Here is a 111,847-nt window from a genome sequence, read left to right on the forward strand (position 1 = left end):
GGCCAGGGCAGGATCCGGCACTGATCCCAGGCGAACCAGCGTGGCGACTGAAGCCCGGCCTGATTACAGGCCCTCCTGCGTCGGCTCGGCGGCAAGGCCGCTGTCGGCCATGACCCGGCGCACGATCTCGTCCTGCGGCATCGCGGCACGAATGACCTGCTCGGCACCGCCCGGTAGCAGGTCAAGCTCTCGGTACCAGGCTTTCATCTCGATAGCGCCGTACTGCGAGGCCTGAGGTTTCCCTGCGTGCCGTCTGAGGCTCTCATCGAACGGCACGTCGAGGTAGTAGCAGCAGGTCAGGCCCCGGTGATCATCGATGAGGGCCATGAGCATTTCCGCGTAGTGATCGGCACTGAGGATGCCTTCGACGATGACGTTGAAGCCGTGATTGAGCGCGTACCGCGTCACGAGGTCGATCAGCCCGATGTTCACCCCTGCGGGCACGTCGTGCTCGCGCAGTACGTTGCGGCGCAGGTTGTCCTGCCCGACGACCGCAAGGTCCCTGCGGCCGTGTCGCCGACGGATCTCCGCTGCGGTCGACGATTTACCGGACGCCGAGTTTCCCCGCAAGATGATCAACCGCGTTTTGCCCGAGCCAGTCCCTGTCACGCCTGCAAAACTAGCGCTCTTCCGCGCAGGCAGGTCCGCCTTCACTCTTCCAGCGGTATGCCGCCGTCGGCCCCCTCATCACCAGCCCTGACGCCAGCAACCATTAGGCAGCGGGGGGTAAGGCGGACGGCTGAGCTGACGCGGGGCAGCGGGACACGGGGGTGGCTCCACTTTTGCATCGTGAATTTTCGGCCACGGGCCGGAACGCCACAAGCCGCGTGGGACTCCACGTTCTCCGGCTTGTGGGGCGTTAGTCCCACCAGAAGTCCCAGAACGGGTTGTTCACGATGGCGCGCGCGATCTCGGGGATCCAGGTCGGCCCCTTGTGTGCCTCGTCACTGAACGCCATGTGCTCAGCGGCGATTCGCTGCGCCGCCTGCAAGGTCTGCGGTGGCCTGCTGACCACCAGCCGGATGTCGGCGTAGCCCACCTCAAGCAGCCGCGCACCGAACCTGTCCTCCCACGACCGCAGCACCACCGCGAGTTCTGACGCGGTGCGGTTGTTGCAGGCTCCTGCCCAGCCGATGCGCGGCAGTATGTCGGCCGGGCGCGCTGCGGGTACCAGCCCGATCCGTGCGTCCCTCGTGTACTGGAACACCGCCCGCCGCATCAGTTCCGGGTCCAGTTCCTCCTCCACGGCGGGTGCCAGGCCGGGAAACCGCTCGCCGAACGGCCCGAACATCTCCCGCAGTTCCTCATCCGCCGCGAGTTCCTCCTCGCTGGGACCCGGCCACCAGCCTTCCAGCACTCGGGCGGCGTCCATGCTGTCTATAGCTTCGATGTCCTCAGGCTCGCCGACCTGCTCGCCGGTGTCCCAGGGCCGTGCCCGCAAGACCCGCTCGGCCGCATCACGCAGCGCGGGCGCGTTGACCGGGTGCAGCTCCTCCCGCAAGATCACCCGCTTACGCGCCACCGGCTCATCCGGATTGGCATACACCCGCACGTACCCGAACCACAAGGCACCGCCACCGCTGCGCTTCCCCGCCCGCGCCTGGCGTTCCTTCGCCTCGCGGACCCGGGCGCTCTTGACCGCGCTTTCCCGCTTGGCCCGCAGTGTCTCCATCCCGCCGTAATAGGCCCCTTCCGGGGTCGACAGGTCCAGGTCCCCGCCCGTGTACGGGCTCAGCAGCACCCCGTGCCGCACGCAGGCCTTCTCGAACCGGTTCCAGTCGGTCAGGTTGCGGGTCAGCCGGTCCACGTCCCGGACGATCACCACATCCAGCTCGCCGGCCTCGATCGCACTGATCAGCCGCACGAAGTCATCGCGGGCGATCTCCTTGTAGGCAGAGAAGCCGTCGTCCTTGAACCGCCCGGCAACCACCCAACCGCGCGTTCCGCATGCCGCTCCCCGTAGGCAAGCTGGGTAGGCACCGACTCCGCAGCGTCGTAGGTCCCACTCAGCCGCGCGTACACGCCCGCCCTAAGCTGGGCGTTCGCGTCAGATCCGCCTAAAGTGCTCATGCTTCGAGCATGACGCAAAACTGGAACCACCGCCAAGCCTGGCTGAGCGCATCGCGAGTACGGATAATGAGGCGTGGACCTTGAGTCATTCGAACTGGTGCTGCTCCGCCGCCCGGCCGACGCCCCCGACTATCCGGACGAGGAGCTCGAGCGGATACAGAGCGAGCACCTGGCTTATCACGACCGGCTGCGCAAGTCCGGTGAGGTGGCGACCAACGGCCCGGTCGTCGGGCAGCCCGATCCGTCGCTGCGCGGGCTGACGTTCTACCGAACCGGATCCGTTGAGCGATCCCGGCAGCTCGCCGAGGCCGATCCGGCGGTGCTGGCCGGGCGGCTCGCGGTGGACATCATGACCTGGTACTGCCCGCCCGGCACCATGAGCCTGCCGGGCACGGCCGTCACCCTACCCTGAGGAACGCGGCCGCGTCAGGGATGACCCGGATGCGGCATAGGGATCGCACCAGGGCGCGAACAGGGCTGATCCCGATCGACCGCACGCTCCGCCGACGGCACTCTTGAATACAAGAGCCCGACGTACAACGGAGACGGATCACAATGCTCGCCCTCATCGCCCTGGTAATCGCCGCTTTCATAGCCCTGATGATCGCCGGCGCGGTACTCCACTTCCTGTTCTCGCCCTGGATCCTCGTGGCCATCGCGATCGTGGCCTGGATCAAGTTCCGGCCCCGCCGCTCGCACCGGTAAGCCGTATGGCGCCGCGCACGCCCCGCCTGCCTCGCGCCGGCGGGGCTGCGCTATCCCTCGGTGCAGTCGGCGGCGGGCACGGCCTGCCGATCGTCCCACTTCTGCTCGATCTTGCCGAAGTGCCAGATGGCGAGGGCGGCGATCCAGGTGACGACGAAGATGCCGACGATGACGAAGCCGGCCTTGTTGATGTCGAAGCCGCCCATGAAGCTCCAGAAGCCGCCGCCGAGGTCGTACTCCTGGCCGATGAGGCCGAGGATCTCGATGGTGCCGATGAACAGGGCGACGAACACCGACAGGCCGGTGATCGTCATGTTGTAGTAGACCTTGCGGATCGGCTTGGCGAACGCCCAGTCGTAGGCGAAGTTCATGAAGCAGCCATCGACGGTGTCGAACAGGCACATGCCCGCCGCGAACAGGATCGGCAGCGACAAGATCGCGTAGAACGGCAGTCCGGATACCACTGCGGAGCCCGCCAGCACCAGCAGCGCGACCTCGGTGGCGGTGTCGAAGCCGAGCCCGAACAGCACGCCGATCGGGTACATCTTCCACGGGGCGTCGGCGCGGCGGGCGATCGGGCCGAGGAAGCGGTTCATCAGCCCGCGCTTGTCGAGCTGCTCCTCGAGTTCCGCGTCGTTGTAGCGTCCGGTCCGCATCTCGCGGAACACCTTGACGATGCCGACCAGGATGATGACGTTGAGCAGCGCGATGATGTAAAGGAACGTGCCGGAGACGCCGGTCCCGATGACGCTGGTGACGGTGTGCAGCCCGGAGTTGTCGTTCCTGACCTGCTCGTCGAGCGACCTGATCCCGAAGTTCAGCAGCAGGGCGAGGACGAACACCACCGAGGAGTGGCCGAGGGAGAAGAAGAACCCCACCGACAGCGGCCGCTTGCCGTCGTTGACCAGCTTGCGGGTGGTGTTGTCGATCGCGGCGATGTGGTCGGCGTCGAACGCGTGCCGCATGCCCAGGGTGTAGGCGAGCGCGCCGGTCCCGAACCCGAAGATCTCCGTGTTTGTGATGTGGTAGTGACCGCCGACCGCCGCCGCCAGCATCAGCCAGCCGGCCACGTTCAGCCCGATGACCACCGCGACCATGGCGCCTGCCCGGGCCCACTCGCGTGGCGTCAGGCCATCCCTGACCCGTGCCAGCCGTGCGCTCACGTTCGCCATCAGCCGCCGCCTTCCCGCGCTTGTGGAGTCCCTGGTCAGGCAACAGTCTAGAGTTACTTGCAAAAGACTTGCAATAACGCATGACACGTAAGTGCATACCCAGCCGGGCCGCGGGCTCCCGCGCCGCCGCTAACTCACTGTCGGGTGCCGCACCGACCCAGTAGCCTGACGGTCATGCGTGACGAGACCATCGGGAGTTTCCTCACCCGCCTCGCTGCCCGCAGCGCGGCACCAGGCGGCGGCGCGACCGGGGCGCTGCACGCGGCCCAGGCCGCCGCCCTTCTCGCGATGGTCGCCCGGTTCAGCGACGGGCCCCGCTACGACGCCGAGACGGTTGGCCGGGTCCGGGCCGCGGCCGACGGACTCGCCGACGAGGCGGTCGGCATCGCCGTGGCAGACCAGGCCGCGTTCGAGGTCGTGATCTCCGCCTACGGACTGCCCAAGGACACCGAGGAAGAGAAGGCCGCGCGGTCCGCCGCGATCGCCGACGCACTCGGCGGCGCCGCCCGGCCGCCGGCCGATCTGATGGCCGCGTCGGTACGCCTTGTCGGTCTCGCCGAGGAACTGTTTCCCGTCGCCAACAAGAACGTGACCACCGACATCGCCGCCGCGGCCGCGGCGATCAGCGCCGCCGCGGTCACCGCTCAGCTCAACATCGAGGCGAACCTGGGCGGCGTCAAGGACGATGCGCTGCGTGCGGAACTGTGGGCGACGGCGGCGCTCGCCGACGGCGTGACCGACCGGGCCGGGCGCGTGATCGAGGCCGTACGCGAGGAGATATCCAAGTGACGGCGGAGCCCGAAGGGTTTCGTGAGCTGAGCGGGCGTGAGCTCGCCAAGGAGGTTCGCGCTGCGGTGGCCGCACGGGCTGCCGAGCTGACGAAGAATGGCCGCCAGCCGCGCCTCGCCGTGGTTACGGCCAACGACGATGGCGGCAGCGCCGCCTATATCCGGTCGATCTCGGCGGCGGCGGCGCGCGAGGGAATCGCCTGCGACGTGGCGCGGACGACCACGGCGACGGGGATTACGGCGACCCTCACGTCGCTTGCTGACGACCCTGAGGTGCACGGGATCATCCTGCAAACGCCGCTGCCCGAGGGGGCGAGCCTGGCCGCCCTGGCGACGCTGATCCCGGTGCAGAAGGACGTGGACGGCGCCAGCCCCGAGTCGATCGGCCGCCTGGTGGCGGGCCTGCCAGCATTCGCTCCCGCTACGGCGGAGGCGGTGCTGGCGCTGCTCGACCACTACGGGGTCGAACTGCGGGGCCGGCACGCGGTGGTGGTCGGCCGTTCTGTCGTGGTGGGCAAGCCCGCCGCGCACTTGCTGCTCGACCGGCACGCGACCGTCACGATCTGCCATTCGCGGACGCCCGACCTCGCGGCCATCACCCGGCAGGCCGACATCCTCGTCGCGGCGGCCGGCCGGGCCGGGCTGATCGGTCCCTGGCATGTCTCCCCCGGGACGACGGTCATCGACGTGGGCACGAACGCGACCCCCGAGGGCGGGCTGGCCGGCGACGTGGACCCCGCGGTGACCGGCGTCGCGGCCGCCCTGACCCCGGTGCCCGGCGGCGTCGGCCCGGTCACGACAGCGCTGCTGCTGCGGCACGTGGTGGAGGCCGCCGCGATCGCCGGCTGAGCCGCGCCACGGCGTTCCGCCGGGTCGTCTCAATGCAATCTCCGCGACGGGTGACGCGGGAAAGTTGGTGAATCCCCCAGCCGCACGGTGCATCTTCTGTCCCGCCGGCCGATTGCCACGCCGTGCGCGGCAGCCAATAATCGGCAGCGTCCGGCTGTCCGCGCCCGCTCTTCGCCTGGGTGACTGCGGCCGTTCCCCGACGATTACCGCGAGAGGTGGAGATAGGCGTTGGACGTCTCACTGGAGGGCAAGGTCGCGCTCGTTACCGGCGCCGGGCCGAACATCGGCAGCGGCATCGCGCTGGCACTCGCCAGGTACGGGGCGAAGGTCGCCGTCAACGATGTGTCCAAGGAGTCAATCGACGCCTCCATCGCCCGGATCGAGCGCAACGGCGGCACCGCGATGGCCGCGCCTGGCGACGTGACCGACGAGGAGACCGTCAAGGGCTACATCAACGACGTACTCGCCGCGTGGGGCAAGATCGACATCCTGGTCAACAACGCGGCGCTGCTCGGCGGCCGCGGCGTGCTCGACGAGACCGCGGAGGCGTTCCACCGCGCGGTGACCGTCTCGTCGATGGGCACCTTCCTGAACACCAAGTACGTCGGCCGGTCGATGGCCGAGCGCGGTGTCCGGGGTTCGATCGTCTGCATCTCCTCGTCCAACGGTTGGAACGGCAGCGCGGGCGTGTGCGCGTACGCGTTCCACAAGGGCGGCGTGAACAACTTCGTCCGTGCCGCCGCGATGGACCTGGCCCCCTACGGCATCCGGGTCAACAGCTTCACCCCCACCGCGCCGAACCCGGACAACCCCGAACTGCTCGCCCAGTGGAAGGCGGAGGGGCGCACCCCGTTCGGCCTGCGGCCCGGCGCGACCGGCGGCCTCGGCGCCCCCGAGGGCACCAACGAAGAGTGGCGGAGGCCGGCCCGGTTCGACGGCCCGCGCAACCCGATGGTCCCGATGGGCACCACCGGCACGCCGACCGACATCGGTCACGCCGTCGCCTGGCTCTGCTCGGACTACGCGCGGCTGATCACCGGCATCGACCTGGTGGTCGACGGCGGCTCCCGGGCGAAGAACTTCGCCTACGTGCCCGCCGCCCCCGACCAGCTGGCGGGCCCGCTGCCGCTGATCACGCTGGACAGCACTCCGATGCCCGAGGGCTTCGGCCCGTTCTAGTCGCCGCCGGGAGGACGCCGCGCAGCGATTCGAAGTCCGGCACGTTGTTCGTCACGATGACCCGGCACCTCGAGCAGCGCCGTCTCGAAGATCTCCAGGTCGGACAGGGCACGCAGCAGAACGTCGGCGGCGACGGCGCGGCAGTCGGTTCCCCGGGCGGCGAGGTCGTCGGCGATGGCCGACGAGAACATCTCGTCGAGCAGCAGCGCGTCGGGCTTGCCGCCCGTCCCGGTCACCGGCCCAGCAGTTCCTGCTGCCGCTGCCACGCGGCCTGTGCCTGGGCGGCCTCGGCGGCCGCCCGGTCGAGAAAGGCGTCCACCTCTTCGGGAAAGTCGCCCCAGTAGGCCAGGGCGGCGCGCAGGAACGGCATCGGCACCCCGGACGTCTCGGTGACGGCGACGAGGGCGTCGTCGCCAGTCACCGCGGGATCCGCGGCCCGCACGGAACGGATAGCGCCGATGATCTCCCAGACGTCAGGGCCGCCGACCACCCGGGCGCGCCGCCCGGCGGGACCGTCCTTGAACGTGATCAGCGGATGCTCGTGCATGCGCAGCGCCTCGTCCACGAGCCGGTTGCTCGCGCTGGACAGGGTCATCTCGCGGTGCGTGGCGACGTAGGCGGTCAGCCGCTCACCCGCGGGCGGCGGGCCAGGTGCCGTCGGCGGCCAGCTTCTCCGTGATGCGGTCGTGGAAGGACTTGCGGGCGAGCAGCGCGGCCATGTCGGCGGCCACACGGGTCAGCGGGTAGGGAAGCTCATCCTCGATCTCCGCGACCACGGCCTCGGTCACCCGCCACTCGGCGGCGAGCAGCGGGGCGACCCGCTCGGCCTTGGGCGTGAGCGTCACCCTCTTGCTGCGCCCGTCGTGGCCGGGCTCGGTGTCCAGCCAGCCGGCGGCGCGCATCGCCGCGACCTTCTGGCTCAGCGCCGAATGGGTCCGGTCCACCGAGCGGGCCAGCTCCGCGATCGTCATCGGGCCGCGGACGTGCAGCCGGATGATCTCCAGTACCCAGTTCGGCTTGAGGTCGGCCATGCCGTTCTCGGCGTAGACGCGCGCGATCTCGTCATCCATGCCGGACAGCAGCCGGTGGACCGGCCGCCATACGCTCCGCTCGGTCGGGTCGTCGGCCAGGTCAGCGGGCCTCGGCTCCTCGTTCATGGGTGTCATCATAATTGAAATGACAGCACTTATATAAGCACTGTTACAATTAGGCCATGCGCCTGCTTACCGATGTCACGCCGCTGCGCGAGATCCCGGCCTTCCGGCGGCTCTGGCTTGGGACCATGCTGTCGCGGACCGGGTCAGCGATGACCACGTTCGCGATCACGCTGCAGGCGTACAACCTGACCCGGTCGACGGCCGCCGTCGGCGGCATCGGCCTGGCCACGTTCCTGCCGCTGCTGCTGATCACGCTGCCCGGCGGGACGTTCGCCGACCGGGTGGACCGGCGGAAACTGGTCCTCGCGATCACCTGCTGCCAGCTGACGCTGTCCGCCGCGCTGTTCGCGCTGACCGCGGCGGGCGCGGCTTCGCTGTGGGCGCTGTACGCGGTGGTCGCGGTGAGCGCCGGGCTGAGCGCGGTCAGCGCCCCCGCCCAGCAGACGTTCATCCCCCGGCTGGTGCCGCGCTCGCAACTGGCTGCCGCGATGGCACTGCAGCGGATCGTCTTCCAGGTCGTGCTGATCACCGGGCCGGCCCTGGCCGGCGTGGTCGCCGCGACGGCTGGCCTGCGCGGCTGCTACCTGGCGGACGTCGCCTCCTTCGCCGGCGCGCTGTGGGGCGTGAGCGGCCTGCCCGTGATGCCACCCGTCAGGGAGTCCACCGGGCCGGCCACGGAACCCGCGGCGGGCGAGAGCGATGCCGCCGTCACGGGGAAGCGCATGCCGTCCGGTCTCGCGCAGACGCTGGCAGGCCTGGCGTTCATCAGGCGGACGCCGGCGCTGTGCGGGGCGTTCCTCGCCGACGTGAACGCCACGTTCTTCGCGCTGCCCGTGTCGCTGTTCCCGGCGATCAACGCCGAGCGGTTCGGCGGCAATCCGCGCACGCTCGGCCTGTTCGCGACGGCGATCGGCGTCGGCGGCCTGGTCAGCGCGGTGTTCGCGGGGCCACTGCGGCACACCGCGCGGCACGGCCTGGTCATGCTGGCCTGCGTCGCCGTGTGGGGCGGCGCCTTCGCGCTGTTCGCGGTCGCGCCGACGCTGTGGCTGACGCTGCTCGCCCTGGCCCTGGCCGGGCTCGCAGACACCTTCACCGTGGTCATCAGGGGCATGATCGTGCAGCAGTCGACCCCCGACGAGTTCCGCGGCCGGGTGAACGCGGCGGACTTCCTCGTCGGCGCCGGCGGCAGCGAGCTCGGCTCGCTCGAGGCGGGCGTGGTCGGGTCGCTCACCACCCCGGTGATCAGTGCGCTCAGCGGCGGCCTGCTCGCCGTCGCCGGCGCCGTCGCGATCGGCGCCGCGCTCCCCCAGTTCCGCCGCTACCGCGCGACCACCGTGGTCAAAGCGTGACTTGATGGAGTCAGCCGGAACCCGTTCGGGATAATTGTGGAGAGGGAGCGGGGCCAGGCGTCACGCTTCCGCCTGGGGAAGCAACCACGCGGTGATTCTTCCGGAAACTGACCCTCTCACAGTAGGATTTGCAGCTATGTCGACCCATTTTCGCGTAACCTACGCCACGTTGTCGGCCGACAACGAGCAGCTGCACACCGCCTACGAGGACGGGCTGCGGCTGGCCACCAGCTGGCTCGGCGCGACCATCCACGGGTACGTCAGCGGCAAGCCGCGCACCGGCGGGCCCCTCTTCCCCGTAACAAGCCCGGGCGACGTGTCCCTCCTGCTGTGCCAGGCGCACGCCGCCACCCAGACGGACGTCGAGGACGCCGTCGCCGCGGCGGCCTCCGCGGCGGGACGCTGGGCGCGGACGCCGTGGCGGGACCGGATCGCGGTGCTGCGCGCCGCGGCCGACCTGATCAGCGAGCGGTCCAACGAGCTCGCCGCGCTGATGAGCCTCGAGGTCGGCAAGAACCGGCTCGAGGCGCTCGGCGACGTCGAGGAGGCCGCCGACCTGATCAGGTACTACTGCCAGCAGGTCGAGGACCACGACGGCTTCGTCGCGCCGATGGGGTCGCTGACACCCGCGGAGAAGAACGTCAGCGTGCTGCGCCCGCACGGGGTGTGGGCGGTGATCAGCCCGTTCAACTTCCCGATGGCGCTCGCCGCGGGTCCGGCCGGCGCGGCGCTCGCGGCGGGGAACACCGTGCTGCTCAAGCCGTCGCCGCAGGGGTCGTTCACCGCGTTCAAGCTGTACGAGTGCTTCCGCGACGCCGGGCTCGACGCCGACGTGCTGCACCTGCTGCCCGGCGGTGACGAGACCGGGGCGGCGCTCGTGGCGCACCCGGGGGTGAACGGGCTGACGTTCACCGGGTCCTACACGACCGGAATGTCGATTTACCGGCAGTTCGCGGCCGACTACCCCAAGCCGGTTATCTGCGAGATGGGCGGGAAGAACCCGGCGATCGTCTCCGCGCTGGCCGATCTCGACGTCGCGGCGGCCGGGGTCGCGCGGTCCGCGTTCGGGCTGTCCGGGCAGAAGTGCTCGGCCTGCTCGCGGGTGTACGTGCAGCGCCCGGTGTTCGAGGCGTTCACGGCCAAGCTCGCCGAGCGGGCCGGGTCGCTGACGGTCGGCGAGCCGACCTCGCGCGACGCATACCTCGGGCCGGTGATCAACGCCGAGTCGGTCAGCAGGTTCGAGCGGGCGGTCGAGCACGCGCGGACGCACGGCGAGGTGGTGGCCGGGGGTTCGGTGCTTCGCGGCCCTGCTGTCAACACCGGCGCGCTGCCAGACGGGTACTACCTCGCGCCGACCGTGGTGACCGGGCTCGCGGCCGACGACTGGATCTTCCGCGACGAGCTGTTCGTGCCGCTGGTCGCGGTCGCGCCGTACGACACCCTCGATGAGGCCCTGGGACTTGCGAACGCCACCGATCTCGGGCTGACCGCCGGCTTCTTCTCCGCCGACGCCGGCGAGATCGAGAAGTTCCTCGATGAGATCCAGGCCGGCGTCGTGTACGTCAACCGGGCCGCGGGCGCGACCACGGGGGCGTGGCCCGGCGTGCAGCCGTTCGGCGGCTGGAAGGGCTCGGGCAGCGGCGGCAAGGCCGGCGGTGGTCTCTACTACGTGCAGCAATACATGCGTGAGCAGTCAAGGACGGTGGTGTCGTGAGCGGTTCCGCTCCCTCTTGGCTCGACCCGGCGCGGCCGGTGCCCGACGTGCGGACCGAACTGCCCGGCCCGGCCGGGCGGGCGATCATCGACGCCGACGCCGCGGTCACCAGCGGGTCGCTGCCGCGTGCCTATCCGCTGGTGCCGCGCCGCGCATACGGCTCGGTGGTGGAGGACGCCGACGGGAACCTGTTCCTCGACTGCAATGCCGGGATCGCGGTGACCTCAACCGGGCACTGCCACCCGGCGGTCGTCGCCGCCGTCACCGCGCAGGCGACGGAGCTGCTGCACTATTCGGCCAGCGACTTCTACCTGCCGATCTACTCGCGGATGTGCTCCGCGCTGGCGGCGACCGCGCCGATCGACGGGCCGGTCCGCGCCTTCCTCACCAACTCGGGCGCCGAGGCGGTCGAGGGCGCGATGAAGCTGGCCAGGTACGCGACCGGGCGGCCGTACGTGATCAGCTTCTTCGGCGCGTTCCACGGGCGCACCTACGGCGCGATGACGCTCACCGCGTCCAAGGCCAAGTACCACAAGGGGTTCGGACCGCTGGTCCCCGGCGTGCTGCACGCGCCTTACGCGTTCAACCGGGTCGACCCCGACACCGGCGCGCGGTCGCACGACGAGGAGGAGACGTTCGACTACCTGGAGAACACGCTCTTCCGCTACCAGGTGCCGCCGTCGGAGGTGGCGGCGATCTTCGTCGAGCCGGTGCAGGGCGAGGGCGGGTACATCGTGCCGCACGCCGCCTGGCTGGCCCGGCTGCGGTCGCTGTGCGACAAGTACGGCATCCTGCTCGTCGCCGACGAGGTCCAGTCGGGCATGGGCCGCACCGGGCGGATGTGGGCCATCGAGTACTCAGGCGTGCGGCCCGACATCCTGATCAGCGCGAAGGGCATCGCCTCCGGGCTGCCGCTCGGCGCGTTCATGGCGCGGGCGCCGCTGATGGAGAAGTGGGGCGCCGGCGCCCACGGCTCCACCTACGGCGGCTCACCCGTGCCGTGCGCGGCGGGCCTCGCCACGCTTTCCGTAATCGAGTCCGAGGGACTGCTGGCCAACGCCACGGAACAGGGCGAGTTCCTGATGTCCGGACTGCGGGAGATCTGGGCGGAGCACCCGAAGACGGTCACCGACGTGCGCGGCGTCGGGCTGATGATCGGCGTGGAGTTCCGTTCCGCGGAACTGGCGGAACGCGTGCAGCTGCGGGCATTCGAGCGCGGGCTGCTCGTCCTGGAATGCGGCGAGAGCACGATCCGGGTCTCGCCGCCGCTGGTGTTCACCCGTGAGCAGGCCACCACGGCGCTGCGCATCTTCGCCGAGGTGGTCAACTCGGCCGGCACCTGACGCTTGCCGAAGCACGCCGCGGCCCCGGTGATCTCGAGATCACCGGGGCCGCCTGCGTTAGCTGGTCCTAGCGGCGGAAGCTGGTCAGACGAGGAAGGGGATGAGCATCTTCGTTCTGGCCTTGTAGGGCGGGAAGGTGTTGGGGAAGCGCTCGGCGAGGAAGCGCTCCTCGCTGCGGGCGCTGTAGGCGAAGTAGGCGAACATGACGGCGGCGGCGAACAGGCCGTACAGCGACGTGGCCAGCGCGGTGCCGATTACCCCGAGGATGATGCCGGTATAGATCGGGTGCCTGATGAGCCGGTACGGGCCGGTGGTGACCAGGTCGGGGTCTTCCCGCTTGGTCATCGGCATACCCCAGTTCCTGCCGATGTAGATCCTGGCCCAGACCGCGAGGGCGAGCCCGGCGGCCCAGACGGCGAGGCCGATGCCGCCGAGCAGCGGGCTGGCGATCGCGCGGTGCCCGCTGCCGATGTTGACGCGGACCAGGACGAAGATCACGATGACGAGGCCGACCCGGAGCCCGCCGCCCAAGCCTCCCCAGCCGCCCTGACTGGACTTGGCGGTGAACGCGGCGATCAGCCAGCCGACCCAGAAGACGATCCAGCCGATGCCGATGATGGCGAGGATGGTTCGCATAGCGGCCTCCTCCACGAAGCTTAACAAGCCAAACGGTCCCGGGCAGGCCGCGCTCGCGGCCTGCCCGGGACCGTCGGTCGCCGGCTGTGCGGGTTACTTCTGCACGTAGAACAGGCGCTTGTTGACGAACTCGTCAATGCCGAGCGGGCCGAGCTCGCGGCCGAAGCCGGAGCGCTTGGTGCCGCCGAACGGCAGGTCCGCGCCCTCACCCGCCGGGGTGTTGACGTTGGCCATGCCAACTTCGAGCTGCTCGGCGACCCGGGTGGCCCGGTCCTCGTCGGCGGACCAGACCGCGCCGCCGAGGCCGAAGTCGACCACGTTGGCGAGGTTGACCGCTTCGTCGTCGCTGCTGACCTTGTAGACGACGGCGACCGGGCCGAACAGCTCCTCCTTGTAGGCGCGCATGTCGGGGGTCACGCCGGTGAGCACGGCCGGAGCGAAGTAGGCGCCGTTGCCGCCGCCGAGGGTGCCGCCGACGTGCAGCGTCGCGCCCTTGGACACGGCGTCCTGCACCTGGGCGAGCAGGTTCTCCGCCGCCTTGCGCGACACCATCGGGCTGTAGGTGTCGTCGGAGTCGTCGCCCGCCGGGCGCGGCGTCATGGAGGCGGCCCGCTTGACCAGGGCGGCCACGAAGTCGTCGTAGACACTGTCCATGACGATCATCCGCTTGTTGGAGTTGCAGGCCTGGCCCACGTTCTCCATCCGGGTGCCCCAGGCGGTCTCCGCCGCGTCCTCCACGTCCGGGGTGTCCAGGATGATGTACGGGTCGGACCCGCCGAGCTCAAGCACGACCTTCTTCAGGTTGCGGCCCGCCTGCGCGGCGACCACGGTGCCCGCCCGCTCGGAGCCGGTCAGCGACACGCCGCGCAGCCGCGGGTCGGCGATCATGTCGGCGACCTGCTCGTGGGTGGCGAAGATGTTCGTGTAGACACCCTCGGGCACGCCCGCGTCCTTCATGATCTGCGCGATCGCGAGGGCCGAGGTGGGGCAGTTCTCCGCGTGCTTGACGATGACCGTGTTGCCGACGACCAGGGCGGGCGCGGCGAAACGGGCGACCTGGTAGTACGGGTAGTTCCACGGCATCACGCCGAGGACCGCGCCGACCGGCAGGTACTCCACGCGCGCCGCGTCGTGGCCGGGCAGCGGGCGGTCGGCGAGCAGCGCCGGGCCGTTGTCGGCGTAGTAGTCGAAGATGGCGGTGCAGAACTCGGCCTCACCCTGGGCCTGGGCGGGCCGCTTGCCCATCTCCTTGGTGATCAGCGCGGCCAGGTCGGCGGCGCGCTCGGTGAACAGTTCGGCGACCCGCTTGACAATCGCGGCACGCTCGGCGACCGGACGCCGCTTCCACGCGGCGAACGCCTCGGTCGCGGCGCTGAGCGCCTGCTCAACCTCGGCATCCGTAGCGTAGGGGAACGTCTCGGTCACCTCGCCCGTCGCGGGGTCGGTCACCTGATACGGCGGGGTCTGCGTCATTGCCTTGCTCCCGGTGTTGCTGCGATAAGGACTTCGGTGAGACAAACTTACGGGAGGCAATGCGCGCCGGCGACCGCCGGCCCAGGGCCTAGCTGGACGGAGCCGTTAGTTGCCGGCCGCGCAGGAGGCGTCGAGCATCCTCGCGGCGGATATGCTCGCGCCGCCGGGGGCGGTGACGATGCCGAGGTCGGTGCTGATGTGCATGTAGGTCGGGTCGACCTTGAGCGCGCTGTTGGCGTTGAAGGCGGTGAGCCAGCCATCACTGGAGAACCACAGCTGCAGTTGCAGCGTGTTGTCCCTCCGCACCCGGGTGACGTACTCGCCGCGCAGCAGAGCCCACTGCTCGCAGACCTGCAGCGCCCGCATGCCGTCCCAGGACTGGGGGAACGTGGCCAGCTTCATGTCGCCGAGCACCGGCACGGGCGTCGGGGTCACGGTGGGGGTGGCCGGCGCGGGCTGGCCGTTGTCGAGCGTCGACGAAGAGCCGGTACAGGCGCTCGCCAGCACCGCCACGCAGGCGGCGACGACGCCATTGACCGCGAGGACCCGCAGCTTCCTTGCCCTCATGGGCTGCTCACTTTCTCGAACGCCCGACACCGCCCCGGGCATGGCTGATGAGCGATGCGCCCGGGTGTGAACCCTGAGTATGCCAGTTTCACGGGTGACGCGATGGGCTCCCGGCGGAGATGGTCAGCGGCGGTCGACCGCGAGCCGCCCGCTAGGCTCGGCTGCTATGCGGATTCCGGACGACGAGGAGATATTTGCGCTGCACGTGCGGCACGCGCCGACAGCGGAGGCGCTGGCGGTCGTCTTCACGCACAGCGAGATCGTGCGGCGGATCGCCCTGCGGCTGCTTGACGGGCTCGGCGCCTCTGCTGTGGGCATCGAGGGGGGCGGTTTCGACGCCGGGCTGGTGCGCGCCGGGTGCCTGCTGCACGACGTCGGCGTGTACCGGCTGTACGACGCCGCGGGGCAGCTAGGCCACGCCGGGTACATCAGGCACGGCGTCCTCGGCCACGAACTGCTCGCGGAGGCCGGGTATCCCGAGGCGCTGTGCCGGTTCGCCTCCCGGCACACCGGAGTCGGCATCACCCGGGCTGACGTGCTGCGGCAGGAGCTGCCGCTGCCGCCGGACGACTACGTGGCGCAGACGGCGGAGGAGGCGCTTGTCATGTACGCGGACAAGTTCCACACCAAGTCGACGCCGCCCTCCTTCCTCACCGCGGCCACGTACGCCGCCGAGGTCGCGCGGTTCGGCCCGGACAAGCCGGCCGCCTTCGCGCGGCTGCGTGAGCGGTTCGGCGAGCCGGACCTGGCGGCGCTCAGCGCCGCCTACGGACACGGGGTGCGGTAAGGGCGAAGCCACCAACCGTTCGGGATAACGCGATGCGACACCGGCGGATACGGAGAGTTTTTCATCTGCCTTAGATTGAGACATTCGTTAACTTGAACCCTTCGTCTTTATGGGAGTAGGTTGGGCCCATGACCGCGTCTCACGCTGCGAACGCCGCCGACGAGTTGCGTGGCGTCGGCCTGCGGGTGACGGCCGTGCGGGTCGCGCTGCTCGAAACCGTCAGGCACGGCGATCATCTCGGCGTCGAGGCGGTCGCCGCCGGGGTGCGCGAGCGGGTGGGCCACGTGTCCCTGCAGGCCGTGTACGAGGCGCTGCACGCGCTGACCGCGGCGGGGCTGGTGCGCCGGATCGAGCCCGCGGGCGGCTCACCGCGGTTCGAGGGACGGGTCGGAGACAACCACCACCATCTCGTGTGCCGGTCGTGCGGCGCCGTCGCGGACGTCGACTGCGCGGTCGGTGAGGCACCGTGCCTGACTCCATCGGATGACCGTGGCTTCACGCTCAGTGAGGCCGAGGTGATCTACTGGGGTTTGTGCGCTGACTGTTCCGCTCGCAGTACGTGAGCACCGTGAATCGACTAGTGCGGAGGGATTCTCATGGCTGAGAACCATGATCCAATCATTGCTGACGGCGAAGGCCCGGAGGTCGCGGAGCAGACCGGGGGGGCGAGCGCGGAGGGCGGCTGCCCGGTCGTGCACGGCCGCGTCCACCCGACTCAGGGTGACGCGAACAGTCAGTGGTGGCCGAACCGGCTCAACTTGCGGATTCTGGCCAAGAACCCGGTGGCGACCGACCCCTACCACGGGGAGTTCGACTACGCGGCGGCCTTCAAGACCCTTGACCTGGCGGCCGTTAAGGCCGACATCGCCGCGGTGCTGACCGACTCCAAGCCCTGGTGGCCCGCCGACTTCGGCAGCTACGCCGGCCTGTTCGTCCGGATGGCGTGGCACGCCGCGGGCACCTACCGGGTGAGCGACGGCCGTGGCGGCGCCGGCAGCGGCCAGCAGCGCTTCGCGCCGCTGAACAGCTGGCCGGACAACGTCAGCCTGGACAAGGCCCGCCGGCTGCTGTGGCCGGTGAAGAAGAAGTACGGCAAGAAGCTCTCCTGGGCCGACCTCATCGTGCTGGCCGGCAACGTCGCGATGGAGGCGGGCGGCTTCCAGACGTTCGGCTTCGGCGGCGGCCGGGTTGACGTCTACGAGCCTGACGCGGACGTCTACTGGGGCTCGGAGACCGAGTGGCTCGGCGACGAGCGCTACAGCGGCGACCGCGAGCTCGCCGACCCGTTCGGCGCGGTGCAGATGGGCCTCATCTACGTCAACCCGGAGGGCCCGAACGGCAACCCGGACATCATCGCGGCGGGCCGCGACATCCGCGAGACGTTCGGCCGGATGGCGATGAACGACGAGGAGACCGTCGCGCTGATCGCCGGCGGGCACACGTTCGGCAAGACCCACGGCGCGGGCCCGGCGGAGAGCGTCGGCGCCGACCCGGAGGCCGCGCCGATCGAGCAGCAGGGCTTCGGCTGGAAGTCGAGCTACGGCACCGGCGTCGGTGCGGACGCGATCACCAGCGGGATCGAGGTCACCTGGACCTACCACCCGACCCGGTGGGACAACGAGTTCTTCCACATCCTGTTCGGCTACGAGTGGGAGCTGTTCAAGTCCCCGGCGGGCGCCAACCAGTGGCGGCCGAAGGACGGTGGCGGCGCAGGCCTGGTGCCCGACGCGTTCGGCGACGGCAAGCGCGAGCCGCGGATGCTCACCACCGACCTGGCGCTGCGCTACGACCCGATCTACGAGCCGATCTCCCGGCGGTTCAAGGACGACCAGGCCGCGTTCTCCGACGCGTACGCCCGCGCCTGGTTCAAGCTGACGCACCGCGACATGGGCCCGGTGGCCCGCTACCTCGGCCCCGAGGTGCCGTCCGAGGTGCTGATCTGGCAGGACCCGGTGCCGGCCGTCGACCACCCGCTGGTTGAGGCCGACGACGTCGCAGGCCTCAAGCGCGAGATCCTCGCTTCCGGCCTCACCGTGTCCCAGCTGGTGTCCACCGCGTGGGCGTCCGCCTCGACGTTCCGCGGCAGCGACAAGCGCGGCGGCGCCAACGGCGCCCGGCTCCGCCTGCAGCCGCAGAGCGGGTGGGAGGTCAACAACCCGGACCAGCTCGCGTCCGTGCTGCGGACTCTGGAGGGCATCCAGACCTCGTTCAACGGGTCTGCGGCTGACGGTAAGAAGGTGTCACTCGCCGACCTGATCGTCATCGCGGGCAACGCCGCGGTCGAGAAGGCCGCCGCGGACGCCGGCGTCACCGTGACCGTGCCGTTCACGCCCGGCCGCACCGACGCGACCGCGGACCAGACCGACGTGGAGTCGTTCGCGCACCTCGAGCCGAAGGCGGACGGGTTCCGCAACTACGTCAGCAAGGGCCAGCGTCTCCCAGCCGAGTACCTGCTGGTGGACAAGGCGAACCTGCTCACGCTGTCCGCGCCGGAGATGACCGTCCTCGTCGGCGGGCTGCGCGTGCTCGGCGCGAACTACGACGGGTCCAAGCTGGGTGTCTTCACCGAGACGCCCGGCGCGCTGACCAACGACTTCTTCGTCAACCTGCTCGACTACGACACGACCTGGACGCCAGTCTCCGAGGACGCGACCACGTTCGAGGGCAGGGTTGGCGGCGAGGTCAAGTGGACTGGCAGCCGGGTCGACCTGATCTTCGGGTCGAACTCCGAGCTGCGGGCCGTGGCCGAGGTCTTCGCGGACGACGACGCGAAGGAGCACTTCGTCAACGACTTCGTGGCGGCGTGGGCCAAGGTGGCGAACGCGGACCGGTTCGATCTGGCCTGACGGTCCTTCCTTCCCTTCCTGGACGCCCAGGCCGGCCCGCGAGGGCTGGCCTGGGCGTTCCCGTGTCCCGCCGCGTCCGCGCTGGTCTCGCTCACGATCATCCCGAACGGGTGCGTGGCTACACCAGTCAGATCCCAGCCTCCCGGCTGGCTGCAGACGGGATTACCAGGGCGCGGCCGGCTTCGTTCGCCAGCCGGACGGCGTCGTCCGCCTCGGCGGCCACGGCACGCAGCTCGTCGCCGGAGTGCCCGGTCACGGTCAGCGCGTTGCCCGTCTCGCCCAGGCGGATGAGCAGTTCCTCGTAGTCGGGGTTGAGGTCGGCGAGCTCGGCGATGGCCCGCTTCCGCCTGCGCGCCGCGTCGGCTTTGGCCGCGAGCGCGGCGAACTCCTCGAGGCGGCCGATCCGCTGCTCGACGTCCGCGACCGCGAGGTCGTGCACCCGCCGCTGCGGGCCGAGGACGGCCTGGATGTCGGAGTCGTTCGTGTCCACGCCTTGCAGGATCGCCGGCAGCCGCCGTTCCGTTGCCGACATCAGCGCGAGGCGTTCCACGATGTCCCACAGGTGGTAAGGCAGGACGGCGGCTATCTCCACCGTGTCGATGAGCCCGAGGCGGACGGCCTCCGCCGCCTGGATCGACTTGGCTGCGTCACGGGCGCGCCGCCAGCGGGCTAGCCCGGCGTCGTGCAGGTCGAGCTCGGGGACGACGTAGCGGCGGTGATAGGCAAGCGCGGGGTCCGGTTCACCCCGCCGGCGGCGCAGCGACTGCTGCCCTGGCTCATCATGGTCGTGGAAGCCGATCAGCGCTGCGACGACGGCGACCGGCAGCCAGATGAACATCGCCATGAGCACCAGGCCGGGCTGCCTGGCAATCAGGCCGATACAGCACAGCAGCACGGCGAGCACCAGGCTGCCGCCCGCGGTGAATCGCGCGGCCGCCCTGGTCTGCGTGCTGGCGTCCTGCTTGGCGACCTGGTTGCCAGGCACGCCCGGCTGCGGCACCGGGTCGGCGAAGGCGATCAGAGCGGTCATCGGCGCCTGCTCAAGCTCCCGCCGCGCCGGACCTGGGACGTCCGGGTCGGTCACTATCTCAGGCACACCTGCTCCCGTCGGGCGGCGCGGGGCTACGGTCCTTGCGCGAGCGGACTGCTCCGCATGAGGGCATTCTGCACCGGCCTGCCGCCCGCCGGGAAGGGGAAACGGGCGGCGCCTCGCGGATCAGCGTGGCGGATCAGCGTGGCGCCTCGGCGGGTGTCTCGCGACCGTGCTCGTAGCGGCGGATGAGTTTCATCCCGCTCTCGGCCATCGTCAGGACAATCTGCGGCGGGCCGGCGTAACTCCGGTACCGCGCCTCCTCGAGCGCGTCGGTCAGGCCCTTGAGCGTGTACGGGTAGAGCTTGTCCACATTGCCCGATTCCCCGCCGGCGCTCTCGTCCCTGACGACGTACGCTCCCCCGGCTCGTGCCATGACGGCCCCTCCCCCGAAGTCCTGCCGTCCCACGATTAAGTTAGCAACTGCGCAGGTCAGGGACTTCATCGACCGGCTAGGCGCGGCGCGGACGTTTCGTCCCTTATGGTGCCCTTGTGAACGTGACCCGGTGGCGCTCCCTCACCGTCCAAGGGATCTGCGCGGCGCTCCTGCTCGCCGGCTGCGGCGCCATTGTGGTGCGCAGCATCTCCTCCTCTTCTTCCGCGCCGTCCGGGCCGCACACGGTGAGCCTGCCGATGACGCAGCTGCCCGGTCCCGGTGTTTCCGCTGGCTCCGGCGGGGCGACGCTGCAGGTCCGCACCGGGACACCGAAGCTGACGATCGGCATGGCGAACCTCGGGCTCACCGGGTCACTGGTAGAGGTCAGCACGCCGGGCGGCAGCCCGGCGGCACAGTTGCAGGTGACGGGCGGCGCCGGCCCCGGAGGCAGCGCGCTTGTCTCCGTGTCGGCGAAGGACGCGGCCTCGGTCACGGTCACGCTGAACACCGCCGTCGGCTGGCGGCTCGAGCTGGCGAGCGGCACCAAACAGACCATCGCCGACCTGCGCCATGGCCGGGTGGCCAGCGTCGCCATCACGGCAGGGTCCGACCTGCTCGACCTCCTGATGCCCGCGCCGCGCGGCAGCGTGCCAATCCGGCTCGCGGCCGGCGCCAGCCGGTTCCTGCTCAGCGTGCCGCACGGCAGCGCGGTCCGGGTCACCGCCGCCAAGGGCGCAGGTCAGGTATCACTCGAGGGTGCCAAGCACGTCGCGGTGCCCGACGGCTCGGTGTTCACCACGCCCGGCTGGGCGGCGGGAACAGCGGGGTTCGACATCGACGCGACCGCCGGCGCCGCGCGGCTCACCGTCACGGCCCGGGCTGGTTAGCGGTAATCGCCTCCGCCGCGCACGCGACCATCGGACCAGACAGCCACGGTACTCACAATGCCCTCTGTGTTGCGCTTCCATGCGGGAGCGCCCGGGGACTCCATCGAACGCTTCCGCTCCCGTGTTCACCCCAGGCAGCTTGACCAGACTGGCGAGAGGCCGGGTTCTCAGGACACCGGGCTCCGGTTGGCGAATGCCTCTGCCGCCTGGACGCCGGCTCGCGCTCCGGCGCGCCACCAGACGAGCCGGGGCAGCGCCTCATCCACCCCGCGGGAGGCGACGCACGGGGGAAGCAGCGACCCGAACAGGCAGGAGCCGGAGGCGGAGCAGAACAGGAGCGCACGCAGCAGTGACCGGACGAGCAGCCGCACCCGGCTCTCCGTGTACTGCGCGTCCCGAGCATCCATCGCCGCTCCTCGGAGAGGCATTGAAATAGGCATTTCAATGTCATCTTTGAGACTTCAGGACATGCTGAGTGGCGGCACACAGACGGTCAATAGCACAGAATCAGGCCGGAATACGGGCGCCGACCCGCGCGGTTAGACGCTTCCCGCCGCGCTGGGCGGCGGCGCCGACGCGGCGGCGAGAGCGGCGCGGGCCATGGCGTGCAGCAGGGCGGCCACGTCCTCGCGCGGCAGTTCGCTCGCGCTGTGCGGGGTGGAGTTGAGCAGGCCGAAGATGGCGTGCATGGCGGTGCGCAGCCGGGTCGGCGAGGCGAGCGGGCTGAGCTCGCTCGTCACGGTGACCCATTCCTCGACGTACAGCCGCTGCAGCCGGCGGATCTTCCGCCTGGCTGGTTCCGGCACGTTGGCCAGCTCACGTTCCTGCACGGTGATCAGGTCCGGCTGGCTGAGTGCGAAGCTGACGTGCCAGTCGAGCAGGGCGTCAAGGGCGGCCCCGGCATCCGCGGCCGCCTCCGCGCGGCGGCTGCCCTCGGCGAGCAGCCGCTCGCTGATGCCGACGAGCATCTCCGCGAGTACCGCGTCCTTGCCGGGGAAATGCCGGTAGATGCCGGGACCCGACATGCCGGCGGCGGCGCCGATGTCGTCGATCGTGACACCGTGGAAGCCGCGGCGCGCGAACAGCGCGGCCGCCGCGGCGAGGATCTCCTCGCGGCGCGCACCACGGGGCCCGCGCCCGCGCCCGGCGCGCGGTGCCTCGCGGGCCTGCGGGGCGCCGGGGCGGAGGGCTGACTCACTGCTCGTGTCCACCCCCTCATAGTAGACGCGGAAGTTAGTGTGCGTTAACCTAAAACCCGGGGATGGAGGCAGATTACGCAAATGGCCACTAACATGTCCGATGCCGTCACGCAGGCTGCGCCCACGCCTGCCTGGGCCGATGCGCCAGTGCTGCACAGCAAGGCCGACTCGGCGAGCGATGCGTTCACGGCGAACGCGACCGAGCACCGCGCCCTGGCGGCCGAGCTGTGCGAGCGGCTCGCCGCCGCGCGCCTCGGCGGGCCAGAGCGGGCCAGGCAGCGGCACGCCGAGCGCGGCAAGCTGCTGCCGCGCGACCGGGTGGACACGCTGCTCGACCCTGGCTCGCCGTTCCTCGAGCTGAGCCCGCTCGCCGCCGACGGGATGTACGACGGGGACGCGCCCGCCGCGGGCATCATCACCGGCGTGGGCCGGGTAGCCGGCCGCGAATGCGTGATCGTCGCCAACGACGCCACCGTCAAGGGCGGCACCTACTACCCGGTCACGGTCAAGAAGCACCTGCGTGCCCAAGAGGTCGCGCTGCACAACAACCTGCCGTGCGTGTACCTGGTCGACTCGGGCGGCGCCTTCCTGCCCCGCCAGGACCAGGTGTTCCCCGACCGCGAGCATTTCGGCCGGATCTTCTACAACCAGGCCACCATGTCGGCGCGCGGCATCCCGCAGATCGCCGCGGTGCTCGGGTCCTGCACCGCCGGCGGCGCGTACGTGCCCGCGATGAGCGACCAGGCCGTGATCGTCAGGAACCAGGGCACCATCTTCCTCGGCGGTCCGCCGCTGGTGAAGGCGGCGACCGGCGAGGTGGTCAGCGCCGAGGACCTGGGCGGCGGCGACCTGCACTCGCGGGTGTCCGGGGTGACCGACCACCTCGCCGAGGACGACGTGGACGCGCTGCGCATCGTGCGGTCGATCGTGGCGACCCTGCCGCCGCGAATCGAGCGGCCATGGGACGTGACCGCGTCCGAGGAACCGCGTCACGACCCCGCGGAACTGTACGGCGTGGTGCCCGCCGACCTGCGCACCCCGTACGACGTCCGCGAGGTCATCACCCGGGTGGTCGACGGGTCGCGGTTCAGCGAGTTCAAGGCGGAGTACGGGCCGACGCTGGTCACCGGGTTCGCCAGGATCTACGGGCACACCGTGGGCATCATCGCCAACAATGGCATCCTGTTCAGCGAGTCGGCGATGAAGGGCGCGCACTTCATTGAGCTGTGCGACCAGCGGCGGATCCCGCTGGTGTTCCTGCAGAACATCACCGGGTTCATGGTCGGCCGCCAGTACGAGGCCGGCGGCATCGCCAAGCACGGGGCGAAGATGGTCACCGCCGTCGCCTGCGCCCGGGTGCCCAAGTTCACCGTGGTGATCGGCGGGTCGTTCGGCGCGGGGAACTACGCCATGTGCGGCCGGGCGTACTCGCCGCGGTTCCTGTGGATGTGGCCGAACGCGCGGATCTCGGTGATGGGCGGCGACCAGGCGTCAAGCGTGCTCGCCACGGTGCGGCGCGACCAGTTCGACGCGCGCGGCGAGGACTGGTCCGCCGCCGACGAAGAGGCGTTCAAGCAGCCGATCCGCGCGCAGTACGAGGAACAGGGCAACCCCTACTATTCGACGGCCCGGCTATGGGACGACGGCATCATCGACCCGGCGGACACCCGCCGGGTGCTCGGCCTGTCCCTGTCCGCCGCGGCCAACGCGCCGCTCGCGCCGCCTGGCTTCGGCGTCTTCCGGATGTGAGGCGCCGACACATGAGGCAGGGGCACAGCATGTTCAGCAAGGTACTGATCGCCAATCGCGGCGAGATCGCCGTCCGCGTCATCCGCACGCTGCGCATCCTCGGCATCGCCAGCGTCGCGGTATACAGCGACGCGGACGCCGGCGCCAGGCACGTGCTCGAGGCCGACGAGGCGGTGCGGATCGGCCCGGCCGCCGCGCTGGAGAGCTACCTGAACGTCGGCGCGCTGATCGCGGCGGCGCGGGACACCGGCGCGGAGGCGGTGCATCCCGGCTACGGGTTCCTCGCCGAGAACGCCGGCTTCGCCCGCGCGTGCGCCGAGGCGGGCCTGGTGTTCATCGGGCCGTCCGCCGAGGCGATCGACGCGATGGGCGACAAGATCGCCGCCAAAGCGACGGTCGCCGCCGCCGGGGTGCCGGTGGTGCCCGGGTCCGGCCGGCCCGGCATGTCCGACGACGAGCTCATCGGGAGCCTGAACGACAGCTGGTTCCCCGTCCTCATCAAGCCGTCTGCCGGCGGTGGCGGCAAGGGCATGCGGGTGGTGCCCACCCCGGCGGAACTGCCCGCCGCCCTCACCGCGGCGCGGCGCACCGCGGTCGCGGCGTTCGGCGACGGCACCCTGCTCGTCGAGCGGTACCTGCCGCGGCCGCGGCACATCGAGATCCAGGTGCTCGCCGACGCGCACGGCCACGTGGTGCACCTCGGCGAGCGGGAGTGCTCGCTGCAGCGACGGCACCAGAAGATCATCGAGGAGGCGCCGTCGCCGCTGCTTTCGCCCGCCCAGCGCGCGGCGATGGGCGCGTCGGCGGTGGCGGCGGCCCGTTCCGTCGGCTACGTCGGCGCCGGGACGGTGGAGTTCATCGTCGCGGGCGACGCGCCAGAAGACTTCTTCTTCATGGAGATGAACACCCGGCTGCAGGTCGAGCACCCGGTCACCGAGCTCGTCTACGGGCTTGACCTGGTGGAGTGGCAGCTGCGGGTGGCCGCGGGCGAGCCGCTGCCGTTCGGACCGCATCCGGAGTCTGCCGACGGCGACGGCGGGGCCGCGCTGCCAATGCGCGGGCACGCCGTCGAGGCGCGGGTGTACGCCGAGGACCCGGTGCGCGGCTTCCTGCCGACCGGCGGCACCGTGCTCGCGCTGCGCGAGCCCGCCGGGCCCGGGATCAGGGTAGACTCGGCGCTTGCCGAGGGCGTGACCGTGACAAGCGACTACGACCCGATGCTCGGCAAGGTGATCGCGTGGGGCGAGGACCGGGCGACCGCGCTGCGGCGGCTCGACGCGGCCCTTTCGGGCACGGTCGTGCTCGGGGTGACCACCAACGTGGCGTTCCTGCGCGGCCTGCTCGCCGACCCCGACGTGCAGGCCGGCCGGCTGGACACGGGCCTGGTCGAGCGCGTATCCGTCCCGGGCGGCGCGGGGAGTGCGGGGAGAGGAAGCGGCGCGGGGAGTGCCCGCGCCGGAAACGGCCCGGGGAGTGCTGGCGAGGCGAGCGCGGCCGATGACGCGGCGGCCGGCACAGGCATCGCGGAGGGGGATCCGGCGGCCGGCGCGACCACGCACGCGCTCGCCGCGGCCGCCCTCGCCCGGCTGCTAATCAGGGAGCCGCGCGGACCGGTGACCGATCCGTGGGACATCCCCGACGGGTGGCGGCCTGGCGACCGGGCCTGGACCAGGCTCCGGCTCTCGCACGCAGCGGGAACCGCCGACGAGGTACGGGTACGCGGCCTTGCCTCGGCCGGCGCCGAGGTCGCGGTCGGCGACGGAGAACCGGAAGGGGCCCGCGCGGAGTTCCGCGCCGCCCCTGGCGGCGGCACCGACCTGGTGATCACCGCCGCCGGGCGGACGCGCAAGTACGCCTACGCGGCCGACGGGGCGACGACCTGGCTGGGCCGCGACGGCCGCACCTGGGCGGTGCGCGAGGAGCAGGCCGCCTCGCCGCGGGCGGGCCGGGTTGCGGCGGCCGACGGCAGCGTCCGCTCCCCCATGCCAGGCACGGTCCTGGCGGTGCACGTGAGCGCCGGCGAGCGGGTTACGGCGGGGCAGCCGGTGCTGGTGGTGGAGGCGATGAAGATGGAACACACGGTCACCGCGCCCGTCGACGGGGTGATCGCCGAGCTGACCGCCAAGCCCGGTCAGCAGGTCACGATGGACGAGACGCTGGCCGTCATCGGACCGGAGTCAGCTGACATTGGACGTTTAGGTACACCGGGGTGTACCTAAACGTCCACTGTCTTCCGTGCGGAGAGGAGTTCAGGAGCGATGCTCAGTTACAAGCTTGACGAGGAGCACGAGGAACTGCGCAAGACGGTCGAGGAGTTCGCCCGCGACGCCGTGGCGCCGGTCATCGGCGACCTGTACGAGCGCGGCGAGTTCCCCTACGACATCGTCGCGCAGATGGGGCGGATGGGCCTGTTCGGGCTGCCGGTCCCCGAGGAGTACGGCGGCATGGGCGGCGACTACTTCGCGCTCTGCCTCGCCCTTGAGGAACTCGCCCGGGTCGACTCCTCGGTCGCGATCACGGTTGAGGCCGGCGTCGGGCTCGGCGTCATGCCGCTGTTCCGGTTCGGGTCCGAGGAGCAGAAGCGGCAGTGGCTGCCCGCGCTGTGCGCGGGCGAGAAGCTCAGCGCGTTCGGGCTGACCGAGCCGGGCGGCGGCACCGACGTGGCCGGCGCGATGAAGACCCGCGCGCGGCTCGAGGACGGCGAGTGGGTGATCGACGGCAGTAAGGCGTTCATCACGAACTCCGGCACGTCCATCACCGCGCTTGTCGGTGTCGCCGCGGTCACCGGGACACGGCCGGACGGCAAGCCGGAGATCTCCACGATCCTGGTGCCATCGGGCACCCCCGGCTTCACCGTCGCGCCGAAGTACTCCAAGGTGGGCTGGTCCTGCTCCGACACCCACGAGCTGTCCTTCGACAATTGCCGTGTCCCCGAGGCGAACCTGCTCGGCGAGCGGGGCCGCGGCTACGCGCAGTTCCTGCGGACCCTGGACGAGGGGCGGGTAGCCATCGCGGCGCTGTCCACCGGGCTGGCGCAGGGGTGCGTGGATGAGTCACTCGCTTACGTTCGGGACAGACGTGCCTTCGGCGGGGTGATCGGACGGTTCCAGGCGCTGCAGTTCAAGATCGCCGACATGGAGGTCCGGGCGCACAACGCGCGGCTGGCCTGGTGGCACGCGGCGGCGAAGATGGCGGCGGGCGAGCCATTCAAGAAGGAGGCGGCGATCGCGAAGCTGACCGCCTCCAACGCCGCGATGGACAACGCGCGGGACGCCACGCAGATCTTCGGCGGGTACGGATTCATGAACGAGTACGCGGTCGGGCGGTTTTACCGGGACGCGAAGATCCTCGAGGTGGGCGAGGGCACGTCGGAGGTGCAGCGGATGCTGATAGCCCGCGAACTCGGCCTCGACGCCTGAGCGAGCTCGTGAACGACCTGGTTAGCCGACTGCGGGCACTGGACACCTGCGCGGTGTCCGATGCCCTGGACAAGCACGGGCTGCCAAGCGCGGTGAGCGGACTGCGGCCGCTGGCCGCGCAACGGGCCGCGGCTGGCCGTGCCGTCACCGTGCTGCTTGGCCCACCGGCCGCGCGGCCCGCCGAGGGTGCGGACGGGCCTAAGCGGCATCTCGGCACCGCAGCCGTGGACGCCTCCGGGGCCGGTGACGTGATTGTCGTCGCCCACCAGGGCCGGACCGACTGCGCGGGCTGGGGCGGGCTGCTGTCCCGGGCCGCGGCCATCCGCGGCATCGACGGGGTGGTTGTCGACGGCGCGGCCCGCGACTTGGCGGAGGCCGCTGCGGCAGGCCTGCCGGTGTTCGCCCGTGCCGCCACCGCGGTCACCGCCAGGGGACGCGCGGCCGAGGTCTCCTGGGGGGAGCCTGTCGAACTGGCCGGGGTGCCTGTCGCGCCGGGCGACCTGGTGCTCGCCGACGCGGGCGGCGTCGTCGTCATCCCGTTCGCGCAGGCAGAAGCGGTGCTTGCCACCGCCGAGGAAATCGCCGCGGCCGAGGCGGCGATGGCGGCCGCGCTCGACGCGGGAAGGCCGGTATCCGAGGTCATGGGCGCGACCTACGAGGAGCTGACCGGTCACCGCCGCCGGGAATCGCGCTGATCCCGGCGGCCACCGTACTGGCCAGTTCCCGCAGCCAGACGTGGCCTGCGTCGTGCGTGTGCACCGGATGCCACCACAGTGCCTCCTGGACAGGGACCGCGTCGAACGGGCAGTCAAGCAGCCGGATGCCGCTGCCCGGGCCGAGCCCGAGGTGCGCGGCGAGCAGCGCGTGGATCATGGCCACCCGGCGGGTGCCCGCGACCAGGGACGGCAGTAGCTGAAAGCTGTCCGCCAGAACCTGGACGCGAGGTTCGATGCCGAGCATCGACAGCTGCTGGGTTACAGAAGCGGCGTATGTGCGCTGGTAGGCAGCCCAGGGCAGGGTCGCGAGCTGGCCGAGCGTGATGGATTCGCCGACCTCGGGATTGTCCTCGGCCACCGCACAGACCCAGCGGTCACTGAACAATTCGACCGCGGGCAGGCCGGCGATGATGCCGTGCGGCATGAGCAGGCCGTCGACGGTGGACAGCTGCCCGGCGGGATCGTCGGTGAGCGCGGCGGTCACCTGACGGAACACGATGCTGACTTGCGGCGCCTGCGCACTGATCTCGCGGGCGAGGGCGGCACCGAAGACCAGCACGGCGTAGTCGGAGGCGAGGAGTACAAACTCGCGTTCCTCGCGCGCCGGGTCGAAGCGCGGCTGGCTGCCGAAGACCCGCTCCAGCATCTCGCAGGCAACCTCAGTCCTGTCGAGCAGCACCGCGCCCAAGGCTGTGAGCTCGTATCCCGTCCCCTTCCTCGCCAGGAGCTCGTCACCGAAATGTCGGCGCAGCCGGGCAAGCGCGGCGCTCATCGCGGGCTGGCTAAGGCCGATCCGCTGCCCGGCCCGGGTCACGTTGCGCTCGACGAGCAGCGCACGCAATGCGACGACGAGGTTCATGTCGAGTCCAGCGAGGTTCACACCCCGATCGTATCCAGCCAGTGGATGATGCCTATCTCAACGATCGATCTTTAAAATTCTTGTGACTGGTCGATAGTGGTGCGACGAAGCCAGGAGGAAATGCCGTGGGCGGAAGCGCTCGGTGATGGGAAACAGCTGCTGCCTGGCGATGCGCCGCAGCCGCTGGGTGCCGGACAGCATCACGTGCTGCGGCCTGGTACTGCCTGACGGCCTGGTGCCGCCTGCGGCCGGCGGGCATGATGAACCGTGCCGCGGTGCGTACCGCGGCGAGGGGGTGGACTGATGGCCGCTGCGCCGGACGGCTGGCGCCGCCGGCTGGGCAAGCTGCACGTGCTGGGCGGGGTCCTTCCCGTCCAGCGCTCCCGGCTCTGGCCGGACGCGCTGGCCGGCGTCACGCTCGCGGCGATCGGCGTGCCGGAGGTTCTCGGGTACGCGAAGATCGCCGGGATGCCGCTGGTCACCGGCCTCTACACGATGCTGCTGCCGATGGCGGTATTCGCCGTGCTGTGTTCCTCGCGGCATCTCGTCGTCGCCGCCGACTCGGCCACGGCCGCCATCCTCGCCGCGGCGCTCGCACCGCTGGCGGCGGCGGGGTCGGAGCGCTACGTCCGGCTGGCCGGCCTCGCGGCGCTGCTGACGGGGGCGATGCTGCTGCTCGCCCGGGTGATCCGGCTCAGCTTCCTGGCGAACTTCCTGTCCCGCACCGTGCTTGTCGGGTTCCTGACTGGCGTCGGCATTCAGGTGGCGGCGGGACAGCTGCCCGACATGCTCGGCATCAAGGTGACCGGGACGGGCACCTTGATGAAACTGGCCGACACCGTGCGGGCGCTGCCGCACGCGCACTGGGCGGACGTCGCAGTGTCGGCGGGAGTGATCGCGGTGGTGCTAGCCATCCGGAGGGTCAACAGGCGCGTCCCCGGAGCGCTGATCGCCCTCGGCGTGGCGATCGCGGTGAGCCGGCTCGCCCATCTCCCCGCGCACGGCGTCGCGGTCATCGGCACGGTGCCGCGCGGCCTGCCTTCGTTCGCGCTGCCCGCCATGAGCCGGGCGGACGTCGCGTCGCTGCTCGGCGCGTCCGTGTCCATGTTCGTCGTCATCCTGGCGCAGAGCACGGCGACCTCGCGCGCCTACGCGGCCAAGTACTCCGAGGACGTCAGCGTCCCCGACGACCTGTCTGCGCTCGGCGCGGCGAACGTCGCGGCCGCCTTCACCGGCACGTTCGTCGTCAACGGCAGCCCGACCAAGGCGCAGATCGTGGACAGCGCCGGCGGCCGCAGCCAGCTCTCCTCGCTCGCCGCCTCTGCCTTGGTGCTCTGCACTGTGGTGCTGCTCACCGGGCTGCTCACCTACCTGCCGACCGCCGCGCTCGCGGCGGTGGTGTTCCTGATCGCGGCCGACCTGGTCGACGTTGCCGGGATGCGGCGCATTCTCGCCGTCCGGCGCGACGAGTTCGCGGTAGCCCTGCTCACCACGGCGGCGGTCGTGGTGCTCGGCGTCGAGGACGGCATCGCGGTGGCGATCGTGGCGTCGATCGTGGATCACCTGCGGCACAGCTACAACCCGCTGAACAGCGTGCTGGTGAAGTCGCCCGCCGGGCACTGGGAGGCGGAGCCGATCACGCCAGGCGCGCGCACCGAGCCGGGCATCGCGATCTACCGCTTCGGCACCAGCCTGTACTACGCCAACGCGGCGCGGCTCGTCGATGACCTGCGCACCCTGGTGGGCACGGGCGAGGCCGTTGAGTGGCTGGTCCTCGACCTCACGGCCGTCGCGGACATCGACTACACCGCGGCCGCGGTGCTCACCACCGCGCTGGGGATCGCCAAGGAGCGGCACGTCAGGTTCGCGCTGAGCGGCGTGCTTGACCCGGTGCAGCGGGAACTCGACCGTTACGGCATCACCAAGGCGCTTGGACCTGATGCCAGCTACGAGACCGCGGGTGCGGCGCTCGAGGCATTTCACGCCAGGAACGCCCGGCCGTCGGCGTTACCGCCGCACATGGTGCGGCGCCGCGGTGCCGCGGTCAGTCCCGCGGCATCGTCCTTGGCAGGCCGAAGCGGGCGAGCAGCCCGACGTCGCCGAAGCGGGTCACCGCGCTGACCCGGCCGCCGCGCAGGGTGAGCACCATGATGCTGCCGACCCGCCAGATCTGCGCGCACGGGTCGGGCACGTAGTAGACGAAGGCGGGCTGGTTGTTGGCCCTGGTGCGGACGACCTTGAGCTCCCCGCCCCAGAACGGCAGCTCCGCGAGGAATCCGGCGATCTGCTGCGGCCCGCGGAATTGCCGCGATTCCGGCGGCATGGTGAGCCTGGCGTCGTCGGTCAGCAGAGCCACGAGACTGTCGAGATCGAAGCGCTCGAGCGCGTCAACGAAGCGGTCGACGACCGCGGCCTCCGCCGGGGATTTCGGCAGTGGTACCTCGTGCGGCTCCCTGCCCGGCTGCAGGCTGGCCCGCGCCCTGATGAGCGCGCTGTTCACGGCCGCCGGGCCGACGTCGAGAATGCCGGCGGCCTCGGCCGCGGTGAAACCGAGCACGTCCCTGAGCACCAGGACCACGCGCTGCTGCGGGGGCAGGCGCTGCAGGCCCGCCACGAACGACAGCGCGATCGACTCACGCGCGTCGTAGCGGGCCTCGGGGCCTGGGGTAGCGTCGTCGAACAGCACGTCCGGATAGGGCTCGAGCCACCACGGTTCGTCGGCGCTCGACGGTGCCGGCACCCCCGCGCCCCGCTCGGGCAGGCCGGCCCGCCGCGGGCGGCGCGATTCACCGCGCAGGTAGTTGAGGCAGCGGTTGGTCGCGATGCGGTACAGCCAGGCACGCAGGGCGCGGCCGTCGAACTGGCCAATAGAGAGCCACGCGGCCAACAGTGCCTCCTGCAGCATGTCCTCGGCGTCGTGGACCGAGCCGAGCGTCCGGTAGCAGTGCGCGAGCAGTTCGCCCCGGTAGGGCTCGACGAGCTCACGGAAGGCCTCGCCGTCTCCGGCCTTGGCCCGGACGAGGGTTGCCTCGATCATCGCAGGGCGGTCCTTTCACCTGGTCGCCTGGAAAGCGCCTCCTGACTAGTGCAACACCGGCGGCGCGCCAGATTCATCGGTGAATCGCCGCCGTCGCGAGGGCTTCAACGGATGACGACCCTGACCGATATCTATCGGAGGCATCCGTGACCTCACTCGGCAACACCACAGACATGCGCGGCGACGGCACCGCCAGTCCCCCGGTCCGTCGCTGGCAGGCGTTTTCCCTGCTGGCCATCGCCGCCTTCATGACTGCCGTCGACCTGACGATCGTCAACGTCGCGTTGCCCACCATCGGCGCCAAGCTGCACTTCCCCGAGTCAGACCTGCAATGGGTGGTGACCGCGTATGCGCTGACCTTCGGCGGATTCCTGCTGCTCGGCGGCCGTGCGGCCGACCTGCTCGGGCGCAGGCGGATCTTCATGACCGGGCTGGTGATCTTCGCGGCGGCCTCGCTGGCCTGCGCGCTGGCCTCTGGCGAGACCTTCCTGATCGTCATGCGCGGCGTCCAGGGCCTCGGCGCGGCGCTGCTGCTGCCCGCCGCGCTGTCCATCGTGATGAACATGTTCAGCGAGGGCGCCGAGCGCAACAAGGCGCTCGGCTTGTGGGGCGGCATCGGCGCGAGCGGCGCCACCGTCGGCCTGCTGGCAGGCGGCGCGCTCACTAGGTACGCCGGCTGGCAGTACATCTTCTACCTGAACGTCGCCGTCACCGTGGCCGTTCTGCTGCTGACCCGGCGGGTGGTCCCGGAAAGCCGGCGCGACGAGGCGCGCCGCCGCTACGACCCGCTCGGCGCGATCACCGCGACCGGCGCCCTCGTCGCGTTCGTTTACGCCACGTCGACGGCGCCCGCCGCGGGATGGACGGGCGCCAGGACCCTGGCCTTGCTCGCGACGTCGGTGGCCCTGCTCGGCTGCTTCCTGGTTATCGAGACCAGGGCGCAGGCGCCGCTGCTGCCACTGCGGCTGTTCCGGCTGCGGACGCTGGCCGGGTCGAACGCGGTCGGTTTCCTGCTTGGCGCCAGCTTCTACAGCTTCATCTTCACCGGGACCCTGTACATGCAGCAGGTGCTCGGCTACTCGGCGCTGAAGACCGGCTTGGCGTGGCTGGCGACCTCGGTCACCGGCATCGCGCTGGCCGGCCCGGCCCAGCAGCTCGTCACCCGGGCGTCCATCAGGCTGGTCATGGCGGCTGGGATGGCCCTGGTCGGCGGCGGGATCCTGTGGGCGACCCAGATACCGGCGAACGGGAACTTCTGGTCCGACCTCGCCGGGCCGTTCTTCCTGGCGGGCGCGGTGACCTGGGCGTTCATTCCGGTCTCGATCGGCGCGCTGACCGGGGTCAGCGAGCGCGACGCCGGGGTCGCCTCGGGTCTTATCGACACCTCGCAGCAGCTCGGCGGCGCGATCGGCATCGCCATCGCCTCCACCGTGGCGGCGACGCACTCCCGGGTGCTGCTCGGCCAGGGCGACCTCACGGCCGCGGCGCTCACCGGCGGCTTCCGCTGGGCCCTGTGGGTCAGCGGGCTCGCCGCGCTGGCCGCCGTCCCCGTCGCGTTCACGCTCATTAAGGGGCGCAACCGCCCATTAACCCAAAAGTTGCATAGTGGACACCCGCAGTCTTCCCGCAGTATCGGCTTGGCCGATAGGTCTAGGGAGCCGCACAGCCGTGCGAGTTCAAGCTTCGTCGATTTATGGAGAGGCCTGCCCATGCCGAAGTACACCCGTCCGGCCCTGGTCGGACTGGCTGCGGTGTCAGCCGCAGCCCTGTGTGCGCTTCCCGCCCTGGCCGCCAGCGCTAAGCCGGCTGGCCATGGGCGGCCGCACTCGGACAAGCACGTTCTGCTGATCTCGGTCGACGGCATGCACCAGAGTGACCTTGCCTGGTACATCGCGGGTCACCCGCACTCGACGCTTGCCAAGCTGACCCACGGCGGCATCGAGTACACCAACGCGGAGACCTCCAACCCGTCGGACTCCGACCCGGGCGGCACCGCGCTGATGACCGGCGGTAACCCCAAGTCGACCGGCGTTTATTACGACGTCGAGTACAGCCACAAGGTCGACGAGCCAGGCGCTGCCTGCACCCCGGGTAAGCCGGCCACCGGCGGCGACGTCATCTACGACTCGCCAGACGACGCGCTGGCCAGCGTCAACGACTTCATCAACCCGGCCAACGGCACCTTCCCGTCGTTCGATGAGAACGGCTCGATCTTCCCCAACGGCGTTGACAAGAACCCCGCCGCGATCATGAACCTGAAGTTCGACCCGAAGACGTCGCTCAACTCGGCCACGTTCCCTGTCGACCCGAAGACCTGCAAGCCGATCACCCCGTGGGACTACCTCGGCGACAACACGATCTTCCAGGTCATCCACAGCGCAGGCCTGCGCACCGCCTGGTCCGACAAGCACGAGGTCTACGCATCGTTCAACGGTCCTGGCTCGAACGGCCAGAGCATCGACGACCTCTTCTCGCCGGAGATCGACTCCCAGGCGGTTGAGCCGAATGGTGTCCCGTACCCGCAGGATGACGACTGGGCCCATATCGACGCCGCCACCAAGCAATACGACGGCTACAAGGTCAAGGCCATCCTGAATGAGATCAAAGGCTTCGACCACTCGGGCAAGACCAAGGTCGGCACCCCCGCGATCTTGGGCATGAACTTCCAGACCGTCTCGGTCGCGCAGAAGATCCGCTCCACCCCGACGACGCTGATCGGGCCGGACAAGAACGGCAACTACCACACCAGCGCTCCGAAAGCGGGCGGCTACCAGTGGGTCCACGGCAAGCTCGTCCCCGGCCCGGTCCTCTCCAGCGCCCTTGCCTATGTTGACGCTCAGCTCGGCCGCATGGTCGCACAGATCCACAAGGACGGCCTCGCCGGGTCGACGACGATCATCATCACCGCCAAGCACGGCCAGTCGCCGCAGGACCCGAACAAGCTCATCACGGTCCAGGACGGCCCGATCATCACCGCGATCAACGCCGCCTGGGCGAAGACGCACCCCAGCAACACGAAGCTGATCGTCGCCGGAACCGACGACGACCTGTGGCAGTCCTACCTGTCGGACAACTCGCAGGCCGCCTGTGACTTCGTCAAGAACTACCTGTGGCACCACACCGCCCAGGGTTTCGACGTCAACCTGAAGCCGGTGACCGTCAAGCACTCGGGCCTCGCCCAGATCTGGGCCGGCGCCGCAGCCGCCCACTTCTTCGGCGTCTCGGTCAACAACGGCCACTACCCGGACGTCTTCGGCAAGGTCCAGGTGGGCATCGTCTACTCGAAGCCGACCAAGCTCGCCGAGCACGGCGGCATGAACACCGGTGACCGTCACGTGCTGATGATCGTCGACGGCCCGGGCATCGCCAGCCGGGTCGTGAAGGCCCCGGTCGAGACCACCCAGGTCGCGCCGACGATCCTGTCCCTCCTCGGGCTCAACCCGGAGGCGCTGCGGGCCGTCAGGGTCGAGGGCACGCGGGTCCTTCCCGGCCTGCGCCGCGGCAGGCAGTGACGCTGACCAGCTAACGCGCCGTGATCACGCCGGCCGGGGCCGGGTCCGCGTACAGCGCGGCCACCGGCTCCGGCCGGCCCGACGCGTGAGTCTAGGGCGATGCCGCAGGATTCGACGAATCGCTTTAGCGCTGGCTAGAGCGTGGTGCTGTCCGCCTGGGTGAGGGCGGCGATGGTGTCGGCGATCTGGGCGCGGTAGTGCACGTAGCGGCCGCCGAGTCCGATCAGCACGACGCCCGCCAGCAGCCCGTCGCGATGGTAACCGACGGCGGCTTCGCCCTCCAGGTCGCCCTCGAGGATGCGGACGTCGGGCAGGCCGGTGACGCCAAAGGACTGGAGGCGCAGGTCGTACTGATCGCTCCAGAACGTGGGCACCGCCGCGAAGACGCCGCCGTCCGGCTGATCGCCGGCCAGGGACCGGGCCAGGCCCGCGGCGGCGTACTTGCCGGTGTCGGTGGCGACCGTCCAGTGCTCGATCCTGCGGGACGCGCCGAACAACAGCGGGTGCGGGTACCGGGCCACGTCGCCGGCCGCCATCACGTCGTCCCGGGCGTCACCGCCGGCCAGCACGCGCAGTCGCCCGTCGCAGGCGACCCCGTCGGCTAGGTCGAGGCCGTTCCCGTCGAGCCATTCGGTGTTCGGTATCGAGCCGACCGACTCCACGACCAGGTCGGCCTCGAGGGTCGTGCCGTCGCTCAGGGCCACCGCACGCACCCGATCGTCGCCTTCGAAGGCCGTGGGCAGGGTGCCGAGCCGGAACCGCACGCCGCGCTGTTCATGCCTGCGCAGCAGTTCCGCGGCGAGTTCGTCGCCGAGCGGCCGGCGCATCGGCAGCGGCTCGGGCTCGATGACAGTGACGCCGAGGCCGCGGGTGCGGGCCGCCGCGGCGACCTCGCTGCCGATGAAGCCGCCGCCGACAACGACGATGTGCCGGGCGTGCCCCAGTTCCTCGCGCAGCTGGGCTAGGTCGTCGAGCGTCCGGACGGCGTGCACGCCGGCCGCCGGTCCCGGCAGGTTCAGGCGTCGCGACCGGACCCCGGTCGCGACCATGAGGCCGTCCCAGCCGAGCACCGTGCCGTCGTCGAGCGTGACGGTCCGCGCCGCGAGGCTGGCCGCGACGGCCGGCTGGCCGAGCTGCCAGCTGACGTCCCCCGCGCTCTTCGCGATGCGGAACGGGAGCTGGGCCGCGTCGAAGGCGGCGCCGATGGCGTCCTTGGACAGCGGCGGCCGGTTGTACGGCATGTGCGGTTCCCCGCCGGCGACGACGATCTCGCCCTCGAACCCGGCCCGGCGCAGAGCCTCGGCGGAGCGAAGCCCCGCCATGCCGGCCCCCACGACCACGACGCGCATGCGGCCTCTCCGTCCTGTCTCAGTCTTCTACCGTGATCGCCTGCAGCGGGCAGACGTCAGCCGCCTCCTCGACGTCATCCCTGAGCGATTCGTCCAGGTCGCCCGAGACGTAGCTGCCGGCGGCCTGTCGGCGGAAGGTCAGCTTACCGTCGTCGTCGAGGCTGAAAACCGCGGGCGCGGAGAACACGCACTGGCCATGGTCGTTGCACTTGTTCAGGTCGACGGTGATGCGCATGGGGGGTGTCCTTCGTGAGAGGGGGGTGCTAACGGCGCGGTGGCCGGATGCCGCGGAAGTCCCAGCCGGTGACAGGCCGGGGCCGAGCGGGCACAGCGTGTCCGAGCCCTTGACCCGCAGCATCGACCCGGCGTCGGTGTCACGGAAGTCGTGCAGGCCGTAGTCGTTGGCGATGGTGTAGCCGGCGATGTGCTCCGCGGCCTGCTCCGGTGAGACGTTGCGGGCGGTGCGGCCGATGACGATGGCGATCTCGACCTCGTAGTTCAGCCACTTGCAGCCCTCGGGCCGCACTACCGCGCCCTGGTGCGCGTTGAGCGAGCTGGTGGGCTTCTGGAAGTAGGTGGGCGCCGGCGCGCAGGATGTCGCCGTGCCGCACCACGTCGACGGCCGTGCCGTCGAGCAGGATCCGCCGGTACTCCGTCACTGAGCTGCGCCATCTACGGCTCGATCTACAAAGTGACCGCGCCGACCCTGCTGCCCCGGCGGGTCCGGCGCGGTTTTACCCGGCTTCACCGATACTGACGGCATGAAAATCCGGATCGGGGTGTCGCTCGGCGCGGAGGGCGCACCTGACGGGTTCGCCGCGGCCGTGGATCTGCTTGAGGCCGCGGGGATCGACTCGCTGTGGCTGCCGGAGCACGTGTACGGGCCGGCGGTCGAGCCGTTCACCGGGATGGCGTTCGCGCTGTCAAGGACGAGGCACCTGAAGGCGGGCAGCGGGATCTCGGTGCTGCCTGGCCGGCATCCAGCGCTGGTCGCCAAGCAGCTCGCGTCGCTCGCGGGCCTGGCCCCGCGGCGGGTGCTCCCGGTCTTCGGGCTGCAGCCCGCCGCGCCCGCCGAACGGGCGGCGTTTCCGGTGCCGCCCGGGCCGGGACAGCGCGCGGAGGTGTTCGACGAGGCGCTGACCCTCCTGCGGCGGCTGCTTACGGCGGACGAGCCGGTCACGTTCGAGGGAAGGTACTTCTCGGTTTCCGGCGCGACGGCAGGGCCGCGGCCCGCGAACCCGCTCGACATCTGGCTCGCAGGGTCGGCACCCGGAGCGCTGCGGCGCGCCGGCCGGCTGGCGGACGGATGGCTGGGCTCGCTGATGACGCCGGGCGAGGCGGGCGAGGCGGTGCGCGCGATCCAGGCAGCAGCGGCCGAGGCGGGACGCCAGGTAGATCCCGAGCACTTCGGAATGAGCATGGCGATAGCGTTCGGGGCGGTCCCTGACTCGTTTGCCGCATCGGTCGCGCGGCGACGGCCAGGCGTGGCACCGGAGTCGCTGGCGGCAGGCGGATGGTCCGGGGCGCGGCAGCTGATCTTGGCGTACGCCGAGGCGGGACTCAGCAAGTTCGTGGTGCGGCCCGTGGGCCGGGAGGTCTCGCTCGCGGAGTTCCTTGACGGGTTCACCCGAGAGATCATGCCGCTGCAGACATGACGCCCCGGGAAGCGCACCTTCACGTACCCGGCACACCTGGCCGCGATGGACCTGCGGCCCACGTGCCAGGACCACCGCTGGGCTGGCGGTGTTCGGCTCGCTCACCGGCATCAGCGCCCTGGCCGCGCTTTTCGTCGGCATCATGCTGGCCCAATTATCTGGACGCCGACCTGGCAGCCTGGGGCCTCTGGAGTTACCTCATCCGGTACCACGTCGTGGTCGCGCCACGGGCTGTGCCGCCGCTGCTGATGACCGGCTCTCCCCAGTCGCCCGGAGCGTCCAGGGGCGGCCCGTCGAAGACGGTCACGCACGTGTAGTTACCCCGACGGAACGCTACGGCGTCGGACCGTCCGGTCGAGATCCAGTCAAGCGGCGCCGCGGGGTCGAGATTACGGCGCTCGCGTAGCGCGCGGCGGTAGAAGGCGAGGGTGGAGTGCGGATCGCCTTCCTGGACGTCGATAGCGAAGTCGGCGAACCAGGCGGGCTGGGGCAGCCACGGGCGAGCGACGGTCCGGGCGTCGCCGGCAGCCGTGCGGGTATCGGAGAAGCCGAACCCGCGCTCCCCCACGCGCCAAGGGAGCGGGACTCGGGACCCGTCCCGGCCGTGCTCGGTGTATCCCGAGCGGTTCCAGATCGGGTCCTGGCGCGCGTCGTCGGGCAGGTCCTGGACTTCCGGCAAGGCTAGTTCCTCACCCTGGTAGAGGTATGCGGAGCCAGGCAGGGCAAGGAGCAGCAGCACAGCGGCCCGCGCCCGCGCGATGCCGAGCTCGAGGTCGACGGTCCCGCGAGCACGCGTCCGGATCGCGTTGATGTCCGTTGTGCGCAGGACTTCCGGATCGGTCAGTCCATAACGGGTGACGGCGCGGTGGACGTCATGGCTACCCAGCGTCCATGCGGTCACGCCGGCCGCGTCCGCGTGGTCCTGGGCTTCAATCGCGTCGGCGATGGCCGAGCGGAACGCCTCGGGCTCGAACGGCTGCTGGAGGAGGTTGAAGTTGAACACCTGGTGCAGTTCGCCGGCGCTGATGTACGTGGCCGCCTCGGCAGGAGGCAGCCAGACCTCGCCGACGAGGGCGAGGTCACGGTCGTAGCTGTCCGCGATGTCTCGCCAGCGCCGGAAGATCTCGTGCACGCCGGGCTGGTTCCAGGTGTACGGGTTCTCGCCATCGGGGTCGTCGAGGTCGGGCAGGTCCTGGTGCTTCACCATCGCGTAGGCAACGTCGATGCGGAACCCGTCGATGCCGCGGTCGAACCAGGTCCGCAGCACCTGGTCGAACATGCCGGCAACCTCGGGGTTGCGCCAGTCGAAGTCGGGCTGGCTCGGGTCGAAGCTGTGCAGGTACCACTGACCGGGGCGGCCGCCGGCCCCGGCGACGCGGGTCCACGCCGGGCCGCCGAACACCGAGCGCCAGTTGTTCGGCGGCTGCGATCCGTCAGGGCCGCGCCCGTCGCGAAAGATGAAGCGGGCGCGGGCCGGGGAATCTGGTGCAGCGGCCAGGGCCTCTTTGAACCACGGGTGGTCGGCGGAACAGTGGTTAGGCACGAGGTCCATCAGGAGCTTCAAGCCCCTCGCGTGCGCGGCCTGGCGGAGCCGCTCGAACGCGGGCATCCCGCCATAGCGAGGGTCGATCACGGTGTAGTCGGCCACGTCGTAACCGCCGTCGCGGTTGGGCGATGGATAACAGGGGTTGAGCCAGATCCCGTCCACGCCGAGCGAGGCGATGTGGTCCAGACGCTCGGCGATCCCGTCGAGGTCACCGACCCCGTCACCGTCGGCGTCGGCGAAGGAGCGCACGTAGAGCTGGTAAATCACGCCGCTGCGCCACCAGTCATGAGGGGCCGCGGGTGCCGCGGTCAGGGATTCCGCTTCAGGGGATGTCTCGGCGAGACGCACAGTTTGCTGCTTCCAGAGGTCAGGAGGGGCTGGACACGGGGTCGATGACGACGAGCTGCCACAGGTGAGGGGCGGGCAGGGTCGCGCTGGCGTAGTCGCCGTCCACCTTGACGTCGACGTCGATCAGATGCCGCTGACGGTCAGGATCGGCGACGCGCACGCGCGGCAGGCCGGGCCCGGCGCGGCGGATGCGCAGGGTTCCCGCCCCCAGGTCGGGCGGCGGCTGGCGCGGGGAGTCCCACGCGGTGTCGTCCTGGCCGACGAGATTGATCAGGTGCATGACGAGCCTGTCTTCGACCTGGGTGATTCGCCGCCAAACCCGGCCAGCGCCAGCGGAATGAGTCACAGTGACGTCCGCACGAGAGGCGTAGAAGACGTCGAGGTCGTCGTTATAGGCGCCTCCGTAAGAGCCGGTGACGTCAGTGACCCCTGGGGCGGTGAGCAGCTCGTCGTGCTCGACGAGGAAGTCATACCAGCGGTGCAGCAGATCCCTGGTGGACGGTTCAGCAACGTGGTTGCGCACGTAGTAGGGGTCGACCAGGATGCGGTCGGCCTCCCCGCACAGCAGATGGGTCGCCCCGTGGGAGAAGAGCGTGGCCATCGTCAGCGCGGTGGCCACGTCGCTGGCCGCGGCCGGGGCACTGTCGTAGACGTGCTGGTAGGCGGCAATGACCACGGGCTTCCCGCCTGCCATCGCCCGCGCTCGGGTGGCGACTTGCGCGAGGTGTTCGAGGCCAGTATGCGGTGCCCAAACCTCGATGTAGACCGCGTCCTGAGGAGCGCTGGCCGTGGCCCAGGTCGGGAAGTCGTTGACGTTGTTGAACACCAGGCGCGCGGGGGGGACTGCCCCGCGCACCCGGTCCAGCATCGTGGTGAAGCTGGCAGCGACGTCCACCTGCGTGCCATCGGGCCGGTGCGCGCGCTTGGGGTAGCCGTACTGGTCAAGGTGAAAGCCGTCGAATCCGAGCGCGGTCGCCGCCGACAGGTCGGCGGTGAAGTGCGCCAGCCAGTCGCCGGCCGCGGGATCGACCAGAAAGAGAAAGTCGCCAAGCCCATACGGCTTCCCGGTCGGAGTTAGCAGCGCGTCATGCTCCCATGCTGGCCATTCATGAGGGCCGGCGGCGTAAACGGCGGCGTAGCCGAGGGCTTCGCTGCCCACCTGGTGGCAGGCGTCGATCAGGGCACGTACTTCGGCTAGCGAGACCGGCTGGCCGAGCGCATCGCGGTACTCATCCCCGCCGCCTAGCAGATCGGCGTGACGGTAGGCCCAGTCGTAGAACTGCACGCCGGTCAGGTGGAGCCGGCGCAGATTGTCGGTGAAGCCCGCCAGGTCGCGGCCGGGACGGTAGTCGACGACGAAGCCGTAGCGCAAGACGGCGCGAGGGTTGTCGGCGACCTGGAGTGCGCTACGCGCGAGCACGCGACCGCTGGCGCTTAGCTCCACGCCGTAGCCCCCGGACGGCAGGCGGCCCAGGCTGGCCATCCCGTCCGCGCGGACGGACACCTGGCCGCTGGGCTCCCCGAGGTGGCGCAGCGTCAGCTCGGCTGGCCCGGCCAGGTCGCGGACTTCCAGCACCACGGCCTCATCTGGCTGGTAAACGGCCTTGGTTGGCAGCAGGTCGGTCATCCCTTGACAGCTCCCGATGTCAGACCCTGGACGAAGTACCGCTGAAAGGCGAGGAACACCACGATCACCGGGATGACCGCCATCATCGAGGCGGCGAACACCAATCCCCATAGCGTCGAGTTCTGGCCCTGGAACAGCGCGATAGCCAGCGGGAGGGTCTGCTTGGACGGGGTGTTGATGATGGTCAGCGCCCAGGCGAACTCGTCCCAGCTGGCCAGGAAGGTAAATATGGTGGCGGTGGCGAGCGCGGGCTTGGCCAGCGGCAGGATCAGCTGCCAGTAGCGCCGCCACGGCCCGGCCCCGTCGATGGCCATCGCCTGCTCGAGCTCGGCCGGGATCGCGGCGAAGAAGCCGCGCAGCAGGAAGGTGTTCAGCGGCAGCGACCCGGCGACGTAGAACACCACAAGCCCGGCCAGCGAGTCCAGCAGGCCCAGGTACTTGGCGAGCACGAACTGCGGGACGATCAGCATCATCGCGGGGATCATCAGGCCGAGCAGCAAGAGGCGGTACAGCGCCTCCTTGCCACCGAAGTCGAAGCGGGCGAACCCGTAGGCCATCATCGAGCTGAGCAGCAGCGAGAGTGCTGTCGTGAGCACCGCGACGATCAGGGAGTTGATGAAGTACCTGGCGAAGTCGTACGAGGTCCAGGCTTCGGTGTAATTCGACACGGTCGCCGGGTGCGGTATGAACTGCGGCGGCAGGCTCAGCACGAAGGCCTGGCTCTTGAACGAGGTCGAGAGCATGTACACGAACGGCAGGATCATGATGCCCGCGCCGATGATCAGCACCGCATAGCGGCCGGAGACGGCGAGGGTGCGCCTGCGGGTGACGGTGCCGCGGCTGCGCATCGTGACGGAGGCCAGCATCAGGCCTCCCGCGGGTCAGAGCGGAACGCGCGCAGCTGCACGAGGGACAAGACGAACACGAAGAGGGTCAGCACTACGGCGATCGCCGAGCCGTAGCCGAAGTCAAGGTTCTTGAAGGCCTGTTCATACATATACGTCAGCAGCACCTGCGTCGAGTCGGCCGGCCCGCCCCCGGTGACCAGCAGGACCGAGGTGAAGACGTTGAAGCCGCCGATGACCAGCATCACGGTGACGAATACGGTGGCCGGGCGGATCGCCGGCAGCGTGACAGCCCGGAAGCGCTGCCAGGCGTTGGCGCCATCCACCTGCGCGCTCTCCTGCAGTTCCTTCGGCACGCCTTGCAGCGCCGCGAGGTAGATCATCATGGACCAGCCGATGCCCTTCCATACGCCGAGCGCGGAGACGGCCACCATCCCGGTCCACCGGCCCCCCAGCCACGAGGTGGGTGTGCTTGTCAGGTGCGTGACGTCGTGCAGCATCCAGTTGACCAGGCCGCTGTCGGCGAACAGGTACTGGAACAGCAGCGAGACCACGACCCAGCTAGTGACCACCGGCAGGTAGAACAGTGCACGGAACAGCGCACGGCCGGGTGCCTTGTTGTTTAGCAGCATCGCCACCCCCAGCCCGAGCACGATCTGCGGCGGAACGGTGAAGGCCATGTACACCGCACTGTTGACCGCCGCCCGCCAGAACACCGGGTCGTGGAACGCCCTGACGTAGTTACTGAATCCGGTGAAGGTGCTCGCGGCGGAGGCGACCACGTTCCAGTCGTAGAAGCTCATCTGGAACGCCCGGATCATCGGGTAGATGATCAGCGCGATGAACAGCGCGAGGCCGGGAGCCAGGAACACCAGGGCGGTGCGCCGTTGCCGGGCGCGCGCCCGGCGGGCGGCGCGCCCGGCGGGCTGGGGGGCCGCCGGGCGGTGCCCACGTAGTCCGTTGCTGAGCGTGCGATTCTGGCGGGACCCCGCCGTGCCAGACGGCACGGCGGGGGTAACTCCTGTGGTCATGGACCTGACGCTGCCTTAGGTTTCTTCGGGTGTCACTGACCGCGGTCTTCGTTAGTGTGTGGCGGTCAGCAGCGGGTCGATGTCGGCCGCCGCCTTGTCCAGCGCGGCGTGGACCGACTCGGTGCCGGTGAAGGCAGGAGTCAGGTCATTCTGCAGAACAGTGTCGATCTGCGGCGCCTGCGGCACGGACGGGCGGGGCCGGGCGGTGGCCAGTTGCTTGATGAACGGGGCGAGATCCGGGTTCTGGGCGGCCTCCTGCGCGCCGAGTGACTTGACCACTGACATCTGGCCCGTCTTGGCCATGGTGAGCTGGTACTCAGCGGTCTGCGTGAAGCGGATGAACTTCTCCGCCGCGTCCTGGTGCTGGCTGGAAGAGGTCATCACGATATCTTCGCCGCCGACCACGGAGACCGAACCGCCCCGTCCGGCTGGCACCGGCGAGTAGGTGGGCTTGAAGTTGGGGTACTGCCCCGACCACACCCCGGTCATCCACGGGCCGTCCAGGATGGTGGCGTACTGACCCTTCGGCAGCCCGTCCGAGGTCTGCGTCGCGCCCTTGTCGCCGGTGATCAGGTTAGGGATCGCACCGGCACGGTACAGGCTGACCAGCAGTTGCACGCCAGCGACGCTCGCGGGGCTGTTCAGGTACCCAGTCGCCTTGGTCTGCTGCTGGTTGGTCACCGAGCCGCCCGCGGACCAGATCCACGGGTAGACGTTCCAGCCCTGCAGGCCGCTGTCGGCGAAGATCGAGACCTTCGCGGCCTTCAGCTTCGGCGCGTCGGCCTTCACCTGGGCGAAGGTGGCGGGCGGGGTGGTGATCCCAGCAGCCTTCAGCGCAGAAGGGTTGGAGATCAGCACCCGGGTGTTGGTGTCCAGCGGCAGCCCGTAGTAGTGGCCGTTGAATAGGTTCGTCGCCAGGGCTCCCGGATAGGTGTTCGCGGACAGGGTGGAGAAGTCGCTCATCTTCTCGTCCAGCGGGGCGAAGACGCCGAGGGCGCCCAGCTTCGGCACCCAGCCAAGGTCCGCGCGCACCAGGTCGGGAAGCTGCCCGCCCGCCGCGCTCGTGGTGAGCTTCTGCAGCATCGAGTCATAGGGAATGTCCACGTAGTTGACCGTGATGCCGGGGTTGGCCTTCTCGAACGCCGGGATGATCGTCTTGTTCAGGGCGTCGGTCTGCGTCTTGTTGCCGCCGTTCCCGTAAGTGCCCCAGAAGGTCAGGGTGACGTTGCCGGCCGCACTGGAAGAGGCCGAAGCGCTGGAGGTCGAGCCAGAGGATGGGCTAGAGGATGAGCTTGAGCACGCGCTAAGCAGGCCGACGCAGACAGTCAGGCCTGCGAGGCCAAGGGTCAGCGCTCCATTGCGGCGACGACTCATGTCGGTACTCCAAGAAGGTGATCGAGGGGGTTGATCTGGGATTACGCAGGCCCGCGAGCGCGAGCGGAGTTGTCTGTCGTGGTCTCGTCCACGTCCTGCGTGGCTTGGTAACGGGGACACTAACGGAGTTGATTTCGTTCGTCAAGCAATCTATTCCGGGGATTGCGCGTCATGACCGCTCCCCGCCTGAGGGCCACCGGCCGGCTGCTAGTCGGGTACCTCGTCGACCAGCGTCATCAGCGATGCCAGCACGCCGTGCTTGAGCATTGTCGCCGCTGCTCCGCGCGCCCACGCCTCATCCGGAAGCGGTCGCACCACCAGCTGGCAGTCCTGCGCAGCGCTGGAGAACGCGCTTGCGGCGAGCTGCTCGGTCAGTGCGCCCATGAGCAGGTCGGAGGCATTGATGCCCTCGCCGGACAGGATGACCATCGGCGGGTTGAGCAGGTTGACCAGGGTCGCCAGCCCCAGCCCGAGAGCGCGCCCCGCCTGGCTGAAGGCCTCACGGGCACGGTGATCGCCTCCGTGCGCCAGGGCGGCGGCCTCGGCCAGGCTCTGCGGTACCGCGTCGTTTCCCTCGGCGATGGCACTCAAGATCGCGTCATCAGCGGCGAACGTCTCCACACAGCCTCGCCTTCCGCAATGGCACAGCGGCCCTGCAGGGTCGACGATGTTGTGTCCAAGCTCTCCGGCCGCACCGCTGGCCCCGTGCCATAGCTCGCCGTCGATAACGATGGCGCCACCCACACCAGATCCCACCGTGACCACAGCGAACGACGAGGTATCCCGGCCGGCCCCGAACCACAGCTCTGAGACGGCGAGGGTGTTGACGTCGTTTTCGATAAGCACGGGCAAGTCCAGGGCCTCCGCCAGCATCTGCTGGGCGGGCACGTCGTGCCAGCCCAGCAGAGGCGAGTAGCGGACCACGCCCGCGCGCCCGTCTACATGTCCGCCGAGGCCAACTCCCACGCCGACGCAGGAACCGCCGATGCCCTGTGCGCCGAGCTGGAGGTCGTGCACGAGACGCGCTGCCTGCGCCACCACCAGTTCCGGGCCCGTCCCGGCCAGCGGGACGCGCAGCGAGTGGTGAACCTCCGCGTGCAGGTCAACGATGACCCCGATGAGCTCGCGCTCGGTTACCTTAATGCCGATTGCGTTGTGCCGACGCGGCTGCACTGCCAGCGGGATAAGTCGGCGGCCCGGCCCCTCCGAGTACCCCTCCTGCTCGACCACGTAGCCGTTGGCAATCATCGGCTTCACTAGCTTCGTCACCGCGGCCTGCGACATTCCGATCATGCGCGAGGCATCCCGCCTGGAGATCGGTCCCCGCGTCAGGATCGCTGTGAAGAGCGCAGCCAGGTGCTTCTCCCGTGATGACAACTGCTCCGACGGCTGCGCCGTGGCGGGGGTCTCTGCCTGAGTTGTCATGCACATGCCTCTCGCGTCGTCTCATCACGTTGCCGGAGCCCACAACATTAATTTAAGTTGTCAAGCAACCAACGTCATGACACCTCCGCGCGCCCCAAAAGACTGCGGAAAGGGTTAAGGAACCCGGTCCCGGGGAGCAGACGGGCTCTCGCACTATAAGGAGGCCCGACATGGGTTTCATGGACAAGCTCCGTAACAGGTTCCAGATGAGCAAGGGCCGGGCCAAGCAGCACGCCGGCCGGGCGACAGGCGACCCGTACCTGGAGACCAAGGGTCAGGCCGAACGGATGGGCGGTGCCACGCGCCAAGTCGGCGAGCAGGCCAAGGACGCCGGCCGGAACATGAAGGACGCCTTCAAGGACTAGCGGTGCAGGGGGGAGGCGAAGCACGGACCCGTTGTGCGGAACATAGGTGGCGCCTGGCGCGTTGACCCAGTACTTCGTGAGAAGGGGAGGCTGGCCATGAAACCAGGCATTCATCCCGACTATCACCCGGTCGTCTTCAGGGACCGCGCGGCGGACTTCATGTTCCTCACGAAGTCCACGCTGACGAGCGGCCACACGATCGAGTGGGCGGACGGCAACACCTACCCCCTGGTCGATGTGGAAATCTCGTCCGCGAGCCACCCGTTCTACACCGGCAAGTCCCGCGTCGTGGACACCGCCGGCCGGGTCGAGCAGTTCCGCCGCCGCTACGGCGACAATCCCGGCAAGAAGAAGTAGCTCAGCGCATGCGAAAGGGGCTCACCGCTGAGCGGTGAGCCCCTCTCGCCGAGCCTTCGGCTAGCCGACCTCGACGGTGACCGTCGTCGCGGCTTCTGCCGTGGCCGCTTCGGCCTGCGCGCGGGCCTGATTGCCCGAGATCAGCCGCAGCGGGACTTCCTTCAGGAACAAGGACAGTACGACCGCACCCACGAGCAGGACCGCGGTGACCGCGAAAACGACGTCGCCCGCGCTTGAGAAGCCCGCGTAGAAGGGGTGGCTGATCGCCCTGCCGAGACCGCCGAGGAACGAGGTGTCGTTCAGGCCGCCTGCCAGGTGGCTGTGCAGCGAGGCGACCTGATCCGGGTGCGCCTTGGCGGCCGCCTGGAAGGCCGGGTCCTGCTGCGCCGACGCGTAGGCACCGGCAATCTTGGTTCCGGCCAGTGAGAACAGGACGGACAGGAACACCGACGTGCCGAGCGTGCCGCCGATCGACCGGAAGAAGCTCGAGGAGGCGGACGCGACGCCCATGTCCTTGGCCGGAACCGAGTTTTGCATGGCGAGCACCAGGCTCTGCATGTTCATGCCGAGGCCGAGGCCGAACAGCGCCGTGTAGACGTCGGTCTGCCACAGCGGCGTGTCCGCGCCGATCTGCGTCATCACGGCCATGCCGATGACCATGAGCACCGAGCCGATGACCGGGAAGATCTTGTAGTGGCCGGTGCGCGCGGTGATCCGGCCGCAGGTCATCGAAGACAGCATCAGCGCGCCGACCATGGGGAGCAGCAGCAGGCCCGACGCCGCGGGCGAGGCGCCCTTGACGATCTGCAGGTAGAGCGGGATCACCGACAGGCCGCCGAACATGGCCATGCCGATGAGGGTGACCTGGGCGGAGGCGACCGTGAAGGTGCCGCTGCGGAACAGCCGCAGCGGGATCAGCGCGTCGTCGCCCATCCGGTGCTGAATCCAGACGAACGCCGCGAGGCCCGCCGCGCCGACAAAGTAGCAGAGGAAGGCGGCCGCCGAGGCCCAGCCCCAGCCGCGGCCCTGCTCGGCCACGACGAGCAGTGGCACGAGACCGACCGCGAGCGCGACCGCGCCGCCCCAGTCGACCCGCCGCTCGCGGCGCACGAAGTCGATCCGCAGCACACGGGCGACGACGATCAGCGCCACGGCCGCCACAGGCACGTTGATGTAGAAGATCCAGCGCCAGCCGGAGACCCCGAGGAAGCTGTTCGCGCCGGACAGCAGGCCGCCGAGCACCGGGCCCAGAACCGACGAACTGGCGAAGACGGCCATCATGTAGCCCTGGTAGCGGGCGCGCTGACGGGGCGGGATGATGTCGCCCATGATCGCCAGGGCCAGCGGCATGATGCCGCCCGCGCCAATGCCCTGGAACGCGCGGAACGCGGCGAGCTCGTACATCGACTGGGCGAGGCCGCACAGCGCCGAGCCGGCCACGAAGATCACGATCGCCAGCATGAACAGCCGCTTGCGGCCGAAGATGTCCGACAGCTTGCCGAACAGCGGCGCCGCGATCGTGGAGGTGATCAGGAACGCGGTCGTCACCCAGGCCTGCGCCGACAGGCCGTGCAGGTCGTTGCCGATGGTCTTGATCGCGGTCGAGACGATCGTCTGGTCGAGCGACGCGAGGAACATGCCGAGCATCAGCCCGGACAAGATGGTAAGAATCTGCCGGTGACTCAGCTCCCCGTTCGGCGGGGCGGGAGCCGTCCGGCTCGCGGTGGCGGTCACGATGAGGAGCCTTCCTTAGGGGTGGGCCTGGGGCGGGCGGAAAACTCCGCTTTGCCGTTAGTTGCGGCCTAACAACTATATCGACTGCCTCCTGCAACTAGTTGCCATGGTCAAGTATTCCCGGGGCACCGCGCTTTTCTTCCCCCGCCGCAAACCCGGCTCCTACTCCGCCTCGGGATTGAGTACCTGCTTGATCGCGGGCAGCACGGCCTCGATCGGCTGGCCGCTGCGGAACGCGATCACGGTCGTGCCGTCGGCGCCCAGTTCCGCGGACGGCGGCGCGAAACGGCGGATGACCTGGCGCATCGCCTCGTCCACCTCGCGGACCGGGTCGGTGCTCTCGCCGCGCAGCCAGCGGCGCAGCACGTGGTTGTGCGCGGCGGCCACGGCGGCGGCCATCAACTCGGCCTGCAGCGCGGCGGGCGCGGTGCGATCGTCCATCCGTTCGGCGATGAACTCGCGGAACAGCCGCTGGTAGCGGGCGACGCTGACGATCTCCCTGTCTCGCAGTGCGGGCACCGCGCTGGTCAGCGCGTACCGGCGCTTGGCCAGGTCGCCCTCGTCGAGGTAGTGCAGCAGCACCAGGCGGACCGCGTCGGTGACCGCGGCGAGGCCGTTGCTGTGGCTAGTGGAGCGCAGCCGGTCGCGGACCTGCTCGATGAGCAGGTCGTGGTCGGGGAAGATGACGTCTTCCTTGGACCGGTAGTTCCTGAAGAACGTCGCACGGCCGAGACCTGCCCGTTCGGCGATGTCGTCGACGGTTGTGTCGTCGTAACCGCGCTCGCGGAACAGATCGAACGCGGCCTGCGCGAGACGGTCGCGCGCGGTCGGCTTGCTCATGGTCGATCACATCCCTGGTCTAAGCTGCTGCCGCCAATTGTGCCGCCTCTTGCGGCCAAATGCGAGACTAAGTATCATCTCGACGAGACCCAGTTTCAATATAGGTGGTGGACATCTTGACCGCATCGATCGCCCTGCCGGTCCGTCGTCCGGTGCTGGCGGAGGCGCTGCCGGCGGCGTGGACCAGGACCGGCGTCACCATCCTGCTCGGCACGGCACTGACCGCGCTCGCGGCGCAGGTGTCGATTCCCGTTCCTGGGTCTCCGGTGCCCATCACCGGGCAGACCTTCGCCGTCCTGCTGACCGCGGCCGCGCTCGGCCCGGCGCGTGGCGTGGCCTCACAGGCCCTGTACCTGCTGCTCGGCCTGGTGGGACTGCCGGTGTTCGCCGGAGCGAGCGCGGGCAGCCACGTGGTCTTCGGTGCCAGCGGCGGCTACCTGATCGGGTTCATCGTCGCGGCTGCGATCGTCGGCGCAGGCGCGCGGCGCGGCGCGGACCGCTCACCGGTGCGCACCCTGCTGCTTTACGCGCTCGCCTCAGTCGTCATTTACGCGATCGGCACGACGTGGCTCTGCCTGGACACCGGCATGAGCGCCAGCGCGGGCATCGCCGCGGGCGTGACGCCGTTTATCCCTGGCGACATCGCCAAGGCCCTGCTCGCCGCCGGGCTGCTGCCCGGGGCGTGGTGGCTGCTCGGGCGTGGCCGTTCCGCTGCTGACGAGAACGGAGCGAGCGCGCGATGACCACCCCCGGTGCCGGGACAGTTGACACGAGTACGGGCGACGGCGCGCTGGACCCGCACACCACCGCGGGCAAGCTCGCCGAGCTCGAGCGGCGGCGGTACGAGGCGGTGCACGCCGGATCGGCCGCCGCGGTGGAGAAGCAGCACGCGCGGGGGAAGCTGACCGCGCGCGAGCGGATCGCGCTGCTGCTCGACGAGGGCTCGTTCGTCGAGTTCGACCAGCTGGCCAGGCACCGGGCACACGGGTTCGGCATCGAGAAGAACCGCCCGTACGGTGACGGCGTGGTGACCGGGACCGGCCTGGTCGACGGCCGGCCTGTCGCGGTCTACTCCCAGGACTTCACCGTGTTCGGCGGTTCGCTCGGCGAGGTCTACGGCGAGAAGATCGTCAAGATCATGGACCACGCCATGAAGGTCGGCTGCCCGGTTGTCGGGATCAGCGACGGCGGCGGCGCCAGGATCCAGGAGGGCGTGACGGCGCTCGGGCTGTTCGCGGAGATCTTCTTCCGCAATACCCGCGCCTCCGGCGTCATCCCGCAGATCTCGCTGATCATGGGGCCGGCGGCAGGCGGCGCGGTCTACTCCCCCGCCATCACCGACTTCACGCTGATGGTCGAGGGCACCAGCCACATGTTCATCACCGGACCCGACGTGATCAAGACGGTCACCGGGGAGGACGTCAGCTTCGAGGACCTCGGCGGCGCCCGCACGCACGCCACCAGGTCCGGCGTGGCGCACTACCACGCGAGCGACGAGCAGGACTGCATCGAGTACGCCCGGCTGCTGCTGTCCTACCTGCCCTCGAACAACCTCGATGAGCCGCCCGTTTCCCTTGTTGATCCGGATCTGGGGATCGGCCCGGGCGACGAGGAACTCGACACGCTGATACCGGACTCGCCGAACCAGCCGTATGACATGCACCGGGTCATCGAGACGGTGCTTGACCCGGACACCTTCTGCGAGGTCCACCAGGACTTCGCCGCCAACATCGTGGTGGGGTTCGGCCGGGTCGCCGGGTCGCCGGTGGGGGTGGTGGCAAACCAGCCGATGGTCCTGGCCGGCTGCCTGGACATCGACGCGTCGGAGAAGGCCGCCCGGTTCGTGCGGACCTGCGACGCGTTCAACATCCCGGTGCTGACCTTCGTGGACGTGCCCGGGTTCCTGCCCGGCACTGCCCAGGAGTGGGCGGGCATCATCCGCCGCGGCGCCAAGCTGCTGTTCGCCTACGCCGAGGCCACCGTTCCCAAGATCACCGTCATCACCCGCAAGGCCTACGGCGGCGCGTACGACGTCATGGGGTCCAAGCACCTCGGCGGCGACATCAACCTGGGCTGGCCCACCGCGCAGATCGCGGTCATGGGCGCCCAGGGCGCGGTCAACATCCTGTACCGCCGTGACATCGCGGCCGCGGATGACCCTGAAGGGCTGCGAGCCAGCAAGATCACCGAGTACGAGGACAGGTTCGCTAACCCGTACATCGCCGCGGAACGCGGTTACCTGGATGGGGTCATCCGCCCGGCAGAGACCCGGCTGGCGGTGACGCAGGCGCTGCGGTCACTGGCCAGCAAGCGGGAGACGCTGCCGCCGAAGAAGCACGGAAACATCCCGTTGTGAACGCGGTGAACGGGTTTGCCGGGCCCGCCGGGGTAGAGGCATTGCCCGTGATCACCGTGACCCGTGGCCGGGCGACGGACGCCGAGCTCGCCGCCGTGACAGCCGTGCTGTTCGCGGTGCGGTCGGCGGCCGCTCTCGCCGCTGACGCCGCCGCTGCCGCCGCCATCGCGCGGCGGCCGGGCTCCTCCCCGTGGGCGGAATCGGCCCGGCCGCGGCCGGATACGCTGCCGCGTCCCAGCCGCCGTGCCTGGCGTGCCTCCGCCCTGCCCCGCTGACCCCCTGAGGAGGATCATGACCACGCTGAGCAGCTCCCCGCCGCCATCCGCCGCGCTGTCGGCGGTGCCTTCGGCCGTCCCGCGTGCCCGCGTCCGGGTGGTGATCGCCAAGCCAGGTCTTGACGGTCATGACCGCGGCGCCAAGGTGGTGGCGCGCGCGCTGCGCGACGCCGGGCACGAGGTCATCTACACCGGGCTGCACCAGTCCCCGGCGCAGATCGTCGCCACCGCCATCCAGGAGGACGCCTCGGTCATCGGTCTCTCCGTGCTGTCCGGCGCGCATCTGACGGCGACCCAGGACGTGCTCAGCCTGCTGAAGCAGCAAGGAGCGGGCGACGTGCAGGTTATCGTCGGCGGCATCATCCCGGCCGCGGACATCCCCGTACTTCGCGACATGGGGGTGCACGCCGTGTTCACACCAGGCGCGGATCTAAAGTCAATCATTGAGCTCATTGAGCAGGCAGCTGGAACGGAGCGGGCATGACCCTGGCCAAGGTGCTTATCGCCAACAGGGGCGAGATCGGGGTGCGGGTCGCCCGGGCCTGCAGGGACGCCGGGATCGGCAGCGTCGCGGTGTACGCGGAACCGGACCTGGACGCGCCGCACGTGCACGCCGCGGACGAGGCGTACGCGCTCGGCGGCGACACCCCCGCCACCAGCTACCTGGACATCGGCAAGATCCTCGCGGCGGCCGCCAAGTCCGGCGCCGACGCCATCCACCCCGGCTACGGCTTCCTGTCGGAGAACGCCGACTTCGCCCAGGCCGTCATCGACGCCGGGCTGACCTGGATCGGCCCGCCGCCTTCGGCGATCCGCGACCTCGGTGACAAGGTGGCCGCGCGGAAGATCGCCCAGCGGGCAGGCGCCCCGCTGGTGGCCGGCACCGCCGATCCGGTCTCCGGCGCGGCCGAGGTGGTCGCCTTCGCCGAGGAACATGGCCTGCCCGTCGCGATCAAGGCGGCGTTCGGCGGCGGCGGCCGCGGCCTCAAGGTCGCACGCACGCTCGAGGAGATCCCCGAGCTGTACGAGTCGGCGGTCCGCGAGGCGGTCGGCGCGTTCGGCCGCGGCGAGTGCTTCGTCGAGCGCTACCTCGACCGGCCTCGGCACGTGGAGACGCAGTGCCTTGCCGACGCGCACGGCGCCGTCGTGGTCGTGTCCACCAGGGACTGCTCGCTGCAGCGGCGCCACCAGAAGCTTGTCGAGGAGGCCCCGGCGCCGTACCTGACCGCCGAGCAGGAGCAGGTGCTGCGCGCGGCGTCCAAGGCGATCCTGCGCGAGGCCGGCTATGTGGGCGCGGGGACGTGCGAGTTCCTCGTCGGCCAGGACGGCACCGTCTCCTTCCTCGAGGTCAACACCAGGCTGCAGGTCGAGCACCCGGTCACCGAGGAAGTCAGCGGCATCGACCTGGTGCGGGAGATGTTCCGCATCGCCGAGGGCGAGCCGCTCGGTTACGACGACCCGCCGCTGCGCGGCCACTCCTTCGAGTTCCGCATCAACGCCGAGGACCCCGGCCGCGGCTTCCTGCCCGGTCCCGGCACCGTCACCGTCTGGCAGCCGCCCACCGGTCCGGGTGTCCGGGTGGACGCGGGCGTGCGGGCGGGCTCGGTGATCGGCCCCGCCTGGGACTCGCTGCTCGCCAAGCTGATCGTCACCGGGGCCACCCGCCAGCAGGCGCTGCAGCGCGCCGCCCGGGCACTCGCCGAGTTCGAGGCCGGCGGCCTGGCGACCGCGCTGCCGTTCCACCGGGCGGTCGTCGCCGACCCCGCCTTCGCACCGGAGACGCACGGCCTGCCGGGACCGTTCAGCGTGCACACCCGGTGGATCGAGACCGAGTTCAACAACGACCTGATGGCGTGGAGCCCCGACGAGGCGGGCGAGCCTGCCGGGTCTGCCGGGCGGCAGAGCGTCGTCGTGGAGGTGGACGGCAAGCGCCTCGAGGTGACGCTGCCGGAGTCGCTGGCGTTCGCGGCCCCGGTGCCCGGTCTTTCTGGCGCTGGCGCCGCTGGGGGGCGGGGTGCGGCGCGCAGCGGGCAGTCGAGGCGTTCTTCCCGGGGGTCTGGTCAGCACGGGACCGCGTCCGGGGACACGCTGACCGCGCCGATGCAGGGCACCGTCATCAAGGTCGCCGTCTCTGAGGGAGATCAGGTCAACGCTGGTGACCTGATCCTCGTGCTCGAGGCGATGAAGATGGAGCAGCCGGTGAACGCGCACAAGGCCGGCACCGTCACCAAGCTGACCGCCGCCGCCGGCGCCACGCTTACCAGCGGCGCCGCGATCTGCGACATCACCGACTGAAGATCAACCGACTGAAGATGGCGCCAGTGAGCCGCAGCAGCGCCAGCTCGCGACGGCGCCGCAGCGCGATCATGATCAGCGTGTTGAGAACCGCGATCGACGTGAAGGTGAAGATCATGGCGACGAAGAACGGCCCGAGCCAGTTGTTCAGCTCGTCGTTGACGGCGTTCGCGGTGACGAGCGAGGCGCTGTCGCTCAGCTGGAGTCCGGGGTACCGCTGAACCAGCGCCCGCAGGCGACCGGCCACATCCCGGGTGTAGACCGCCACCACGGTGGCTCGAGTTTGCGTGCCGTCGCCCAGCGTGACCGCCACCCGGTCGCCGACGCGGGCGTGCGCGGCGTCGGCGCGGTGCCGCCCGAGGGCGATCGCGTCGCAGTGCAGGCCGTTGAGTGCGCCCGCAGTCACGCCGACGTCGAGGCCGCCGCCCTGCCCGCCGGCGAGAATCTGAGCGGTCCTCGCCTACCAGACCGGGCTGTTCGACTGGGCACCCGTAGGAATAGTTGATCTTCACCCGCCGGGTCCCCGGCGGGTGAAGAACAAGCTAGCCCTTGTGCTTTTGGATTTCGTCGATGAGCTGGGGGACGACGGTGAACAGGTCGCCGACGATGCCGTAGTCGGCGATCTCGAAGATCGGCGCTTCGGGGTCCTTGTTGATCGCCATGATCGTCTTGGACGTCTGCATGCCGGCCCGGTGCTGGATCGCGCCGGAGATGCCGACCGCGACGTACAGCTGCGGGGAGACGGTCTTGCCGGTCTGCCCGACCTGGAACTGGTGCGGGTACCAGCCCGCGTCGGTCACCGCGCGAGAGGCACCCACGGCGGCGCCGAGGCTGTCGGCGAGCTTCTCGATGATGGCGAACCCGTCGGCCGACCCGGTGCCGCGCCCGCCGGAGACCACGACCTGCGCCTCGGTCAGTTCCGGCCGCTCGCCCTTCTCCGCCACGACCCGCTCGCTGATGACCGCGGTCTTGGCCGCGTCCGAGGCCGCGAAGGAGACCGCCTCCACCGCGGCCGCGCCGGCCGATGCCTCGGGGCTGATCGCGTTCGGGCGGACCGCGATGATCGGGGTGCCCGCCTTCACGGTGGAGTGCACGGTGATCGACCCGCCGAAGTTCGGCTGCTCCGCCACCGGCCCGCCGTCGCCGGCGGTGACGTTGACCGCGTCGCTGAGCACCCCCGAGCCTGTCTTGACCGCCAGCCGCCCGGCGATCTCCTTGCCCTCGGTCGTCCCGGCGACCAGCACCGCCGCCGGCGACACCGAAGCGACCAGCTGCGCCAGCAGCTCCGCCGCCGGCGCTACCACGTACGACGTGAAGTCGGCCGAGTCGGCGGCGTAGACCTTCTCCGCGCCGTACTCCCCGAGCCGCCCCGCCGCGGCCTGCGCGCCGGGCCCCGTCCACACCACGGCGGGCGCGCCGAGCCGCCTGGCGGCGGTCAGCAGTTCCAGGGTGACCTTCTTGACCTCGCCGTCCGCGGTGTGCTCCGCGAGGACCAGTACCTCAGCCATTTGCTCCAGTCCCCTTCTCAGATGAACTTCCGCCCGGCGAGGAACCCGGCCGCCTTGCCGCCGCCGTCACCCTCGTCCTTCACGATCACGCCTGCAGTGCGCGGCGGGCGGGCGGCGAAGTCATTCACCCACGTCGCCGCACCCGCCAGCCCCACCGAACCGGCGTCGACGGACAGCTCGGCCAGGGACAGGACCTGCACCGGCTTCTTCTTCGCCGCCATGATCCCCTTGAACGTCGGGTACCGGGGCTCGTTGATCTTCTCCACCACCGAGACGACGGCCGGCAGCTGCCCGCTCACCACCGCGTACCCGTCATCGCTCACCCTGCGAATGGACACCGAGGTCCCGTCAACGTCCACCTTCGACGCCAGCGTCAGCTGCGGCACCCCCAGCCGCTCGGCCACCATCGCGGGCACCATCCCGGTCCGCGCGTCCGTCGACTCCGACCCGAAGATCACCAGGTCGAACCCGGTCACCGTGAGCGCCGCGGCGAGCGCAAGCGACGTCGCGAGCGCATCCGACCCGGCCAGGCCGGCGTCCAGCACGTGGACGGCCTTGTCCGCGCCCATCGACAAAGCCTTCCGGACCGACTCCGCCGCCTTGTCCGGCCCCATCGACAAGATCGTCACCTCACCGCCGTGCGCCTCCGCGATCTTCAGCCCCTCCTCGATCGCGTACTCGTCAAGCTCATTGATCAGCCCGTCGAGCGAGGCACGGTCCAGCGTGCCCTCCGGCGTGAGCCTGCGCTCAACCGCCGTGTCAGGCACCTGCTTCACGCAGACGACGATATTCATAACGGATAAAACCAACCCTTCTCCGGGGTGTTGTGCAGATTCAGAAACGGTCCTGGGGCTGGTAGGTGCCCCAGACGTCGCGCAGGGCGTGGGCGACCTCTCCGCCGGTGGCCCGCAGCTTCAGCGCCTCGCGCATGGGCGGCAGGACGTTGCCGGTGCCGTCGGCGGTCGTACGGAGCTCGTCGAGCGCGCGGGTAACGGCGGCGTTGTCGCGTTCGCGGCGGAGCACGGCGAGGCGTTCCCGCTGGTCGGCCTCGATCTGCGGGTCGACGCGCAGCGGCTCGTAGGGCTCCTCGTCGGCGACCAGGTACTTGTTGACCCCGACGACGGTCCTGGTCTTGTCGTCGATCTCCTGGGCGACGCGGTACGCGGACGCCTCGATCTCGTTCTTCTGGAAGCCCTGCTCGATCGCGGCGACCGCGCCGCCCCTGTCCTCGACCGCCTGGATCAGGCCGAGCGCCGCGGCCTCGAGCTCGTCGGTCATCGTCTCGATGGCGTAAGAGCCGGCGAACGGGTCGATGATCTTGGTGACGTCGGTCTCGTAGGCGATGACCTGCTGGGTGCGCAGCGCGAGCCGCGCGGCCTTCTCCGTGGGCAGCGCGATGGCCTCGTCGAAGGAGTTGGTGTGCAGCGACTGGGTGCCGCCGAGCACGGCGGCGAGCCCCTGAATGGCGACGCGGACCAGGTTGACCTCGGGCTGCTGCGCGGTGAGCTGCACCCCTGCGGTCTGCGTGTGGAACCGCAGCATCTGCGACTTGGGGTTCTTCGCGCCGAACTCGTCCCGCATGATGTGCGCCCAGATGCGGCGCGCGGCGCGGAACTTGGCGATCTCCTCGAGCAGGGTGGTCCGCGCGACGAAGAAGAACGACAGCCGGGGCGCGAAAACATCGACGTCGAGGCCCGCGGCGATCGCGGCCCGCACGTACTCCTTGGCGTTGGCGAGAGTGAACGCGATCTCCTGGGCGGGCGTGGCGCCGGCCTCGGCCATGTGATAGCCGGAGATGGAGATGGTGTTCCACCGCGGAATCTCCCGCTGGCAGTACGCGAAGATGTCGCTGATCAGCCGCAGCGAGGCCTTCGGCGGGTAGATGTAGGTGCCGCGGGCGATGTACTCCTTGAGCACGTCGTTCTGGATCGTCCCCGTCAGCTTGCTTCCCGGGATGCCCTGGTCCTCCCCCACCAGCTGGTAGAGCAGCAGCAGGGTGGCCGCGGGCGCGTTGATCGTCATCGACGTGGAGATCTCGCCGAGTGGCAGGCCGTCGAACAGCACCCGCATGTCATCGAGCGAGTCGATGGCCACGCCGACCTTCCCGACCTCGCCGCGCGCGATCGCCTCGTCGGAGTCATAGCCCATCTGCGTGGGCAGGTCGAACGCGACGCTGAGCCCGCCGGTGCCGTTGGCGACGAGCTCGTGGTAGCGGGCGTTGGACTCCTTGGCGGTGCCGAAGCCGGCGTACTGCCGCATCGTCCACGGGCGCCCCGTGTACATCGACGGATAGACGCCCCTGGTGAACGGGAACGTGCCCGGTTCGCCGAGCGCGGTATCCGGGTCGAAGCCTGCCAGTTCGGCTGCGTCGTAGACAGCCTTGAGCGGCACGCCGGATTCGCTGCGAACCACGTCGTCCACGGAAGAACCACCACCTATGGAACTCGATCTCATTAAACGATACTCAGTATCACATGCCGCGCGCAAGAGCCAGACCTTGGCATGGCCGAACGATTCCGTGGCTTCCCTACCCAGGCCAGGGACATTCAGCGCGGCACGAGGTCTCCAGGATCGTGCGCTTGCCCGCGCTCCAGCGCGGCGAGCCTGCCGCGGATGGCCTCGGACTCGGGTGCGCCGATTTCGGCGTAGACCTCGAGCGCGCGCACCAGGTGACGTTTCCCGACGGTGACGTCGCCGCAGGCGGTTAGCGCGGCGCCGAGGCCGGCGTGCGCGCGGGCCTGCTCGTAGGCGTCTCCGGTCTGGCTGGCCAGGGTCAGCGCGGCGGCGTGGCCGGCGCGGGCCTCCTGCGGACGGCTCGCGGCCATCATGATTTCACCGACGCCGTTGAGCGCCTCGGCCTCACCGGTCCTGTCACCGATCTCGCGGAACAGGGCAAGCGCCTGCTTGAAGCAGTCGATGGCCTGCTCAACCTGGCCCAGCCGCAGGTAGGCGATGCCAAGGTCGGGCAGTGCGCTTGCCAAACCGTTGCTGTCGCCGCCATCCCGGAAGCGCGCCAGGGCCTGCTGGTACCAGCCGACGGCGTGCCCGTAGTCCGCAAGCCGGATGGCGATCGAACCGAGATTGGCGATCGCGCGGGCCTCGCCTGTCGTGTCGCCCGCCTCGCGGGTCAGCGCGAGCGCCTGCCGCTGGCAGTCGCTCGCCTCGTCGTAGCGGCCCTGCCGTTCGTAGACGATGCCGAGGTTGCCGAGCGCGACGGCCTCGGCGGCGCGGTCACCCGTTGCCGCTGCCACCGCCATGGCTTGCCGCTGATAGCCGATCGCCTCCGGATAGCGTCCCTGCCGCCAGCTGATAATGCCGAGGTTGATCAGAGCGGTGGCCTCCGCGGCGCGGTCATCCGCCAGCCGCGCAGCCCGGCTGGCGTGGCCGTGCACGGTGACGGCGTCGGCGTAGTGCCCGCCCGTCTCGAGGTAGCGGTACAAGGTGGCGGACAGCCGGGTGCTGTACGACGGAGCGCCGCGGGTCGCCGCGTGCGCGGCCACCGCGACCAGGGTGGCCCGCTCGGCGTCCAGCCAGGCGCGGGCTTCGGCGGTGCCGGCCGGCCGGGGAACCGCCGTGCCGGGCGCGCGGTCGGGCGCGGGCGGGCGGTAGTGCTTCTCCGCGGGGACCAGGACGTCCATCGCGCCCGCCGCCGCGCCGAGGTAGTAGTCGTACAGTCTGATCAGCGCCTCGTGCGGGGCGTCGCCCTGCTCGCTGTCCTGCTCGGCGGCGAGGCGGCAGGCGTAGGCGCGCAGCAGGTCGTGCATGCCGTACCTGCCCGCGCCGACCGGATGGATCAGGTGCGCCCTGGCGAGCAGGACGAGGTGGTCGCGGGCGTGGGTGGCGGACACCCCTGTGAGCGCGGCGACCGCGCTCGGGTCGAAGTCGGATCCGGGATGCAGGCCGGCCAGCCGGAACGTGCGGGCGGCGCCGGCCGGCAGGTGCCGGTAGGACCAGGAGAACACGCCGCCGATCGCGGTGCGGGCGTCGCCCCCGGCATCGAGCAGGTCGAGCCGCCGCTGCTCATCGGCGAGTTCGCCCGCCAGTTCGGCCAGGCTGCTTTGCTGGCTGTCCACGGCGAGTTCCGCGGCCACCCGCAGCGCGAGCGGCAGCCGCGCGCACTGCGCCGCCAGGGCCGCCGCGGCATCGGGCTCCACGTCGACGCGGTTCCCGATCAGCGCGCGCAGCAGTCCCAGCGCGTCCGACTGCGGCAGGATGTCCAGGTCGATCCGGCGCGCGCCATGCCGGGCGACGAGTCCGGCGAGCGAGTCGCGGCTCGTCACGAGCACGAGGCAGGACGGGCAGCCGGGCAGCAGCGGACGGACCTGCTCCACGCTCGCGGCATTGTCGAGCAGCACGAGCATCCGCCGCCCGTCGAGGAGGCTGCGGTAGGCGGCGGCGCGCTCGTCGTCACCGGGCGGGATCTGCTGCCCGGCCATGCCGAGCGCCCGCAGAAAGCCGGCGAGCGCGTCGGCCGGCGGCACCGGCTGACCGGGGTCGTAGCCGCGCAGGTTCACGTACAGCTGACCGTCGGGGAACAAGCCCGCCGCCTGCCGCGCCCAGCGCACGGCGAGTGCGGTCTTCCCCACTCCGGCCGTGCCGGACACGACGGTGATCGCCACGGCGGGTGACGGCGTGGCCGGCAGGTCAAGCGCGGCGAGCTCCGCGGCGCGCCCGGTGAACGCGGCCACGTCCGCGGGCAGCTGGGCGGGCGCGGGCCGCGGCCGCTCCCCCGGCGGCAGTTCCGCGGGCGGCCGTCCCCCGGGCGGCTGGGCGTGCTCAGCCGCGCCGTCCTGTGCCGTCTGCTGTTTCTCGTGATCCGGCGCGACGTCAAGGGCGGGATCGGCGGCGAGGATCCGCGCGTGCAGCTGCCGCAGCTCCGTGCCTGGCTCGATGCCGAGCTCGCCGGCCAGCACGCGGCGGGCGTCGGCGAACGCCGCGAGCGCCTCGGCCTGCCTGCCGCTCAGGTACAGCGCGAGCATCAGCTGGGCGCGGAACCGCTCCCGCAGCGGATGCCCGGCGACCAGTTCGACCAGCCGCTGCACGGCCTCGGAGTGGCGGCCGAGCGCGAGGATCACGTCGACATGCTCTTCGGCCGCGGCAAGCCGCTGCTCGCTGAGCCTGGTGCGGACGATCTCGGCCAGCGGGCCGGGAATGCCGGCCAGCGCGGTCCCCTGCCACAGCCGCAGCGCCACGTCGAACTGCCCGGCCGCGCCCGCCAGGTCGCCCGCCGCCAGCGACGCACGCGCCGCGGCAAGCCGCTCCGCGAATACCTCCGTGTCGAGCTGCCCCGACGCCAGCGTGAGCTGGTACCCCGCCTGCGTGGCAAGCAGCGTTCTGCTCGGCGCCCGCCGCTCCCGCCCGGGTTCGAGCACCGCCCGGAGCCTGGCCACGTGGACGTGCAACGCGTTCACCGACTGGGCGGGCAGGTCCTCGCCCCAGATCCCGTCGATCAGCTCGTCCCGCGCCACCACCTGGTTGGCACGGACCGCGAGCAGTCCGAGCACCGCCCGCCGCTGTGGCGCCCCGAGCTCAAGCTCCGTGTCCCCCCGCCAGGCACGCACCGGCCCGAGCACGGCCACCCGCAGTGGCTGTTCCTCGTCGGCGGTCACTGATGTCACTCTCCAGCTGGGCCAGCGGGGTCTGCCTGGCCCTGGTGCTTGCCGTCAGGAAACGACGTCCTCACCGTATCCGGGTTAGTCCGCAAACGTCCGGTCTTGACCAGATATCGCGGCCAGGGTTACGGCCATCGGTCCTGCGCCTGAACAGGCCGTTCAGCCGGCGTTAAGAGGACAGCAAGAGCGGCTGCGCCATTGTTGTCGCGCTGTGTTGTCGCCGGATCGCCAGCTGGGGGCCTGGGCTGACGTGCGGCATCAAGACGACTGAGGACAGGAGTTGGTGCGGATGGCCGCCGTCAACGACGTGATGGCGGCGCAGACTCAGGCGGCGAACGCGGCCGCCTACGCCGCCACCGGGGCCGGCGGAACTGCGATCCGCTGTCCGGTGATGATCACCGGGATGCGGCAGGTCGGCACGGTCAACTTCGACCTCCTGGTCGAGTTCGACCTGACGGTGACACCGGAGGGGATGGCACCGTCAGCCATGAGGGGCGAATTACGGGCGGGCCAGTGATTTCACTGGCCCGCCCGTCATGGTTTCTTCCGCCTTACCAGGGCCCGAACACGCAGAACTCGTTGCCTTCCGGGTCGTGGAGCAGCACATGGTCGTCGTACCTGGCGACGAGGCTCGCGCCAAATCCCGCCAGGCGTTCCATTTCGGCCCGGACCGAGTCGCAGCTCACATCCAGGTGGACGCGGTTGAGACGATATCCAGGAGTCTGGCCATGGCACCATCATTCCTGTCCCGCTAGCTTTTGGTCATGGCCGATCAGAAGCCGCCGCGGCTTGCCCGCGGCGAAGCGGAGACCGTGCGCGCCTTGCTGCAGTACCAGCGGGAATCGCTGGTGCGCAAGGTGGCGGGCCTCGATGAGGACTCGGCGCGCTGGTCGCCGGTGGGCAGCGGCACCAGCCTGCTGTGGCTGATCGGGCACATGGCCGACGCGGAGGTCACCTGGGTGCTGCGCCGGTTCGCTGGGCACGACCCCGCGCCGCCTTCCGGCGAGACGCCGGCCGCGACACTGACGGCCGCGGTCGATGCCTACCGGCAGGTGTGGCAGCGGGTGGACGCCGTGGCATTCTCCGGCGCCGGCCTCGACGAGCTGTGCCGGCGGCCCGACGCCGATCCGCCGGTGAGCCTGCGCTGGGTCCTGCTGCACCTGCTCGAGGAGACCGCGAGGCACGCCGGGCACGCGGACATCATCCGCGAACTGATCGACGGCGGCACCGGCCGGTTACGGCTCCGCGCGCACCTGCCCTGACACAATGGGGCCATGTCCGCTCAGGAGATCGACCAGTACCTGGATGGCCTGGAGGAGCCGAAGCGCGCGACGCTGGCCCAGCTGCGCGAGACGATCCTCACCGTCCTGCCAGAAGCCGAACAGGGGATCGCCTACAACCTTCCAGCGTTCAAGGTCCGGGGAAAGGTGATCGCCGGGTTCGCGGCGTTCAAGAACCACCTGAGCTACCTGCCGCACAGCGGTTCGGTCTTCCCCCAGCTCAAGGACGAGCTGGCCGGGTACACGACCACATCCGGCTCTCTGCACTTCGACATCGACCGCGGGCTGCCCGCGCCCCTCGTCGAGAAGCTGATCGCGGTGCGCCTCAGGCAGGCCTTTCCCGACTGAGGTTGTCCCGTGACGCGGCGACCGCGGCGAGCGCGGAATCGACGACCTGCTGCAGCCGCTGGCTGTGCGCGCCCCGCCAGTACACCCGGCCGCAGCTCAGGCAACGGGAGAAGGCCTGATACGTGCGCCGCGTCCCCGCCTCGAGCAGCGGCTCGACATCGGCCTTGCTGGCCGGTGCCAGGCGGCCGTTGCAGGCGGTGCACCGCGTCCACGGCGCGAGCGGCGGCGCGAACCGGTTCAGCACGTCGCGCAGCTGTTCGTCGGGGAGGTCGCCGCGTACGTAGGCCCCGAGCCACAGCAGGCGACGGCAGAGCAGGCCACGGTCGCGGGTCAGCAGTACCCGGCCGGTCGCGTTCGCCTGCTCGATCAGCGCGTCGTCGTCGGCGTCGTTGGCGTACGCGGTATCCACCCCCGCCAGCCGCAGCCAGCGGGCCAGCGTGCCAAGGTGAACGTCGAGGACGAACCGCGGCGACGGCAGCGGCTGCGGCCGGCGGACGGCCTCGATCCCGGCAACGTCTTCGGCGGCCAGCCGGTACGAAGCGACGGCCTGCTGGCCGTTGACGGTCAGCACGCCGGTCTCCGGCAGCGGCACGCCGAGCGACTCCACCACATGCCCGAGCGACGAGAGGCCGTCACAGGCCACCGTGACCCGCCCGGCCCGGTGCCGCGGCGCCAGGAACATCCGCAGCTCGGCGGTGAACCTGACCTCTGCTTCCGGTCTGCCCATCCTGCCAGTCTGCCTCGGAACCGGTGGCCGGACATGACAGCGCCCCCGAGAGCGCGTGCTCACGAGGGCGTGCCGTGGCCGGTGCGATGGTCGCCTCACGGCGAAAGGCGCAACATGGCTCCAGCCGGACGGTATTCCATGAAGGCAGTGGGTTGAGCCCGGGGGACACTAACGCACCGACACGAAGGAAGGAACGCGAGACCGGCCAGCCCTATTCCAGCCACGCCGCCCGACGGGCGAAGGTTTCAGGCGAGCGCCGGGGACGGCACCGCCCGGTACGGGTCGATCAGGTCCGGGTCGGTCGCCATGAAGATGTCGTATTCATCGATCCGCCACCCGGTACCGAGAAGCGCCCTGACCGCCGGGTGCGGCGCCGGCACGCAGGCAAGCGCCTGGCCGTCCGCCGGCTCCAGGGCGGCCAGCACCGCGAGCACGGCGGCGGCCGCGTCGGCGCTGCCCGCCGACGGGGCGAGCGCCAGGTGGGTCAGTCCGTACCCGCTGCCCGCGCCGCCTGCCGTCGCGGCCGCGAGCAGCTGACCGTCGTGCCGGGCAAGCAGGCTGGTTCCGCCAGGTCGCGCCGCCCACGCGTGATGATCGGCGGACCGGTCGGCGCCGGTCCAGGCCAGTTCAAGCGCGGCCACCTCGGCGGCGTCCGCCGCCTCGGCCGCCCAGCCCGCCGGCGCCGCGATGGCATCCACCCGGCCGCGCAGGTACAGCAGGGGCCACCAGGCATCAAGACCGAAGCCGGTATACAGCGGAAGCGCGTTCCTGTGCAGGCTGCTGAAGGTCATCCGGCGCCCGTCACCGGGCCACAGCCGGGCCAGCAGCGCCCGGCCGCAGCCGGCGCCGTGCAGCCGCGGGCTGACGAACAGGTCGCAGAGCATGCTGACCGCGGCGGGTCCGCTGCCGATCTGACGGGTGGCGCCGAAGCCGACGACCGAACCGTCAAGCACCCCGACAACCACGTTGCCCTGCGCGAGCAGATGCGTCATGTAGGCGGGATCGGCCCCGCCCCATTCCTCGTCCTGCCCCGTAGCCAGCGCCACGGCGGCGATCTGCGGCAGGTCAGCCGCGACCGCGTCGCGCACCTCAATCTCCGTCACAGCCGAAAATATTACCCGCGGCAGTCCAGGTAGCCGGGCTGCGGCCTCGTGCCGTTCGCCCGAGATCGAACGGCCCGTCCGGCTGGAGGGCACCTGGGTGTTCGACGGAAGGCCGGAGGCCGAGGCCATGGAGACGGTGGAACTGCGCGAGGAGGACGGCGTGACCACGATGACCGACCGCCTCGCCTTCAAGGACCAGGCGACTCGCGACTCGATGAAGCGGGTCAAGCCCGATGGAGTGCACGCCGACGACGGCGGCCAGGTGGCCTGGGACCGGCTCGAGGACTACCTCACCACGCTGGCGTAGCGCGCTGGTTACCCCGTAATACCGTTCCTGACGCGGTCGCGACGGTGTTGCAGGTACTCGCGTTCGGCGGTGTCGTGAGTCAGGCTGAGCGCGCTCTCGTAGGCGTCGGCGGACTCTTGTGCGCGTCCGAGCCGGTCAAGCAGGTGCGCGCGGGTGGCTCTGGCCGGCTGGAAGAGGCGGGCGTCCTGGCCTGGCTCCTCAAGCAGCGCGTCGAGCGCGGCCAGTCCCGCCGCGGGCCCGTCGACTTCGGCGGTGACAGCGGCGAGTGCGACACTGCTGCCGAGGGACGGCGCGACCGCGCGGAGCAGGCGGTGCAGGGTGAGCAGCGTCGGCCAGTCCGTCGTGCCGCCCTGCTGCCTGGCGCAGTGCACGGCCTGGATCGCGGCCTCCAGCTGGAACCGCCCCAGTTGTCCTCGCGCGTGCGCGGCCCGCAGGTGTTCGCGGCCCCGACTGATCAGCCGCGGGTTCCACAGCGCGGGATCCTGGTCGGCGAGCGGGACGAAACGCCCGTCCGTGTCAAGCCGCGCCGGCGCGCGGGCCGCTGAGAGCTCGACCAGGGCCGCTAGCCCGTGGGCTTCCGGATCGTCGGGAACCAGGTCGGTGAGCACCTCGGCCAGGTGCAGCGCCTCCGAGGGCAGCCTCCGGTCTTCCGGCCCGGTCGCCCAGTCGATGACATAAGCGCCGTAGACCGCCTCGAGGACCGAGGTCATCCGCGCCGGGAGGTCGGTCCGGTCCGGAATGCGGAAGGCAATGCCGGCCGCCTTGATGCGCTTCTTCGCCCGGACCAGGCGCGTCGCCATCGTCGTGGTCGGCACCGAGAACGCCCGCCCGACCTGCTCGGCGGTGAAGCCGAGCACTGTGTTGAGCATCAGCGGCGTGCGCACCGCGGGTCCGATCGCCGGGTGCGCGCACACGAGCATCAACTCAAGCCGCCGGTCAGGGATGGCGTCGACGTCGATGTCAGCGATGTGCGCCAGCGCGTTCCCGGCGTCGAGTGGCACGGAACGCTGCGCCTGCGCGGACTTCCACTGGTCGCGCAGCCGGTTGCGGGCGACAGTCAGCAGCCAGGCGTCGGGGTTGTCCGGCACCCCCTGCGACTGCCACGTGCGCAGGGCCCGCTCGAACGCGTCGCCAAGCGCGTCCTCCGCGGCGGCGAGGTCACTGGCGGAGGACGCGAGCAGGGCGAGCAGCCGACCGTAGCTGTCCCTGGCCGCCGCCTCCGCGGAGCGGGCCGCCGGCCCTGGCTCACCGTGGCCAGGGCCGGCTCGCAACTCTCCCCCGCCGACCGTCAGCGTGTCCACGCGCCGTCGACGAAGGCGGTCGCGGACGGGCGTACCTCGATCACGCCCCACTGGGCGCCCGGGCACTTCTCGGCCCAGCCGATGGCCGCGTCGAGATCGGGCACGTCGAGCAGGAAGATCCCGGCCAGCGCCTCCTTCGTCTCGGCGAACGGCCCGTCCTGCACCCGCAAGCCCCCGTCCCTGCGGGTCACGGTCGTCGTCGCCGTCGTCGGCTGGAGCACGTCGGCCGACAGCAGCACCCCGGCGGACTCCAGCGCCTGGCCGTAGGCGCCGAATGCCTCCCTGGCCTCCGCGAGCGCCTGCTCGCTGATCTCTCCCGCACCGGCTTCCCGGTAGTGCATCAGCAGTGTGTAACGCATCGTCGTTGCCTCCCATCCCAGTGTCGCGCCGATCGCGACAGCTGCGCCAAGATGACGATCGGACAATCCCCAGATCGTCACCGGACGGCAGGAACTCACTGGCGAGGCGAGACAATTCGTGACGTGATGATCGACGTGTCGCGTCGGCTCCAGTCGGTGTACGTGCCAGCAGCCGACGGGGTCCGGCTTGCCGTGGATGTCTGGCTGCCCGTGGAGCGCACCGCGGCGGGCGGCGCGGTCGGCACGGTCATGCGGGTCACCCGCTATCACCGCGCCGAGGCGCCGCAGGGACCCGAGCCGGCGGCGGACACCAACGCGGCGGCCGGGGACCTGTTCAACCGGGCGGGATTCGCGCTGGTCGTGGTGGACGCCCGCGGCACCGGGGCGTCGTTCGGCACGCGCGCGGGCGAACTGAGCGAGCGCGAGATCAAGGACTACGGCGAGCTGATCGACTGGGTGGCCGCACAGCCGTGGTCGAACGGCCGGGTTGGCGTCTACGGCACCTCCTACGAAGGCCAGGCGGCCGAACTGATCGCCGGGCTCGGCAATGCCCACTTGGTCGCGGTGGCGGCGCTGTTCAGCCCGTATGACCCCTACCGCGAGCTGTTCTACCCGGGCGGCTGCGGCACCGGCGGCCGGTACGCACGGTGGATGTATGAAAGCCAGCTCAAGGACGGCATCGCCGGCGCGCTTGACCGCCTCGCGGCGCTCACCGGGCAGCCGGCGGAGACGATCGCGCTGCCGTCGCCGGTGAAGCCGGTGGACGGGCCGGACGGGCGGGCCCTGCTGGACGCCGCCATCGGTGAGCATCAGGCGAACACCGATGTGCACGCGCTGATGGGCCGGGTGCCGTTCCGCGACGACCGGGTCACCGGGCTTGACTGGGAGGCCGCCGCGCCCGCTTCCGGGGCAGCCGCCGCATTCCGTGGCGTCCCGATGCTGGTGCGCGCGGGCTGGCTCGACGGCGGCTTCGCCGCGGGGGCGCTCGCGCGGTTCGCGGCCCGGGCCGGCCATCAGCAGGTCGAGATCGGGCCCTGGGGGCACGGTGGCGGCAGCTTGGCCGACACCCTGCGACCGTCTTTTACCGCGGAGCACGATCCGCTGAGCATCGCGAGCCAGGACAGACGCCTCGTGGAGTTCCTCGCCAGGTACCTGGAGAGAGACCGTGAGGTGGCGGGGGGAAGCACGCTTACGTTCGGGACTCTCGGCATAGGCGAATGGCATACCGTCACCCGCTGGCCGCCCGCGGATACCGGAACGCAGCGGTGGTACCTCGGCCCGATGGCCGGCCTGACGCGGGAGGCGGGCCCGGCCGCGACCGTGACCCACCGCGCCGACGTCACGGCGTCCACCGGGGCCACGAACAGATGGCTGGCCATCGACCTGGACAAGGCGCCCGGCTATCCCGGCCGCCGGGATGCCGATGACTCGCTGCTCACCTTCACCAGCGGGCCACTGCCAGCCGATGTCCATGTTCTCGGGTTCCCGGTGGTGACGGTGCGCCTGGCCACCTCCGGCACCGACGGCGCGGTCTACGTCTACCTCGAAGCCGTTGGTCCCGATGCCGACGTCAGCTACCTGACCGAGGGCTGCCTGCGCTTCCTGCATCGCAGGGCAGCCGGCGCTGCTGAACCGGCGCGCCTGGGGGTACCGCGGACCTTCGCCCGGCCGGACGCCCTTCCGGTGGTTCCGGGGACTCCCATGGACCTGGCCGTGCCACTGCTGCCCGTCTCCGCCGTCGTCCCGGCCGGACACCGGGTCAGGGTCGCCATCACCGGGCACGATGCGTCCTGCTTCACCAGGTACGGCCCGGCGGAGGAGACCTTCACCCTGAGCCTTGGCGGCGACTCCCACCTCGACCTCCCGGTCCGGTCCGGCTAGCCTGTCGCGCTGTGCGGGTCCCGGATCGCGGGCCTGAGTACTTTCGCCTGCGCGGCTGATTACAACGGCTCTGCCGGCGCGGGACGCGCGGCCTCGATGGTTGTCTCATGATGAAGACCCGCAAGAACCGCGAACTCACCCGATAACCGGCATTGATGATCGATTGCGTCACCGGAGTCGCGCGGGGTGAGTGAGGTGCCCCGCAGCGCGGAACACTGTATCAGCGAGGGTATGCGAAAGGGGTGACGTAACCCGCTAACCAGGGCAAACTTCCGCAGACCGGGCGCCAAGTGAACAAGGAAAGCGATGCCGTTAGAAAAGTAACCCGATCCGATTCGGAGCTAACCCATGGGCTACTACGTGATCCTCGCCGTCGTCGTCGCTGCCTACGGGTGGTGGAGGCTCTCGCTGCGCTTGTGGCCATACGCGCCGTGCCGCTGGTGCCGGGGGCGTAAAGGGAACAGCCTGGGAAGCAGCAAGGGACGCTGGGGCGAGTGCTGGAGATGCGACGGCAAGGGGAAGCGCCTGCGATGGGGTGCGCACGAGTTAGCGATGCGCCCGAGCTCTGGTTTCAGTCTCTCTTAAGGGCTGCCGGTGCGTCGAGGTCGGCGGCCATCTGCGCGGAGCGGTTGGCCATCGCCATGAACATGGCGTCGCCGCGATCGGTGCGCCCGACCATCATGGACGCGAAGACGGCCATGAGCAGGCTGCCGTAGCTCGACCGCACGTAGTCGCGCCAGCAGCGATCGAACGGGTAGCCGCCGACGCCGTAGTCCTCGACGAGCAGCCGGTGATAGCGGGCGAGGAGGGCGCGTTCACACGAACGGCGCCGCTCGGGCTCGAATGCGCTGCCGAGGAAGTAGGCGACGTCGCTGGGACCGACGCCGAGCCGCACGGTCTGCCAGTCGACTACGGTCAGCGGCCGGTCCACTGTGCCGGCGGCGAAAAGCATGTTGTCGAGCCGGTAGTCGCTGTGCACCGGTGTGCGCGGTCCCGACCCGCTCGCGAGCAGCTCCGGCACGAGCGCGGCGACCTGAGGACCGGCCTCGAGCGTGACCGGGTTGAGCGCGGCGCGGTAGCGCTCGACGAACGGCTCCCAGATGACGCCGAGCATCGCGGCTATGGCCGCGGAAGTATCGCCGCGATCGAGCCAGGGCAACTCCTCCAGGGTCGGGTCGCCCCAGCGTGGCCCGTGCAGCCGGGCCGCTTCCTCAACGGCGAGACTGGCCTGCCGCACCGTGCAGCCGGCGATCTGGTCACCCTGCTCCGCAGGCGCTATGTCCTCCATGACCAGCACGACGTCGGCGGTACCAGACCGGACCTCGGCGAAGTGGCAATGCGGGCGGCTGATGTCGACCGTGCGGGCCAGATCCCGGTAGAAGGCGACCTCGGTCTCGTAGGTGAGCGCCGCCACACCTGCGGCCTTGCTCGCCTCGTCACGCGAGGAGAACTTGCACACCACCGTCGCCGGAGCCTTGGGCCCGGCGCGGTCGTAGCTGAGCGCGTACCGCACATTGGCGCCGACCTGGCCGGTGCCAATCGGCGACGCCCCAAACGAAGAGACTCTCGTGGCCGCGCCGATGGCGCCCGCATGCCGCAGCACGTGGGTGAGCCACTCGGGCGTCACGCGGTCCGGGTCAGCGATAAGAGGCGGCCTTGATGGCATCGGTAAGGCTCCCCGGCAGTGCGGGCGGCCGGCGCACCGGTCAGCGTGCCAGCGGACGGCGGTCATGCCGGCAGTGTCCCCTCGACCACCGCATCGGGGAAGAAGCAGTGGTGGCGGGCGCCGGTGATCTCGTAGATGGCGGTGCCCCGCCGTCCGTCGCTCGTACTCACTCGCATCAGGTTGAGCCCTCCGCGATGGAACGGCTCGTAGCCGCGGGCCATAGTGCCCTGCGCGTCGACTTCGATGACTCTCCGGTCGGCGAGAGTGAACGTGGCGGACGCGATGAGGCCAGTGACACCGTCGCCGTGCTCACCGTAGGCAGCCGGCTGGCCATCGGTTCCGATCCAGCGGGCGTCGTAACGGAAGCCGACGACGGGCACCGGCTCGGACATGTCAGCGCCGGCCCAGCAGCCGTCGCAGTACACGATCGCGCCATTTGGGAGCTCCCAGTGCCAGACGCCGAGGAACCCGTCGTCGAGCTGGATCTGCCACCACAACCACAGGGGGCAGCGCCCGTGGTCGCGGATGCCCCATGAGTGGTCGCGCTGGCCGATCCAGCCGTCGACCTCATAGCCGGTGCCGTCGACCGTGTAGGCGCCGGTGTAGATGCCGGACTGGAAGACGTGGGACTGATCCCACACCAGCTCGCCACCAGCCCGCATGGTGCCCCGGCGCAGCCCGTAGGGCTGAGTTCTGGCCCGCCATGTCAGGTCCAAGCCGATCCCGCCATCTGACGGCTCGGCCCAAAGCCGTACCTCACGCATCGGGGTCACGACGTCGACACGAGCGCCGGGAACCATCGCCGTCTGGGGGTCATCACCGTAGGGCCGGCCTTTCATCACGAGCAGCTGCCGGCCTGCGACCCGTCCCATCTGCAGTGAGTCCACCCGCTCCTGGGCGGGGTAGTGAGCCATCGTGAAGAAGACCGCGTCGCCGTCACCCGACGGGGCGTGCAGCTCGTAGAAGTAGCTTTCACGCCAATGGCGGTGATGCACGGCGACGTTCGGAAGGAGCTCGGGGATCTGATGTACGAAATACTCGTCCATCGCCGTCGGTCTCGTCACGAAGGATCTCCTCGGTCGAAGAAGCTTGGTACGGCGCGAGCGGCTGCGCGTCAGGTCGCGTCCCCGCCGCCGTAAACGTATAGTCGTATGCCTGACTTGCATAGGGCCGTGCGATGCGGCCGACGGCGGGCGATCACTCACAGAGAAGACGGCCGGAGTGATCAGTTGATTTATCGCGTGGTCGGAGAGTCGAGCATGTGGGTCTGGTCGGAGGACTCCGGCGCCTTGGAGATCTCACTGGGCCCAGGCCGGCTGATGGGTGCATACACCGCGGGAGTCGCGGATGATGCATGGGGCGACCTGCCGATGCCCATGCTGTCTAACCCCCGAGTGCGCTTCTGGTTCACAGAGCGCGGATGGCGTGCTTACGGCCTGCGCGTGGCGGCCGGGGCGCGGGCCAGCGGCCGCGCCTTCCGCGTCATCCGGCGCAAGAATCCGCCCAGGTCCGCGGTGGTCTACCGAGACGACTGGCAAGTCGCGCTGCTGCCTGACCGCCAAGAGCCTGCGGGTGTGAACTGGTAGACCGCGCGAAGCGTGCGGCGCTTTCGGGGTCGCCCGTCAGCGCCGCACACCCGGCGATTTTGTTGTGTCGTGTTATGCGGAGTCGTAGGAGGGTTCCAGGTGTTGTTGGGTTTCTGGTGTGGCGGCGGGTTCGCCGCGGGTGTTGGAGGCGCGCAGCGCGATGGCTCCGGCTGCCACGAGGCAGAGGGCGCTGACGAGCAGGGCCCGCTGGAATCCGGCGGTGAGTGCCTCCGGGGGCGGGGTGCGGGCGGCCAGCAGGTGGCTGGTGCGGCTGGTCGCGATCCCGCTGAACACCGCCAGGCCGAGCGCTGACCCCAGCTGGAAAGAGGCGGTGATCAGGGCCGCGGCCAATCCGGCTTGATCCTTCGGCACGCCCGCGTTCGCGGCCGTTTGCACACCGGCATACAGCAGCCCCAGCCCGGCCGCCATGACCACCAGCGGGGCGAGCAGGTTGCCGAGATAGGTGCCATCCACCGGGATGCGGGACAGCCACCAGATGCCGCCGGCGGCGAGCAGCGCGCCGGAGACGATGATCGGGCGGGTGCCGGTCCTGACGAACATCTTCGTTGCCACGGTGGAGCCGAACCCGATGCCGACGGTCACCGGCAGATACGAGACCCCGGTCCGCAGCTGGGAGTAGCCCAGGACGTTCTGCATATACAGCGTGACGAAGAAGAACATCGAGTAGAACCCGGCCCAAGCGATCACCTGGGTGGCATCGGCCGCGGCCAGGCCCTTGATCCGGAAGATCGACACCGGGATCAGCGGATGGGCGCGCCGCTGCTCATTGACCACGAACGCGGCCATCAGCACCGCCGAGGCGGCCAGCCCGCCGATGGTGCGGCCCGCATCCCAGCCCTCGTCCGGCGCCTTCACCAACGTGAAGATCAGCAGCAGCATGCTACCGGTGACCAGCACCGCGCCCAGGGCGTCGAACCCGCCCGGCACGGACCGGCCGTGGTCGTCCTGCAGGATCCGGAACGCTCCGAACAGCACCAGCGCACACATCGGGAGGTTCACGAAGAACACCCACCGCCAGCCGAAGTCCTGGGTGAGCAGCCCGCCGAAGAACACCCCCACCGCCGCGGCCAGTCCGCTAATCCCGGCCCACACGCCCAGCGCCTTGTGCCGGTCGGAGTGCTGGAAGGTGGTGGTCAGGATGGACAGCGCGGCCGGGGACATCATCGCCGCCCCGAACCCCTGGGCGAGCCGGGCGCCGACCAGCAGCCCCTGGCTGTCGGCCAGCCCGCAGGCCAGCGAGGAGGCCGCGAACAGCGCGGTCCCGGCGATCAGCAGCCGCCGCCGGCCCAGCAGGTCCCCGGCCCGACCGCCCAGCAGCAGGAACCCGCCGTAGGTGATCAGATAGCCGCTGACCACCCACTGCAGGTTCTGCACCGAGAACCCCAGATGCGTACGGATGGTCGGCAGCGCGACGTTCACGATCGAGCCGTCCACGACGTCCAGGAACGTCACCGCGCACAGCAGCGCCAGCGTGACCTTGCCGCGCCCGGTCGCCAGGAACGACCCCTCCGGCGGCGCCGTCGATGCGGTCATGGCGTCGCTCATGACGCGGCGGCTTCTATCACAGGGCCGACCTCGACCCCGCCGCCGACCCGCATCACCGGGCAGTCCTTGGCCAGCGCCAGCGCGGAGTCCATGTCCGCGGCGGACACCACCGAGTAGGCGACCATCCGGGAGCCGCTGCCGCCGACCTCGCCGAGCGACGCGTAATCGGTCACCGCGTTGCCGACGTCCACCAGGGCCGAGCCCAGCCCGCCGAACCAGGCCTGCCACTCGGCCGCCGTCCCGGCATGGGGCGCGTAGTCGGCGGGCACGCGGAAGGAGAAAACGTACTTGGCCATGATCTGTGGTCCTGTTCTGTATCCGGGGCGCGCCCCGGACTGAGGCCGCCGCTAACCGGGTAGGCGCCCGCGCGGCCATGAATTGGGCGCGCGGACACCGCCCAATTCGCGGGCCGGCGGCGTCGGTATGGGTAAGAAAGCCAAGCACCCAGTGGAAAGAAGAAATGCGAGGATGCATGGAGACCTCGGACCTGATCGCCAGGGCCGTCGCCGGCGACCACGACGCGTTTCGCGAACTGGTCGAAGTGCACTCTCACGAGTTGCAGGTGCATTGCTACCGCATCCTCGGGTCAGTGCAGGACGCCGAGGACGCGCTCCAGGAGACCCTCGTGTCCGCCTGGCGTAGCCTGGGCGACTTCGGGCAGCGGTCCTCGCTGCGGACCTGGCTGTATCAGATCGCGACCAACCGGTGCTTGAGCATGCTACGCGCGGACAGTCGACGGCCACGCAGCGCGACCTCGCTCCCCGACGTGTCGCTGCCCGAGCCGACCGGCGTCAGCGACGTTCCGCCGTGGCTGGAACCATATCCGGACGTGCTGCTTGACAAGCTCGTCGACCAGGCGCCCGGTCCAGAGGCCCGCTACGAGACCACGGAGGCGATCTCGCTCGCGTTCATCACCGCCCTGCAACTACTGCCGCCGCGGCAGCGCGCCGTACTTGTGCTGCGCGACGTTCTTGGCTACCGCGCGGGCGAGGCAGCTCAGATGCTCGATGCCACCCAGGAATCGGTGCACAGCGCACTCAAGCGAGCGCGGGCCACGGTCGACAATTACCTAGCGGAGTCGGGGAGCGGCAGGCCCGCGTATCAGCCGGACACCGCGGCCGAACATCGGCTCGTGGCCCGGTTGACCGACGCGATCGAACGGGCCGACCTCGAGGCGCTGGTAGGACTGCTCGTGGCGGATGTCCGGCTCTCCATGCCGCCTGCCATGGTCGAGTACCGGGGAGTCGACGTGGCACGTCGCATCTTCACGACAGTCACCTTCCGGCCCGGCCGGTCGTACCGGGTGGTGCCGACTCGCGCGAACGGCCAGCCGACGTTCGGCATGTACATGGCCGATCCGCACACGGGTGTCTACCGGGGATATTCACTGCTCGTCGTTACGATCGTCGGTTACCGCATCACCGTGGTCACCGGCTTCGACGCGAGCCTGATACCACGGTTCGGGCTGCCTCGGACGCTTCACGGAACAGACTGAACTACCAGGTCGTAGCGGTCAGGGCAAGCCTGTCAGGGGCAGGCCGGCCTGCATGGTGAGGCTTTCGGTGCGGGTGGAGAAGCCCAGGCGCGTGTTCAGGGCTCGCATGCCGTCGTTGCCGCGCTGGGTCCAGGTGTAGACCTCGCGCAGCTCGTGGGAAGCCGCCCAGACCAGGCAGGTCTGCTTGAGCGCAACTGCTACGCCGCGGCGGCGCCAGTCACGGCGCACGACGGTGACCGCATGCTCGGCCCGCCCCGGGTCGTCGGTGTCGGGCAGCAGTCCCGCACAGCCGATCACCTCGCCCTTGGCCAGGGCTACGAACATGGCGTCCGGGTCGGTGATCCACTCCCTTTCCCACTGCTCCAGGCTGATATCCAGCGGCGAGAGCGTGGCCATGTCCTTGAACGCCTGCACGCCCACGGCCTGGTATGCCGCGCGCCATAGCCCGGGCCGGCTGCTCACCGGGACGATCACCACGCCCTCCGGCACCTGCGGGACCGGCTCGCCGCCGATCACGCGGACCTGCTCGACCTGCCGGTCCACCTCGCGGAAGCCGTACCGCTCGGCGAAGCGGACAGAGCCGGCGTCTTCCACGTTGCTGCCCACCACGGCGAACCCCATACCGGCCGCCCGCTCGGCCAGCTCTCGCAAGATCGCCGTGCCGATGCCCCTGCGTCGCCAGTCCGGCAGCACCCGGGCCGAGACCGCGCCCCGGTCGGCCAGGTCTGACTTGCCGACGACTCCCGAGCCTGCCAGCACGCCGTCCGCCTCGGCGAGCAGGAACTGCAGCTGCGGGCCGGCCTGCGCGCGCAGGGACTCGGCAGAGTCTGCCCGCTCGCGAGGCACCACCGCCAGGCGCACCTGCCGCCACGCGGTATAGTCCCCGTCGCTGGTGACCAGTCGAACCGCGATCGCCATGGGCCGACAGTAGGCCGCGTTCCAGCCGCGGATCAACGCATTTACCGACCTTGGGACCGGAGTCGCACAGTCAATGTCCGGTCAGCTCAGCGACGACGGGAGCGAGCGCGTCAACGGCGTTGGCGCCGACAACGAAGTAGGAGAAGCCGCCGTCCTCCCGCCGCCGCAAGATCTCCTCGGTGGCCGCCGCCGGATCGCTCGGGAGTATCAGAAGCGAGTCCGCCGCGCGTAGCGCGGCCGGGTCCGTGTCGGGGGGTGTCATGAACGGGGCGACGGCGTCGCCAACCACCGGCACGTGCAGCGCGAGTTCGACGTCCCGGACCGCGCGGAAGTCGGCCGCCAGCCGCATCGTCGTGGCCCGGGTGTCCCCCGGCCACGCGGCGAACGTGACCGTGTCGGCCAGGTCGGCCGCCAGTGCCAGGGCCTTCGGGCCACGCACGGCCATCACCACGGGCGTGTAAAGGTCCGGGCCATCGAGTTCCCTGAGCGCGGTGACGGTGTCGCGCACCTGCGACAACCGCTCGCCCGGTGTCTCCACCGGCAGGCCCAGCTCGCGCAGTTCGTCCTCGATCCCTGGTCTCCCGGTGCCGATGCCCATCTCGAAGCGACCCTCGGTGAGCACCGACAGTGAGTGCGCCTCCCACGACATACTCCATGGCATCCGCAGCGGAGCGGCATATACCCACGTGCCCACCCGCAGGTCGGCGAGAGTCGCCGCGACAGCCAACGTGGGTCCGGGCGCCGGCTGCCACTGCTGAACGTCTGGCATCAGAAGTGTCGAGAAACCGCAGTCGGCGATAAGGCGCACCTGGTCTCGCCACGCCGGCAGATCAGTTCTGAGGGGGGCGACGACCCCGAATCGAAACGGTCTCGTTCCGCCGCTCGCCTGATTGTCGGCCATGCTCGCTGTCCTTTCGCTCGCCTCGGCAGACCTGCGCACCACCCGAAACTCATCGGCCGAGTCACCAGATGAGTTTCCTCCCCGCCGGCCGTCGATCTCTGAGAGTCAACGACCCGCAGCCCTGGAGGTTCACCGATGCATCCGACCGTCCACTCGTTCCGCACCTCTGGCGGCGTCACACTCGGGGTCGAGCACTTCGGCGACGCGACGGCGCCGCTGGTTCTGCTCGCGGGCGGCACGACCATTCTCTCCTGGCCCGACGCGCTCTGCGAGGCACTCGCGCGCGGCGGGCGCCACGTCGTGCGGTACGACCTGCGCGATTGCGGCGCGTCCACCACTGTCGACCCCGAGTCACCTGCCTACACGTTGCGCGATCTCGCAGCCGACGCCGCGAGGCTTGCCCGCGAACTCGACGACCGGCCGGCGCACCTGGCGGGCATCGGCGTCGGCGGGATGGTCGCCCAGGTCGCCGCGCTCGACTACTCGGACTCGTTCTCGGCGCTCACCCTGGCCGGAACGCGGCCCGTCGCTCCAGGCCCGGTCGACGACGACCTGCCCGACCATGACGCGGCGACGATGGGCCGGCTGTTCTCCCGCTCGATGCCCGACTGGTCCGACCGGGCCGCGGTAGCGGAGTTTGCCGCCGAAGGAGCGGAGATCCTCGGCGACGACCCCGCCGCCGCGCGCACGGCCGCCGCGCGCCGGTGGGACCGCACGCCGGGCACGGAGCCCGCGGTGCAGATGGCCAACCAGCTTGGCATGGTGTTCGCCAAGCTCGACTGCGCACCGCGCTGGCGCGAGCGCCTGCCCGAGCTCGCGATCCCGGCGCTGGTGGTGCACGGTCGCCGCGACCCGTTCTTCCCTGTCGGCAACGGCGAAGCGCTCGCGCGCGAGATCCCCGGTGCGCGGCTGCTCGTGCTCGAACGCGCCGCGACGGCGATCCCCGATGCGGCCGCCGGCGAGGTCGCGGCGGCGATGCTCGCGCTCTACTAGGCAACGAACGACGGCACCGGACCGCCTGGGTATGCCTCGTGTCTGCCTTGGCGGCGGCCGGAATAACCTGTCGCGATCGAAGGCGGGGCCCGGTACCGTGTTCGATAAAATTGCCACAAGAACCACCATAGGGGACATTTCGTGACTGCCGATGCCGGACGGCTGCGCAGACTCCTCAACCGCGTGCTCTCCGACGACCCGCTGGTCCGGGCGACAGCGATCCAGAGCGCCATATTCGCGTTCGGCACTGGCACGTTCATCACCGGCGAGGCCGTCTACTCCATCAAGATCATCGGGCTTACGGTGGCCGAGGCCGGCCTCGGCCTCACCATCGGCATGGCGTCGCAGTTCCTGGTCTCCATCCCCTTCGGGCGCCTCGCTGACCGGATTGGCGCACGGACCTGCTGGGGCATCGGCAACGCGCTGCAGGCAGTGGCGTTCCTGGGCTGGCTGTTCGCGCACGGCTTCTGGCCCTTCATCGCCGTGGTTGTCGGCCGGGAGGTTACCGCGCAACTAGGCCAGATCGGCTGGTCCACCTACCGGCTGGCAGCCTTCCCTCGCGAGACCAGGGTTCTCTCCGGCGCCTACAACCGGGCGGCCCTCAACGTCGGCTTCACCGTGGGTGCCCTGTTCGGCGGCATCGCGCTGGCGACCGGGTCCCTGACAGTCATCCGGTTCATCCCGATCCTGACCGCGGCCATCCTCCTCGTCAGCGCCGCCATGATCAGGCGACTGCCAGGGGCGGCCACTCAGCCTTCTAACAGCCAGCCCGCCGAGGCCCGGCCCTCCGTGGCCGCACCCAGCGCTCCGCGGGGACGCCCGGCAATCCGGAACGCCGGCTTTGTGGTCACCTCGTTCTTCGACGGACTGCTGTCGTCGCACCAGACACTGCTGCTGACCGTCATCCCGCTCTGGCTGGTCGCCGACACCAATGCCCCGCGCGTTCTGCTGGCCTGGCTGTTCGCCACCAACACCATTGGCGCCGTCCTGTTCCAGGTACCGGTCTCCCGCACCGTGAAGGACCTGACAACGGCCATGCGGGCCGAAGCCCGGGCGGCGGCGTTCATGGTGGCGTCCTGCCTGATCATCCTCGTTACCGACCACACGGTCATCTGGCTGACCATCCCGCTGATCTGGCTCGCCCACGTGACGGTCACCGGTTCGGAACTCTTCGAGTCCTCCGCCTCCTGGAGCCTGCAGTCGGAGCTGAGCGATCAGTCCCGGCTCGGCGACTACCAGGGGGTCGCCTCCGTGGCGAACACCCTCGGCATCATCTGGACCCCGGCGCTCTACACCTTCCTGGCGACCACCCTGCACGCCACGGGCTGGCTGATCATCGCGGCAATCGTCGTGACCGCCGCCGCGGGAATCCGTCCCTCCGCCCGGATGGCCCGGCAATACCTGGCGGAAGGCCGCGACGCTCCCAAACCGGTCCCAGCCGCAGCCGAATAACGCTCGCCTCCGGTCACCGTGGCGTGACCAGCGTCTCGCCAGTGTCCCTGGCGCGACCTGACCGCAGCAGGAGCGGTAACTCACTAGCGGTGCGGCTCATGCCCGGCAGACGCGGCGACTCGCGTTGCCGCTTCTTTGATGCCAAGCGCAGGACGACAGGCGTGATCACAGGAGATGCGTGCCAGGGGGCGCGGCCGAGTGGCGGCTGCGGCCGGCCGCGGAGGTCTGCCAGGCATGTCCCTGGCGGTGGCGGGCCAGCAGGTCGTTGAGGGCGGCCTCGGCGCGGATCTGTTCCTCTGTCCGTCCCAGCGCGACGCTAATGATGAGGATGAAGGTCAAGATGCTGATCACCAGGATCAGCGGCAGCACGAACTCCGGCGCGGTGACCCCGCCGAGCATGCCCGCGGCGCCAGGCATGGCGGTAAAGCGCATTGCCGCCATCGCCATGTAATGCATCCCGCTGATAGCGGCGCCCATCGCCACCGAGGCGACCACCGCCGGCCTGATGCCGCGCTGCCGCAGCGCGGCCCACAGCGACAGGGTCGCGGCGGCCACCGCGATAAGGACGGACAGCAAGACGCCCCACGCGTTGTAGTGGATGGTGTCCGGCATCCGCATGGCCGCCATCCCGACAAAATCCATGCTGAACAGCACGCCCCCGCCGATGACGATCCCGCCGGACAGCAGGCGCAGGAACCCTGCGCGGCCAGACCCGGCGATCACCAGCGCGGCGAAAACCACCGCCACCGCGACCAGCCCGGAAAGCAGGCTCATCGGCACGTCGTAGCGGATCGCCTGCCCTGGGGCGCTGAAGCCGAGCAGGGCGATATTGTGCATGACCCAGATCCCGGTCGCGCCAATCGAGGCGGCAGCGAGCAACAGCCATCCCGCGCGCGCGATCCCGGCGCAGGCCCTGGCCCGGCCGGCGCAGCGCAGCCCGAGAAACGAGCCGACGCATGACATCGCGAAGGCCAGCCCGGGCGTCAGCAGACCGTATGAGAATTCATTCGCGTGCACCATGCTGGCCCCCTGGTAGACAGAACCGGCTGGAAAGGCTGGTTCTGTCTACCAGCCGCCCGCCCTGCCCTCGCCTGACTCCGTGGTGTCGTCCGGCGATCGTAAGATCGCCGGCGCGCCGAGGTCCCATAATCGCCTGGCCAGGGGCGCCGCGAACGGCCCTGCCGAGATGACGAACGGGCGAGAGTCATGCTTGCCGGGGCGTGAGGATGACGATCGGGAGTGCATGCGGGGTGCGCTGCTGGAATCGTTCCCAGGCAGGGTGATAGCGGGCGGCCTGGGCCCATAGCCGCTCGCGCTCACCATCGCCTGGCTCGCGGGCACGCACCTTGATCTTCTCCGGCCCCACCTGGATCTCGGCCTCGGGGAAGGCGCGGAGGTTGTGGACCCATCCCGGGTTACGCGCGCCCCCGCCGTTGCTGCCGACGACGACAAAGCTCCCGTCGCAGAGCATGTATGTCAGCCCTGAGGTCCGCCTCGTGCCGCTCTTGGCCCCGACGTGGTGCAGCAACAGCATCGACGGACGACCCGGGACGTGATGGCCGACCCGGCCCCCGGTCGCCCGGTACAATGCCTCGTGAGCGCGCCTCAGGCGGCTCCGCGACGACCCGCTCCGGCCAGGCTGGCCTAGGCGCTCGGTCATGTCTCCCTGCCCGGCAGCTTCCGCTATCACCTTCTCGCGAGATTAGCCCAGGACCGCCTCGTCGGCATAGGGCCGGCGAGGCCGACCGGACCGACGGTCCCGTCCGCAGGCGTCAGCACCGGGCCCGCCGGCGAAGCGGATCCGGGCGACGCGGATGCGGCGGCCGAGTCTGATGCCCGCCCAGGCTGTGCAGCCGGCGGCACGGCCTAACCGGCAACGGCCACACGATTGGGGTCACGCCCGGACGCGGGCGGCGAGCCATTCCAGTGCCTGCGGCGCGCTGTCGAGCACAGTGATGTGACCCGCGTCAGGGACGGCATGCAACTCGGCTGCCGGGCAGCGGGCGGCGAGCCATTCACCGTGCGCGTACGGGACCATCTTGTCGCTTGTCCCGTGCATGACCAGCACCGGAACGCGGATGGCGCCCGGCCGGAAACCCATGGCCGGGCGCCGGCTACGGTGTCCTCCGCGAGTCCCTCGCTGCCTTGCTCCATGGCCTGGCCGGCCACGCCTGCCAGCCACGACCAGCTGCCGTCGAGGGCAGCGATGTCGGCCTCGGTGAAGAAGGCGTCCATGTCCTCGGGCTCGGCCCCGGCCCAGTGCGCCTCGAGCGCGGCGCGCCCGTCCGCCGCCGCCCGGTTCTCCGCCGCGATGCCCGGCGACCAGCCCGCGAACCACTCCAGTCCGTCTGCGTCGAACGGCGCAGGCGCGGACACGCTCACCGCGGCAATGACGCGCTCAGGCAGCAGCGCGGCGCAGGCCAGCGCGTGCGGCCCGCCGCCGGATGGCCGAGCACGGCGAACCGGCCGATGCCCAGCGCGTCCGCGACCGCGGCCACGTCCGCGGCCGCCGATGCGACAGTCCGGCCGTCGCGCGGACTCGAGCCGCCGTAACCGGGCCGGTCGTAAGAGACCCAGCGCAGGCCGTTCGCTTCGGCGGCCGCGAACAGCGGTTCAGGCGGCGAGCCGATGTTGGGCGAGCCGTGCAGCCAGAACACCGCGACCGGCGAGCCCGGGCTACTGGCGCTCCCGTCCGCACGGGTGTCGTAGGCGTGCAGGGTCCGGCCGTCGGCCAGCCGGATCTCCGTCTCGGTGACCATGCCCGCCAGCCTACGGTGGGCCCCCGACAAAAGGCAGCGCAGCGCTGGCACGTGTCGTTCACCGTCGAGGTCGACCGGGCCGTCCCGGAATCGCATGCCCGCCCCGGGACCGCGATCGGGATCGACCTGGGGGCTGCGCAGGTGCGGCGGGCCGCCCGCGCGCACGCCCGCACGAAGCCGGGGTCGGCGGGCCGCCGCAAGGCGGCCGCCCGGCTGGCCCGCCTGCACGCCCGGGTCGCGAACCTGCGCGCGGACGCGCTGCACAAGGCCACCAGCATGCTGGCCGGGCGGTACGAGACGATCGTCGCCGAGGACCTGAACGTGGCCGGGATGACCCGCAACCGCCGCCTCGCCCGCGCCATATCCGATCAGGGGTTCGGGACCGCCCGGCGGATACTCGGCTACAAGACCGCCTGGCACGACGGGACGCTCGTCACCGCCGACCGGTGGTACCCGTCCACGAAGAAATGCTCGGCCTGCGGCACGGTGAAAGCCAAGCTGGGCCTGTCCGAGCGGACCTACCGGTGCGGCGGGTGCGGCCTGGTCCTTGACCGGGACGTGAACGCCGCCCGGAACCTGCTGCACCTCGCCGCCAGTGGGGCGGAGAGGCGAAACGCCGGGGGAGGGACGGTAAGACCGCGCCCCGCGCGGCACGACCCGCCGAACCCGGAACCCGGCACCCCCCTCGGGGGCAAGACCGGGACCGCCGCCCGGCAACCGGCGGCTGCGGCATGAGCGCCCCTGAGCACTCAACCGCAACGGGTCTGCCGCGCTATAGCCTCGGGTCATGCACCTCGGCGTCAACGTTCCGAACTACGGGCCTGGGACCGATCCAGGCGTGCTGCGCGAGTGGGGGCGGGTCGTGGAGGGGCTCGGCTTCGACCTCCTCATGGTCTCCGACCACGTAGTGGTGACCCCCGACGTGGCGGTGTGGTACCCCGAACCGTTCTTCGAGCCGTTCACCACACTGTCCTGGCTGGCCGGCATCACCACCCGAGTCCGGCTCGGCACCACGGTGGTCGTGCTGCCGTACCGGCATCCACTGCTAGTGGCGCGGATGGCACGCAATCTCGACGAGCTCAGCGGCGGCCGCCTGGTGCTCGGGGTGGGCGCCGGCGGGGCGCGGCAGGAGTTCCAGGCGCTCGGCGTTCCGTTCGCTGCTCGCGGCAGGCTGACCGACGAGTACCTGGCCACCCTGCTCGAGGCGTGGGGCGCGAAGCCGATCCCCCTCTGGGTCGGCGGTAACAGCGCGGCCGCGATCCGCCGGGCCATCGCGTTCGACGCCGCCTGGCATCCGCTGCGGGTCACCCTGTCCTTCTTGCGTGAAGCGGCGGCGGCTAGCGGTGCGCCCAGGCTCGCGCCGCGCATCGCGCTGCGGATGACCGCATCGCCGGACGGCGACGCCGGGCGGCTGGCAGGCACCGGCAGCCTTGAACAGATCCTTGACGATCTCGGCGAGCTGGGGCGTCTCGGCGCCGACACCGTCGTGCTCGATCCCTACCACGGCGATCCGGAAGCGACCCGCCGACCCGACGAGGCATGGCGGGCGCTCACCGCCGTGGCCACCCACTGGAGGACACCATCGTGATAACGCAAGCCGACGAGACCCTGCTGCGCCGCGCGATCGCCATCGCGGCTCAGGCCATCACCGTGGGCGACGCGCCCTACGGCTCCCTGCTTGCCGACGCCTACGGCACCATCCTCATCGAGGCGCACAACACGGTGCGGAGCGACAACGACATCAGCGCCCACCCGGAGCTGAAGCTGGCACGCTGGGCGGCCCGCGAGCTGACCGCCGAGGAGGCGTCGCGGACCACGATGTACACCAGCTGCCAGCCCTGCGAGATGTGCAGTGGCGGCATTGTGCGCTCGGGACTCGGGCGCGTGGTGTACGCCCTCGCCACCGAGCAGCTACTCACGCTCAACCCGGGGTCGCGCTGGCCCGTCGTGACGCCGGAAGGCCCGGCGCTGTTCGAGGAGGCGCGGGTGCCGATCGAGGAGTACTACCGGTCCCGGTGAGGGACGGCCGGCGTGCCCGCGGTTTCGCCCGGGTCCGCCGTGGCGCCGGTGCGGTTGATGAGCAGCATCGCGACCGAGGCGACCACGACCACGCCGCCGACCAGCGTGGCGGGCGTGAGTCGCTCGCCGAGGAACAGCGCGCCGAGGGAGACGGCCACCACCGGGTTGACGTAGGCGTAGGTGGGCACCGCGGCAGTCGGCAGGCGGCGCAGCGCGACCACGTAGCAGGTCAGGGCAAGCAGCGATCCCGGGCCGATCAGGTACAGCAGCCCGAGCAGCGACTGCTCGCTGACGTGCGCGGGATCGACGCGCGTCAGTTCGCCGGTCGCGGCGGCCAGTCCGGTGAGCACGACTCCTCCGGCCAGCATCTCCATCGCGCTGCCGACGAACGGGCTGGCCGGCGACGGCAGCCGGCCCGCCAGTACGGAGCCGACTCCCCAGCTCACGCTCGCCCCGAGCACGACGAGAACCGGGAGTACCGCGCCGGTGCCCGCCGGCCTGGCGAGGATCGCGATCCCGGCCAGGCCGATGACCAGCGCGAGCCAGCCGAGCAGCGGGATCCGCTGCCCGTTGATGACCCGGTCGGCCAGTGCCATCCACAGCGGGACACTGGCGACAAGCAGCGCGGCCAGCCCCGATGGGAGGGTCTGCTCCGCGTACGACACCCCGCCGTTGCCGAACGCGAGCAGCAAGGTGCCCACCACCGCCATCCCGCCCCACTGCGCGAGCCGTGACGGCCCGGCAGGGTGCGACAGCGCGGAGGGGGCCGCCGCCTGCCGCCGACGGCTGCCGAGCAACGCCAGCGGGTAGAGCACCGCACCCGCCGTCAGGTATCTCGCCCCGGCCATCGCGAATGGCGGGATGGACCGGTCCGCCACCCGGATCGCCAGGTAGGTCGAGCCCCAGACCAGCCAGACCACCAGGAGGGAACCCCAGGCGGACAGGCCTGTGCGGGAGGCGCCTGGCGTCTTCGCCAGTTCGCGCGACTCGCTGGTCGCGTCCGAGGTCAGCTGCGTCATGCCTTCAGCCTGTGCCGCAAAGACAAGCCGCGCCAGTGGCAGGAATGACAATCACCGGTACTTTCCTGCCGTACGCTTGAGACATGCTGTCGTCTGTCGCGGTCTTCGCCTACGAGGGCGTCTCAACGTTCGGCCTCGGGGTCACCGCGGAAGTGTTCGGGTGTGACCGCAAGGGCGAAGGACTCCCCCGTTATGACTACTCCGTGGCCGCGGCACAGCCGGGGGTGATCCGCACCGACGTCGGCATGCCGATCCTTGTCGAGTGCGGCCTGGACCGGCTGAGCTCGGCCGACCTGGCCGTCGTCGTGTGCTGGGACGCCATCGACACCAGGCCGTCAGAACCGGTGCTCGACGCACTGCGCGCCGTCGTGGACCGCGGCGGGCGGGTGCTCAGCCAGTGCACCGGGGCCTTCGTGCTCGCCGCCGCCGGGCTGCTCGACGGCCGCCGGGCGACCACCCACTGGAAGTACGCCGCCGAGCTTGCCAGGCGCTACCCACGGGTCCAGGTGGAACCGGGGGTGCTCTACGTCGACGCGGGCCCGGTCATCACCAGCGCGGGGACCGCCGCGGGCATCGACGCCTGCCTGCACGTGATCCGCCTCGAGCACGGCGCCGCGGTGGCCAACGAGATCGCCAGGCACATGGTGGTCGCACCGCACCGCGACGGCGGGCAGGCGCAGTTCGTCCCGGTCCTCGTGGACGACGCCACGGACGGACCCGATCTCGCCGCGCTGCGCGACTGGGCGCTCGGGCACCTGCGCGAGCCGCTCGCCGTCGCCGACTTCGCCCGGCGGGTGCACATGTCGCCGCGCACGTTCGCCCGCTGGTTCGCCGCGCGCGCCGGGACCACGCCCCACCAGTGGCTGACCAGCCAGCGGCTGGTCCTGGCCCAGGAACTGCTCGAGCGGACCGACCACGGGATCGAGCAGATAGCCGCCGACTGCGGGCTGACGCCGATGATGCTCCGCCGTCATTTCACCCGCCGCTGGGGCATCACGCCCCAGGCCTACCGGAACCGCTTCAGCCAGCTGGCCGGCTGAAGCGGTACCAGCCTTCGCGCGCGTTGGCGAACTGGTGCGATCGTCAGATCGCCAGGCGTGCGATCCTTAGCGTCGTGGTCGCGGGCGATGCACCGAGTGCCGCCCGATAGTTGGGAGTGGCGGCAACGTATGCCCAGGCCAGATTGCCCTTGGGCAGCACGGCGATGGTGCCGGAGATGTGGGCGGGAATGGTAATCGCCGGGTCAAGCACCTTGCCCGCGTAGCTGATGACCTCGATGTGAGTACCGCTGAACGTGCCAGTGCAGGTACCCGCCGAGCACTTCGCGGACGAGACAGTCTCCCAGGAGACCAGGAGGCCGGTCCGGCCGTAGGGCGCGACGTGCACGTTGACGTGGTCGGTGCCCGGATTGCTGGTCAGGTAGATGGTGCTGCCGCGCGGCTTCGAGGCGGTGCCCAGAAAGTGGACGGCTACCTGGTGGGTGCTCCAGCGCGGGGTGACAAGCCAGCCGCGACCGCTGGCATCGGCCGGGTTCTTGACCGCCTTGACGGCGCCGCGGGAGGCCCAGGCGACCGCGTACTGCCCGTTGGTGAGCTTAACGAGGTCGCCGGAGTTCTGCGGGAACGTGCCGCCGCAGTAGCCGGCCCAGCACTGCTCACGCTGGATGACGGGGGCGTTGTCGGGTGCGCCGATGCCGGTGGAGACGAAGATGCCTGACCGCCAGTCGTCCCCGCACAGCGAGGGGAAGTCGCCGTTGGGGCCGGCGGTCAGCGCAATGCCCTCGTTGTGGCTGCAGCCCCAGGCCCAGCCGTCGGCCCGGATCTTGCCGGCCGCGCTCAGGTACACGAGCTTGTCGCCGAAATGGCCATCAGCAAAACCGCCGGCACCGTGGATCACAAGGTAGGCGCCGTACTCCTTCCCGTTCCACGCCAGGGCACCGTCAAGGACGGGAGCGGTGTCGTGGCTCGCGGTGCCGGTGAGGCGGGTCTCAAAGGCGCGCTTGCCACCGCGATAGCTGATGAGCGCGGCGGCGGTCTCGTGCCACTTGTTTGAGTCTGGCACCCGGGTGAGAAGCGTGAACCCGTTGTCGAAGGCGACGAGACCGCTCACCTCACTGGTCCCCGGTATGACCGTGTCCGCGCCCCTCCGGGTGAGGCCCGCGGTGAGCGGCGTTGCATGCACGCCGTTCGCGGCGGGCCACGCCGCCCAGGCGGTCCCGTCCGGGGCGGTCGCGAGGTCGACCCGACGCCATTCCGGAAGCTCGTTGTAGCCCTGCTGGAGGTAGCGAAGGCTGGTGGGCAGCTTGATCTTGGTAGCTGTGAGCTGGCTCACGGTGAGGCCGGTGGTGATGGCGCCCACGTCGGCGACCGAGGTCGCTGGCGCGAGGGCGTCCACTCCCCCGCCGACGGCCGAGCAGGACGTCAAGCCCACTGCCAGCGAGACCACAACCGTAATAGTGCGAACCACAAGAAACATGTGCAACCTTCCTTGCGATCTCTCGGAGCGAAGGTTCGCATTCGCATCACACGATCAGAGCGGAATCACCCGGCACGCAGGAAAGTCGTAATAGTGGGTCAGCCGATCCTGATGGGCAGCTTTCGCGGCCCGCGGATCTGGCCGGAGGACCATTTCACCGCGCCGGGGTCGGCGAGAGTGAACGCGGGGATCCGCTCCAGCCACACCTCGAGGGCGATCCTGAGCTCCATCCGCGCCAGGTGCGAGCCGAGGCAGCGGTGAATGCCAAGGCCGAAGGCGGCATGCCGGTTGACCTCGCGGTCGATGACGACCTCAGCCGCGCGGTCGAACTGCGCCGGGTCCCGGTTCGCCGCGGGGAACGACAACAGGATCCAGTCCTCGGCCTTCATGTCGACGCCATGCCAGTTCATGTCCTGCTTGACCAGCCGCGCCATGGTGACCGGGGCGTAGGCCCGAAGGAACTCCTCCATGGCGACCGGCAGCAGCCCGGGCTCCGCGACCAGGCGCTCACGGTCGGACGGGGTCTTCGCCAGGTGCCACAGCGAGGCGCCGATGGCGCTCCAGCTCGTGTCGATGCCGGCGATGAGCAGCAGGGCCATCGCGCCGGTGACCACGTCCGGCGGCAGCTTCTGGCCGTAGAGCTCGGCGTTGATCAGGAAGGTCGTAAGGTCGTCGCGCGGCTCGTCCAGGTGGGCGTGGACCTGTTCGAGCAGGTAGTCGAATATCCGGTTGACCCGCTCCGCTCGGTCGTCCGGGTCCAGATTGATGCCTTCGAGCAGGTCCTCGACGAACACGCGGAACCGCTCACCGTCTTCCGGCGGGAAGCCGAGCATATTGGCGATGACCCGCACCGGGATGTGCTGTGCGTAGTCGGTGGCCGCGTCGACCAGGTCCCGTCCCTCGAACGAGTCGATGAGCGAGTGGCAGAACGCCCTGGTGGCCGCCTCCTGCCTGGCGACCTCCTTCTTGGTGAACGCGGCGAGCAGCAGCTTGCGCGCGTCGTGGTGAAACGGCGGGTCGGAGGAGATGGGCGGCGATCCGCCGACCGGCGCCAGATCGAGGGGCGGCCGGAAGTTGGCCATGATGATCGCCCGGGAAGAGAAATGGTCCGTGTCATAAGCGATCGCCGCGACGTCTTCATAGCGCGTGGGCAGCCACGCGCCGCCGAACCGTTCGGTGTGCGCGATCGGGCAGCGCTGCCGCAGGTCGTCCTGGATCGGGTAGGGATCCGCTGACCACTCGGGCTCAAGGTGGGAGAAGTCGGTCGTCCAGTCGCTGACCGGCCCGGTGATGATCTCGTTCCTCGTGCCGAGTTCCTCCTCGGCCCCTTGCTGCTGTGGCTCCCGGTTAAAGCGCTCGTCGACGGCCATGTCAGCCCTCCTCAACCAGCTCGATCGCCTGCTCGGGGCAGTTGAGCACGGCCAGGTCCGCGTCGTGCTTAGCGTCCTGCGACACCGTGCCATCGCCGAGAACCAGTCCGTAGCCCTCGTCGTCAGCCCCGAACAGGTCGGGTGCGAGGTCATAGCAGCGGCCGTGCCCCTGGCACAGCTCGGGATTGATCTGCACTTTCACTGCGCTGTTCCTGTCTGTGCGCTAACGGATGGCGGGGCGAGGCCGGCGGCCACCCGTGCGAGCAGGGTGGCCCACTCCTCTTCGGTGACCGCGTGGAGATCGGGTGTGATGAGCGCGCTGCCCATGGACAGCAGCAGGCAGAAGTGGGCCAGTGCGTCCGGCGACAGCGACGGGTCGAGTTCTCCGTCGGCCTGGCCCGTGCGGACCAGGTCGGCGAGCTGGTCGGCGCGTTCGCCCACGTAGTCGCGCATCGGCCGTGCCACGTCCTCGTCGCGGCGCGCGGCGGTCAGGGCCTCGACAATGAGGTAACCGCGGGCGTCACGACGGCGGCGAAGGCGGCGGCCGATGAACAGCAGCACGTCGGTGACCGGCCGGCCGGGGTCGGCGGCCAGTACCTCGGCGAGCAGCTGCCTGCCGTGGGTGCGCAGGGCGGCGACGAGCAGTTCGGCCTTCGAGCCGAAGTGCGCGTACAGCGCGCCGCCGCTCACGTCCGCCGCCGCGGCGATGTCCGCGACCCGCGTGCCGTCGTAGCCACGCCTGGCGAAGACGTCCACGGCCGCGAGCAGCAGCCGCTCGCGGGTCTCGGCGGCGGTGACGCCCGCAATGCGTCCCATGACCAGAATTAAAGAACTGCTCATTTAATTAGTCAACAGTCATGGAGCTCATAACGGGTTCGTGCGGTGCGGTTTACCGTCCGCGTCGCCTGTTCCGGCCGCCCCTGCTCCAGCGACTGAGCCACAGCAGGCCGAAAACGGGCAGCACGAGCGGAACGAAGCCGTAGCCGCTGCCGTAGCCGGACCACACCGTCGCGTCGGGGAAGGTGGCCTTGTCGGCGAGGCTCCAGGTGCCGACCGCCAGCACGCCGGCGAGTTCCACCGAGCAGGACAGGGCGGCGATGCGGCGAGCCGCCGGGTTGCCGACGGCGAGAGTGACCGTGGCGACGATGTAGAACGCGGCGGCGAAGGCCGACAGCACGTACGCGACCGGCGCGTGGCTGAACTCGGTCGCGATCTGCACAACGGCCCGCGCGGAGGCGGACAGCGCGAACAGCGCGTAGACGGCGACAAGCAGCCGGCCGGGGCCCGACCGCGTCGAGCCCGGCGGCTGTGCCGCGGGTTCAGCCGATGCCGCGGGCCCGGGCGACGCGGCGGGTTCGGGCGACCCGCCGGGTTCGGGAGACGCCGGAGCCTCGGACAGTGCCGCCGCCTCAGGCGACGAGGCGGTCTGCGGGGATGCCGCGGGATCAGACACCGATGACCGCCCAGATCTCATGCAGCCGCACCATCAGCACGGCCGCGACCAGTCCGGCCACGGCGACGACCGCCGGGCCCCACCGTGATCGCTCGAGCGCGCCCCAGAACCCCGCCACCAGCGGGACCAGCGGCATCGCGATCAGGTATCCGATGAGCGTGGGCAGCGAGGCCGGGCGTCCGCCGCCGACCAGTTTGGCCACGATGATACCGACCAGGATGAGGAGCAGGACCTCAAGGACGCCGAGCGCGGCGAGCAGGACACCGCCCATGCGCCGGTTGAGCGCGGTCATCAGCAGCGCGTACCCGGCAAGCGCTAGACCGGCGACGATGATCGTCGTGGGAACGGCATCGTTCACGGACCATATGTTACTACGTTTCGTAGTACCGAGCGCCGGGTCCGGTAGCGGTCGCGATCAGATTCCGTCGGCCTCGAGCGGCAGCTCCGCGAGCGGCAGGGAGCGGCTGCGCGAGGAGGAAGACGGCGAGCGCGACGATCACCAGCGCCTGCGAGGCCATCAGGCCATCGCGCCGCAGGCGGCCCGATATCGCGGACATCACGACCGGCGCGGACGCCGCCACGCCGATCGCGTTCAGCGCGAGAGCGGCGCCTGGCGACCAGGCAGGCAGGCGCAGGACCTGCACGAGGAACACCGGCAGCGCCGTCGGGACCGCGAGCGCGAGGAAGGTGATGCCCACGTTGACCGCCACGAACCCGAGGAAGGCGCGGTCCCTCAGCAGCGGCCGCCAGCTCCCGCCGCCGACCGCTCCCGGTTCCGCGGGCCGCCGCGGAGCCGGACCGGGCCGCAGCCGGGAGGCAAGGCAGGCCGCCAGGACGAACGACGCGCCGTTCGCCACCGCGATGGCGAGGTAGCCGTCCCGTCCCCGGGCGGCCACCGTGGCGCCCGCGATCACCCCGCCCGCGGCCCAGCCCGCCGTCCGCAGCGAGGTGCCAAGCGCGAACCAGTGCTCCCGCTCGCCCTCGCCCGCGACGCTGAAGATCAGCGGAGCATATGCGACCCAGAAGATGGAATTCCCGATCTGGACGAGAACGGCCGCCCCGACGAGGGTCCAGAACCCGTGCGCGAACAGGTAGCCGGCAAAGCCTGCGGCCTGCAGCAACTGCGACCCGACGATGGCGGCACGGGGTCCGAACCGGTCCGACAGCGGTCCCGCGAAGATCGTCGCGGGAATCCGCACCAGCGCGGCGAGCGACAGTCCAAGCCCGATCCTTGTCAGCGGCATGGCGGTGGTGGTCAGCATATCGGCGAATATCATGCGATTTCAGTACAGATGATCACGCTGAAACCGGTCCAATCCGCGTGACCGCGGCGTCTCGCCCCGAGATCAGGCCTGGACAACTCAGCATCGGCATCTAACCTGGAACAGGCCGAGACCATGACGAGAGGATGCTTAGGTGGACGGAACGCTCGCTACCGCTGATCTGGAACGACTGCGCAAGGAATTCTCGGCCAACCCGACGTACAGGCTCGCCCAGAACGCCGTGACCCGGGTGACCATCGACGACGTCGCCATCAACAGGGAGATCGTCAGCAGCATCGACCACTCCATGTCGACGACGCTTGACGACTGGAAGGTGACGAACCAGGAGCGCAGCGGCCGCTGCTGGCTGTTCGCCGGCCTGAACCTGCTGCGCGCCGGCGTGATGCGCAAGACCGGGCTCAAGGACTTCGAGTTCTCGCAGAACTACGCGATGTTCTGGGACAAGCTCGAGCGGGCCAACTACTTCCTCGAGGCGATCATCGAGACCGCGGACCGCGACGCGGACGACCGCACCGTCGCCTTCCTGCTCGAGTCGGTGGCCGGCGACGGCGGCCAGTGGAACATGTTCGCCGCCCTGGTGGCCAAGCACGGCCTGGTCCCCAAGGGCTACATGCCGGAGACGCAGAGCTCGTCGGACACGGGCCGGATGAACTCGGTCCTGCGCTATCAGCTTCGCCAGGGCGCCCGGACCGTCCGCGAGGCGATGGCCGAGGGGCCGGAGTGCGCTCGCGCGGCCAAGGCGGAGATCATGCGGGTCGTCTACCGGGTCCTGTGCATCCACCTGGGCACGCCGCCCGAGCGCTTCGACTGGCAGTGGACGGACAAGGACAAGAAGTTCCACAGGGACGGCGTCCTGACCCCGCAGGAGTTCGCCGCCAAGTACGTGGAACTCCCGGTCAGCGACTACGTCTGCCTGGTCAATGACCCGCGGCCGTCAAGCCCGCTCGGCCGGACCTTCACCGTCGAATACCTCGGCAACGTCATCGGCGGCCCGCCGGTCACCTACCTCAACGTCGCCACGCAGGTCATCAAGGACGTCGCCGTCGCAGCCCTGCAGGGTGGCGAGCCGGTCTGGTTCGGCTGCGACGTCGGCAAGATGATGAGCAACGAGTACGGGTACTGGGACACCGGGCTCTACGACCTGCCGGCGGTCTACGACGCCGCGTTCGACCTCGACAAGGCCGCCCGCCTCACGTTCCACGAGAGCGCGATGACGCACGCGATGCTCTTCACCGGGGTCGACGTGCTCGACGGTGCGCCGCGGCGCTGGCGGGTGGAGAACAGCTGGGGCGCCGATCGCGGCAAGGACGGCTTCTACACGATGAACGACCCCTGGTTCGACCAGTACGTCTTCGAGATCGCCGCCCGCCGGAGCGCCCTTCCCGCCGAACTGCAAGGCGCACTTGACGCCGAGCCGATCGTGCTGCCTGCCTGGGACCCGATGGGCGCCCTGGCCCGGTAGTGACGCCCGGGGAGCAGCGAACGCTCGGCGCGGTACGGGCCGAGCTTGACCGGCTCATTCGGTACGACGACGAGTCCGTCGTGAATGACGCCTGGATCCGGCAGCGCTACCAGGGCGGGTACGCGGAGACGTACGCTCCCGCCCGGAAGGAGGCGGTGGCGACCGCCTGGCATGAGGCCGGGCACGCGGTGGCGGCCCTTGCCGTCGGCGCGCGCTTCAGCTCGGCGTCCATCAGGGCGGGCGGGCGCAGCTCGGGCCGGGTGCACGCGATCACCGGCGACGGCCCGCGGGGGTTCGTGATCGCGGCGGGCGGCCAGGTCGCGGAGGGACTGCACGGGTGGACGCTGCCGTCCTGCGACGCCGAGCTCACCGCGTGGCTCGCGTCCTGGCGTGACGACGGCGGCGACGCGCGCCGGTTCCGGGCGGGGCTGGCCGGAACCGCGTTCGCGGGCGACGACGCGTCCGCCTGGCTGCACTGCGTCGAGCTGCTGACCCCACTGCGGCTGCAGGTCAGGTCGCTGGCACGCGGGCTGCTCGTCTGGCCACGGCACCTGCCCTACACGGTGGCGGCGGAACTGGCCGGGTTCGGCGGCTCAGCCGCCCGGTGAGGATGCGGCGGCCAGCTCGCGGGTGAACGCCATGCGGCAGTGACCGACGAATGCCCGCAGCGCCGGACCTGGCGCGGGCCGCCAGGCCAGGGCCAGGTGCGCGGCCGGGCCGACGCCCTCGATGGGCAGGCTGGCGAGCCGGCTGGCCTGAGCGGCGGCCATCGTCCGCGACAGGACCGCCACGCCCAGGCCGCGCGCGGTGAGGTCGGCGACCGCGGCGGGCGCGCTCGCCTCGAGGGTCACCGCCAGCCGCACGCCCTGGGCGGCGCACGCCTCGTCGAGCGCGGCACGGATGCCGGTCCCCGGCGGCAGGCTGATGAGCTGGTATCCGGCGAGTTCCGGCAGGCTGACCTCGGTCCGTCCGGCAAGCAGCGGATGGCCGGCCGGCGCGGCGGCGGCCAGCCCCTCGCTGACGATGGGCAGCGTCTCCAGGTCCTGCGGCAGGCTGCCCGCCAGGCCCACGAGGGCCAGGTCCGCCGTACCCGACCGCAGCCGCCCGAGCAGCGCGGCGGAGTTGTCCTCGACCAGCGTGACCGCGACACCGGGGTGGGCACGGTGAAATCCGGCGAGGGCGTCGAACAGGCCGGTGATGGTGCACGCGGTGACCATTCCGACGACGAGCCGCCCCGTCACCAGCCCGCTCACCTCGTCGACCGCCTGTCGCAGCGCGCCTGCCGCCGCGAGCGCGGCGCGAGCGTGCGGCAGCGCCGCCGTCCCCGCCTCGGTCAGCCGGGCGGTGCGCGCCGAGCGGTCGATGAGCGTCGCGCCGAGCTCCTGCTCGAGCTGGCGGACCTGGGCGCTGACCCCCGACTGGCTGATGTGCACCCGCTCGGCCGCCCGGGTGAAGTTCGCCTCTTCAGCGACCGCGATGAGGTACTCAAGCTGGCGCAATTCCATGACTGCTGATTATAGTTACTAGAAGAACTATCTGTTGGACTTCTTGAAGTGCGCGCGGCAGGCTGGAGTCATGACAGAGCACGAGAAGGCGCAACGGCCGGACGACCTCACCCGGCTGTTCGTGGACCGCGCCAACGCCAAGGACGCCGCGGGAATCGCGGCGCTTTACGAGGAACACGCCGTCATGGCCTATCCCCCGGGCAGCCGCACCGTGGGCCGCAGCGCCATCAGGGAACTGTGGGAGAAGCTGCTGCCCGCCATGCCGCGGTTCGCGGCCGAGGACCCGCTTCCGGCACTGATCAGCGGCGACATCGCGCTGACCGCGACCATCGCGCGCGACGGTGCGGGCGCCAGGGCGCAGGTGGCGCGCCGCCAGCCGGACGGCAGCTGGCTCCGCCTGCTCGACCAGCCGGAGTTCACCTCGCCCGGCTGACCGCTGCCCGTCCGCTGCCGAGCGCTACGGCTGGCGGAATGCCACGGGGCGACGGCGGGTTTGCGAGATCGTCCGGGGAGCGTGACGAGGGAGCGGCATGAAGGTCTTGCTGGTATCGGGAAGCACCAGGCGCGGCTCGACGAACACCGCCGCGCTGCTGACCGCGGCGGCGCTCGCGCCGCCCGAGGTGACCGCTGTCCACTACGAGGGCCTGGCCGCCCTGCCGGCGTTCAACCCCGACGACGACGGCGACCAGGTGCCCGGCCCGGTCGCCGGGCTGCGCGGCGAGATCGAGGCAGCGGACGCCGTGCTGTTCTGCACCCCCGAGTACGCGGGGACGCTGCCGGGCAGCTTCAAGAACCTGCTCGACTGGACGGTCGGCGGCGGCCAGCTCTACGGCAAGCCGGTCGCGTGGCTCAACGTCGCCGCCGCCAACCGGGGCGGCGGCGCGCAGGAGACGCTGCGCAGCGTCCTGGGATACGTCGGCGCGGTCATCGTCGAGCCCGCCTGCCGGCACCTTCCCGTGGACCGCTCCGCGATCGGCCCCGACGGCACGGTCAGCGACCCGGCCTTCGCGGCGGGCATCGCCGGCGCCTGGGCCGATCTCATCAGCCACGGGCAGGCGCAGCCGCCCGTGACCTAGCTCGTCAGGGAGCGGTGGGCTGCCCGGCGGTGGGGCTCGGCGCGCCGGTGCGCGTCGCCGGGTACAGCGCCCGGACCTGAGTCCACGCCGCGAAGCCCAGCAGGACGATGGCGGCGAGTCCGACCGCGTCGACGATCGTGAGGCTGGCGCTCAGCGCGCCGAGCGTGCCGAAGTCCAGGCCGGCCACGATCCCGGAGGCGAGGAACGACAGCGCGAGCAGCGCGAGTCCGATGAGGACGAACGGCACGGGGCGGGAGCCGAGCATCCCCCGTGATCTGGCGGCCACCACCGCGCCCGCCAGGACCGCCACGCCCACCGCCTCAAGCAGTCCGGCCGCGACGCGCGGGCCGCTGCTGCCCGCCGCGGTGAAACCGTAGCCGATGGCCATGACGAACAGGCCGATGGCGGCGGCCAGCCAGAGATCGGCCTGCCGGTTGCCGCCGCCTTGCGCGGTCCCCTGTTCGGACAGCGCGGCACGCGCCGCGCGGCTCAGCACGAGCAGCGCCCACACCCCGATGCCCACCGCGCCGCACACCGGGGCCGCGGCGCTCCCCGCGTTCGCGGCGACGGCGGCCTGGCCGATCGTGAGCAGCAGGGTGCCGACCGCCGCGACCGCGATCTCGGCGGCGTGCACCCACACGCTGCGCATGGTCGCCTCCCAGCCCGCGGTGCACACCGCGCCGAGCAGGCACGCCACCGCGATGAACTGGAACCAGCGTCCGGCCTGCGCCAGGTCACTCGACGCGCCGTTCGACGATGCCGACAGGGTCGCGTCGGACGCGAGCACGAAGGCGGCGCCGAGCGCGAACACGACAGCACCCGCCACCAGAAGGGCCGCCGGCGACAGCGACCTGATGATTCGCTCCACGACTGTCTCCTCGTCGCATGCTCCCCACACGACGCTCCAAGAGTGTCATCGTTTTGTCAGCTACCCAACCGTTTTGCCATAGAACATTGGGGCATCTCAGCCGGGCAGTGTTATTTCCGCCGTGCCGGCCCGCGCGGCGACGGTCCGGCCGGCATGCCACGCCTGCCAGTTGCCCGCCGCGCCCTCGACCCGGATCGCGCTGCCACTGCGCGTGGTGACGAACTCCCGGTCGCCCGCGACCGTGGTCACCCGTGCGCCATCGGGAATCTCGTACAGGCGCAGCGTCACGCCGTCGGCGTAGTCATAGTCCGGCCGGTCGTCGACGGCGCCCACCGGGATGACCGCGCCGGGCCGGACGAGCATCGGGACGCTGAGGAACCCGTGCCGCTGCGTCACCCAGCGCGGCCCGCTGACCCGCTCGCCGGTGATGAAGTTCGTCCAGACGCCGTCCGGCACGTAGTAGGACACCTCGCCGTCGGCGGTCAGCACCGGCGCCACCAGCAGGTCGTCGCCGAGCATGTACTGGCGGTCCAGGTGGGTGCAGCTCGGGTCGCCGGGGAACTCAAGCGCCATCGCCCGCATCATCGGGGTGCCGTCGCTGACCGCCTGGCCGGCCGCGCCCTGCAGGTACGGCATCAGCCGCATCTTGAGCCTGGTGAACGTGCGCAGCACGTCCACCGCCTCCTCGTCGAACAGCCACGGCACCCGGTACGAGCCGCTGCCGTGGAGCCGGCTGTGCGAGGACAGCAGGCCGAACGCGATCCACCGCTTGTAGACGGCGGCGTCCGGTGTGCCCTCGAAGCCGCCGATGTCGTGGCTCCAGTAGCCGAACCCGGACATGCCAAGCGACAGGCCGCCGCGCAGCATCTGCGCCATCGCGTCATAGGTGGCGTCGCAGTCGCCGCCCCAGTGCACGGGGAAGCGCTGCGACCCGGTGGTGGCCGAGCGGGCGAACAGCACCGCGTCTCCCTCGCCGCGGCGCTTGCGCAACAGCTCGAAGACGGTCTGGTTGTACAGGTAGGTGTAGTAGTTGTGCATCCGCTCGGGGTCCGAGCCGTCGAACCACTCGACATCCTCCACCGGGATGCGCTCGCCGAAGTCGGACTTGAAGCAGTCCACGCCCATGCCGAGCAGCGCGTCGAGCTTGGCGGCGAACCAGTCGCGCGCCGCTGGGTTGGTGAAGTCGACCACCGCCATTCCCGGCTGCCACAGGTCGGTCTGCCACACGTCGCCGGACGGCCGCCGCAGCAGGTAGCCGCGCGCCTTGCCCTCGTCGAACAGCGCCGACTGCTGCGCGATGTAGGGGTTGATCCACACGCAGATCCGCAAGTCCCGCGCCTTGAGCCTGGCCAGCATGGCCGCGGGGTCGGGGAACACCTGCGGGTTCCACTCGAAGTCGCACCAGTGGAACTCGCGCATCCAGAAGGTGTCGAAGTGGAAGACGGACAGCGGCAGGCCGCGTTCGGCCATGCCCTCGATGAAGCCGGTGACGGTGGCCTCGTCGTAGGAGGTGGTGAACGAGGTGGACAGCCACAGGCCAAACGACCAGGCGGGCAGCGCGGGCGGCCGGCCGGTCAGCGCGGTGTAGTTGCGCAGGATGACCTTGGGCTCGGGACCGTAGATGACCAGGTACTCCAGCGACTGCCCGGGCACGCTGAACTGCAATCGGTTCACCGCCTCCGACGCGACCTCGAACGACACCCGACCCGGGTCGTTCACGAACACGCCGTAGCCCGCGTTGGTCACGCAGAACGGGATGTTCTTGTAGGCCTGCTCGCTGCCGGTGCCGCCGTCGGCGTTCCATATGTCGACGACCTGGCCGTTCTTGACCAGCGGCCCGAACCGCTCGCCAAGCCCGTACACCGCGGTGTCCAGGCCGAGGCTGAGCTGCTCGCGCAGGTAGTGCCCTCCCTGCTCGCCGGCACTGGCAGCGGTCGTGACGATCGCGGCGGCGCCCGCCTCGCTTGCGGTGAGCAGCCGGCCGCCCGCGAGGAACTCAAGCCGCCAGTCCGCGCCGGCGCGGACCCGCGCGGTCAGTTCGCCCGAGGTGAGTACCGCCCACTGGCCGTCGCGGTACGTGTTGGCCGCCTCCGGCGTGTCACCCTCGCTCGACTCGATCGCGAACGCGGGCGGCCGGTGCAGCTGACCGGACAGGTGGGTGATGTTCACCGCGATCACGTCGCGGGCGGGCGCGCTCAGCGTGATCGTGACCATCGGTCCCTTGAGCAGGTCACCGCGGTTCCTGATCCGCTGCACCGCGGCGCGGATGATCAGCGTCCCTTGCCCGGTCTCAACGTCGAGCACCTCGACCGGGTGGAACGCCTGGACGCCTGGACGCAGCAGCCAGCGACCGTCGGTGAACTTCATGCGAGATGTCTGCCTTTCCGAGCTGGGTTACTTGATGGCGCCGACGGTCACGCCGCGGGTCAGCGTCCGCTGGAAGATGAGGAAGAAGATGATCGTGGGAAACACCCCGAGCAGCGCGGCGCCGCTGGTGGTCAGCGGGTTCATGATGTGCTGGCCCTGCAGCGTGCCGAGCGCGACGGGCACGGTCTGGTTGGCGTTGGAGACCAGGAAGACAAGCGGCAGGAAGAACTCGTTCCAGGTCCAGATGAAGAAGAACACCAGCAGTACGCCCAGGGTCGGCCGGCTGACCGGCACCACCACGCGCCACAGGATGCGCGCCCGGCCGGCCCCGTCCATCCGCGCCGCCTCCAGCAGTTCCTGCGGGAAGCTGCTCAGCACTGAGGACAGCAGGTAGGTGCCGAACGCGGCCTGGATGACGGTGAAGATGATGATGACGGCGAGCTGGCTGTCGTACAGGCCCGTCGCCTTCGCCAGGTCATACAGCGGGTAGACCAGGCCCTCTTGCGGCAGGAAGTTGGCGATGAGGAACGCGCCGAGAATCCAGGTGCGGCCCTTCACCCGGCCGATGCCGAGCGCGTAGGCGTTAAGTATCGACAGCAGCACCGCCAGCACGCAGACGCAGCCGCTGATCAGCACGCTGTTCCACAGCGCGCGGCCGAAGTCGGCGGTGTCCCAGAAGGTCTGGATGCCGCCGGTGTAGAAGCGGTCGGGGAAGCTCAGCGGGCCGTGCGCGGAGTACTGCGCGGGCGGCTTGAATGCGTTCAGCGCGATCAGCGCGAACGGGACCAGGATGCCCACGGTAAGCACGACGAGTGCGGTCAGGGTGATCCAGGCCGCGGGGCCGCGGCGGCGGGCCAGGGTGCGGCGGGTGGTGCGGTGCCGTCCCGCCGCCGTGCGGGTCAAGGTCGCGGTCATCCGGCATGCCTCCGCTGCACCCACAGGAACACCACGGACACGACCACGATGATCAGCGTCATCACGGTCGCGATCGCCGACCCGTAGCCGACGTCCAGGTCGGTGAAGAAGCTCTGATACGAGTAATACGACGGCACCTGGGTCGACACGCCAGGACCGCCGCTGGTCAGCGCGTAGATCCAGCCGAACGCCCGCAGCGACGCGACCGTGCAGGTCAGCAGCACCACGTAGATCTCCGGCCTGATCTGCGGCACGACCACCGACCAGAGGCGCTGCCGCCAGGTCGCCCCGTCGATCTCCGCCGCCTCGTTCAGCGCGGGATCGGTCCGCTGCAGGGCCGCCATGAAGATGACCACCGGGTAGCCGAGCTGGAACCAGATGAGCACCGCCATCACGGTCAGCAGGGCGGTGTGCGGGTCGCCGAGCAGGTCGTGCGCGAGGAAGCCGAGGCCGACGTCGCGCAGCGCCACGTTGAGCGCGCCGTACTGCGGGTCGAGAATCCAGCCCCAGACGATGGCGGCCACGATGATCGGCAGCACCTGCGGCAGGTAGATGCAGGCGCGAAGCAGGCTGGCGGTTCTTTCGCTGAAGCGCTTGGCGATCACGTCGAACAGGGCCGCGGCCACCAGCAGCCCGAGCACGGTAGGGATCACCGCCATGGCAGCGACGAGGGCGAGGCTGTGCCACATCGACGCCCAGAACTCCGAGTCGTGCCAGAGCTGGCGGTAGTTGGCTAGGCCCGCCCACTGCCGCGGCCCGACCCCTGTCCACCGGGTGAAGCTGGTGTAGATGTTCATCACCAGCGGCACCGCGATCACGACGGCGAACAGGGCCGTCGCGGGCAGCAGGTACGTCAGGTACGGCGCGCTTCGCGTTCCCGCGCCCGCGCCGGTGCCGGCGCCGCGGGTGGCGGCGCCGGACCTCCGTCGTTCAGCGACGGCGATTGCTGTGTCACTCATCAGCCAAGACTCGACACGTACTGGTCGTAGTTGGTCTGCAGGGTGCTCAGCACCGAGTCGCCGCTCGCGCCGTTCATCAGGTCCTGTGTCTGGGCGAGGAGCGTGTTGTAGAAGTTCGGCGTGGGCCAGTCGGGGTAGTAGGCCAGGCCGTTGTTGGTCGCCAGCGTCTGGAAGTTCTTGATGAGCTCGACGTTGAGCGGGTTGGACACGCCGCCGGTCCTGGCCGCGATCGGCACCGCGCCGTTGTTGGCGAGCAGCTTCTGCACGTCAGGCTGGAGCGTGTCGTTGATGAAGTCGTAGGCGAGGTCCTTGCTTGCGGCGTTCTTCGGCACCACGAACAGGTTGCCGCCCGAGCCGGCGTTGAGCGTGTTGCCCGGCCACAGGAACGTGCCCCACTGGAAGCTCTTGATTTCTGTCTCGAAGGTGCCCGCCCACCAGCTGCCGGACATCAGCATCGGGCTCTTGCCCGTCTCGAAGTTGTTGCCCGCCTGGGTCGCGGTCAGGCCGACCGAGTTCTTGGCGATGTAGCCCTTGCTGACCCAGTCCTGGAAGGTCTTGACCGCGTTGGTCCAGGCCGTGTTGTGGAAGTCGACCTTGCCGGTGTACCGCTCGTAGTCCTGTACCTGCTGCGGCGTGGCCTGGCTCAGTTCCATCATGTACAGGTACTGCATGGCCATGTAGTCGTTGCCCGCGTTCGCGAACGGGGTGATGCCGTGCTTGAGGAACGTGTCCATCGCCGCGGTCAGCTGCGCCATCGTGGTGGGCACCGCGATGCCGTACTTCGCGAACATGCCCTTGTTGTAGTAGACGGTCAGGTACTCGGCGTAGTCAGAGACGCCGTACCAGTTGCCTGAGCCCATCACGCCCTTGGCGTCGTACCGGGCGGTGACCTGCAGGTCGGGCCCGAGCAGCTTGTCCCAGCGGTACTTGGACGCTTCCGGCGTGAGGTCGGTGAGCAGGCCCTGCTTGGACAGCAGGCCGGTGGTCGCGTCGCCCTTGTTGTACTCCATGACGTCGGGGACGTCGGAGGAGTTGAGGATCATCGACGCGTTCTGCTGCATCTGGTTGAAGCTCTTGAGCGAGAACTGCACGGTTACGCCCGGGTGCTGCTCCTTGAAGTCCTTGATGGCCTGGTCCCAGGCGATCTGGTAGGCGCTGCCCGGGCCTTCGTACCACCAGACCTTGAGCACCTTCGACGACGAGCTGCTGCCGCTGCCGCCGCCACTGCTGCCGCAGGCGGCCAGGCCGGCCGTCAGGGCTAGAAGGGCCGCGATGAGCAGGCCCGTTGATTTTCTCGGCATGGGGATCCTCTCGGTCATTGAGGGAATTCCTGTCGAAGCGCTTCGCGATAATGTGGAGACTAGGCCAGCCCGGCAACTGGTGCAAGGGCGATGGCCCAGTAAATTAGGGTGCGGAATCGCATCGATGATGCTTCCACTCGCGGCAGGCTGCGCGGCAGACTGGTCAGCCGCGGCTTGCGGCGGCCGCGGGACCGGTGCTGCCGCGCACCGTCAGCGTCGGCGGGATCAGCACGACCTCGCCGTCGGCGCCGTCCGCCATCCGGCGCATCAGCAACTCGACGGCGCGGGTGCCAAGCTCGGCGGCCGGCAGGTTCACGGAACTGAGCTGCGGTGACGTCTGCTGCGCGACCTGATCGGGGCAGACCGCGACGATCGACACGTCCTCAGGCACGATCCGGCCCGCGGTGCGCAGCAGGCTGAGCAGGGAGGGGATGACCGCCTCGTTCTGCACGATCAGGCCGGTGGTGCGCGGCCGCTCCTCGAGGATCCTGGCGAGCACGCCCGCCGCCGCCTCGTAGCTGGCGCCGCACGGCCGGTGGACCAGGTTCATCGCCGCCTGCGCCGCGGCGTCGCGGATGCCGCCGAGCGTCCGCTCGGCGAAGCCGATGTGCCGCTGGTAGATGCCCTGCGCCTCGCCGATGAACGCCACCTCGCGGTGCCCGAGGCCGGCCAGGTGCTCCACGCACAGCGCGCCTGCGCGCGCGAAGTCCAGGTCGACGCAGTTCAGGCCGTCGGAGTCCGCGGGCACGCCGATCAGCACCGCGTCGATGCCGGTTTCCCTGACCATCGCGATGCGCTCGTCTTCCATGCCGACGTCCGTGAGTATCACCGCGTCCGCCCGCGCGCTCGTCGCGACCCGCTGGATGCCCGCGGGCCCCTCGTCGTTGGTGAGCAGTAGCACGTCGTAGCCGAACCGCCTGGCCATCGTGGTGACCGCGATGGCGATGTCCATCATGACCGGAACGTACAGGTCACGGCCGAGCGGCACGACCAGGGCCAGCACGTTCGACTTCGCGCTGGCCAGCGCCCGCGCGCCGGCGTGCGGCTGGTAGCCGAGCAGCTCGATGCTGCGCGCGACCCGTTCCCTTGTCTCATCGGAGACCGGGCGCTTGCCGCTGAGCACGTAGGAAACGGTGCTGGCCGCGACCCCCGCGTGCCGGGCCACATCGGCCAGCGTCGCCATCAAGACCCTCCGGAATCCCCGCGCTATCGAAGCGCTTCCCAGCCCAAAGTACCATCGCCTCTGACTGGCGTAGCGTACTCCGTGCGACCACACCCGCGCCGCCTCGCGTACAGACGGCTCGCGCGGCGCGGGCGCGTGCATGACGGGCTACGGTTGCACTGATGGTTCTTGTGGCGTTTGACGCGGAGTCGCGCCGGCTGGCCGAGGTCATGGACGGGCTCGATGAGGCCTCGTTCGGGCGGCCGAGTCCGTGTGTGCCGTGGACGGCGGGCGAGCTGCTTTTCCACGTGCAGATGACGGTGGAACGGCTCGGCGTGATGCTCGCGGAGCCTGAGCCCGCCGGATCGGACCTGGTGACGGCATCCGGCTACTATCGCGCCGATGAGCGGTTTTCCGCGGCGGTGAACGACGACCGCGTCGAGTCGGCGCGGCGCAGCGCGGCGGCCCTGTCCGGCGCCGGGGAGCGTGCCCGCGCGTTCCGCGCTGCCAGGGACCGCGCCTGCTCGCTGGCTGCCGCGGCGTCGCCTGGGCGGGTGGTGCGGACCCGGCACGGTGACCGGATGCTGCTCGCCGAGTTCATGCGGACCCGCGTCCTCGAGCTGGCGGTGCACGGGCTCGATCTGGCGATCGCGGTTGACCTGGCGCCGTGGATAACGGAACGGGCGACGTCGGTCACGTCGGATCTGCTGCTCTCCCCGGCTGAGGCTGTCTGGCTGCGGCAGGCAGCCGGCTGGGCGCCGGTGACGCTGATCGCGAAGCTGACCGGCCGGGCTCCGCTGACGGAGGCTGAGGCTAAGCTGGCCGGTTCGCTCGGCGTCCCGTGGCTCGCACTCGGCTAACCGCCGCGAGGACTGCCCCGGTCGGTGCCTGCCTGCATCCGGACCGCGTTGCCTGCCAGAATGCCGGCGAGCTATGGTGCGGCGCATGGACATCATGATCTTGCTCTTCGACCGTTTTGAGCCGCTCGACGCGATCGGACCGTACGAGATCCTGGCTCAAGTCCCCGGCGCGAAGGTCCGTTTCGTCGCACCCGAATCCGGGCGGATCACCGATGAGCTGGGCTCGCTGCCTGTCGATGTTCCGACGCGGTGCTCGGATGTCGAGGCCTGCGACGTCCTGCTGGTCCCGGGCGGGGGCGGGATCTGGCCGCTGCTTGCGGACCAGGACTTCCTCGGCTGGTGGCCGACGAGACCACCGCACAGGCCATCCAGCTCTACACCGAGTACGACCCGCAGCCCCCCTTCGACAGCGGCTCGATGGCCAAGGCGTCGCCCGAGGTGCTGGAGCGCGCCGTAGCTCTCGGTTTGGCGTCGCCCGAGGTACTGCGGCACGCCCTTGACTGAGGCACCGGAGGGCACGTCGCCGCGGCGCGGGTACGCGAGTGCCCCGCCGCCGGCCGGGGACGCAGGCTGAACGTCCATCCGGGGGTGCACCGGGGCGAGGCACGCTAACGGCCGCCTCTTGGCTCTTCGCCGGTGCAGGCGTCAGGCGAGGACGGCGGCGCTGTCGGCGGCGTTGAGGTCCTTGTAGAAGCGACGGTGCACCCGGAGGGTCTCCTGGCCGGCCGGGATGCGGTGCCACAGGCCGGTCGCCGGGCCGAGCTGGGTCGAGCGCGGTAGCTCCATCACCACCCCGCGCGCCTTCTTCATGCTGGTCTTGCCCGCATCGAGCACCACGATCCGGGCCGGGGTGACGGCGACGATCCGGTAGTGGTTGAAGCCGAGGAAGACGAAGATGCCAGTCAGCGCCGCCAGCCACTGGCTGGCCGTCTGCGCACCGAAGATCGCCTGCACCGGCTCGCCTGGCCGGAGAAACGGAGTGGCAGAAGTCAGCATTGAATCACGGAGCGCCATGAATTTCCTCCTGGGGAGAGATGAAGGACGGAGCCCCCACGTGCCCGTCCGAAGCCGCATTGGCTTACACCTGAGTGGCGTTCCATCCCGTTCCATGGCGTTCCGTCCGGCTGGCAGCTGCCGGCCGTCGGGTGCCTCCCCCGCCTCGGTCGCCCGTCAAGCCGGCCAGTAGGAGCAGCGCGTGCCGGTGTGCACCGCCAGCCGCAGGTGCTCGCCGATCGGCCCGTCGGCCTCGTCGATCCTGGCCAGTGCCCGGCGGATCGCCTTGCCCACCGCTACCCGGGCGCGTTCCGGCTCGTCGGGGAATGACCGGGTGCGCCCGCGCAGGCCAGCGGCGCTTGCCAGCTGCGCGGTGAGCCAGTCGCGCTCGGTGCGGGCGGTGTCCGCGCCCGCCAGGTCGCCGGCGCTATCGAGCTGGGCGATCCGCTCATCGAGTTCCCGCACCCGGGCGCGGTACCGGGCGACGGCCTCCCTGTCGAGCACCGGGTGAGCCGCGCCCGCGTCGCCGGCGGCACCGCCGAGCGTGACCACGCCGGCGACAAGATCGGCGGCCGCGATGTCCCGGCGCGGGTTGGCGATGAGCACGGCCAGGTAGGTCATCCCGATGCTGTCCTCCACTAGGACGCTCCTGCTGTCCAGGGCGAACCGCCACTTCCTGCCCTGGCGTTCGCATTCGGCGACCGCGTTCCGCGTGGTGCCGGCGTGCGTTTTCGCGCGCGGCGCGATGCCGGCTTCGACGTGCGCCACGGGCAGCGGGAGGCCCAGTGGTGCGGCCTCGCCCGCGGCCGCGTCGAGCTCGCGGCGCGCGGCATCGGCGTCGCCGCGCGAGCCGCGCAGCGCGTATGCCTGCGCGAGGCGCCGCCTGGAGGCGAGCACCGCGGGCCAGTGCGCCAGGGCGAGGTTGTGCCTGACTGCGGCCCGCAGATGATCGACGGCCAGGTCGAGCTGGCCGCAGGTCAGCGAGGCGAAGCCGAGGGCGTGCTGCGTGCTGCCGAAGCAGGTGATGCCGAGGCTGCCAACCATCGGCAGGCGGGCGTGCGGGCGCAGCAGCTCATAAGCCCTGGCCGCCACGTCGGTGTCGCCGAGGAGCGAGGCGGCCTCCACGATGCCGTTCATCGTGACGAGCCAGCTGCTCGACCTGGCCAAGCTGCCCAGGTCGCTGCCGCACAGGGCGGCGAGCGAGCTCGCGGCGGTGCGGCGGTCGCCGTCCAGCGCCGCCGCGACGGCAAGGGCGGTGAGTGCGGAGTTGTCGACGGCGCTGAGAGCCGGGGACTGCACCCGTTCGCGCAGCATGGGCAGCAGTTCGACCAGGCGGCCCTGATACCAGCGGATGGTCACCAGCTGCGCACCCGGCCACCATTCATTGTCGATATCGCCTGCTTCCGCGCCGGTCTTGGCGCAGATTTCCACCAGCGTCTCCGCCTGGTCGAGATGGCCCGCGCGAATGGCGAGCATCACGTCGATCGCGCTGACCACGAAACCGACCGCGAGATGGCCACTCTGTTCGAGATGACCGCGCAATTCGCTCAGCCGTCGTTCGGCGTGCGGGTCGCCCTCGGTATAGGCGTCGACGGTGCGCCACAACAGTCCCATCAGCACATCGGCGCGGCGGTTTGTGCGGACGCTGGTCCTGATCAGCCTTTCCGCCAGCTCACCGCGTAGTGCCACGTGGTCGGGACCGAGCAGGCAGTGGTGGGCGAGGCTCAGCGCCTCCGCGAGCAGCACCGGGTCGGCGTCCGGGCCGAGCCCGCCGAGCAATGCGCGGATCGCCGCGCTGTCGCCGCGCGCGTAGTCGGACTCCGCCGCCAGCCTCACCCGGATGCGCTGTGGCAGCACGGAATCCTGGTCGTCCTCGAGGAGCGCAAGGACATGCTCCAGCCGTTCCTCGCGCCGCGCGGCGCCGATGAGCGTCCTGCTCTCGCTCACCCACAGTCCCGCGCTGCCGAGCGCCGCCTGGGCCATCGCGCGGACGTCACCGGCCTGCTCGGCCAGCTGATACGCCCGCTCGAAATGCGGCCGGCTCGCGCGCAGGTCACCCTGCTCGTCAAGCGCGTGAGTCCCGTCCGCGAGGGACGACCGGATCTCTTCCGCCGGAAGGATGGTGACGTCTGACCCTTTCGCGACGGTCACCCCGGCAGTTTCGTCCGCCATGACTTCAATGTATGGGCGGCACTTCGCACGGTCGATGCGAAATCATATCGTTTTCGGAAAAAGGCGATTCCGTTCATTTCACTCGCCCATCAGCACATCGAGGCGGGATGCGTGGTCGGAAGCGACCAGGCGGCAAGTACCGCCTTCGGGAAGAACCGCAATTCCACGCAGATGCCGGGCATGCCGCCAAGCGATGCCTGCCAGGTACCCGCGCCCACCCTCTTGAAGAGGCCGGTGTCGCCGCCGTCCTGAAAGTTCACCTGGACAGCCTGGGAAGCCTTGCTTGACGTCTCGTAACTGGCCATCGCCCAGTAGGTTTTCGTGGCCTTGTCGTAGCCGTAGTAGACGCTGTCCGGCTTGCTGCCTGCCACATCGGAGGCCGGGATGTGCTTCATGGCCACGTATGCCTGCAGCAGGGCGCTTCGCACCGCGGCGGTTGCCATCAGGTTCTGGACTCCGCCTGACGACTTCCCCTTGATGGCAGGCGACGCATGGCCAGCCGGCCGGCTGACGACAGCCGCGGAGGTGGACAGCTGACTAGCGACGGGCGCCGCCGAGTGGTGTCCCGAGATAGCGTCGCATCCGGTCGCTGCGCCTATTACCAGCAAGCCAAGCACCGCCGCCACCACGGGAGCGACGCGGACCGCATGCATTGTGCCTCCATCGCGGGTCATGTCATCGGTTGCGCGCATGCCCTCGTGGGATTATGGGGTGGTGGCCCTACGGCTGGGGAAGCAACCGTCGGCACCGGTCCGTTCACGTGCGGGAGCGATGACGGCGCCGCTGCCGTACGATGCCGGCATGCGGCCGGCTCTGATGAAGGCGGGGACTGCGGCGGCGTGTGCCGTCACCGTGGGGATCATCGGCGCGGGATGCGGTTCCGGTTCCCCGCATCCGTCCACGCCGGCCGGCGCCGGCCCGTCCGCCTTTGCGCGAACCGGCTCGCCCACGGCGCCGCCGCTGCCAACCCGGTCCCTGGCGTCGCCCGCGTGCAGCACCGTGACGGCGCCCTCCGCCGACCTGACGCGCGTGCGAAGCGCGATGCTCCCGGTCCAGGGACACCCGTTCGGCGTCGCGGCCACGCCAGACGGGCGCTGGGCCTTCGTCGCCGAGCCTGGCGGCATCGACGTCCTCCGCTCGGGCCGATCTCTGGCGCCGGCGATCGTGCGCACAATCCCGGTGACCGGCCTTCCGCTCGGCCTGACCATCACCGCCGACGGCAAGTACCTGCTGGCCGCGAACGGCAACGGCGCCTCGGTAATCAGCGTGGCCCGCGCCGAACGGGGCACAGCCGGAGCCATGCTCGGCACGCTCACCGCTAGCGGCGGCGCGCCCAACGGCGGCGACCCGGTCGACGGCAGCGCGATCGAGGCGGCGGTCTCACCCGACGGCCAGTTCGCCTTCGTCACGCTCGAATACGCCGACAAGGCGGTCGTCTTCAACTTCGGAAGAGCGCTGCGCGACGGCTTCGGTCCCGCGGACTACGTGGGCGCCATCCCGCTTGGCCAGGCGGCGGTCGGCATGGCGATCTCCCCTGACGGCCGCTGGCTGTATGCGACAAGCGAGCTTGGACGCCCGCCGGGGAATTCCGCGGTGCGGGCAGGCGCACTGTCGCGGCCGGGCACGCTGACCGTGATCGACCTGCGCAAGGCGGAGACCAGCCCCGCGTCGTCGGTCGTCGCCACGGTGGACGCGGGCTGCCAGCCCGTCCGGGTGATCACCTCGGCGGACGGCACGCAAGTATGGGTGACGGCCCGGGCCAGCGACGACCTGCTGTGCTTCTCCGCCGCCCGCCTTGCCGCCGACCCCGCGCACGCCCTGGTCGCGGTCGTCCGGGTAGGTGAGGCGCCGGTCGGGCTCGCGGCGGTGCGCGGCGGCTCGCTGATCGTCGTCGCCGACTCCAACCGGTTCGGCGCGAGCGGGGCGACGGCCGACTTGGATGTGGTTGACGTGGCGGCCGCGTTCTCCGGCGGCAAGGCCGTCGTCGGGCACATCGCGTCCGGGGCCTTCCCGCGCGAGATGGCCCTGCTCCCCGGCGGCACGCTGCTTGTGTCTAACTACGGCTCGGGCAGACTCCAGGCCGTCGACGTGCCGACCATCCCGCTCGGCTAAGCCCGCAACTGCCTTGCTCAGCGTCCCGTTCACCTCGCCCGGGCTGGGCTAGCTCGCATCCCTGGGAAGGAAGATCCCCAACGGTTGCGCGACGAGGCGCGTCACCCCGCCGCTGTCGTCGAGTTCGAACTCCGCCGTGATGGCGGGCTGGTCCTTGACGCCGAACCGCAGGCCGCCGATGGGCTCCAAGTCGAGGGGCGGGCTGCCAGGCGCGGTGATGGTGAGCGTGCGCTCGCTGCGCAGCCCGACCACGACCTCGATCGGACCCATGGCATAGGCGCCGCACAGCCGGGCCAGGACCTCGGGGCCCTGCTCGTCCGGGCGCTTGTCGAAGCGCAGCGGTTCGACAAGCGCCTCGAACGGGACGGTCAGGGCGTTGACGTAGCCGTCGGGGCCGGACAGGAACGTGAGCGGGTAGATCGCCGGCTGGTCGCCCGCCTCGCTCCAGGCGAGGTCGAACGTGTCGTAGTGGCGGTGGGCCAGGCTCAGGTCCATGGTGCCGAGTGATGGTTTAAGCACGCCCCCGTTCGGCGTGATAGTGAGGATCCCGTAGCCCGGGTGCTCGTACTCGCCCGCGTAGTCGGACAGCGGGTGGGCCGGCGGCGCCCCGGCGACGACCCGGCGGGCGGCCTTGGCCTCGCGGGCCCCGGCCATCGCCGCGTCGAAGCGCGGCTTGAGGTAACCGAACACGTCCACCGGCTCGGCGCCGAGCAGCTCGTCGAGCACCCGGCAGGCGACGGTCCAGTGCATCATGGCGGCCGAGGTGTTCGTCAGCACCACCACGCCGACGCCGTCGTCCGGCAGCAGCATACAGTGCGTCGTGAAGCCGTCGATGCCGCCGTCGTGCATGGCGAGGGTGTGCTCACGGTACCGGCCGTTCAGCCAGCCCAGGCCGTACGCGTACGCGCTGAGACCGGGCACCTCCCCGAAGCCAGGTATCAGCATGTGCGGCGTGAGCTGACGTTTCGCCGTGGCGGGTGACATCACCGTCGCGCCGTCGAGCTGCCCGCCGCCCAGCTGGGCCAGCAGCCATCGGGCCATGTCCGCCGCGCTTGAGTTGATGGCGCCCGCGGGCGCGATCGCCGGCAGCGGCCGCTGCGGCACGCGCACCATGACGCCCTCCTGGCGCGTGTAGGCGGTGGCGTGGTCGTCGTCGGCGAGCATCTCGTCCACGGACAGGTTCGTGCGGCGCATGCCCAGCGGCTCGAGCAGCCTGCCGCGCACGAAGTCCTCCCACGGCACGCCGGTCAGCGCCTCCACCACGTAGCCCGCGGCCACGTACCCGAGGTTGCAGTACTGGAACTGCTGGCGCAGGTCCTTGCTCAGCGGCAGGAACCGCAGGGCGCGGACGATCTCCGCGCGGGACCGGTCAGGCTGGCCGACCCAGGTCAGGTCGTGCCGTGGCAGCCCGGAGCGGTGCGACAGCAGGTCGACGATCGTCAGGCGGTCGCTCACGACGGGATCGTGCAGCCGGATCTCCGGCACGTAATCCCGCAGTGGCCGGTCCCAGTCAAGCAGCCCCTCATCGACGAGGGCGCCAATGGTGGTCGCGGTGAACGCCTTCGTCGTGGACCCGATGGCGAACAGCGTGTCCTTGGTGACGGGCAGCGCGGCTTCCCTGTCGCGCAGCCCCCACCCGCTGACCAGCTCGACCTGGCCGTTGCGGACGGCGGCGACCGCGCACCCGGGAACCTCCCACGCGGCAAGCTGATCAGCGATGAACCGGTCGATGCTTTCCACGCCAGCTCCCAGGGGGTCGGGCTATCGCGGTCTACTGCAACTCACCCTATGGGCTCGCCGGATGCCCGCTCAA

Annotated in this window: 109 protein-coding genes and 2 pseudogenes; 46 read left to right on the top strand and 65 right to left on the bottom strand. The window is 70.3% G+C overall.

Annotated elements, in window-relative coordinates; genetic code table 11:
* Positions 1–63 precede the first annotated feature (63 nt).
* The 3 genes and pseudogenes from EAS64_RS13620 to EAS64_RS46710 form a co-directional block, all read right to left on the bottom strand.
* Entirely contained in the window at positions 64–654 is a 591-nt protein-coding gene (locus EAS64_RS13620; protein WP_246115657.1) for an AAA family ATPase, read from the bottom strand.
* Between the two features lie 205 nt (positions 655–859).
* Positions 860–1,372 (bottom strand): DUF4253 domain-containing protein, encoded by a 513-nt coding sequence (locus tag EAS64_RS46705; protein WP_342782046.1) that lies wholly within the window; start codon positions 1,370–1,372, stop codon positions 860–862.
* A gap of 225 nt (positions 1,373–1,597) precedes the next feature.
* Positions 1,598–1,939: pseudogene (locus EAS64_RS46710) on the bottom strand (recombinase family protein); the annotation flags it as partial.
* A gap of 204 nt (positions 1,940–2,143) precedes the next feature.
* Between EAS64_RS46710 and EAS64_RS13630 the strand changes: the two are divergent.
* Both EAS64_RS13630 and EAS64_RS43550 read left to right on the top strand, forming a co-directional pair.
* Positions 2,144–2,482, top strand: coding sequence for a YciI family protein (locus EAS64_RS13630; protein WP_145853261.1), 339 nt, complete (start codon positions 2,144–2,146; stop codon positions 2,480–2,482).
* Between the two features lie 143 nt (positions 2,483–2,625).
* Complete coding sequence (locus tag EAS64_RS43550; protein WP_187365898.1) at positions 2,626–2,775, top strand: hypothetical protein; 150 nt, start codon at positions 2,626–2,628, stop codon at positions 2,773–2,775.
* Between the two features lie 50 nt (positions 2,776–2,825).
* Here EAS64_RS43550 and nicT read toward each other — a convergent pair whose 3' ends face one another.
* Positions 2,826–3,947 (bottom strand): Nickel transporter NicT, encoded by a 1,122-nt coding sequence (nicT, locus tag EAS64_RS13635; RefSeq protein ID WP_187365899.1) that lies wholly within the window; start codon positions 3,945–3,947, stop codon positions 2,826–2,828.
* Positions 3,948–4,121: 174 nt separating this feature from the next.
* Here nicT and EAS64_RS13640 point away from each other — a divergent pair, with 174 nt between their 5' ends.
* The 3 genes from EAS64_RS13640 (at position 4,122) to EAS64_RS13650 (ending at position 6,763) form a co-directional block, all read left to right on the top strand.
* Positions 4,122–4,736, top strand: a complete 615-nt coding sequence (locus tag EAS64_RS13640; protein WP_145853262.1) for a cyclodeaminase/cyclohydrolase family protein — start codon at positions 4,122–4,124, stop codon at positions 4,734–4,736.
* Positions 4,733–5,584, top strand: coding sequence for a bifunctional 5,10-methylenetetrahydrofolate dehydrogenase/5,10-methenyltetrahydrofolate cyclohydrolase (locus tag EAS64_RS13645; protein WP_187365900.1), 852 nt, complete (start codon positions 4,733–4,735; stop codon positions 5,582–5,584). The genes EAS64_RS13640 and EAS64_RS13645 overlap by 4 nt, the downstream gene beginning before the upstream one ends.
* Before the next feature lie 228 nt (positions 5,585–5,812).
* Complete coding sequence (locus EAS64_RS13650) at positions 5,813–6,763, top strand: SDR family NAD(P)-dependent oxidoreductase (protein WP_145853263.1); 951 nt, start codon at positions 5,813–5,815, stop codon at positions 6,761–6,763.
* On the opposite strand, the gene EAS64_RS13655 is transcribed toward EAS64_RS13650, so the two are convergent.
* From EAS64_RS13655 to EAS64_RS13665, 3 genes are read right to left on the bottom strand one after another with little or no spacing between them, the layout of a single operon-like run.
* Positions 6,760–6,999 (bottom strand): hypothetical protein, encoded by a 240-nt coding sequence (locus EAS64_RS13655; RefSeq protein ID WP_145853264.1) that lies wholly within the window; start codon positions 6,997–6,999, stop codon positions 6,760–6,762. The genes EAS64_RS13650 and EAS64_RS13655 overlap by 4 nt on opposite strands.
* Positions 6,996–7,358 (bottom strand): hypothetical protein, encoded by a 363-nt coding sequence (locus EAS64_RS13660; protein WP_222849283.1) that lies wholly within the window; start codon positions 7,356–7,358, stop codon positions 6,996–6,998. The genes EAS64_RS13655 and EAS64_RS13660 overlap by 4 nt, the downstream gene beginning before the upstream one ends.
* A 34-nt stretch (positions 7,359–7,392) precedes the next feature.
* Entirely contained in the window at positions 7,393–7,920 is a 528-nt protein-coding gene (locus EAS64_RS13665; RefSeq protein ID WP_222849284.1) for a MarR family winged helix-turn-helix transcriptional regulator, read from the bottom strand.
* A gap of 56 nt (positions 7,921–7,976) precedes the next feature.
* Between EAS64_RS13665 and EAS64_RS13670 the strand changes: the two genes are divergently transcribed.
* From EAS64_RS13670 to EAS64_RS13680, 3 genes are all read left to right on the top strand, one after another.
* Positions 7,977–9,269, top strand: coding sequence for an MFS transporter (locus EAS64_RS13670; RefSeq protein WP_145853265.1), 1,293 nt, complete (start codon positions 7,977–7,979; stop codon positions 9,267–9,269).
* Positions 9,270–9,405: 136 nt separating this feature from the next.
* Complete coding sequence (locus tag EAS64_RS13675; protein WP_145853266.1) at positions 9,406–10,983, top strand: aldehyde dehydrogenase family protein; 1,578 nt, start codon at positions 9,406–9,408, stop codon at positions 10,981–10,983.
* Complete coding sequence (locus EAS64_RS13680; protein ID WP_187365901.1) at positions 10,980–12,326, top strand: aminotransferase class III-fold pyridoxal phosphate-dependent enzyme; 1,347 nt, start codon at positions 10,980–10,982, stop codon at positions 12,324–12,326. Before EAS64_RS13675 ends, EAS64_RS13680 begins: the two co-directional genes overlap by 4 nt.
* An 84-nt stretch (positions 12,327–12,410) precedes the next feature.
* On the opposite strand, the gene EAS64_RS13685 is transcribed toward EAS64_RS13680, so the two are convergent.
* The 3 genes from EAS64_RS13685 to EAS64_RS13695 all read right to left on the bottom strand — a co-directional run bounded on the left by EAS64_RS13685 (position 12,411) and on the right by EAS64_RS13695 (position 15,002).
* Positions 12,411–12,962, bottom strand: a complete 552-nt coding sequence (locus EAS64_RS13685) for a methyltransferase family protein (RefSeq protein ID WP_145853267.1) — start codon at positions 12,960–12,962, stop codon at positions 12,411–12,413.
* A gap of 93 nt (positions 12,963–13,055) precedes the next feature.
* Entirely contained in the window at positions 13,056–14,435 is a 1,380-nt protein-coding gene (locus EAS64_RS13690) for an NAD-dependent succinate-semialdehyde dehydrogenase (protein WP_145853268.1), read from the bottom strand.
* Between the two features lie 105 nt (positions 14,436–14,540).
* Entirely contained in the window at positions 14,541–15,002 is a 462-nt protein-coding gene (locus EAS64_RS13695) for a hypothetical protein (RefSeq protein ID WP_145853269.1), read from the bottom strand.
* A 166-nt stretch (positions 15,003–15,168) separates the two neighbouring features.
* On the opposite strand from EAS64_RS13695, the gene EAS64_RS13700 reads away from it, so the two are divergent.
* From EAS64_RS13700 to katG, 3 genes are all read left to right on the top strand, one after another.
* A complete protein-coding gene (locus tag EAS64_RS13700; protein ID WP_145853270.1) occupies positions 15,169–15,789 on the top strand; it encodes an HD domain-containing protein in 621 nt (206 codons plus the stop codon).
* A 128-nt stretch (positions 15,790–15,917) separates the two neighbouring features.
* Entirely contained in the window at positions 15,918–16,352 is a 435-nt protein-coding gene (locus tag EAS64_RS13705; RefSeq protein WP_145853271.1) for a Fur family transcriptional regulator, read from the top strand.
* 33 nt (positions 16,353–16,385) lie between these two features.
* The gene (gene katG / locus EAS64_RS13710) at positions 16,386–18,635 is read left to right on the top strand and encodes a catalase/peroxidase HPI (protein WP_145853272.1); all 2,250 of its coding nucleotides are present in this window, start codon (positions 16,386–16,388) and stop codon (positions 18,633–18,635) included.
* 127 nt (positions 18,636–18,762) lie between these two features.
* Here katG and EAS64_RS13715 read toward each other — a convergent pair whose 3' ends face one another.
* Positions 18,763–19,731 (bottom strand): hypothetical protein, encoded by a 969-nt coding sequence (locus EAS64_RS13715; RefSeq protein WP_145853273.1) that lies wholly within the window; start codon positions 19,729–19,731, stop codon positions 18,763–18,765.
* 133 nt (positions 19,732–19,864) lie between these two features.
* Entirely contained in the window at positions 19,865–20,101 is a 237-nt protein-coding gene (locus tag EAS64_RS13720) for a hypothetical protein (protein ID WP_145853274.1), read from the bottom strand.
* Positions 20,102–20,217: 116 nt separating this feature from the next.
* On the opposite strand from EAS64_RS13720, the gene EAS64_RS13725 reads away from it, so the two are divergent.
* Positions 20,218–20,988, top strand: coding sequence for a hypothetical protein (locus EAS64_RS13725; protein ID WP_145853275.1), 771 nt, complete (start codon positions 20,218–20,220; stop codon positions 20,986–20,988).
* A gap of 167 nt (positions 20,989–21,155) precedes the next feature.
* On the opposite strand, the gene EAS64_RS13730 is transcribed toward EAS64_RS13725, so the two are convergent.
* Positions 21,156–21,395: a hypothetical protein gene (locus EAS64_RS13730; RefSeq protein ID WP_145853276.1), complete on the bottom strand. Its 240-nt coding sequence runs from the start codon at positions 21,393–21,395 to the stop codon at positions 21,156–21,158.
* A gap of 132 nt (positions 21,396–21,527) precedes the next feature.
* Positions 21,528–22,094: an SACE_7040 family transcriptional regulator gene (locus EAS64_RS13735; protein ID WP_246115690.1), complete on the bottom strand. Its 567-nt coding sequence runs from the start codon at positions 22,092–22,094 to the stop codon at positions 21,528–21,530.
* 186 nt (positions 22,095–22,280) lie between these two features.
* Between EAS64_RS13735 and EAS64_RS13740 the strand changes: the two genes are divergently transcribed.
* From EAS64_RS13740 to EAS64_RS13755, 4 genes are read left to right on the top strand one after another with little or no spacing between them, the layout of a single operon-like run.
* Positions 22,281–23,936 carry a carboxyl transferase domain-containing protein gene (locus EAS64_RS13740; RefSeq protein ID WP_145853579.1) on the top strand — a complete coding sequence of 552 codons (1,656 nt, stop codon included), beginning with the start codon at positions 22,281–22,283 and terminating at the stop codon, positions 23,934–23,936.
* 29 nt (positions 23,937–23,965) lie between these two features.
* Positions 23,966–26,155: an ATP-binding protein gene (locus EAS64_RS13745; protein ID WP_145853278.1), complete on the top strand. Its 2,190-nt coding sequence runs from the start codon at positions 23,966–23,968 to the stop codon at positions 26,153–26,155.
* A 39-nt stretch (positions 26,156–26,194) separates the two neighbouring features.
* The gene (locus EAS64_RS13750) at positions 26,195–27,355 is read left to right on the top strand and encodes an acyl-CoA dehydrogenase family protein (RefSeq protein ID WP_145853279.1); all 1,161 of its coding nucleotides are present in this window, start codon (positions 26,195–26,197) and stop codon (positions 27,353–27,355) included.
* A gap of 8 nt (positions 27,356–27,363) precedes the next feature.
* On the top strand, positions 27,364–28,050 hold the full coding sequence (locus EAS64_RS13755) for an RraA family protein (protein WP_145853280.1): 687 nt from the start codon (positions 27,364–27,366) through the stop codon (positions 28,048–28,050).
* Here EAS64_RS13755 and EAS64_RS13760 read toward each other — a convergent pair.
* The gene (locus tag EAS64_RS13760; RefSeq protein WP_145853281.1) at positions 27,995–28,951 is read right to left on the bottom strand and encodes a LysR family transcriptional regulator; all 957 of its coding nucleotides are present in this window, start codon (positions 28,949–28,951) and stop codon (positions 27,995–27,997) included. The two genes, EAS64_RS13755 and EAS64_RS13760, sit on opposite strands and share 56 nt — an antisense overlap.
* 282 nt (positions 28,952–29,233) lie before the next feature.
* Between EAS64_RS13760 and EAS64_RS13765 the strand changes: the two genes are divergently transcribed.
* Complete coding sequence (locus tag EAS64_RS13765; protein ID WP_145853282.1) at positions 29,234–31,051, top strand: SulP family inorganic anion transporter; 1,818 nt, start codon at positions 29,234–29,236, stop codon at positions 31,049–31,051.
* Here EAS64_RS13765 and EAS64_RS13770 read toward each other — a convergent pair.
* Positions 30,975–31,967, bottom strand: a complete 993-nt coding sequence (locus EAS64_RS13770) for an RNA polymerase subunit sigma-70 (RefSeq protein ID WP_145853283.1) — start codon at positions 31,965–31,967, stop codon at positions 30,975–30,977. The genes EAS64_RS13765 and EAS64_RS13770 overlap by 77 nt on opposite strands.
* A 146-nt stretch (positions 31,968–32,113) precedes the next feature.
* On the opposite strand from EAS64_RS13770, the gene EAS64_RS13775 reads away from it, so the two are divergent.
* The gene (locus tag EAS64_RS13775; protein ID WP_145853284.1) at positions 32,114–35,479 is read left to right on the top strand and encodes an MFS transporter; all 3,366 of its coding nucleotides are present in this window, start codon (positions 32,114–32,116) and stop codon (positions 35,477–35,479) included.
* A gap of 134 nt (positions 35,480–35,613) precedes the next feature.
* On the opposite strand, the gene EAS64_RS13780 is transcribed toward EAS64_RS13775, so the two are convergent.
* Positions 35,614–36,828 (bottom strand): NAD(P)/FAD-dependent oxidoreductase, encoded by a 1,215-nt coding sequence (locus EAS64_RS13780; RefSeq protein WP_145853285.1) that lies wholly within the window; start codon positions 36,826–36,828, stop codon positions 35,614–35,616.
* 19 nt (positions 36,829–36,847) lie between these two features.
* On the bottom strand, positions 36,848–37,354 hold the full coding sequence (locus EAS64_RS45815; RefSeq protein WP_246115658.1) for a ferredoxin: 507 nt from the start codon (positions 37,352–37,354) through the stop codon (positions 36,848–36,850).
* Between the two features lie 235 nt (positions 37,355–37,589).
* On the opposite strand from EAS64_RS45815, the gene EAS64_RS13795 reads away from it, so the two are divergent.
* A complete protein-coding gene (locus tag EAS64_RS13795) occupies positions 37,590–38,483 on the top strand; it encodes a TIGR03854 family LLM class F420-dependent oxidoreductase (protein ID WP_145853287.1) in 894 nt (297 codons plus the stop codon).
* Between the two features lie 193 nt (positions 38,484–38,676).
* On the opposite strand, the gene EAS64_RS13800 is transcribed toward EAS64_RS13795, so the two are convergent.
* The 6 genes from EAS64_RS13800 to EAS64_RS13825 form a co-directional block, all read right to left on the bottom strand.
* The gene (locus EAS64_RS13800) at positions 38,677–40,296 is read right to left on the bottom strand and encodes an alpha-amylase family glycosyl hydrolase (RefSeq protein ID WP_246115659.1); all 1,620 of its coding nucleotides are present in this window, start codon (positions 40,294–40,296) and stop codon (positions 38,677–38,679) included.
* 100 nt (positions 40,297–40,396) lie between these two features.
* Entirely contained in the window at positions 40,397–42,004 is a 1,608-nt protein-coding gene (locus tag EAS64_RS13805; protein ID WP_145853288.1) for a glycoside hydrolase family 66 protein, read from the bottom strand.
* Positions 42,001–42,870: a carbohydrate ABC transporter permease gene (locus tag EAS64_RS13810; RefSeq protein ID WP_222849285.1), complete on the bottom strand. Its 870-nt coding sequence runs from the start codon at positions 42,868–42,870 to the stop codon at positions 42,001–42,003. The genes EAS64_RS13805 and EAS64_RS13810 overlap by 4 nt, the downstream gene beginning before the upstream one ends.
* A complete protein-coding gene (locus EAS64_RS13815) occupies positions 42,870–43,880 on the bottom strand; it encodes a carbohydrate ABC transporter permease (RefSeq protein WP_145853289.1) in 1,011 nt (336 codons plus the stop codon). Before EAS64_RS13815 ends, EAS64_RS13810 begins: the two co-directional genes overlap by 1 nt.
* 51 nt (positions 43,881–43,931) lie before the next feature.
* Complete coding sequence (locus EAS64_RS13820) at positions 43,932–45,254, bottom strand: extracellular solute-binding protein (protein ID WP_145853290.1); 1,323 nt, start codon at positions 45,252–45,254, stop codon at positions 43,932–43,934.
* A gap of 207 nt (positions 45,255–45,461) precedes the next feature.
* Positions 45,462–46,679 carry an ROK family transcriptional regulator gene (locus tag EAS64_RS13825; protein ID WP_187365902.1) on the bottom strand — a complete coding sequence of 406 codons (1,218 nt, stop codon included), beginning with the start codon at positions 46,677–46,679 and terminating at the stop codon, positions 45,462–45,464.
* Between the two features lie 170 nt (positions 46,680–46,849).
* Between EAS64_RS13825 and EAS64_RS13830 the strand changes: the two genes are divergently transcribed.
* Together EAS64_RS13830 and EAS64_RS13835 are read left to right on the top strand one after the other, a co-directional pair.
* Positions 46,850–47,044 carry a CsbD family protein gene (locus EAS64_RS13830; RefSeq protein WP_145853292.1) on the top strand — a complete coding sequence of 65 codons (195 nt, stop codon included), beginning with the start codon at positions 46,850–46,852 and terminating at the stop codon, positions 47,042–47,044.
* Between the two features lie 96 nt (positions 47,045–47,140).
* A complete protein-coding gene (locus EAS64_RS13835; protein ID WP_145853293.1) occupies positions 47,141–47,401 on the top strand; it encodes a type B 50S ribosomal protein L31 in 261 nt (86 codons plus the stop codon).
* Between the two features lie 60 nt (positions 47,402–47,461).
* Here EAS64_RS13835 and EAS64_RS13840 read toward each other — a convergent pair whose 3' ends face one another.
* Positions 47,462–49,135 carry an MDR family MFS transporter gene (locus EAS64_RS13840; RefSeq protein ID WP_246115660.1) on the bottom strand — a complete coding sequence of 558 codons (1,674 nt, stop codon included), beginning with the start codon at positions 49,133–49,135 and terminating at the stop codon, positions 47,462–47,464.
* A 162-nt stretch (positions 49,136–49,297) separates the two neighbouring features.
* Positions 49,298–49,975 (bottom strand): TetR/AcrR family transcriptional regulator, encoded by a 678-nt coding sequence (locus EAS64_RS13845; protein WP_145853294.1) that lies wholly within the window; start codon positions 49,973–49,975, stop codon positions 49,298–49,300.
* A gap of 107 nt (positions 49,976–50,082) precedes the next feature.
* Here EAS64_RS13845 and EAS64_RS13850 point away from each other — a divergent pair, with 107 nt between their 5' ends.
* From EAS64_RS13850 to EAS64_RS13870, 5 genes are read left to right on the top strand one after another with little or no spacing between them, the layout of a single operon-like run.
* Positions 50,083–50,718, top strand: coding sequence for a biotin transporter BioY (locus EAS64_RS13850; RefSeq protein ID WP_222849286.1), 636 nt, complete (start codon positions 50,083–50,085; stop codon positions 50,716–50,718).
* Complete coding sequence (locus EAS64_RS13855; protein ID WP_145853295.1) at positions 50,715–52,331, top strand: acyl-CoA carboxylase subunit beta; 1,617 nt, start codon at positions 50,715–50,717, stop codon at positions 52,329–52,331. Before EAS64_RS13850 ends, EAS64_RS13855 begins: the two co-directional genes overlap by 4 nt.
* Positions 52,328–52,606, top strand: a complete 279-nt coding sequence (locus EAS64_RS13860) for an acyl-CoA carboxylase epsilon subunit (protein WP_145853296.1) — start codon at positions 52,328–52,330, stop codon at positions 52,604–52,606. The genes EAS64_RS13855 and EAS64_RS13860 overlap by 4 nt, the downstream gene beginning before the upstream one ends.
* Positions 52,607–52,622: 16 nt before the next feature.
* The gene (locus EAS64_RS13865; RefSeq protein WP_145853297.1) at positions 52,623–53,090 is read left to right on the top strand and encodes a cobalamin B12-binding domain-containing protein; all 468 of its coding nucleotides are present in this window, start codon (positions 52,623–52,625) and stop codon (positions 53,088–53,090) included.
* Between the two features lie 2 nt (positions 53,091–53,092).
* Positions 53,093–54,901, top strand: coding sequence for an acetyl/propionyl/methylcrotonyl-CoA carboxylase subunit alpha (locus tag EAS64_RS13870; RefSeq protein WP_145853584.1), 1,809 nt, complete (start codon positions 53,093–53,095; stop codon positions 54,899–54,901).
* On the opposite strand, the gene EAS64_RS13875 is transcribed toward EAS64_RS13870, so the two are convergent.
* The 5 genes from EAS64_RS13875 to EAS64_RS13895 form a co-directional block, all read right to left on the bottom strand.
* The gene (locus EAS64_RS13875; protein ID WP_145853298.1) at positions 54,891–55,307 is read right to left on the bottom strand and encodes a hypothetical protein; all 417 of its coding nucleotides are present in this window, start codon (positions 55,305–55,307) and stop codon (positions 54,891–54,893) included. The genes EAS64_RS13870 and EAS64_RS13875 overlap by 11 nt on opposite strands.
* 136 nt (positions 55,308–55,443) lie before the next feature.
* A complete protein-coding gene (locus tag EAS64_RS13880; RefSeq protein ID WP_145853299.1) occupies positions 55,444–56,409 on the bottom strand; it encodes an electron transfer flavoprotein subunit alpha/FixB family protein in 966 nt (321 codons plus the stop codon).
* A 17-nt stretch (positions 56,410–56,426) separates the two neighbouring features.
* Positions 56,427–57,203, bottom strand: coding sequence for an electron transfer flavoprotein subunit beta/FixA family protein (locus EAS64_RS13885; RefSeq protein WP_145853300.1), 777 nt, complete (start codon positions 57,201–57,203; stop codon positions 56,427–56,429).
* A 40-nt stretch (positions 57,204–57,243) separates the two neighbouring features.
* Positions 57,244–58,830, bottom strand: coding sequence for an acyl-CoA mutase large subunit family protein (locus EAS64_RS13890; RefSeq protein ID WP_222849287.1), 1,587 nt, complete (start codon positions 58,828–58,830; stop codon positions 57,244–57,246).
* 125 nt (positions 58,831–58,955) lie between these two features.
* Entirely contained in the window at positions 58,956–62,018 is a 3,063-nt protein-coding gene (locus EAS64_RS13895; protein ID WP_222849288.1) for an AfsR/SARP family transcriptional regulator, read from the bottom strand.
* 292 nt (positions 62,019–62,310) lie between these two features.
* Here EAS64_RS13895 and EAS64_RS13900 point away from each other — a divergent pair, with 292 nt between their 5' ends.
* Positions 62,311–62,538, top strand: coding sequence for a hypothetical protein (locus EAS64_RS13900; RefSeq protein WP_145853301.1), 228 nt, complete (start codon positions 62,311–62,313; stop codon positions 62,536–62,538).
* A gap of 34 nt (positions 62,539–62,572) precedes the next feature.
* On the opposite strand, the pseudogene EAS64_RS43555 reads toward EAS64_RS13900, so the two are convergent.
* A pseudogene (locus tag EAS64_RS43555) lies at positions 62,573–62,716 on the bottom strand (VOC family protein); the annotation flags it as partial.
* Between the two features lie 69 nt (positions 62,717–62,785).
* Here EAS64_RS43555 and EAS64_RS13905 point away from each other — a divergent pair.
* Both EAS64_RS13905 and EAS64_RS13910 read left to right on the top strand, forming a co-directional pair.
* The gene (locus tag EAS64_RS13905) at positions 62,786–63,283 is read left to right on the top strand and encodes a DinB family protein (protein WP_145853302.1); all 498 of its coding nucleotides are present in this window, start codon (positions 62,786–62,788) and stop codon (positions 63,281–63,283) included.
* Between the two features lie 12 nt (positions 63,284–63,295).
* Entirely contained in the window at positions 63,296–63,649 is a 354-nt protein-coding gene (locus tag EAS64_RS13910; RefSeq protein WP_145853303.1) for an iron chaperone, read from the top strand.
* Here the strand turns inward: EAS64_RS13910 and EAS64_RS13915 are convergent.
* Both EAS64_RS13915 and EAS64_RS13920 read right to left on the bottom strand, forming a co-directional pair.
* Positions 63,627–64,376 (bottom strand): Mut7-C RNAse domain-containing protein, encoded by a 750-nt coding sequence (locus EAS64_RS13915; RefSeq protein ID WP_145853304.1) that lies wholly within the window; start codon positions 64,374–64,376, stop codon positions 63,627–63,629. The genes EAS64_RS13910 and EAS64_RS13915 overlap by 23 nt on opposite strands.
* A gap of 245 nt (positions 64,377–64,621) precedes the next feature.
* Positions 64,622–65,479: a GNAT family N-acetyltransferase gene (locus EAS64_RS13920; RefSeq protein WP_145853305.1), complete on the bottom strand. Its 858-nt coding sequence runs from the start codon at positions 65,477–65,479 to the stop codon at positions 64,622–64,624.
* A 10-nt stretch (positions 65,480–65,489) separates the two neighbouring features.
* Between EAS64_RS13920 and EAS64_RS13925 the strand changes: the two genes are divergently transcribed.
* Complete coding sequence (locus tag EAS64_RS13925; RefSeq protein WP_281283264.1) at positions 65,490–65,786, top strand: SRPBCC domain-containing protein; 297 nt, start codon at positions 65,490–65,492, stop codon at positions 65,784–65,786.
* A gap of 8 nt (positions 65,787–65,794) precedes the next feature.
* Here EAS64_RS13925 and EAS64_RS13930 read toward each other — a convergent pair whose 3' ends face one another.
* A complete protein-coding gene (locus tag EAS64_RS13930) occupies positions 65,795–67,087 on the bottom strand; it encodes an RNA polymerase sigma factor (RefSeq protein ID WP_222849289.1) in 1,293 nt (430 codons plus the stop codon).
* The gene (locus tag EAS64_RS13935; protein WP_145853307.1) at positions 67,075–67,446 is read right to left on the bottom strand and encodes a YciI family protein; all 372 of its coding nucleotides are present in this window, start codon (positions 67,444–67,446) and stop codon (positions 67,075–67,077) included. The genes EAS64_RS13930 and EAS64_RS13935 overlap by 13 nt, the downstream gene beginning before the upstream one ends.
* Positions 67,447–67,572: 126 nt before the next feature.
* Between EAS64_RS13935 and EAS64_RS13940 the strand changes: the two genes are divergently transcribed.
* The gene (locus EAS64_RS13940) at positions 67,573–69,327 is read left to right on the top strand and encodes a CocE/NonD family hydrolase (RefSeq protein WP_246115692.1); all 1,755 of its coding nucleotides are present in this window, start codon (positions 67,573–67,575) and stop codon (positions 69,325–69,327) included.
* Positions 69,328–69,898: 571 nt separating this feature from the next.
* Here the strand turns inward: EAS64_RS13940 and EAS64_RS13945 are convergent.
* Entirely contained in the window at positions 69,899–70,954 is a 1,056-nt protein-coding gene (locus EAS64_RS13945) for an aminoglycoside phosphotransferase family protein (RefSeq protein ID WP_187365905.1), read from the bottom strand.
* A 101-nt stretch (positions 70,955–71,055) separates the two neighbouring features.
* Positions 71,056–72,057 (bottom strand): Rv3169 family protein, encoded by a 1,002-nt coding sequence (locus EAS64_RS13950; protein ID WP_145853310.1) that lies wholly within the window; start codon positions 72,055–72,057, stop codon positions 71,056–71,058.
* A gap of 195 nt (positions 72,058–72,252) precedes the next feature.
* On the opposite strand from EAS64_RS13950, the gene EAS64_RS13955 reads away from it, so the two are divergent.
* On the top strand, positions 72,253–72,579 hold the full coding sequence (locus EAS64_RS13955; protein WP_145853311.1) for a hypothetical protein: 327 nt from the start codon (positions 72,253–72,255) through the stop codon (positions 72,577–72,579).
* Positions 72,580–72,651: 72 nt separating this feature from the next.
* Here the strand turns inward: EAS64_RS13955 and EAS64_RS13960 are convergent, their stop codons facing one another.
* Together EAS64_RS13960 and EAS64_RS13965 are read right to left on the bottom strand one after the other, a co-directional pair.
* Positions 72,652–74,133, bottom strand: a complete 1,482-nt coding sequence (locus tag EAS64_RS13960) for an MFS transporter (protein ID WP_222849290.1) — start codon at positions 74,131–74,133, stop codon at positions 72,652–72,654.
* A gap of 8 nt (positions 74,134–74,141) precedes the next feature.
* On the bottom strand, positions 74,142–74,441 hold the full coding sequence (locus EAS64_RS13965) for a hypothetical protein (RefSeq protein ID WP_145853313.1): 300 nt from the start codon (positions 74,439–74,441) through the stop codon (positions 74,142–74,144).
* 176 nt (positions 74,442–74,617) lie between these two features.
* Between EAS64_RS13965 and EAS64_RS13970 the strand changes: the two genes are divergently transcribed.
* The gene (locus tag EAS64_RS13970; RefSeq protein ID WP_222849291.1) at positions 74,618–75,640 is read left to right on the top strand and encodes a sigma-70 family RNA polymerase sigma factor; all 1,023 of its coding nucleotides are present in this window, start codon (positions 74,618–74,620) and stop codon (positions 75,638–75,640) included.
* Between the two features lie 18 nt (positions 75,641–75,658).
* On the opposite strand, the gene EAS64_RS13975 is transcribed toward EAS64_RS13970, so the two are convergent.
* Together EAS64_RS13975 and EAS64_RS13980 are read right to left on the bottom strand one after the other, a co-directional pair.
* Positions 75,659–76,558: a GNAT family N-acetyltransferase gene (locus EAS64_RS13975; protein WP_145853315.1), complete on the bottom strand. Its 900-nt coding sequence runs from the start codon at positions 76,556–76,558 to the stop codon at positions 75,659–75,661.
* Between the two features lie 70 nt (positions 76,559–76,628).
* Positions 76,629–77,459 (bottom strand): LLM class flavin-dependent oxidoreductase, encoded by an 831-nt coding sequence (locus tag EAS64_RS13980; protein ID WP_145853316.1) that lies wholly within the window; start codon positions 77,457–77,459, stop codon positions 76,629–76,631.
* Positions 77,460–77,594: 135 nt separating this feature from the next.
* Here EAS64_RS13980 and EAS64_RS13985 point away from each other — a divergent pair, with 135 nt between their 5' ends.
* Together EAS64_RS13985 and EAS64_RS13990 are read left to right on the top strand one after the other, a co-directional pair.
* A complete protein-coding gene (locus EAS64_RS13985; protein WP_145853317.1) occupies positions 77,595–78,452 on the top strand; it encodes an alpha/beta fold hydrolase in 858 nt (285 codons plus the stop codon).
* Positions 78,453–78,593: 141 nt separating this feature from the next.
* Complete coding sequence (locus EAS64_RS13990) at positions 78,594–79,904, top strand: MFS transporter (RefSeq protein WP_222849292.1); 1,311 nt, start codon at positions 78,594–78,596, stop codon at positions 79,902–79,904.
* 165 nt (positions 79,905–80,069) lie between these two features.
* Here the strand turns inward: EAS64_RS13990 and EAS64_RS13995 are convergent, their stop codons facing one another.
* From EAS64_RS13995 to EAS64_RS44755, 4 genes are all read right to left on the bottom strand, one after another.
* Positions 80,070–80,924 (bottom strand): MHYT domain-containing protein, encoded by an 855-nt coding sequence (locus EAS64_RS13995; RefSeq protein ID WP_145853318.1) that lies wholly within the window; start codon positions 80,922–80,924, stop codon positions 80,070–80,072.
* 184 nt (positions 80,925–81,108) lie between these two features.
* Positions 81,109–81,564: a nitroreductase/quinone reductase family protein gene (locus tag EAS64_RS14000; protein ID WP_145853319.1), complete on the bottom strand. Its 456-nt coding sequence runs from the start codon at positions 81,562–81,564 to the stop codon at positions 81,109–81,111.
* A gap of 234 nt (positions 81,565–81,798) precedes the next feature.
* A complete protein-coding gene (locus tag EAS64_RS47440; protein WP_222849293.1) occupies positions 81,799–82,005 on the bottom strand; it encodes an alpha/beta fold hydrolase in 207 nt (68 codons plus the stop codon).
* A 277-nt stretch (positions 82,006–82,282) separates the two neighbouring features.
* Positions 82,283–82,663, bottom strand: a complete 381-nt coding sequence (locus EAS64_RS44755; protein WP_222849294.1) for an alpha/beta fold hydrolase — start codon at positions 82,661–82,663, stop codon at positions 82,283–82,285.
* Between the two features lie 51 nt (positions 82,664–82,714).
* On the opposite strand from EAS64_RS44755, the gene EAS64_RS14010 reads away from it, so the two are divergent.
* The 3 genes from EAS64_RS14010 to EAS64_RS14020 are packed head-to-tail and all read left to right on the top strand — an operon-like array spanning position 82,715 to position 84,682.
* Entirely contained in the window at positions 82,715–83,398 is a 684-nt protein-coding gene (locus EAS64_RS14010; RefSeq protein WP_187365906.1) for an RNA-guided endonuclease TnpB family protein, read from the top strand.
* A 52-nt stretch (positions 83,399–83,450) separates the two neighbouring features.
* Positions 83,451–84,251, top strand: a complete 801-nt coding sequence (locus EAS64_RS14015; RefSeq protein ID WP_145853321.1) for an LLM class flavin-dependent oxidoreductase — start codon at positions 83,451–83,453, stop codon at positions 84,249–84,251.
* Positions 84,248–84,682, top strand: coding sequence for a nucleoside deaminase (locus tag EAS64_RS14020; RefSeq protein ID WP_145853322.1), 435 nt, complete (start codon positions 84,248–84,250; stop codon positions 84,680–84,682). The genes EAS64_RS14015 and EAS64_RS14020 overlap by 4 nt, the downstream gene beginning before the upstream one ends.
* Here EAS64_RS14020 and EAS64_RS14025 read toward each other — a convergent pair.
* Positions 84,667–85,701 carry an EamA family transporter gene (locus tag EAS64_RS14025; protein ID WP_145853323.1) on the bottom strand — a complete coding sequence of 345 codons (1,035 nt, stop codon included), beginning with the start codon at positions 85,699–85,701 and terminating at the stop codon, positions 84,667–84,669. The two genes, EAS64_RS14020 and EAS64_RS14025, sit on opposite strands and share 16 nt — an antisense overlap.
* An 86-nt stretch (positions 85,702–85,787) precedes the next feature.
* Between EAS64_RS14025 and EAS64_RS14030 the strand changes: the two genes are divergently transcribed.
* Positions 85,788–86,741 (top strand): helix-turn-helix domain-containing protein, encoded by a 954-nt coding sequence (locus tag EAS64_RS14030; protein WP_439333596.1) that lies wholly within the window; start codon positions 85,788–85,790, stop codon positions 86,739–86,741.
* A gap of 43 nt (positions 86,742–86,784) precedes the next feature.
* Here the strand turns inward: EAS64_RS14030 and EAS64_RS14035 are convergent, their stop codons facing one another.
* The 7 genes from EAS64_RS14035 to EAS64_RS14065 all read right to left on the bottom strand — a co-directional run bounded on the left by EAS64_RS14035 (position 86,785) and on the right by EAS64_RS14065 (position 92,276).
* On the bottom strand, positions 86,785–88,146 hold the full coding sequence (locus EAS64_RS14035) for a hypothetical protein (protein ID WP_145853325.1): 1,362 nt from the start codon (positions 88,144–88,146) through the stop codon (positions 86,785–86,787).
* Positions 88,147–88,274: 128 nt separating this feature from the next.
* Positions 88,275–89,546, bottom strand: coding sequence for a cytochrome P450 (locus tag EAS64_RS14040; protein ID WP_145853326.1), 1,272 nt, complete (start codon positions 89,544–89,546; stop codon positions 88,275–88,277).
* A gap of 1 nt (position 89,547) precedes the next feature.
* Positions 89,548–89,748, bottom strand: a complete 201-nt coding sequence (locus EAS64_RS14045; protein ID WP_145853327.1) for a ferredoxin — start codon at positions 89,746–89,748, stop codon at positions 89,548–89,550.
* On the bottom strand, positions 89,745–90,362 hold the full coding sequence (locus EAS64_RS14050; RefSeq protein WP_145853328.1) for a TetR/AcrR family transcriptional regulator: 618 nt from the start codon (positions 90,360–90,362) through the stop codon (positions 89,745–89,747). Before EAS64_RS14050 ends, EAS64_RS14045 begins: the two co-directional genes overlap by 4 nt.
* A gap of 73 nt (positions 90,363–90,435) precedes the next feature.
* Complete coding sequence (locus EAS64_RS14055; protein WP_145853589.1) at positions 90,436–90,819, bottom strand: hypothetical protein; 384 nt, start codon at positions 90,817–90,819, stop codon at positions 90,436–90,438.
* 172 nt (positions 90,820–90,991) lie between these two features.
* Complete coding sequence (locus tag EAS64_RS14060; protein WP_187365907.1) at positions 90,992–91,357, bottom strand: hypothetical protein; 366 nt, start codon at positions 91,355–91,357, stop codon at positions 90,992–90,994.
* A gap of 13 nt (positions 91,358–91,370) precedes the next feature.
* The gene (locus tag EAS64_RS14065; RefSeq protein WP_145853329.1) at positions 91,371–92,276 is read right to left on the bottom strand and encodes an MFS transporter; all 906 of its coding nucleotides are present in this window, start codon (positions 92,274–92,276) and stop codon (positions 91,371–91,373) included.
* A 139-nt stretch (positions 92,277–92,415) separates the two neighbouring features.
* Here EAS64_RS14065 and EAS64_RS14070 point away from each other — a divergent pair, with 139 nt between their 5' ends.
* Together EAS64_RS14070 and EAS64_RS14075 are read left to right on the top strand one after the other, a co-directional pair.
* Positions 92,416–93,744 (top strand): C1 family peptidase, encoded by a 1,329-nt coding sequence (locus EAS64_RS14070; protein ID WP_145853330.1) that lies wholly within the window; start codon positions 92,416–92,418, stop codon positions 93,742–93,744.
* The gene (locus EAS64_RS14075) at positions 93,744–94,352 is read left to right on the top strand and encodes a M50 family metallopeptidase (RefSeq protein WP_145853331.1); all 609 of its coding nucleotides are present in this window, start codon (positions 93,744–93,746) and stop codon (positions 94,350–94,352) included. The genes EAS64_RS14070 and EAS64_RS14075 overlap by 1 nt, the downstream gene beginning before the upstream one ends.
* Here the strand turns inward: EAS64_RS14075 and EAS64_RS14080 are convergent.
* A complete protein-coding gene (locus EAS64_RS14080) occupies positions 94,338–95,249 on the bottom strand; it encodes a LysR family transcriptional regulator (RefSeq protein ID WP_145853332.1) in 912 nt (303 codons plus the stop codon). The two genes, EAS64_RS14075 and EAS64_RS14080, sit on opposite strands and share 15 nt — an antisense overlap.
* Positions 95,250–95,319: 70 nt before the next feature.
* On the opposite strand from EAS64_RS14080, the gene EAS64_RS14085 reads away from it, so the two are divergent.
* Together EAS64_RS14085 and EAS64_RS14090 are read left to right on the top strand one after the other, a co-directional pair.
* Positions 95,320–95,682 (top strand): YybH family protein, encoded by a 363-nt coding sequence (locus EAS64_RS14085; protein WP_145853333.1) that lies wholly within the window; start codon positions 95,320–95,322, stop codon positions 95,680–95,682.
* A gap of 97 nt (positions 95,683–95,779) precedes the next feature.
* Positions 95,780–96,325 carry an NADPH-dependent FMN reductase gene (locus tag EAS64_RS14090; RefSeq protein WP_145853334.1) on the top strand — a complete coding sequence of 182 codons (546 nt, stop codon included), beginning with the start codon at positions 95,780–95,782 and terminating at the stop codon, positions 96,323–96,325.
* A 4-nt stretch (positions 96,326–96,329) separates the two neighbouring features.
* On the opposite strand, the gene EAS64_RS14095 is transcribed toward EAS64_RS14090, so the two are convergent.
* The 6 genes from EAS64_RS14095 to EAS64_RS14120 form a co-directional block, all read right to left on the bottom strand.
* A complete protein-coding gene (locus tag EAS64_RS14095; protein WP_145853335.1) occupies positions 96,330–97,193 on the bottom strand; it encodes a hypothetical protein in 864 nt (287 codons plus the stop codon).
* A 96-nt stretch (positions 97,194–97,289) separates the two neighbouring features.
* A complete protein-coding gene (gene yicI / locus EAS64_RS14100) occupies positions 97,290–99,560 on the bottom strand; it encodes an alpha-xylosidase (protein ID WP_145853336.1) in 2,271 nt (756 codons plus the stop codon).
* A gap of 27 nt (positions 99,561–99,587) precedes the next feature.
* The gene (locus EAS64_RS14105; RefSeq protein WP_145853337.1) at positions 99,588–100,475 is read right to left on the bottom strand and encodes a carbohydrate ABC transporter permease; all 888 of its coding nucleotides are present in this window, start codon (positions 100,473–100,475) and stop codon (positions 99,588–99,590) included.
* Positions 100,472–101,434 (bottom strand): carbohydrate ABC transporter permease, encoded by a 963-nt coding sequence (locus tag EAS64_RS14110; protein ID WP_145853338.1) that lies wholly within the window; start codon positions 101,432–101,434, stop codon positions 100,472–100,474. The genes EAS64_RS14105 and EAS64_RS14110 overlap by 4 nt, the downstream gene beginning before the upstream one ends.
* Positions 101,434–102,753 carry an ABC transporter substrate-binding protein gene (locus EAS64_RS14115; protein ID WP_246115663.1) on the bottom strand — a complete coding sequence of 440 codons (1,320 nt, stop codon included), beginning with the start codon at positions 102,751–102,753 and terminating at the stop codon, positions 101,434–101,436. The genes EAS64_RS14110 and EAS64_RS14115 overlap by 1 nt, the downstream gene beginning before the upstream one ends.
* 145 nt (positions 102,754–102,898) lie before the next feature.
* Positions 102,899–103,918: a LacI family DNA-binding transcriptional regulator gene (locus tag EAS64_RS14120; protein ID WP_145853339.1), complete on the bottom strand. Its 1,020-nt coding sequence runs from the start codon at positions 103,916–103,918 to the stop codon at positions 102,899–102,901.
* 161 nt (positions 103,919–104,079) lie between these two features.
* On the opposite strand from EAS64_RS14120, the gene EAS64_RS14125 reads away from it, so the two are divergent.
* Positions 104,080–104,757, top strand: coding sequence for a maleylpyruvate isomerase N-terminal domain-containing protein (locus EAS64_RS14125; protein ID WP_145853340.1), 678 nt, complete (start codon positions 104,080–104,082; stop codon positions 104,755–104,757).
* Positions 104,758–105,096: 339 nt separating this feature from the next.
* Positions 105,097–105,261, top strand: coding sequence for a hypothetical protein (locus tag EAS64_RS45825; RefSeq protein ID WP_246115664.1), 165 nt, complete (start codon positions 105,097–105,099; stop codon positions 105,259–105,261).
* 141 nt (positions 105,262–105,402) lie between these two features.
* On the opposite strand, the gene EAS64_RS14135 is transcribed toward EAS64_RS45825, so the two are convergent.
* From EAS64_RS14135 to EAS64_RS14145, 3 genes are all read right to left on the bottom strand, one after another.
* Positions 105,403–105,771, bottom strand: a complete 369-nt coding sequence (locus tag EAS64_RS14135; protein WP_145853341.1) for a hypothetical protein — start codon at positions 105,769–105,771, stop codon at positions 105,403–105,405.
* 156 nt (positions 105,772–105,927) lie between these two features.
* On the bottom strand, positions 105,928–107,922 hold the full coding sequence (locus EAS64_RS14140) for a hypothetical protein (RefSeq protein ID WP_145853342.1): 1,995 nt from the start codon (positions 107,920–107,922) through the stop codon (positions 105,928–105,930).
* Positions 107,923–108,011: 89 nt separating this feature from the next.
* The gene (locus tag EAS64_RS14145) at positions 108,012–108,575 is read right to left on the bottom strand and encodes a hypothetical protein (RefSeq protein ID WP_145853343.1); all 564 of its coding nucleotides are present in this window, start codon (positions 108,573–108,575) and stop codon (positions 108,012–108,014) included.
* Between the two features lie 148 nt (positions 108,576–108,723).
* Here EAS64_RS14145 and EAS64_RS14150 point away from each other — a divergent pair, with 148 nt between their 5' ends.
* On the top strand, positions 108,724–110,034 hold the full coding sequence (locus EAS64_RS14150; RefSeq protein WP_187365908.1) for a beta-propeller fold lactonase family protein: 1,311 nt from the start codon (positions 108,724–108,726) through the stop codon (positions 110,032–110,034).
* 48 nt (positions 110,035–110,082) lie between these two features.
* Here EAS64_RS14150 and EAS64_RS14155 read toward each other — a convergent pair whose 3' ends face one another.
* Positions 110,083–111,774, bottom strand: coding sequence for a serine hydrolase (locus EAS64_RS14155; RefSeq protein WP_145853345.1), 1,692 nt, complete (start codon positions 111,772–111,774; stop codon positions 110,083–110,085).
* Positions 111,775–111,847 lie beyond the last annotated feature (73 nt).

The sequence above is a fragment of the Trebonia kvetii genome (assembly GCF_007827045.1).
In the GTDB taxonomy this organism is placed as follows: domain Bacteria; phylum Actinomycetota; class Actinomycetes; order Streptosporangiales; family Streptosporangiaceae; genus Trebonia; species Trebonia kvetii.

Excerpts from the sequence above, each read along its gene's own strand:
- EAS64_RS46705 (WP_342782046.1), bottom strand. The coding sequence starts at position 1,372 with ATGGACGCCGCCCGAGTGCTGGAAGGCTGGTGGCCGGGTCCCAGCGAG.
- EAS64_RS43550 (WP_187365898.1), top strand. The coding sequence starts at position 2,626 with ATGCTCGCCCTCATCGCCCTGGTAATCGCCGCTTTCATAGCCCTGATG.
- nicT (WP_187365899.1), bottom strand. The coding sequence starts at position 3,947 with ATGGCGAACGTGAGCGCACGGCTGGCACGGGTCAGGGATGGCCTGACG.
- EAS64_RS13640 (WP_145853262.1), top strand. The coding sequence starts at position 4,122 with ATGCGTGACGAGACCATCGGGAGTTTCCTCACCCGCCTCGCTGCCCGC.
- EAS64_RS13660 (WP_222849283.1), bottom strand. The coding sequence starts at position 7,358 with ATGACCCTGTCCAGCGCGAGCAACCGGCTCGTGGACGAGGCGCTGCGC.
- EAS64_RS13665 (WP_222849284.1), bottom strand. The coding sequence starts at position 7,920 with ATGAACGAGGAGCCGAGGCCCGCTGACCTGGCCGACGACCCGACCGAG.
- EAS64_RS13670 (WP_145853265.1), top strand. The coding sequence starts at position 7,977 with ATGCGCCTGCTTACCGATGTCACGCCGCTGCGCGAGATCCCGGCCTTC.
- EAS64_RS13675 (WP_145853266.1), top strand. The coding sequence starts at position 9,406 with ATGTCGACCCATTTTCGCGTAACCTACGCCACGTTGTCGGCCGACAAC.
- EAS64_RS13685 (WP_145853267.1), bottom strand. The coding sequence starts at position 12,962 with ATGCGAACCATCCTCGCCATCATCGGCATCGGCTGGATCGTCTTCTGG.
- EAS64_RS13690 (WP_145853268.1), bottom strand. The coding sequence starts at position 14,435 with ATGACGCAGACCCCGCCGTATCAGGTGACCGACCCCGCGACGGGCGAG.
- EAS64_RS13695 (WP_145853269.1), bottom strand. The coding sequence starts at position 15,002 with ATGAGGGCAAGGAAGCTGCGGGTCCTCGCGGTCAATGGCGTCGTCGCC.
- EAS64_RS13700 (WP_145853270.1), top strand. The coding sequence starts at position 15,169 with ATGCGGATTCCGGACGACGAGGAGATATTTGCGCTGCACGTGCGGCAC.
- EAS64_RS13705 (WP_145853271.1), top strand. The coding sequence starts at position 15,918 with ATGACCGCGTCTCACGCTGCGAACGCCGCCGACGAGTTGCGTGGCGTC.
- katG (WP_145853272.1), top strand. The coding sequence starts at position 16,386 with ATGGCTGAGAACCATGATCCAATCATTGCTGACGGCGAAGGCCCGGAG.
- EAS64_RS13720 (WP_145853274.1), bottom strand. The coding sequence starts at position 20,101 with ATGGCACGAGCCGGGGGAGCGTACGTCGTCAGGGACGAGAGCGCCGGC.
- EAS64_RS13730 (WP_145853276.1), bottom strand. The coding sequence starts at position 21,395 with ATGGATGCTCGGGACGCGCAGTACACGGAGAGCCGGGTGCGGCTGCTC.
- EAS64_RS13740 (WP_145853579.1), top strand. The coding sequence starts at position 22,281 with ATGTCCGATGCCGTCACGCAGGCTGCGCCCACGCCTGCCTGGGCCGAT.
- EAS64_RS13745 (WP_145853278.1), top strand. The coding sequence starts at position 23,966 with ATGTTCAGCAAGGTACTGATCGCCAATCGCGGCGAGATCGCCGTCCGC.
- EAS64_RS13750 (WP_145853279.1), top strand. The coding sequence starts at position 26,195 with ATGCTCAGTTACAAGCTTGACGAGGAGCACGAGGAACTGCGCAAGACG.
- EAS64_RS13765 (WP_145853282.1), top strand. The coding sequence starts at position 29,234 with ATGGCCGCTGCGCCGGACGGCTGGCGCCGCCGGCTGGGCAAGCTGCAC.
- EAS64_RS13770 (WP_145853283.1), bottom strand. The coding sequence starts at position 31,967 with ATGATCGAGGCAACCCTCGTCCGGGCCAAGGCCGGAGACGGCGAGGCC.
- EAS64_RS13780 (WP_145853285.1), bottom strand. The coding sequence starts at position 36,828 with ATGCGCGTCGTGGTCGTGGGGGCCGGCATGGCGGGGCTTCGCTCCGCC.
- EAS64_RS13795 (WP_145853287.1), top strand. The coding sequence starts at position 37,590 with ATGAAAATCCGGATCGGGGTGTCGCTCGGCGCGGAGGGCGCACCTGAC.
- EAS64_RS13805 (WP_145853288.1), bottom strand. The coding sequence starts at position 42,004 with ATGACCGACCTGCTGCCAACCAAGGCCGTTTACCAGCCAGATGAGGCC.
- EAS64_RS13810 (WP_222849285.1), bottom strand. The coding sequence starts at position 42,870 with ATGCTGGCCTCCGTCACGATGCGCAGCCGCGGCACCGTCACCCGCAGG.
- EAS64_RS13815 (WP_145853289.1), bottom strand. The coding sequence starts at position 43,880 with ATGACCACAGGAGTTACCCCCGCCGTGCCGTCTGGCACGGCGGGGTCC.
- EAS64_RS13820 (WP_145853290.1), bottom strand. The coding sequence starts at position 45,254 with ATGAGTCGTCGCCGCAATGGAGCGCTGACCCTTGGCCTCGCAGGCCTG.
- EAS64_RS13825 (WP_187365902.1), bottom strand. The coding sequence starts at position 46,679 with ATGACAACTCAGGCAGAGACCCCCGCCACGGCGCAGCCGTCGGAGCAG.
- EAS64_RS13830 (WP_145853292.1), top strand. The coding sequence starts at position 46,850 with ATGGGTTTCATGGACAAGCTCCGTAACAGGTTCCAGATGAGCAAGGGC.
- EAS64_RS13835 (WP_145853293.1), top strand. The coding sequence starts at position 47,141 with ATGAAACCAGGCATTCATCCCGACTATCACCCGGTCGTCTTCAGGGAC.
- EAS64_RS13845 (WP_145853294.1), bottom strand. The coding sequence starts at position 49,975 with ATGAGCAAGCCGACCGCGCGCGACCGTCTCGCGCAGGCCGCGTTCGAT.
- EAS64_RS13855 (WP_145853295.1), top strand. The coding sequence starts at position 50,715 with ATGACCACCCCCGGTGCCGGGACAGTTGACACGAGTACGGGCGACGGC.
- EAS64_RS13865 (WP_145853297.1), top strand. The coding sequence starts at position 52,623 with ATGACCACGCTGAGCAGCTCCCCGCCGCCATCCGCCGCGCTGTCGGCG.
- EAS64_RS13880 (WP_145853299.1), bottom strand. The coding sequence starts at position 56,409 with ATGGCTGAGGTACTGGTCCTCGCGGAGCACACCGCGGACGGCGAGGTC.
- EAS64_RS13885 (WP_145853300.1), bottom strand. The coding sequence starts at position 57,203 with ATGAATATCGTCGTCTGCGTGAAGCAGGTGCCTGACACGGCGGTTGAG.
- EAS64_RS13900 (WP_145853301.1), top strand. The coding sequence starts at position 62,311 with ATGGCCGCCGTCAACGACGTGATGGCGGCGCAGACTCAGGCGGCGAAC.
- EAS64_RS13905 (WP_145853302.1), top strand. The coding sequence starts at position 62,786 with ATGGCCGATCAGAAGCCGCCGCGGCTTGCCCGCGGCGAAGCGGAGACC.
- EAS64_RS13910 (WP_145853303.1), top strand. The coding sequence starts at position 63,296 with ATGTCCGCTCAGGAGATCGACCAGTACCTGGATGGCCTGGAGGAGCCG.
- EAS64_RS13915 (WP_145853304.1), bottom strand. The coding sequence starts at position 64,376 with ATGGGCAGACCGGAAGCAGAGGTCAGGTTCACCGCCGAGCTGCGGATG.
- EAS64_RS13935 (WP_145853307.1), bottom strand. The coding sequence starts at position 67,446 with ATGCGTTACACACTGCTGATGCACTACCGGGAAGCCGGTGCGGGAGAG.
- EAS64_RS13940 (WP_246115692.1), top strand. The coding sequence starts at position 67,573 with ATGATCGACGTGTCGCGTCGGCTCCAGTCGGTGTACGTGCCAGCAGCC.
- EAS64_RS13955 (WP_145853311.1), top strand. The coding sequence starts at position 72,253 with ATGTGGGTCTGGTCGGAGGACTCCGGCGCCTTGGAGATCTCACTGGGC.
- EAS64_RS13960 (WP_222849290.1), bottom strand. The coding sequence starts at position 74,133 with ATGACCGCATCGACGGCGCCGCCGGAGGGGTCGTTCCTGGCGACCGGG.
- EAS64_RS13965 (WP_145853313.1), bottom strand. The coding sequence starts at position 74,441 with ATGGCCAAGTACGTTTTCTCCTTCCGCGTGCCCGCCGACTACGCGCCC.
- EAS64_RS13970 (WP_222849291.1), top strand. The coding sequence starts at position 74,618 with ATGGAGACCTCGGACCTGATCGCCAGGGCCGTCGCCGGCGACCACGAC.
- EAS64_RS13975 (WP_145853315.1), bottom strand. The coding sequence starts at position 76,558 with ATGGCGATCGCGGTTCGACTGGTCACCAGCGACGGGGACTATACCGCG.
- EAS64_RS13980 (WP_145853316.1), bottom strand. The coding sequence starts at position 77,459 with ATGGCCGACAATCAGGCGAGCGGCGGAACGAGACCGTTTCGATTCGGG.
- EAS64_RS13985 (WP_145853317.1), top strand. The coding sequence starts at position 77,595 with ATGCATCCGACCGTCCACTCGTTCCGCACCTCTGGCGGCGTCACACTC.
- EAS64_RS13995 (WP_145853318.1), bottom strand. The coding sequence starts at position 80,924 with ATGGTGCACGCGAATGAATTCTCATACGGTCTGCTGACGCCCGGGCTG.
- EAS64_RS14000 (WP_145853319.1), bottom strand. The coding sequence starts at position 81,564 with ATGACCGAGCGCCTAGGCCAGCCTGGCCGGAGCGGGTCGTCGCGGAGC.
- EAS64_RS47440 (WP_222849293.1), bottom strand. The coding sequence starts at position 82,005 with ATGGGTTTCCGGCCGGGCGCCATCCGCGTTCCGGTGCTGGTCATGCAC.
- EAS64_RS44755 (WP_222849294.1), bottom strand. The coding sequence starts at position 82,663 with ATGGTCACCGAGACGGAGATCCGGCTGGCCGACGGCCGGACCCTGCAC.
- EAS64_RS14015 (WP_145853321.1), top strand. The coding sequence starts at position 83,451 with ATGCACCTCGGCGTCAACGTTCCGAACTACGGGCCTGGGACCGATCCA.
- EAS64_RS14025 (WP_145853323.1), bottom strand. The coding sequence starts at position 85,701 with ATGACGCAGCTGACCTCGGACGCGACCAGCGAGTCGCGCGAACTGGCG.
- EAS64_RS14040 (WP_145853326.1), bottom strand. The coding sequence starts at position 89,546 with ATGGCCGTCGACGAGCGCTTTAACCGGGAGCCACAGCAGCAAGGGGCC.
- EAS64_RS14050 (WP_145853328.1), bottom strand. The coding sequence starts at position 90,362 with ATGGGACGCATTGCGGGCGTCACCGCCGCCGAGACCCGCGAGCGGCTG.
- EAS64_RS14065 (WP_145853329.1), bottom strand. The coding sequence starts at position 92,276 with ATGATATTCGCCGATATGCTGACCACCACCGCCATGCCGCTGACAAGG.
- EAS64_RS14080 (WP_145853332.1), bottom strand. The coding sequence starts at position 95,249 with ATGGAATTGCGCCAGCTTGAGTACCTCATCGCGGTCGCTGAAGAGGCG.
- EAS64_RS14085 (WP_145853333.1), top strand. The coding sequence starts at position 95,320 with ATGACAGAGCACGAGAAGGCGCAACGGCCGGACGACCTCACCCGGCTG.
- EAS64_RS14090 (WP_145853334.1), top strand. The coding sequence starts at position 95,780 with ATGAAGGTCTTGCTGGTATCGGGAAGCACCAGGCGCGGCTCGACGAAC.
- yicI (WP_145853336.1), bottom strand. The coding sequence starts at position 99,560 with ATGAAGTTCACCGACGGTCGCTGGCTGCTGCGTCCAGGCGTCCAGGCG.
- EAS64_RS14105 (WP_145853337.1), bottom strand. The coding sequence starts at position 100,475 with ATGACCGCGACCTTGACCCGCACGGCGGCGGGACGGCACCGCACCACC.
- EAS64_RS14110 (WP_145853338.1), bottom strand. The coding sequence starts at position 101,434 with ATGAGTGACACAGCAATCGCCGTCGCTGAACGACGGAGGTCCGGCGCC.
- EAS64_RS14115 (WP_246115663.1), bottom strand. The coding sequence starts at position 102,753 with ATGACCGAGAGGATCCCCATGCCGAGAAAATCAACGGGCCTGCTCATC.
- EAS64_RS14120 (WP_145853339.1), bottom strand. The coding sequence starts at position 103,918 with ATGGCGACGCTGGCCGATGTGGCCCGGCACGCGGGGGTCGCGGCCAGC.
- EAS64_RS14125 (WP_145853340.1), top strand. The coding sequence starts at position 104,080 with ATGGTTCTTGTGGCGTTTGACGCGGAGTCGCGCCGGCTGGCCGAGGTC.
- EAS64_RS14135 (WP_145853341.1), bottom strand. The coding sequence starts at position 105,771 with ATGGCGCTCCGTGATTCAATGCTGACTTCTGCCACTCCGTTTCTCCGG.
- EAS64_RS14140 (WP_145853342.1), bottom strand. The coding sequence starts at position 107,922 with ATGGCGGACGAAACTGCCGGGGTGACCGTCGCGAAAGGGTCAGACGTC.
- EAS64_RS14145 (WP_145853343.1), bottom strand. The coding sequence starts at position 108,575 with ATGCATGCGGTCCGCGTCGCTCCCGTGGTGGCGGCGGTGCTTGGCTTG.
- EAS64_RS14150 (WP_187365908.1), top strand. The coding sequence starts at position 108,724 with ATGCGGCCGGCTCTGATGAAGGCGGGGACTGCGGCGGCGTGTGCCGTC.